At 73.6% G+C, this 114,089-nt stretch carries 103 protein-coding genes and 1 pseudogene (2 of these 104 cut by a window edge); 60 read left to right on the top strand and 44 right to left on the bottom strand.

The annotated features are described in order from the left end of the window. Positions 1–1,404 carry the 3' portion of a serine/threonine-protein kinase gene (locus GA0070624_RS02750; protein ID WP_091336375.1) on the top strand. The gene continues 138 nt to the left of window position 1, outside the view, so only the last 1,404 of its 1,542 coding nucleotides appear in the window; its start codon lies off the left edge, out of view; it ends in the stop codon at positions 1,402–1,404. Here the strand turns inward: GA0070624_RS02750 and GA0070624_RS02745 are convergent. From GA0070624_RS02745 to GA0070624_RS02710, 8 genes are all read right to left on the bottom strand, one after another. Beyond that, positions 1,391–1,717 (bottom strand): hypothetical protein, encoded by a 327-nt coding sequence (locus GA0070624_RS02745; protein ID WP_091336373.1) that lies wholly within the window; start codon positions 1,715–1,717, stop codon positions 1,391–1,393. The genes GA0070624_RS02750 and GA0070624_RS02745 overlap by 14 nt on opposite strands. A gap of 72 nt (positions 1,718–1,789) precedes the next feature. Next, positions 1,790–2,980 (bottom strand): acyl-CoA dehydrogenase family protein, encoded by a 1,191-nt coding sequence (locus tag GA0070624_RS02740; RefSeq protein ID WP_091336371.1) that lies wholly within the window; start codon positions 2,978–2,980, stop codon positions 1,790–1,792. Continuing rightward, a complete protein-coding gene (locus tag GA0070624_RS02735; protein WP_091336369.1) occupies positions 2,977–4,998 on the bottom strand; it encodes an acetyl/propionyl/methylcrotonyl-CoA carboxylase subunit alpha in 2,022 nt (673 codons plus the stop codon). Before GA0070624_RS02735 ends, GA0070624_RS02740 begins: the two co-directional genes overlap by 4 nt. Positions 4,999–5,069: 71 nt before the next feature. Then, positions 5,070–6,671 carry an acyl-CoA carboxylase subunit beta gene (locus tag GA0070624_RS02730; RefSeq protein WP_091336367.1) on the bottom strand — a complete coding sequence of 534 codons (1,602 nt, stop codon included), beginning with the start codon at positions 6,669–6,671 and terminating at the stop codon, positions 5,070–5,072. Then, the gene (locus tag GA0070624_RS02725; protein ID WP_091336364.1) at positions 6,668–7,870 is read right to left on the bottom strand and encodes an acyl-CoA dehydrogenase family protein; all 1,203 of its coding nucleotides are present in this window, start codon (positions 7,868–7,870) and stop codon (positions 6,668–6,670) included. Before GA0070624_RS02725 ends, GA0070624_RS02730 begins: the two co-directional genes overlap by 4 nt. Continuing rightward, positions 7,867–9,594 (bottom strand): acyclic terpene utilization AtuA family protein, encoded by a 1,728-nt coding sequence (locus GA0070624_RS02720; protein WP_091336362.1) that lies wholly within the window; start codon positions 9,592–9,594, stop codon positions 7,867–7,869. The genes GA0070624_RS02725 and GA0070624_RS02720 overlap by 4 nt, the downstream gene beginning before the upstream one ends. Next, on the bottom strand, positions 9,591–10,433 hold the full coding sequence (locus GA0070624_RS02715; RefSeq protein ID WP_091336360.1) for a TIGR03084 family metal-binding protein: 843 nt from the start codon (positions 10,431–10,433) through the stop codon (positions 9,591–9,593). The genes GA0070624_RS02720 and GA0070624_RS02715 overlap by 4 nt, the downstream gene beginning before the upstream one ends. A 45-nt stretch (positions 10,434–10,478) precedes the next feature. Beyond that, positions 10,479–11,111, bottom strand: coding sequence for a TetR/AcrR family transcriptional regulator (locus GA0070624_RS02710; RefSeq protein ID WP_091336358.1), 633 nt, complete (start codon positions 11,109–11,111; stop codon positions 10,479–10,481). 165 nt (positions 11,112–11,276) lie between these two features. Here GA0070624_RS02710 and GA0070624_RS02705 point away from each other — a divergent pair, with 165 nt between their 5' ends. After that, positions 11,277–12,716, top strand: coding sequence for an APC family permease (locus GA0070624_RS02705; protein WP_245718631.1), 1,440 nt, complete (start codon positions 11,277–11,279; stop codon positions 12,714–12,716). After that, entirely contained in the window at positions 12,713–13,726 is a 1,014-nt protein-coding gene (locus GA0070624_RS02700; RefSeq protein WP_091336356.1) for an acetamidase/formamidase family protein, read from the top strand. Before GA0070624_RS02705 ends, GA0070624_RS02700 begins: the two co-directional genes overlap by 4 nt. Positions 13,727–13,809: 83 nt before the next feature. Here GA0070624_RS02700 and GA0070624_RS02695 read toward each other — a convergent pair whose 3' ends face one another. Together GA0070624_RS02695 and GA0070624_RS02690 are read right to left on the bottom strand one after the other, a co-directional pair. After that, positions 13,810–14,553, bottom strand: a complete 744-nt coding sequence (locus GA0070624_RS02695) for a metallophosphoesterase family protein (protein WP_091336354.1) — start codon at positions 14,551–14,553, stop codon at positions 13,810–13,812. Positions 14,554–14,712: 159 nt separating this feature from the next. Beyond that, positions 14,713–15,390: a Crp/Fnr family transcriptional regulator gene (locus GA0070624_RS02690; RefSeq protein WP_007073398.1), complete on the bottom strand. Its 678-nt coding sequence runs from the start codon at positions 15,388–15,390 to the stop codon at positions 14,713–14,715. 128 nt (positions 15,391–15,518) lie between these two features. Here GA0070624_RS02690 and GA0070624_RS02685 point away from each other — a divergent pair, with 128 nt between their 5' ends. The 6 genes from GA0070624_RS02685 (at position 15,519) to GA0070624_RS02660 (ending at position 20,944) form a co-directional block, all read left to right on the top strand. After that, the gene (locus GA0070624_RS02685) at positions 15,519–16,184 is read left to right on the top strand and encodes an adenosylcobinamide amidohydrolase (protein ID WP_091336352.1); all 666 of its coding nucleotides are present in this window, start codon (positions 15,519–15,521) and stop codon (positions 16,182–16,184) included. 88 nt (positions 16,185–16,272) lie between these two features. Continuing rightward, a complete protein-coding gene (locus GA0070624_RS02680; protein ID WP_091336350.1) occupies positions 16,273–17,439 on the top strand; it encodes a CapA family protein in 1,167 nt (388 codons plus the stop codon). A 69-nt stretch (positions 17,440–17,508) separates the two neighbouring features. Then, on the top strand, positions 17,509–18,297 hold the full coding sequence (gene nth, locus GA0070624_RS02675) for an endonuclease III (protein ID WP_091336347.1): 789 nt from the start codon (positions 17,509–17,511) through the stop codon (positions 18,295–18,297). Next, complete coding sequence (locus GA0070624_RS02670) at positions 18,294–18,902, top strand: TlpA family protein disulfide reductase (protein ID WP_091336345.1); 609 nt, start codon at positions 18,294–18,296, stop codon at positions 18,900–18,902. Before nth ends, GA0070624_RS02670 begins: the two co-directional genes overlap by 4 nt. A gap of 106 nt (positions 18,903–19,008) precedes the next feature. Then, a complete protein-coding gene (locus GA0070624_RS02665; RefSeq protein ID WP_091336343.1) occupies positions 19,009–19,707 on the top strand; it encodes an NUDIX hydrolase in 699 nt (232 codons plus the stop codon). A gap of 58 nt (positions 19,708–19,765) precedes the next feature. Further along, positions 19,766–20,944 carry a MarP family serine protease gene (locus GA0070624_RS02660; protein WP_091336339.1) on the top strand — a complete coding sequence of 393 codons (1,179 nt, stop codon included), beginning with the start codon at positions 19,766–19,768 and terminating at the stop codon, positions 20,942–20,944. 40 nt (positions 20,945–20,984) lie between these two features. On the opposite strand, the gene GA0070624_RS02655 is transcribed toward GA0070624_RS02660, so the two are convergent. From GA0070624_RS02655 to GA0070624_RS34540, 6 genes are all read right to left on the bottom strand, one after another. Beyond that, positions 20,985–21,713, bottom strand: coding sequence for a phosphatase PAP2 family protein (locus GA0070624_RS02655; protein WP_091336337.1), 729 nt, complete (start codon positions 21,711–21,713; stop codon positions 20,985–20,987). 30 nt (positions 21,714–21,743) lie between these two features. Continuing rightward, positions 21,744–22,550 carry a phosphatase PAP2 family protein gene (locus GA0070624_RS02650; protein ID WP_091336335.1) on the bottom strand — a complete coding sequence of 269 codons (807 nt, stop codon included), beginning with the start codon at positions 22,548–22,550 and terminating at the stop codon, positions 21,744–21,746. Between the two features lie 50 nt (positions 22,551–22,600). Next, the gene (mycP, locus tag GA0070624_RS02645; protein WP_091336333.1) at positions 22,601–23,965 is read right to left on the bottom strand and encodes a type VII secretion-associated serine protease mycosin; all 1,365 of its coding nucleotides are present in this window, start codon (positions 23,963–23,965) and stop codon (positions 22,601–22,603) included. Positions 23,966–24,051: 86 nt separating this feature from the next. Further along, a complete protein-coding gene (gene eccCa / locus GA0070624_RS02640) occupies positions 24,052–27,999 on the bottom strand; it encodes a type VII secretion protein EccCa (protein WP_091336332.1) in 3,948 nt (1,315 codons plus the stop codon). Between the two features lie 13 nt (positions 28,000–28,012). Next, entirely contained in the window at positions 28,013–29,431 is a 1,419-nt protein-coding gene (locus GA0070624_RS02635; RefSeq protein WP_091336330.1) for an RNA-guided endonuclease TnpB family protein, read from the bottom strand. Continuing rightward, a complete protein-coding gene (locus tag GA0070624_RS34540) occupies positions 29,428–29,568 on the bottom strand; it encodes a hypothetical protein (protein ID WP_176731566.1) in 141 nt (46 codons plus the stop codon). The genes GA0070624_RS02635 and GA0070624_RS34540 overlap by 4 nt, the downstream gene beginning before the upstream one ends. A gap of 135 nt (positions 29,569–29,703) precedes the next feature. Between GA0070624_RS34540 and eccD the strand changes: the two genes are divergently transcribed. Then, positions 29,704–31,107, top strand: coding sequence for a type VII secretion integral membrane protein EccD (eccD, locus tag GA0070624_RS02630; protein ID WP_091336328.1), 1,404 nt, complete (start codon positions 29,704–29,706; stop codon positions 31,105–31,107). Between the two features lie 55 nt (positions 31,108–31,162). Here eccD and GA0070624_RS02625 read toward each other — a convergent pair whose 3' ends face one another. After that, entirely contained in the window at positions 31,163–31,669 is a 507-nt protein-coding gene (locus GA0070624_RS02625; protein ID WP_091336326.1) for an inorganic diphosphatase, read from the bottom strand. 670 nt (positions 31,670–32,339) lie between these two features. Between GA0070624_RS02625 and dacB the strand changes: the two genes are divergently transcribed. The 4 genes from dacB (at position 32,340) to GA0070624_RS02605 (ending at position 37,793) form a co-directional block, all read left to right on the top strand. After that, positions 32,340–33,767, top strand: a complete 1,428-nt coding sequence (dacB, locus tag GA0070624_RS02620) for a D-alanyl-D-alanine carboxypeptidase/D-alanyl-D-alanine endopeptidase (protein ID WP_425413533.1) — start codon at positions 32,340–32,342, stop codon at positions 33,765–33,767. Between the two features lie 77 nt (positions 33,768–33,844). Further along, complete coding sequence (locus GA0070624_RS02615) at positions 33,845–34,912, top strand: zinc-dependent metalloprotease (protein WP_091336323.1); 1,068 nt, start codon at positions 33,845–33,847, stop codon at positions 34,910–34,912. A gap of 10 nt (positions 34,913–34,922) precedes the next feature. Beyond that, a complete protein-coding gene (tilS, locus tag GA0070624_RS02610) occupies positions 34,923–35,915 on the top strand; it encodes a tRNA lysidine(34) synthetase TilS (protein WP_091336321.1) in 993 nt (330 codons plus the stop codon). Between the two features lie 243 nt (positions 35,916–36,158). Continuing rightward, positions 36,159–37,793 (top strand): gamma-glutamyltransferase family protein, encoded by a 1,635-nt coding sequence (locus tag GA0070624_RS02605; protein ID WP_091336319.1) that lies wholly within the window; start codon positions 36,159–36,161, stop codon positions 37,791–37,793. On the opposite strand, the gene GA0070624_RS02600 is transcribed toward GA0070624_RS02605, so the two are convergent. Beyond that, the gene (locus GA0070624_RS02600) at positions 37,794–38,753 is read right to left on the bottom strand and encodes a GlxA family transcriptional regulator (RefSeq protein WP_091336317.1); all 960 of its coding nucleotides are present in this window, start codon (positions 38,751–38,753) and stop codon (positions 37,794–37,796) included. Positions 38,754–38,903: 150 nt separating this feature from the next. On the opposite strand from GA0070624_RS02600, the gene GA0070624_RS34535 reads away from it, so the two are divergent. The 4 genes from GA0070624_RS34535 (at position 38,904) to folE (ending at position 42,818) form a co-directional block, all read left to right on the top strand. Next, positions 38,904–39,041 (top strand): hypothetical protein, encoded by a 138-nt coding sequence (locus tag GA0070624_RS34535; RefSeq protein ID WP_176731565.1) that lies wholly within the window; start codon positions 38,904–38,906, stop codon positions 39,039–39,041. 99 nt (positions 39,042–39,140) lie between these two features. Beyond that, complete coding sequence (hpt, locus tag GA0070624_RS02590; RefSeq protein WP_091336313.1) at positions 39,141–39,716, top strand: hypoxanthine phosphoribosyltransferase; 576 nt, start codon at positions 39,141–39,143, stop codon at positions 39,714–39,716. Positions 39,717–40,110: 394 nt separating this feature from the next. Next, positions 40,111–42,117 carry an ATP-dependent zinc metalloprotease FtsH gene (gene ftsH / locus GA0070624_RS02585; protein WP_091336310.1) on the top strand — a complete coding sequence of 669 codons (2,007 nt, stop codon included), beginning with the start codon at positions 40,111–40,113 and terminating at the stop codon, positions 42,115–42,117. Positions 42,118–42,152: 35 nt separating this feature from the next. After that, the gene (gene folE, locus GA0070624_RS02580; RefSeq protein WP_091336309.1) at positions 42,153–42,818 is read left to right on the top strand and encodes a GTP cyclohydrolase I FolE; all 666 of its coding nucleotides are present in this window, start codon (positions 42,153–42,155) and stop codon (positions 42,816–42,818) included. Between the two features lie 5 nt (positions 42,819–42,823). On the opposite strand, the gene GA0070624_RS02575 is transcribed toward folE, so the two are convergent. Together GA0070624_RS02575 and GA0070624_RS02570 are read right to left on the bottom strand one after the other, a co-directional pair. Beyond that, complete coding sequence (locus GA0070624_RS02575; RefSeq protein WP_245718630.1) at positions 42,824–43,546, bottom strand: hypothetical protein; 723 nt, start codon at positions 43,544–43,546, stop codon at positions 42,824–42,826. Continuing rightward, entirely contained in the window at positions 43,540–46,086 is a 2,547-nt protein-coding gene (locus GA0070624_RS02570) for an FtsK/SpoIIIE domain-containing protein (protein ID WP_091336307.1), read from the bottom strand. Before GA0070624_RS02570 ends, GA0070624_RS02575 begins: the two co-directional genes overlap by 7 nt. Before the next feature lie 224 nt (positions 46,087–46,310). Here GA0070624_RS02570 and GA0070624_RS02565 point away from each other — a divergent pair, with 224 nt between their 5' ends. Beyond that, positions 46,311–46,868: a hypothetical protein gene (locus GA0070624_RS02565; protein WP_091336305.1), complete on the top strand. Its 558-nt coding sequence runs from the start codon at positions 46,311–46,313 to the stop codon at positions 46,866–46,868. A gap of 4 nt (positions 46,869–46,872) precedes the next feature. On the opposite strand, the gene GA0070624_RS02560 is transcribed toward GA0070624_RS02565, so the two are convergent. Genes GA0070624_RS02560 through GA0070624_RS02530 form a run of 7 tightly spaced genes read right to left on the bottom strand, consistent with a single transcriptional unit; the run spans position 46,873 to position 55,501 of the window. Continuing rightward, positions 46,873–47,475 carry a hypothetical protein gene (locus GA0070624_RS02560; protein WP_091336303.1) on the bottom strand — a complete coding sequence of 201 codons (603 nt, stop codon included), beginning with the start codon at positions 47,473–47,475 and terminating at the stop codon, positions 46,873–46,875. A 13-nt stretch (positions 47,476–47,488) separates the two neighbouring features. Next, positions 47,489–48,664, bottom strand: coding sequence for a M23 family metallopeptidase (locus tag GA0070624_RS02555; RefSeq protein WP_245719112.1), 1,176 nt, complete (start codon positions 48,662–48,664; stop codon positions 47,489–47,491). A gap of 5 nt (positions 48,665–48,669) precedes the next feature. Continuing rightward, on the bottom strand, positions 48,670–49,227 hold the full coding sequence (locus GA0070624_RS02550) for a hypothetical protein (RefSeq protein WP_091336299.1): 558 nt from the start codon (positions 49,225–49,227) through the stop codon (positions 48,670–48,672). After that, complete coding sequence (locus GA0070624_RS02545) at positions 49,224–51,161, bottom strand: MraY family glycosyltransferase (RefSeq protein ID WP_091336298.1); 1,938 nt, start codon at positions 51,159–51,161, stop codon at positions 49,224–49,226. The genes GA0070624_RS02550 and GA0070624_RS02545 overlap by 4 nt, the downstream gene beginning before the upstream one ends. Before the next feature lies 1 nt (position 51,162). Further along, entirely contained in the window at positions 51,163–54,765 is a 3,603-nt protein-coding gene (locus tag GA0070624_RS02540) for an ATP-binding protein (protein ID WP_091336296.1), read from the bottom strand. A gap of 46 nt (positions 54,766–54,811) precedes the next feature. Beyond that, a complete protein-coding gene (locus GA0070624_RS02535) occupies positions 54,812–55,174 on the bottom strand; it encodes a hypothetical protein (RefSeq protein ID WP_091336293.1) in 363 nt (120 codons plus the stop codon). A gap of 12 nt (positions 55,175–55,186) precedes the next feature. Continuing rightward, complete coding sequence (locus tag GA0070624_RS02530; RefSeq protein ID WP_091336291.1) at positions 55,187–55,501, bottom strand: hypothetical protein; 315 nt, start codon at positions 55,499–55,501, stop codon at positions 55,187–55,189. A gap of 358 nt (positions 55,502–55,859) precedes the next feature. Between GA0070624_RS02530 and folP the strand changes: the two genes are divergently transcribed. From folP to GA0070624_RS02495, 7 genes are all read left to right on the top strand, one after another. Further along, the gene (gene folP, locus GA0070624_RS02525) at positions 55,860–56,789 is read left to right on the top strand and encodes a dihydropteroate synthase (protein WP_176731564.1); all 930 of its coding nucleotides are present in this window, start codon (positions 55,860–55,862) and stop codon (positions 56,787–56,789) included. Beyond that, a complete protein-coding gene (folB, locus tag GA0070624_RS02520; protein ID WP_091336287.1) occupies positions 56,786–57,145 on the top strand; it encodes a dihydroneopterin aldolase in 360 nt (119 codons plus the stop codon). Before folP ends, folB begins: the two co-directional genes overlap by 4 nt. Continuing rightward, positions 57,142–57,669, top strand: a complete 528-nt coding sequence (gene folK / locus GA0070624_RS02515; protein ID WP_091336286.1) for a 2-amino-4-hydroxy-6-hydroxymethyldihydropteridine diphosphokinase — start codon at positions 57,142–57,144, stop codon at positions 57,667–57,669. The genes folB and folK overlap by 4 nt, the downstream gene beginning before the upstream one ends. Positions 57,670–57,688: 19 nt before the next feature. Further along, the gene (locus tag GA0070624_RS02510) at positions 57,689–58,222 is read left to right on the top strand and encodes a DUF3180 domain-containing protein (protein WP_091348002.1); all 534 of its coding nucleotides are present in this window, start codon (positions 57,689–57,691) and stop codon (positions 58,220–58,222) included. 119 nt (positions 58,223–58,341) lie between these two features. Further along, the gene (locus GA0070624_RS02505; protein ID WP_091348005.1) at positions 58,342–59,562 is read left to right on the top strand and encodes an ABC transporter permease; all 1,221 of its coding nucleotides are present in this window, start codon (positions 58,342–58,344) and stop codon (positions 59,560–59,562) included. A 116-nt stretch (positions 59,563–59,678) separates the two neighbouring features. After that, positions 59,679–59,987: a hypothetical protein gene (locus tag GA0070624_RS02500; protein WP_091336284.1), complete on the top strand. Its 309-nt coding sequence runs from the start codon at positions 59,679–59,681 to the stop codon at positions 59,985–59,987. Between the two features lie 76 nt (positions 59,988–60,063). Then, the gene (locus tag GA0070624_RS02495) at positions 60,064–60,555 is read left to right on the top strand and encodes a hypothetical protein (RefSeq protein ID WP_091336282.1); all 492 of its coding nucleotides are present in this window, start codon (positions 60,064–60,066) and stop codon (positions 60,553–60,555) included. Here the strand turns inward: GA0070624_RS02495 and GA0070624_RS02490 are convergent. Continuing rightward, on the bottom strand, positions 60,552–61,553 hold the full coding sequence (locus GA0070624_RS02490; RefSeq protein ID WP_091336280.1) for an ABC transporter ATP-binding protein: 1,002 nt from the start codon (positions 61,551–61,553) through the stop codon (positions 60,552–60,554). The two genes, GA0070624_RS02495 and GA0070624_RS02490, sit on opposite strands and share 4 nt — an antisense overlap. Before the next feature lie 2 nt (positions 61,554–61,555). On the opposite strand from GA0070624_RS02490, the gene GA0070624_RS02485 reads away from it, so the two are divergent. The 4 genes from GA0070624_RS02485 to GA0070624_RS02470 all read left to right on the top strand — a co-directional run bounded on the left by GA0070624_RS02485 (position 61,556) and on the right by GA0070624_RS02470 (position 66,001). Continuing rightward, a complete protein-coding gene (locus GA0070624_RS02485; protein WP_091336277.1) occupies positions 61,556–62,242 on the top strand; it encodes an ABC transporter permease in 687 nt (228 codons plus the stop codon). Then, positions 62,239–62,964 carry an ABC transporter permease gene (locus GA0070624_RS02480; RefSeq protein WP_091336275.1) on the top strand — a complete coding sequence of 242 codons (726 nt, stop codon included), beginning with the start codon at positions 62,239–62,241 and terminating at the stop codon, positions 62,962–62,964. The genes GA0070624_RS02485 and GA0070624_RS02480 overlap by 4 nt, the downstream gene beginning before the upstream one ends. Before the next feature lie 188 nt (positions 62,965–63,152). Next, entirely contained in the window at positions 63,153–64,157 is a 1,005-nt protein-coding gene (locus GA0070624_RS02475) for a glycine betaine ABC transporter substrate-binding protein (protein ID WP_091336272.1), read from the top strand. A gap of 191 nt (positions 64,158–64,348) precedes the next feature. Then, entirely contained in the window at positions 64,349–66,001 is a 1,653-nt protein-coding gene (locus tag GA0070624_RS02470; RefSeq protein WP_141714918.1) for an NACHT domain-containing protein, read from the top strand. Between the two features lie 27 nt (positions 66,002–66,028). On the opposite strand, the gene GA0070624_RS02465 is transcribed toward GA0070624_RS02470, so the two are convergent. Both GA0070624_RS02465 and GA0070624_RS02460 read right to left on the bottom strand, forming a co-directional pair. After that, the gene (locus tag GA0070624_RS02465; protein ID WP_176731563.1) at positions 66,029–67,195 is read right to left on the bottom strand and encodes an NADH-quinone oxidoreductase subunit D; all 1,167 of its coding nucleotides are present in this window, start codon (positions 67,193–67,195) and stop codon (positions 66,029–66,031) included. A 33-nt stretch (positions 67,196–67,228) separates the two neighbouring features. Beyond that, entirely contained in the window at positions 67,229–67,444 is a 216-nt protein-coding gene (locus GA0070624_RS02460) for a helix-turn-helix transcriptional regulator (RefSeq protein ID WP_091336265.1), read from the bottom strand. 155 nt (positions 67,445–67,599) lie between these two features. Here GA0070624_RS02460 and GA0070624_RS02455 point away from each other — a divergent pair, with 155 nt between their 5' ends. Further along, on the top strand, positions 67,600–67,860 hold the full coding sequence (locus GA0070624_RS02455; RefSeq protein ID WP_091336264.1) for a hypothetical protein: 261 nt from the start codon (positions 67,600–67,602) through the stop codon (positions 67,858–67,860). Here the strand turns inward: GA0070624_RS02455 and GA0070624_RS02450 are convergent. Then, positions 67,857–68,900, bottom strand: coding sequence for an SAM-dependent methyltransferase (locus GA0070624_RS02450; protein ID WP_091347999.1), 1,044 nt, complete (start codon positions 68,898–68,900; stop codon positions 67,857–67,859). The two genes, GA0070624_RS02455 and GA0070624_RS02450, sit on opposite strands and share 4 nt — an antisense overlap. A 233-nt stretch (positions 68,901–69,133) precedes the next feature. On the opposite strand from GA0070624_RS02450, the gene GA0070624_RS02445 reads away from it, so the two are divergent. The 6 genes and pseudogenes from GA0070624_RS02445 to GA0070624_RS02420 all read left to right on the top strand — a co-directional run bounded on the left by GA0070624_RS02445 (position 69,134) and on the right by GA0070624_RS02420 (position 74,991). After that, a complete protein-coding gene (locus GA0070624_RS02445; RefSeq protein WP_091336262.1) occupies positions 69,134–70,111 on the top strand; it encodes a Rossmann-like and DUF2520 domain-containing protein in 978 nt (325 codons plus the stop codon). Further along, the gene (panC, locus tag GA0070624_RS02440; protein WP_091336259.1) at positions 70,108–70,956 is read left to right on the top strand and encodes a pantoate--beta-alanine ligase; all 849 of its coding nucleotides are present in this window, start codon (positions 70,108–70,110) and stop codon (positions 70,954–70,956) included. Before GA0070624_RS02445 ends, panC begins: the two co-directional genes overlap by 4 nt. 33 nt (positions 70,957–70,989) lie before the next feature. Continuing rightward, positions 70,990–71,403, top strand: a pseudogene (gene panD / locus GA0070624_RS02435) (aspartate 1-decarboxylase); the annotation flags it as partial. A 188-nt stretch (positions 71,404–71,591) separates the two neighbouring features. Continuing rightward, positions 71,592–73,286 (top strand): L-aspartate oxidase, encoded by a 1,695-nt coding sequence (locus tag GA0070624_RS02430; RefSeq protein WP_091347996.1) that lies wholly within the window; start codon positions 71,592–71,594, stop codon positions 73,284–73,286. 17 nt (positions 73,287–73,303) lie between these two features. Beyond that, on the top strand, positions 73,304–74,200 hold the full coding sequence (gene nadC, locus GA0070624_RS02425; RefSeq protein WP_091336257.1) for a carboxylating nicotinate-nucleotide diphosphorylase: 897 nt from the start codon (positions 73,304–73,306) through the stop codon (positions 74,198–74,200). A 32-nt stretch (positions 74,201–74,232) separates the two neighbouring features. Then, entirely contained in the window at positions 74,233–74,991 is a 759-nt protein-coding gene (locus tag GA0070624_RS02420) for a type III pantothenate kinase (RefSeq protein ID WP_091336255.1), read from the top strand. A gap of 19 nt (positions 74,992–75,010) precedes the next feature. Here GA0070624_RS02420 and GA0070624_RS02415 read toward each other — a convergent pair whose 3' ends face one another. Then, the gene (locus GA0070624_RS02415; protein ID WP_245718629.1) at positions 75,011–75,931 is read right to left on the bottom strand and encodes a class I SAM-dependent methyltransferase; all 921 of its coding nucleotides are present in this window, start codon (positions 75,929–75,931) and stop codon (positions 75,011–75,013) included. 91 nt (positions 75,932–76,022) lie between these two features. On the opposite strand from GA0070624_RS02415, the gene lysS reads away from it, so the two are divergent. The 3 genes from lysS (at position 76,023) to GA0070624_RS02400 (ending at position 81,046) form a co-directional block, all read left to right on the top strand. Continuing rightward, positions 76,023–77,531, top strand: a complete 1,509-nt coding sequence (gene lysS / locus GA0070624_RS02410; protein ID WP_091336253.1) for a lysine--tRNA ligase — start codon at positions 76,023–76,025, stop codon at positions 77,529–77,531. A gap of 112 nt (positions 77,532–77,643) precedes the next feature. Next, positions 77,644–77,994: a histone-like nucleoid-structuring protein Lsr2 gene (locus tag GA0070624_RS02405; RefSeq protein WP_218105100.1), complete on the top strand. Its 351-nt coding sequence runs from the start codon at positions 77,644–77,646 to the stop codon at positions 77,992–77,994. A gap of 517 nt (positions 77,995–78,511) precedes the next feature. After that, positions 78,512–81,046 carry an ATP-dependent Clp protease ATP-binding subunit gene (locus tag GA0070624_RS02400; protein WP_091336249.1) on the top strand — a complete coding sequence of 845 codons (2,535 nt, stop codon included), beginning with the start codon at positions 78,512–78,514 and terminating at the stop codon, positions 81,044–81,046. A 135-nt stretch (positions 81,047–81,181) separates the two neighbouring features. On the opposite strand, the gene GA0070624_RS02395 is transcribed toward GA0070624_RS02400, so the two are convergent. Further along, positions 81,182–82,072 carry an HhH-GPD family protein gene (locus GA0070624_RS02395; RefSeq protein WP_091336247.1) on the bottom strand — a complete coding sequence of 297 codons (891 nt, stop codon included), beginning with the start codon at positions 82,070–82,072 and terminating at the stop codon, positions 81,182–81,184. Between the two features lie 96 nt (positions 82,073–82,168). On the opposite strand from GA0070624_RS02395, the gene GA0070624_RS02390 reads away from it, so the two are divergent. The 3 genes from GA0070624_RS02390 (at position 82,169) to GA0070624_RS02380 (ending at position 84,124) form a co-directional block, all read left to right on the top strand. After that, complete coding sequence (locus GA0070624_RS02390; protein WP_091336245.1) at positions 82,169–82,681, top strand: glycine cleavage system transcriptional repressor; 513 nt, start codon at positions 82,169–82,171, stop codon at positions 82,679–82,681. Next, the gene (locus GA0070624_RS02385; protein ID WP_091336243.1) at positions 82,681–83,238 is read left to right on the top strand and encodes a peptide deformylase; all 558 of its coding nucleotides are present in this window, start codon (positions 82,681–82,683) and stop codon (positions 83,236–83,238) included. The genes GA0070624_RS02390 and GA0070624_RS02385 overlap by 1 nt, the downstream gene beginning before the upstream one ends. 166 nt (positions 83,239–83,404) lie before the next feature. Then, entirely contained in the window at positions 83,405–84,124 is a 720-nt protein-coding gene (locus GA0070624_RS02380; RefSeq protein ID WP_091336241.1) for a hypothetical protein, read from the top strand. A gap of 42 nt (positions 84,125–84,166) precedes the next feature. On the opposite strand, the gene disA is transcribed toward GA0070624_RS02380, so the two are convergent. From disA to GA0070624_RS02360, 4 genes are all read right to left on the bottom strand, one after another. Continuing rightward, the gene (disA, locus tag GA0070624_RS02375; RefSeq protein ID WP_091347987.1) at positions 84,167–85,348 is read right to left on the bottom strand and encodes a DNA integrity scanning diadenylate cyclase DisA; all 1,182 of its coding nucleotides are present in this window, start codon (positions 85,346–85,348) and stop codon (positions 84,167–84,169) included. Between the two features lie 142 nt (positions 85,349–85,490). Further along, the gene (radA, locus tag GA0070624_RS02370) at positions 85,491–86,945 is read right to left on the bottom strand and encodes a DNA repair protein RadA (protein ID WP_091336239.1); all 1,455 of its coding nucleotides are present in this window, start codon (positions 86,943–86,945) and stop codon (positions 85,491–85,493) included. 107 nt (positions 86,946–87,052) lie between these two features. Beyond that, positions 87,053–87,805, bottom strand: a complete 753-nt coding sequence (locus GA0070624_RS02365; RefSeq protein ID WP_091336237.1) for a hypothetical protein — start codon at positions 87,803–87,805, stop codon at positions 87,053–87,055. Positions 87,806–87,943: 138 nt separating this feature from the next. Continuing rightward, positions 87,944–88,783, bottom strand: coding sequence for a UbiA family prenyltransferase (locus GA0070624_RS02360; protein WP_091336235.1), 840 nt, complete (start codon positions 88,781–88,783; stop codon positions 87,944–87,946). A gap of 45 nt (positions 88,784–88,828) precedes the next feature. On the opposite strand from GA0070624_RS02360, the gene GA0070624_RS02355 reads away from it, so the two are divergent. The 4 genes from GA0070624_RS02355 to GA0070624_RS02340 all read left to right on the top strand — a co-directional run bounded on the left by GA0070624_RS02355 (position 88,829) and on the right by GA0070624_RS02340 (position 92,648). After that, positions 88,829–89,605 (top strand): class I SAM-dependent methyltransferase, encoded by a 777-nt coding sequence (locus GA0070624_RS02355; protein ID WP_091336233.1) that lies wholly within the window; start codon positions 88,829–88,831, stop codon positions 89,603–89,605. A 43-nt stretch (positions 89,606–89,648) separates the two neighbouring features. Beyond that, positions 89,649–90,815, top strand: a complete 1,167-nt coding sequence (locus GA0070624_RS02350) for an acyl-CoA dehydrogenase family protein (protein ID WP_091336230.1) — start codon at positions 89,649–89,651, stop codon at positions 90,813–90,815. A gap of 92 nt (positions 90,816–90,907) precedes the next feature. Then, positions 90,908–91,957: a type III polyketide synthase gene (locus tag GA0070624_RS02345; RefSeq protein WP_091336227.1), complete on the top strand. Its 1,050-nt coding sequence runs from the start codon at positions 90,908–90,910 to the stop codon at positions 91,955–91,957. Positions 91,958–92,078: 121 nt separating this feature from the next. Next, positions 92,079–92,648, top strand: a complete 570-nt coding sequence (locus GA0070624_RS02340; protein ID WP_091336225.1) for a hypothetical protein — start codon at positions 92,079–92,081, stop codon at positions 92,646–92,648. Between the two features lie 32 nt (positions 92,649–92,680). Here GA0070624_RS02340 and GA0070624_RS02335 read toward each other — a convergent pair whose 3' ends face one another. After that, a complete protein-coding gene (locus GA0070624_RS02335; protein WP_091336224.1) occupies positions 92,681–93,415 on the bottom strand; it encodes a hypothetical protein in 735 nt (244 codons plus the stop codon). A gap of 329 nt (positions 93,416–93,744) precedes the next feature. On the opposite strand from GA0070624_RS02335, the gene GA0070624_RS02330 reads away from it, so the two are divergent. Genes GA0070624_RS02330 through ispF form a run of 3 tightly spaced genes read left to right on the top strand, consistent with a single transcriptional unit; the run spans position 93,745 to position 95,479 of the window. After that, positions 93,745–94,230 carry a CarD family transcriptional regulator gene (locus tag GA0070624_RS02330; RefSeq protein ID WP_007073334.1) on the top strand — a complete coding sequence of 162 codons (486 nt, stop codon included), beginning with the start codon at positions 93,745–93,747 and terminating at the stop codon, positions 94,228–94,230. Between the two features lie 54 nt (positions 94,231–94,284). Beyond that, positions 94,285–94,980, top strand: a complete 696-nt coding sequence (ispD, locus tag GA0070624_RS02325; protein WP_091336222.1) for a 2-C-methyl-D-erythritol 4-phosphate cytidylyltransferase — start codon at positions 94,285–94,287, stop codon at positions 94,978–94,980. A 16-nt stretch (positions 94,981–94,996) separates the two neighbouring features. Then, the gene (gene ispF / locus GA0070624_RS02320) at positions 94,997–95,479 is read left to right on the top strand and encodes a 2-C-methyl-D-erythritol 2,4-cyclodiphosphate synthase (protein WP_091336220.1); all 483 of its coding nucleotides are present in this window, start codon (positions 94,997–94,999) and stop codon (positions 95,477–95,479) included. Between the two features lie 51 nt (positions 95,480–95,530). On the opposite strand, the gene GA0070624_RS02315 is transcribed toward ispF, so the two are convergent. Beyond that, positions 95,531–96,058: a hypothetical protein gene (locus GA0070624_RS02315; protein WP_091347982.1), complete on the bottom strand. Its 528-nt coding sequence runs from the start codon at positions 96,056–96,058 to the stop codon at positions 95,531–95,533. Positions 96,059–96,244: 186 nt separating this feature from the next. Between GA0070624_RS02315 and GA0070624_RS02310 the strand changes: the two genes are divergently transcribed. Together GA0070624_RS02310 and GA0070624_RS02305 are read left to right on the top strand one after the other, a co-directional pair. Then, positions 96,245–97,600: an AfsR/SARP family transcriptional regulator gene (locus tag GA0070624_RS02310; RefSeq protein WP_091336218.1), complete on the top strand. Its 1,356-nt coding sequence runs from the start codon at positions 96,245–96,247 to the stop codon at positions 97,598–97,600. 106 nt (positions 97,601–97,706) lie between these two features. Then, the gene (locus GA0070624_RS02305) at positions 97,707–98,732 is read left to right on the top strand and encodes a tetratricopeptide repeat protein (RefSeq protein WP_091336216.1); all 1,026 of its coding nucleotides are present in this window, start codon (positions 97,707–97,709) and stop codon (positions 98,730–98,732) included. 122 nt (positions 98,733–98,854) lie between these two features. Here the strand turns inward: GA0070624_RS02305 and GA0070624_RS02300 are convergent, their stop codons facing one another. Further along, positions 98,855–100,051: a homogentisate 1,2-dioxygenase gene (locus GA0070624_RS02300; protein WP_091336215.1), complete on the bottom strand. Its 1,197-nt coding sequence runs from the start codon at positions 100,049–100,051 to the stop codon at positions 98,855–98,857. Between the two features lie 94 nt (positions 100,052–100,145). On the opposite strand from GA0070624_RS02300, the gene GA0070624_RS02295 reads away from it, so the two are divergent. From GA0070624_RS02295 to GA0070624_RS02280, 4 genes are all read left to right on the top strand, one after another. Further along, positions 100,146–101,003 carry a hypothetical protein gene (locus GA0070624_RS02295; protein ID WP_091336213.1) on the top strand — a complete coding sequence of 286 codons (858 nt, stop codon included), beginning with the start codon at positions 100,146–100,148 and terminating at the stop codon, positions 101,001–101,003. After that, positions 101,000–102,199 (top strand): fumarylacetoacetase, encoded by a 1,200-nt coding sequence (fahA, locus tag GA0070624_RS02290; protein ID WP_091336212.1) that lies wholly within the window; start codon positions 101,000–101,002, stop codon positions 102,197–102,199. Before GA0070624_RS02295 ends, fahA begins: the two co-directional genes overlap by 4 nt. A 135-nt stretch (positions 102,200–102,334) precedes the next feature. Then, positions 102,335–102,817, top strand: a complete 483-nt coding sequence (locus GA0070624_RS02285; protein WP_091336210.1) for an SRPBCC family protein — start codon at positions 102,335–102,337, stop codon at positions 102,815–102,817. Positions 102,818–102,941: 124 nt separating this feature from the next. Further along, entirely contained in the window at positions 102,942–104,195 is a 1,254-nt protein-coding gene (locus GA0070624_RS02280; protein WP_091336208.1) for an outer membrane protein assembly factor BamB family protein, read from the top strand. Between the two features lie 27 nt (positions 104,196–104,222). On the opposite strand, the gene hisC is transcribed toward GA0070624_RS02280, so the two are convergent. The 4 genes from hisC to hppD are packed head-to-tail and all read right to left on the bottom strand — an operon-like array spanning position 104,223 to position 108,199. Beyond that, a complete protein-coding gene (gene hisC, locus GA0070624_RS02275) occupies positions 104,223–105,326 on the bottom strand; it encodes a histidinol-phosphate transaminase (protein ID WP_091336206.1) in 1,104 nt (367 codons plus the stop codon). Then, positions 105,323–106,249 (bottom strand): RDD family protein, encoded by a 927-nt coding sequence (locus tag GA0070624_RS02270; RefSeq protein ID WP_091336205.1) that lies wholly within the window; start codon positions 106,247–106,249, stop codon positions 105,323–105,325. Before GA0070624_RS02270 ends, hisC begins: the two co-directional genes overlap by 4 nt. Positions 106,250–106,271: 22 nt before the next feature. Then, entirely contained in the window at positions 106,272–106,982 is a 711-nt protein-coding gene (locus GA0070624_RS02265; protein ID WP_245718628.1) for an RDD family protein, read from the bottom strand. Positions 106,983–106,993: 11 nt separating this feature from the next. After that, the gene (hppD, locus tag GA0070624_RS02260; protein WP_091336201.1) at positions 106,994–108,199 is read right to left on the bottom strand and encodes a 4-hydroxyphenylpyruvate dioxygenase; all 1,206 of its coding nucleotides are present in this window, start codon (positions 108,197–108,199) and stop codon (positions 106,994–106,996) included. Between the two features lie 138 nt (positions 108,200–108,337). Between hppD and GA0070624_RS02255 the strand changes: the two genes are divergently transcribed. The 4 genes from GA0070624_RS02255 to GA0070624_RS02240 all read left to right on the top strand — a co-directional run. After that, on the top strand, positions 108,338–108,823 hold the full coding sequence (locus GA0070624_RS02255) for an Lrp/AsnC family transcriptional regulator (RefSeq protein ID WP_091336199.1): 486 nt from the start codon (positions 108,338–108,340) through the stop codon (positions 108,821–108,823). Positions 108,824–108,909: 86 nt separating this feature from the next. After that, the gene (locus GA0070624_RS02250; RefSeq protein ID WP_245718627.1) at positions 108,910–110,349 is read left to right on the top strand and encodes an outer membrane protein assembly factor BamB family protein; all 1,440 of its coding nucleotides are present in this window, start codon (positions 108,910–108,912) and stop codon (positions 110,347–110,349) included. Positions 110,350–110,416: 67 nt separating this feature from the next. Continuing rightward, a complete protein-coding gene (locus tag GA0070624_RS02245) occupies positions 110,417–112,084 on the top strand; it encodes a fumarate hydratase (RefSeq protein WP_091336197.1) in 1,668 nt (555 codons plus the stop codon). A 262-nt stretch (positions 112,085–112,346) separates the two neighbouring features. Further along, positions 112,347–114,089 carry the 5' portion of an AfsR/SARP family transcriptional regulator gene (locus GA0070624_RS02240; protein WP_091336194.1) on the top strand. The gene runs 1,239 nt beyond the window's last position, so only the first 1,743 of its 2,982 coding nucleotides appear in the window; it begins with the start codon at positions 112,347–112,349; its stop codon lies off the right edge, out of view.

Genomic DNA, 114,089 nt, shown 5'->3' with positions numbered 1-114,089 from the left:
GTGGAGAACCGCACGCTGGACAGCGAGCGGGACCAGGCCCGCTTCCTGCGCGAGGCGCGGGCCGCCGGCAAGATGTCGTCCCACCCGCACGTGGTCGACCTCTTCGACGTCGGGGTCACCGTCGACCAGCACCCCTACCTGATCATGGAGCTCTGCGACGGGTCGTACGCCGAGCGGATGCGGACCTCGCCGCTGGGCCCGGTGGAGGCCCGCGACCTCGGCGTCAAGATCGCCGACGCGCTCGCCCACTCGCACGCGGCCGGGGTGCTGCACCGGGACGTCAAGCCGGCAAACATCCTCTACTCGCATTTCAACCCGGCGGTGCTGGCCGACTTCGGGCTGGCGGTGCTGGCCGAGGTGCGGGACGCCTCGGTCACCCTGGAGGTGCTCACCCCGGCGTACGCGCCGCCGGAGATGTTCAGCCACAGCCCGCCCTCGCCGGCCGTCGACGTCTACGCGCTCTGCGCGACCCTCTACGCGGTGATGTACGGCCGGCCGCCGCGCTGGCAGTCCGAACGCAATCCGAGCCTGGTCACGGTGCTGGAGATGTTCCAGCAGCCGATCCCGGGCCTGCCCGGCGTGCCGGAGGAGCTGACCGACGTGCTCCGGGCCGGGATGGACAACGATCCCGGCGCCCGGCCGTCCGCCCTTGAGCTGCGCGGGATGCTCGCCGCGCTGCCGCTCGACGCCGGCCCCGCTCCGGTCAGCAGCGCACCGGTCTCCGGCGCTCCGGTCAGCCCCACCGGTGGCGGCTCCACCGCTGTCGGCTCCTACACCGTCGGCCGGTCCGGCCAGCCGGCCCAGCGCCCCCCGTTCGAGGACGCGCAGCCCACCGTGCCGGCCCCCGGTCGCCGGTGGCGGCGGCGCTGGTTCCTGGGCGGCGCCGGGGCCCTCGCGCTGGCGGCCTCGGCCAGCGCCGGGGCGTGGCTCGCCTCCGCCACGCCGGCCGGTGGGTCACCGGCGCCGGTGGCCACCGGGGTCAGCGCCCCCGTCGCCGGGCCGGACGTGCTGCCGGGCTGCCGGCCCGGCTCGTCCGGTGTGGACCTGCCGCCAGGGGCCCACTGCGTGCCGGAGCTGGAGTGCTTCGGCCCGGTCCGGGTGCGCGGCGACCGGGCCGAGGCGGTCCGGATCCCGTGCGACGGCCGGCACACCTGGGAGGCCTACGCCGAGGGCGACCTGCCGGACCGGCTGGTCGGGGCGGGGCACGCCGCGATCAGCGCCGACCCCGCCGTCCGTGGCGTCTGCAACGTCCGCACGTTCCGGCTCACCAGCGGCATCAGCCACCAGGCCGGCTGGAACCTGGAGGTGCTGCCGCCCGCCGGGACGGCGGCGGACCGGACGTACCGCTGCCTGGCCGGGCGCGGCGTGGACGCGCTCGCCGCGCCGACCCTCACCGGTCGCTGACCCCGTTCACCGCCCGGATGTCCCGGACCGCCTGGCTGTCCAACGCCTCCAGCGTGTCCGCGTCCACCGCGTGGCTGCCGGGTGCGGGCTGACCCGGCGGTGGGTAGGCGGCCACCGCCTCGGCGCCGCCGGCCTGCCGTGCGGCGGTCACCGCCACGCCGGCCACCATGCCGAGCAGCACGCAGAGCAGGGCCAGAACCACCGCCAGGATGCCCTGCGGACGCCAGACCACCAGCGCCACCAGCGGCGCGACCGCGGCCAGCGCCGCGGCAACGGCCTTCAGCCGCGCATCGGGCTTGGGTAACAACCTCACCCGACAAGCATGGCCCAGGTCACCCGGCTGTCAACCGCAGGACGGCCCCGCCGGGCGTCCGCCGCCCGTGGGTCAGTACGACTTGTCCTGGCCGAGGACGTGCTGGGCGACGAAGTTGAGGATCATCTCCCGGCTGACCGGGGCGATCCGGCCGGCGCGGACCGCGCCGAGCAGGGTGGCCACGCCGTACTCCGTGGTCATGCCGGCCCCGCCGAGCGCCTGCACTGCGGTGTCCACGGCGAGCGCGGCGGCCTCGCCGGCCGCGTACTTGGCCATGTTGGCGGAGATGCCGGCCTCGAGATCGCGACCGGCGTCGTACAGGCCGGCCGCCTTGTAGATCATCAGTCGGGCCAGTTCCACCTGCACCGCCGTGTGCGCCAGCGGGTGCGCCACGCCCTGGTGGGAGCCGATGCTCCGGCCGCCCCAGACCTTGCGGGTGGCGGTGTACTCCGAGGCACGCTCGATCGCGTACCGGCCGGTGCCGGCGCCCATGGCGGCGACCGTGATCCGCTCGGGGTTGAGCCCGGCGAAGAGCGCCGGCAGGCCCGCGTCGAGGGACTCGCCGACCAGCGCGTCGGCGGGGAGCCGCACGTCGTCCAGGTAGAGCAGGAACTGGTTCTCCGGGGAGACGATCTCCATGTCCAGCTTGGACCGGGTCAGCCCAGGCGCGTCGGCCGGCACGATGAACAACGCCGGCTTCAGTCTCTGCGGAGCCGCCTCCGCTGAGCCGGCTTGCCCGTCTTCGACGGCGACCCGCGCCACGACCAGCACGTACTTCGCCTCGTCGACCCCGGAGATGTAGCACTTGCGGCCGGAGAGGAGCCAGTCGTCGCCGTCGCGGCGGGCCATCGTGCCGAGCCGGTGGAAGTTCGAGCCGGCCTCCGGCTCGGTGATCGCGAAGACCACCTTGAGCGAGCCGTCGGCGAAGCCGGGCAGGTAGCGCTTGCGCTGCTCGTCGGTGCCGTGCTTGTTGATGACGGTCGCCGCGATGGCGGGGGAGACCACCAGCAGCAACAGCGGACAGCCGGCCGCGGCCAGCTCCTCGCAGACGATGGCCAGCTCGGTGATGCCGCCACCCCCGCCGCCGTACTCGGTGGGGATGTTGACGCCGAGGTAGCCGAGCCGCCCTGCCTCGCTCCACAGCTCGGTGGTGTGTTCGCCGGCCTTGGCCTTCGTCACGAAATAGCCGTGGCCGTACCGCCTGCCCAGCGACCGGACCGCGTCGCGGAGCTGCTGTTGCTCGGGGGTGAGGTCGAAGTTCATCGCGAGTCCTCCTCGGGGTTCGACGGCTCCAGGTCGCCGCGCGGCGCAAGACGCGCCGAGCTGGAGTTGTCGACAACGGCCAGCACGGCGCCGGTGTCGACCTGGCCGCCGGAAGGCACCGGCAGCTCGGCGACCACGCCATCGGTCGGGGCGAGCACGGGGTGTTCGAGCTTCATCGCTTCCAGGGTCAGTAGCAGGTCACCGGCGGCCACCCGCTGACCGACCTCGACGTGCACCCGGGTCACCGCGCCGGGCAGCGGCGCCACCAGCGACCCGGCCGCCAGCTCCGCGGTGGGGGGCGGGAACCGTGGCAGCTCGGCCAGGCTCGCCGCCCCGTCCGGGCCGTCCACGAAGACCTCCGACCCCACCCGGCGTACGCGGAACGCCCGCCGCACGCCGTCGACGTCGAGCACGACCCGGTCCGGGGCGGCCTGGACCAGGGTCACAACGTACTCGGTCGACGGATCGGTGGACCATTCGGCGAGGCCGCCCCTGCGGTCCAGCCGGTAGCGGACCTCGATCTCGCCGTCCGGCCCCGTGTAGCGGGTGACCTGCGGGAACGCCGGCACGTTCCGCCAGCCGGACGGCAGCCCGGCCGGCACCGTCGCGCTCGCCCGTCGCGCCGCTGCCGAGGCGAGCGCGGCGGCCAGCGCCGCGAGCGGGAGCTGGTCGGCCGGCAGGAGTGGCGCGAAGACCTCCTCGTGCCGGTCCAGGAAGCCGGTGTCGATGTCGACCGCGCCGAACTCCGCGCTGCGCAGCACCCGGACCAGCAGGTCCCGGTTGCTGGGTACGCCGTGGAACTCGGCGCGGGCCAGCGCGCCGGCCAGCGCCCGGGCCGCCTCGGCGCGGGTGGGCGCCCAGGCGATCAGCTTGGCCAGCATCGAGTCGTAGTGCACGCTCACCACCGAGCCGTCCACCATCCCGGAGTCGAGGCGAAGGCCCCGCGTCGGGGTGAACGAGCCGGCCACCCCGGGCACGGCGAACCGGTGCAGGGTGCCGGTGGCCGGCCGCCAGCCCTGGCCCGGGTCCTCGGCGCAGAGGCGTACCTCGATCGCGTGGCCGTCGCTCGGCGGGGCCGCCGCCAGCGGCAGCGGCTCGCCCTCGGCGACCAGCAGTTGCAGCCGGACCAGGTCCAGCCCGGTGACCGCCTCGGTGACCGGGTGCTCCACCTGGAGCCGGGTGTTCATCTCCAGGAAGAAGAACTCGCCGTTCGGGGCGAGCAGGAACTCGACGGTGCCGGCGCCGACGTACTCCACCGCCCGGCCGGCCGCCACCGCCGCCTCGTGCAGCCGCTCGCGCAGCTCAACCGGGATGACCCCGGGGGCCTCCTCGATGATCTTCTGGTGCCGGCGCTGGATCGAGCACTCGCGCACGCCGAGGGCGGCCACCGTGCCCCGGGTGTCGCCGAAGATCTGCACCTCGACGTGGCGGCCGCGCTCGACGTACCGCTCGACGAAGACGCTGCCGTCGCCGAACGCGCCGGCCGCCTCGCGGCGGGCGGAGGCGACGGCCTCGGCGAGGCCAGCCGGATCGCGGACGATGCGCATGCCGCGCCCGCCGCCGCCCGCGGACGCCTTGACCAGCACCGGGAAGTCGCTGATCTCGTCGGCCTCGGTCCAGGTCGGCAGCATCGGCACGCCCGCCTCGGCGAGCAGCGCCTTCGCCGCCATCTTGTCGCCCATCGCGGCGATTACCTTGGCCGGCGGGCCGATCCAGGTCAGCCCGGCGTCGGTCACCGCCGCGGCGAACTCGGCGTTCTCCGCGAGGAAGCCGTAGCCCGGGTGGATGGCGTCCGCGCCGGTCCGGCGGGCCGCGTCCAGGATCAGGTCGATGCGGAGGTACGTCTCGGCCGGCGTGTTCCCCGGCAGGCCTACGGCCTGGTCGGCCTCGGCGACGAACGGCGCGTCGGCGTCGGCGTCGGAGTGCGCGGCGACCGTCTCGATGCCGAGCGCCCGGCAGGTGGCGAAGACCCGGCGGGCGATCTCGCCCCGGTTGGCGACCAACAACTTCCGAATCATCTGCGCTGAGCCTGCCTTTCGTTCGCGACTGCGGGACTCCGCTTCGCTGCGTTCCTCGCGCTCACCGGGCCTCACATTCGGAAGACGCCGAAGCCGTCGGCGCCCTTCACCGGTCCGTTGTGGATTGCCGAGAGGCAGAGCCCGAGGACGGTACGGGTGTCCCGGGGGTCGATCACCCCGTCGTCGTAGAGCCGGCCGGAGAGGAAGAGCGCGCCGGACTGGGACTCGATCTGCTGCTCGACCATCGCCCGCATCGCGGCGTCGGATTCCTCGTCGTAGTCGCGGCCCCGGGCCGCGGCGGCCTGCCGGGCGACGATCGACAGCACCCCGGCCAGCTGGGCCGGGCCCATCACCGCCGACTTGGCGTTCGGCCAGGTGAACAGGAAGCGGGGCTCGTACGCCCGGCCGCACATGCCGTAGTTGCCCGCGCCGTACGAGGCGCCCAGGTTGACCGTCAGGTGCGGCACGGTCGAGTTCGACACCGCGTTGATCATCAGGGCACCGTGCTTGATGATGCCGCGCTGCTCGTACTCGGTGCCGACCATGTAGCCGGTGGTGTTCTGGAGGAAGACCAGCGGGGTGTCGGCGGCGTTGGCGAGCTGGATGAACTGCGCCGCCTTCTGCGCCTCCTCACTGAACAGCACGCCCCGGGCGTTGGCCAGCACGCCGACCGGGTACCCGTGCAGCTCGCCCCAGCCGGTGACCAGGGCACTGCCGTAATTGGGCTTGAACTCGTCGAACTCGCTGCCGTCCAGCACCCGGGCCAGCACCTCGCGCGGGTCGAACGGCACCCTGAGGTCGGCGCTGGCGATGCCGAGCAGCTCCTCCGGGTCGTACCTGGGGGGCTGGGGGAAGGGGTTGCGCGGGGCGGGGCCCTGCTTGCGCCAGTTGAGCCGGCGTACGCACTGACGGGCCAGCCGGATGCCGTCCCGCTCGTCCTCGGCGAGGAAGTCCGCGAGCCCGGACTTCGTGGCGTGCATGGCCGCCCCGCCCAGCGACTCGTCGTCGGTGACCTCGCCGGTGGCCATCTTCACCAGCGGCGGCCCGGCCAGGTAGACCTGGGACCGGTCCCGGACCATGATGGTGAAGTCGGACATCCCCGGCACGTACGCGCCGCCCGCGGTGGCGTTGCCGAAGACCACGCTGACCGTGGGGATCTTCGCCGCGGAGAGCCGGGTCAGGTCGCGGAACACCCGGCCGCCCGGGATGAAGATCTCCGCCTGGGTGGGCAGGTCCGCCCCGGCCGACTCGACCAGGTTGATCATCGGCAGCCGGTTCGCCAAGGCGATCTCGCCGGCCCGTCGGGTCTTCGCCAGCGACCAGGGGTTGACCGCGCCGCCGCGTACCGTCGGGTCGTTGGCGACGACCAGGCACTCCACGCCCTCGACCACCCCGATGCCGGTCACCACGCTGGCCCCGACCGGGAAGTCGGTGCCGTACGCGGCCACCGGGGAGAGCTCCAGGAACGGGCTGTCCGGGTCGAGCAGCAGCTCGATCCGCTCCCGGGGGAGCAGCTTGCCGCGCTTGTGGTGCCGGCTCACGTACTTCTCGCCGCCGCCGGCCCGGGCCTGGTCCAGCGCGGCGTCCAGCTCGGCGAGGCGTTCCAGCAGGGCATCCCGGTTGGCCCGGTAGGCCGCCGAGGACGGGTCGATCGCGCTGTCCACCGTGGTCACAGGCCGATGCCCTTCGCGATGATCTCGTTCATGATCTCGGTGGTGCCGCCGCCGATGCCGAGGATCCGGGCGTCCCGATAGTGCCGCTCCACCTCGGCGTCGCGCAGGTAGCCGAAGCCGCCGTGCAGTTGCAGCGCCTGGTCCACCACGTAGCCGCAGGCGGCCACCGCGACGTTCTTGGCCATCGCCACCTCGGTCACCACCGGCTCGCCGGCCGCCACCCGCGCCGCCACCTGGTGCACGTACGCCCGGGCGGCCTCGGCCCGGGTGTGCATCTCGGCCAGCCGGTGCCGGACGAGCTGCCGACTGGCCAGCGGACGGCCGAACGTGGAGCGGTCCCGGCACCACGTGACGGCCAGCTCGATACAGCGTTGCGCGGTCGCGTACGCCTGCGTGGCCAGCGACAGCCGCTCGGTGGCGAAGTGCTGCATGATCGCCAGGAAGGCCGTGTTCTCCTCGCCGATCCGGTTCGCCACCGGCACCCGGACGTCGACGAAGGAGAGCTCGGCGGTGTCCGAGCAGTGCCAGCCGAGCTTCTCCAGCCGCCTGCCGACGGTGAAGCCGGGGGTGTCCTTGTCGATCACCAGCAGGGTGAGCGCGCCGCCGCCGGGGGGAAGGGTGCACACGGCGGTGGTCACGAAGTCGGCGCGGACCCCGCTGGTGATGTAGGTCTTCGAGCCGTTCACCACGTAGTGGTCGCCGTCCCGGCGGGCGCTGGTGCGGATCGAGGCGACGTCGGAGCCGCCGTCCGGCTCGGTGATCGCCAGCGCGCCGATCATCGTCCCGGCAAGAGTCGGGCGGACGTACCGGTCGATGAGGTCGTGATCGCCGGCCGTCCGCCCGAGCGCGTCGGCGATCCGGCCGCCGAGGGAGCCGCCGGTCCGCCCGCCGGCGGCGGCGACCATGTGCGGCAGCGCGATGCCGTGCGTGAAGAGGGCGGCGACCAGGCCGGACGAGCCACCCGAGCGGATGATCTCCTCGGTGACGATGATCGAGTCGAGCAGGTCCCCGCCGCTGCCGCCCACCGACTCGGGGAAGCCGATGCCGAGCAGGCCGATCTTCGCGGCGGTGGCGTGCAGTTCCCGGGGGACCTCGCCGGCCCGCTCCCACTCGTCCAGGTGCGGCAGCACCTCCCTCCTGACGAAGGCCCGGGTCAGCTCGCGGAGCTGCCGGCGTTCGGGACCGTCCACGATGGTCACGCGGTCACCTCCCCGGCGGGCAGGTCGACCACGCGGGAGCGGAGCAGCTCGCCGAGCGCCTTGGCCTGCGGGTCGAACCGGGTGGAGGCGGCCACCCCCGGCCCGAGCAGCCCCCGGATCACGAAGTTGACTGCCCGCAGGTTCGGCAGCTCGTACCGCTGGACGGTCAGCGGGGCGGTCTCCGGCAGCAGTTCGGCCAGCCGCTCGACGGTCAGCCAGCCGCGCAGCCAGTCCCACGTCGCTTCGGTGCGGGCCCAGACGCCCAGGTTGGCGTCCCCGCCCTTGTCCCCGGAACGGGCCCCGACCAGCTCCCCCAGCGGCGCGCGCCGCCGCTCACCCCGCGGTTCCCCGGCCACGCCACCGTCGGGCGGTCCGGTCCGCCTCGCCGAGTGGCCGGCCGGGCCGGCGACGGTCGCGCCCGCGGCAGGCGCGGGGACGGCCGTGCGGCTGGGCGGCGGGATCGACACCCGCTCGCCGCTGGGGAGGACGGCGACGTGCGCGACCTCCGCCTGCGGCACGAATTCCGCCGTGAAGACGCCGTAGGGGGTGGCATCGCCGGGCGGGGTGGTCAGCGTGCAGCCCGGGTAGGAGGCCAGCGCCAGCTCCACCGCGGCCGCCGAGAAGGCCCGGCCGGCCCTCACCTTGTCGCCGTCTCGCAGATGTACGTGCAGCAGGGCGCTCGCCGCCTCGGTGTCGCTGCTGTCCGGGTGGTCAGTGCGGGCCAGGGTGAACTCCAGCCCCTCCTTGCCGACCGCCTCCTCGAGCTGCCCCCGGACCAGCGCCGCCTTGGCCGGGATGTCCAGCCCGCACAGCACGAAGGTCATCGAGTTGCGGTAGCCGCCCAGGTTGTTGACGCCCACCTTGAGGGTGTCCGGCGGCGGGGTGCCCCGGACGCCGGTCACCCGGACCCGGTCCGGCCCGTCGGCGGTCAGGCTGATCGTGTCCAGCCGGGTCACCACGTCCGGCCCGAGGTACGCCGGCTCGTCCACCTCGTACAGCAGCTGGGCGGTGACCGTCTCCACGGTGACCGCGCCCCCGGTGCCGAGGTGCTTGGTGAGCGCCGAGGAGCCGTCCGGGTGGATCTCGGCGATCGGGAAGCCGGGCCGGTGACCGCCGTCGGGCAGCTCGGTGAAGAAGCTGAAGTTGCCGCCGGTGACCTGCGCGCCGCACTCGATCAGGTGGCCGGCCACGGTCGCCCCGGCCAGCGCGTCCAGGTCGTCGCGGCCCCAGCCGAAGCGCGCGATCGCCGGCCCGACCGCCAGCGACGCGTCGGTGACCCGGCCGGTCACCACCACGTCCGCCCCGGCGTCGAGGCAGGCGGCGATGCCGAACGCGCCGAGGTAGGCGTTGGCGGTGAGCGCGTTCGGGCGCTGGAGGGCGTCGCCCTCGACGTACCCGATCCGCGCGGTGAGGCCGAGCCGGTCGGCGAGCGACCCGATGGCGGCGGCCAGGCCGGCCGGGTTGTGCCCGCCGGCGTTGGTCACGATCCGTACGCCGCGGTCGAGCGCGGTGCCGAGGCAGCCCTCCAACTGCCGCAGGAAGGTCTTGGCGTAGCCGAGACCCGGGTCGCGCAGCCGGTCCCGGCCGAGGATCAGCATGGTCAGCTCGGCCAGGTAGTCGCCGGTCAGCACGTCCAGCTCGCCGCCGTCGAGCATCTCCCGCCAGGCGGTGAACCGGTCGCCGTAGAAGCCGGAGGCGTTGCCGACCCGGAGCACGGCACTCATGTCGTCACCCGGGTGGGTTGGCGGCCGGCTCCGGGTGGCCCGGCGAAGGCCTGGGCCACGTCGAGCCACTCGTCGGCGATCGGGCCGCTGGCGACCAGGGCCAGGTCGGCGCGGTGCCGGCGCTGGGTGACCAGCAGGCAGAAGTCGAGCGCCGGCCCGGTGACCCGGTCGGCGGCCTCCGCCGGCCCCCAAGCCCAGATGTCGCCGTCCGTGCCATCTTCGCTCGCGACTGCGGGGCCCGCGAGCTCACTCCTCGCGCTCGCAGGTGCTGTCAGCTCGAGCCGGACCGGGGCCGTCGGCACCGGGCGGCCGTGGGCGGCGAAGCCGTGCCCGAGGGTACGGAAGCCGAGGTGGGCGACGTGCCGCAGGCGGGCCGTCGCCGGGCGGGTGACGCCGAGCGCGTCCGCGACGTCCTCGCCGTGTGCCCAGGTCTCCATGATCCGGGCGGTGGCCATCGAGGCGGGAGACATCCGGGTGCCGTACCAGGGCAGCTTCTCGCCGGGTGGCACGGCGGCGAGGGCCGCCGCGAGCGCCGCCCGCCCGTCCCGCCAGCGGGCCAGCAGCTCGGCGGGCGGGGCGAGGAAGGCCTCGGCGCCGTCGTCCACCAGCCGGGCCGGATCGGGGGCCGAGGTGACCGACGCGAAGAACGCCTCGGCGTCGGTGGCCGCGAGCCGGGCGACGTGGTCGGTCCAGGCCAGGTGGGCGATCTGGTGGGCGATCGTCCATCCGGGAGCCGGCGTGGGTCGGGCCCAGGCCTCCGCCGGCAGTGCGGCGACGAGGGCGTCGAGCTGCTCGGACTCGGCGGCCAGATCCGCGAGCAGCGCTGTCAGGTCGACCATGGTGCCTCCTGGCGGGGTGGGCTGGTCAGGGGTCAGGGTCGCTCGCTACCGGGCGTTAGCGGGCGGGCCTTCGTCGGGCGCGAGCAGGGCGGCGAGCTGGCGCTTCCAGGTGTGCAGCAAAGCGGTACGGCGGGCCGAGTCGTCGCTGAGCAGGTTGGCGACACCTAGGCCGCGGAGCAGGTCGAGGGTTGCCTGCACCGCCTCCCGTACGCCGGGCTGGCGCTCGTCCACCCCGAGCAGCTCGAGGGTCAGCCGGTGCATCTCCCGGCCCATCCGGGCCTCGAGGGGCACCAGGGCCGCCCGCAACTCGGCGTCGGTGCGGGCGGCCACCCACAGCTCCAGGGCGGCGACGAAGAGCGGCCCGGTGAACGCGGCGGCGAGGAGGTCGACCACCCCGTCCAGCCGGCGCGGGCCGGCCGGCAGGGCGTCGGCCTCGGTGCGCAGCTCGACGGCCCGGCGCTCGGTGAGGTGGGCAACGGCGGCGGTGACCAGGGCGGCCTTGGTCGGGTAGTGGTGGAGCTGGGCGCCCCGGGAGACGCCCGCCCGGGCCGCCACCACGGTCGTGGTGGTGCCGGACCAACCGTGCTCGACAAGGCACTCGACGGTCGCCTCCAGCAGCCGGGCCTGGGTGGCGCGGCTGCGTTCCTGCCGAGCCACGCGAGTCGATGCGACGGGCATGGGGACAGCCTGCCGCCCCCGAAACAAACAGTCAAGCCTGACTTTTTTTGGGGGTTTGGGGTGACAGTGCGCCGCTTTGTCGATGTTCTCGATCTACGTACATGGATCTTCCTGCCGGCGCACCGCTCGGCTAGCGTGCGCCCTCAGACGAGAAGGAGGTGTGCCGTGACCCAATCCCCGGATCCGTCCACAGCCGACGCCGCGATCGAGCGGTTCGGTTATCGCCAGGAACTGAGCCGTTCGCTCAGCTTCACCGACCTGCTCATCTACGGGTTGATCTTCATGGTGCCGATCGCCCCGTTCGGCATCTTCGGCAGTGTGTACGCCGGCTCCGGCGGAATGGTGGCCCTGGCGTACCTCATCGGCATGGTCGCGATGATGTTCACCGCACTGTCGTACGCGCAGATGGTCCGCGCGTTCCCGATGGCCGGCTCGGTCTACACCTACACCGGACGCGGCATCGCGCCGCCCGTCGGCTTCCTGGCCGGCTGGGTGATCCTGCTCGATTACGTGCTCGTGCCCGGCCTGCTCTATCTGGTGGCCAGCGTGGCGATGCACTCCCTCGTGCCCGCCGTGCCGGTGTGGGCATGGCTGGTGGCCTTCGTGGTGCTCAACACGGTCGTCAACTACCTCGGCATCCAGTTGACCGCCAAGGTCAACCGCGTCATGCTCGCCGCCGAGCTGGTCGTCCTGGTGATCTTCCTGGTCATCGGGGTGGTCGCGCTCGCCCAGGGCAAGGGCGACGGCTTCTCGCTGCGGCCACTGTTCAACTCGGACACCTTCTCCTGGCCGCTGGTGTTCGGCGCGGTGTCCATCGCCGTGCTGTCCTTCCTCGGCTTCGACGGCATCTCGATGCTGGCGGAGGAGAGCCGCGAGGAGGCCCGCCAGATCGGCCGGGCCATGGTCGCGGCGCTGCTGCTCGCCGGCGCCCTCTTCATCGTGCAGACCTGGGTGGCGGCGATGCTCGTACCGGACGCGGGCGACCTGCTCGCGAACGGCGATCCCGAGGGTACGGCGTTCTACGACGCAGCGGAGGTCGCCGGTGGCGGCTGGCTGCGGGGGCTGACCGCCCTGGCCACCGCGATCGCGTGGGGCTTCGCCAACTCCCTGGTGGCCCAGGCCGCCACCTCCCGCCTGCTGTACGCGATGGCGCGCGACCGGCAGATGCCGCGCTTCCTCGCCCGGGTCAACCCGAGACACAAGGTGCCGGCCAACGCCACCCTGCTGGTCGCCGGCATTTCCCTGGCGCTCGGCCTCTACATGGCCAGCCGGGACGACGGGATCTCGCTGCTGTCCACCCTGGTCAACTTCGGCGCGATGACGGCGTTCCTGGCGCTGCACGCCTCGGTCGTGGTGCACTACGTGGTCCGCGGTGGCAGCCGGGACTGGTTGCGGCACCTCGTGGTGCCGGTGATCGGGTTCCTGATCCTGCTCTACGTCGTGATCAACGCCAAGGTCGCCGCTCAGATGCTCGGCTTCGCCTGGTTGGGCGTCGGCGTGATCGTCCTGATCGCCTTCTACGCGACCGGCCGACGTCCCGAACTGGCCGCTCTCGCGGAGACCGGACACGACACCACCGACCAGCCCGTCAAGGAGCCCACATGACCGAGGTCGTCAAGTACCGGCCGGAGCCGGATGAGCTCTCCTACACCTTCGGCGGGCGTGAGCCGGTGCGTCGCGTACGTCCGGGCACGATCCTCGAGCTGTACACCGAGGACTGCTTCGGCGGGCGGGTCCGCGGCGTGGACGACCTGCCCTCGCAGGTGTGCCAGTTTCCTTACCTCAACCCGGTGACCGGACCGATCCACGTGGAGGGCGCCGAGCCGGGGGACACCCTGGCCGTCCATCTCGTCGCCATCGAGCCGGCCCGCGACTGGGCGGTGTCCACCACCTTTCCGCACTTCGGCGCGCTCACCGGTACGCACACCACGGCCACTCTGCATCCGCCGCTCGATGAGGTGGTCTGGCGGTACGACGTCGACGTCGCCGCGGGGACGGTGACGTATCGGGCGCGGCGCGGCGACTACTCGGTCGAGCTGCCGTTGGACCCGATGCACGGCACCGCGGGGGTGGCACCGGCCGCCTTCGAGGCGCGGATGACGATCACGCCGGATGCGCACGGCGGCAACATGGACAGCCCGGAACTGCGGGCCGGGGTCACCGCGTACTTCGGCGTGAACGTTCCGGGAGCACTGTTCGCCCTCGGCGACGGGCACTGCCGGCAGGGCCACGGCGAGGTCTGCGGCACCGGCGTCGAGGCAGCCATGAACACGACCGTCGTGGTGGACGTCATCAAGGGCGCGGGCACGCCGTGGCCTCGACTGGAATCCGACGACGCCCTGATGTGCACCGGCTCGGCGCGCCCGCTCGAGGACGCCTACCGGATCAGCCAGCACGACCTGGTCACCTGGACCGCCGAGCTGGTTGGCATGGACCAACTCGACGCATATCAGCTGATCAGTCAGGCCGGCGAGGCGCCGGTCGGCAACGTGTGCGATCCGAACTACACCATGGTCGCCAAGGTGGACAAGCGCTACCTCGGTGGGGTGAGCGGGTACGACGGGGTGCACGCCCGCCTGCGCGAGGTGGCCCAGGACTACCTGACCCACCGCTGATCGGACGCGGGAACCGGCCGGGCCCATTGGCTCGGTCGGGCCCGTCTGTTCGGCCGAACCCGGCGGCCGGGGAAGCGGTGCCGTCAGCGGCCGTCGCGGGGGCCGAAGACGGCGAGGGCGTCGGCGTCGCTGTGCCGGGAGCGGAGGTACTCGTCGGCCCACTCGGCGGCGTCGGGGAAGCCCGACTCGGCCGTCACCCGGGCGCAAGCGGCGTCCACGTCGTACCCGGTCCGGCGCAGCTGCACTCCCGCCCCGAGCAGGGCCCACCACGCCCCGGCCCCGCCGTACGGCATCCCCACGCTGCCCGGGTTGACCACCAGCCGGCGGTCGACCAGCCGGGTGAACGGCATGTGGGTGTGCCCGCAGACCACCGTGCCCACGTCGGCCGGCAGCCCGGCGAAGACCTCCGCCCAGCGTTCCATCCGGGAGTCGACCAGCACGACCTCCTCGTCGTCCCGGGGCGTCGCATGGCAGAAGAGCACCTCGCCCAGGCCGGCGACCGGCAGGGTGACGGTCAGCGGCAGCGCGGCCAGCCGGGCGACCTGGTCGTCCCGGAGCTGCTCGGCGGCCCAGTTCGAGACGTCGATCGGGGATTTCCGGCCGGCCCGCGCCTCGACGAGCTCCCGGTCGGCGTTGCCACCGACCCAGCACGCCCGGTCGCCCAGCGCGGCGAGCCGGTCCAGCACCTCGACCGGCTGCGGACCGGCGGCGATGTCGCCGGTGAGCACCACCAGGTCGGCGGAGACGACGTCCGGCTCGGCCAGTACGGCCTCCAGCGCCGGCAGCGCGCCGTGGATGTCGGAGAGGACGGCGACCCGTTCCAGCATGCGGCCCAGCCTCGCCGGACACCGGCCGCGCCGTCCAGGGATTCTGCGCCGGGCAGACGACAGTCCCCGCGGGAGTGACCGGGAAAGCGGAACCGGCCCGGACCGCTCGCGCGGGCCGGGCCGGGACGCTGGGCTGGCTGGCCGAGGCCGCCGGGAAGGTCAGACCCGGGCGCGGCGGGCCAGGCGCTCCGGGTCGAGGATGATGATGCTCTTGCCGTCCAGCCGCAGCCAGCCCCGCGACGCGAAGTCGGCGAGCGCCTTGTTGACGGTTTCCCGGGAGGCGCCGACGAGCTGGGCGATCTCCTCCTGGGTCAGGTCGTGGGTCACCCGCAGCACGCCGCCGTCGCGGGTGCCGAACCGGCCGGCCATCTGGAGCAGGTTCTTGGCGACCCGCCCGGGCACGTCGGTGAAGATCAGGTCGGCCAGCGAGTCGTTCGTCCGGCGCAGCCGGCGGGCCAGCACCCGCAGCAGCTGCTCGGCGATCTCCGGCCGGTTGTTCAGCCACGGCCGCAGCGCCTGCTTGCGCAGCCGCACCAGGCGGGTGTCGGTCACCGCCGTCGCCGTCGCCGTACGCGGGCCGGGGTCGAAGAGCGACAGCTCGCCGACCATGTCCGACGGGCCCATCACGGCGATCAGGTTCTGCCGGCCGTCCGCCGCGCGGCGGCCAACCTTGATCTTGCCGGACAGCAGGATGTAGAGACTGTCGCCGGGCTCGCCCTCGTTGAAGACGACCTCGCCCTTGCGAACCTCGATCGTCTCCATCTCCTTGGCGAGCGCCTCGGCAGCCTCCGGGTCGACACCCTGGAAGATCCCGCTGCGGGCCAGTACCTCGTCCATCGCGCACCTCCGCTTGCGCTGCCGTCCGTCGGCCGGGTCCGCCGTCCGCTGATCCCTCGCGCGCCGCCAGTCTAGGCGCACTTGAGCGGGAATCAGAGGTGCACCCCTCGGATCATAGGCTCAGGGGCGTGCTGAGTGAGCCGTTTCTGACCACCCGTCACGAGGACGGGTGGAACATCCCGTTGCTGGTGTGGCGCGCCGCCGACGAGCCGCTGCTCGCGGTCGGCTCCGCCCCGCTCGGCGGCGGGATCGGCGTACGGCGATGGGTGGTCAACGCGACCGTGCCGATGACGTACCACCGGGACGACCCCGCCGCCCACCTGGCCGAGCTGGCCGACCGGCTCGGCCTGGACGGGCCCGGGGTCGGGCTGTTGACCGGGGTCGACGTGGCCGAGGTGGTGACCCGGGCCGACACCGGGGTGCGGGTCTGGGCGACGGTCGGGCTCGGCACCCCGGTCTGGGCCGCCGCGCCCACGCCGGCGGCGCCCGCGCAGCGCGTCGGCACGGTCAACATCGTGGCGTACGTCCCGGCCCGGCTCGGCGATGCCGCGCTGGTCAACGCGGTGGCCACGGCCACCGAGGCGAAGGCCCAGGCGATCTGGGAGCTGGGGCTCCCCGCCACCGGCACCCCCACCGACGCGGTCACCGTCCTCTGCCCGGCCGAGGGCGAGCCGGCCCCGTACGGCGGCCCACGCTCGACCTGGGGCGCCCCGCTGGCCCGGGCCGTGCACGCGGCCGTCCTGGCCGGCGGCGCCGGTGAGGTGGTGCCCTGGTCCGACCGCCGACTGGCCTGATCCCCGGCCGCCGGACGGCGCTCGGCCAGGGGTTTTCCGACCGATCGGCCGTCGCCGGAGCGCCTCCCGGGCGGTAGCGTCGCGGACGATGTCTGCTCCCGCCCCGTCCGCGCCCCGTCCACGTCGTCGGCTGGCCGCCGCTCTCGGCGCCCTTGTCGTCGCGCTCCTGGTCGCCGGCTGCGCCGAGGACCGGGGCGGGGAGCCGCCCGCGCCGGTCTGGCAGCCGGGCGCGGGCGGTGGGACCGCCGGCACCCCGGTCCCAAATGAGTCGGTGCAGCCCGTGGACGTCGCCGAGAAGACGATCTCGCTCTCCGCGACCGGCGACATCATCATGGGCAACGCGCCGTCGCGCCTGCCCGCCAACGGTGGCAAGGGCTTCTTCGACCAGGTCAAGGCGGCGCTCAAGGCCGACCTGGTGATGGGGAACCTGGAGGAGCCGCTCACCGACGACACCGGGACCGGCAAGTGCGGCGCCAACGCCTCGAACTGCTTCCAGTTCCGGGCCCCGCCGGAGTACGCGGCGCATCTGCGCGACGCCGGCTTCGAGCTGCTCAACCAGGCCAACAACCACGGCTACGACTACGGCCCGCAGGGCTACCGCAACACCCAGCGGGCCCTGGAGAAGTACGGCCTGCAGCACACCGGCGCGCCGGACCAGATCACCGTGGTCGACGTCGAGGGCGTCAAGGTGGCGGTCGCCGGCTTCTCGTCGTACGTCTGGTCCAACAGCCTGGTCGACATCGAGTCGGCGAAGAAGGTGGTGGCCCGGGCGGCCACCATGGCCGATCTGGTCGTGGTGCAGGTGCACATGGGGGCCGAGGGCGCCGACCGGACCCGGGTGAAGCCGGGCACCGAGATGTTCTTCGGCGAGAACCGGGGCGACCCGGTCCGCTTCTCGCACGCCATGATCGACGCCGGTGCCGACCTGGTCGTCGGGCACGGGCCGCACGTGCTGCGAGGCATGGAGTTCTACCAGGGGCGGCTGATCGCGTACAGCCTGGGCAACTTCGCCGGCGGTGGGAAGTCGCTGAACAGCGACGGCCGGCTCGGCTGGGGCGGGGTGCTGAAGGTCTCCCTCAAGCCGGACGGGAGCTTCGCCGGCGGCACCTTCACCTCGACGTACCTGAACGCGGTGGGCCGGCCGACCATGGACCCGGACGACCGCGGCCTCGGGCTGGTGCGGCAGGTGAGCCGCGCCGACTTCCCGGAGGCCGGGGCCCGGTTGGACGCGGCGGGCCGGATCACCGCGCCGTAGGCCGGGTAGGGCGGCCGGCGGCGCCCGTGGCCCGCCGGATCGTCGCCCGCGCGACGTAGGCTGGCCGGCGTGACCATCAGCTCTCCCGGCGCCATCGAGACCGACCTCGGCCGCAAGCGCCGCGCCCGGCGGATCGGCCGGGTGCTGACCGAGACCCACCCCGACGCGCACTGCGAACTCGACCACACCAACGCGTTGGAGCTCGCCGTCGCCACGATCCTCTCGGCGCAGTGCACCGACAAGAAGGTCAACGAGGTAACTCCGAAGCTCTTCGCCCGCTACCGGAGCGCCGCCGACTACGCGGGGGCGGACCGGGCCGAGCTGGAGGAGCTGATCCGGCCGACCGGCTTCTACCGCAACAAGACCAACTCCCTGATCAACCTCGGCCGGGCCCTCTGCGAGCGGTACGACGGCGAGGTCCCCGGCAGGCTGGCCGACCTGGTCACCCTCCCCGGGATCGGCCGCAAGACCGCCAACGTGATCCTCGGCAACGCCTTCGGCGTACCGGGCATCACCGTCGACACCCACTTCCAGCGGCTGGTGCAGCGGTGGCGGCTGACCACCGAGACCGACCCGGTCAAGATCGAGCACGCCATCGGCGCCCTGTACGAGAAGCGCGACTGGACCATGCTGTCGCACCGGATCATCTTCCACGGCCGGCGGGTGTGCCACGCCCGCAAGCCGGCCTGCGGCGCCTGCACCCTGGCGAAGCTCTGTCCGTCGTACGGGACCGGGCCGACCGAGCCGGTGGCGGCGGCCAAGCTGCTCAAGGGTCCCCGCGCCCGGGACCTCGCGGCGGCCGTCGGGATCGACCCGGAGCTGGTGCCGCAGCAGGCGGTCGTGGCGGAGGCGCCGTGACCCGCCGATTCGCGGCCTTGCTCGTCCCGGTGCTGCTGGCGGTCGCCGGCTGCACCGCAACCGATCAGCAGGCGGCGCCACCGACGGCCACCCGGCCCGAGCGGCCCTCGCCGTTCGCCGACTGCGCCACGCTGACCAGCGCGCCGGCATCGGTCGCTCCCGCGCCGGCCGGCGGGCCGGGGCAGCCGCTGCCCGAGCTGACCCTCTCCTGCTTCACCGGCGGCGCCCCGGTCGACCTGCGCGACCTCCGGGGCCCGGCGGTGATCAACGTCTGGGCCTCCTGGTGCCCGCCCTGCCGAAAGGAGCTACCGGCCTTCCAGCGGCTCAGTGACCGCTCCGCCGGCCGGTTCCAGGTGGTCGGGATCAACAGCCGGGACAGCCGCAGCGCCGCGCAGTCCATCGGCGAGGACTTCGGCGTGCGCTTCCCGATGCTGGTCGACCAGGGCGACGCGCTGCAGCGGGCGCTCAACCGCAACGCCTTCCCGCTGACCCTCTTCGTCGACGCCGAGGGGCGGGTCCGGCACACCGACGCCACCGGGGCGCTCGACGACGCTCGCCTCGCCGCGCTGGTCCGCCAGCACCTCGGCGTGGAGATGAGCGCGTGAGCGCGAGGACGCGCATTCCGGGGCGGCTCGCGTGGGACGCGGCCGAGCCGGAATGCGCGCATGAGCCGGTTTTGCGAGCCCCGCAGTCGCGAACAGAGGTGGTTCGGTGAGCCGGCAGCCGCCGCCGTGGCTGGAACCGCTGCTCGGCCGGCTCGGCACCGCCCGCGCCGAGGACTTCACCCGGCTCGCCACCCCGGACAGCGGCGGCCGGGAGAGCGCCGTGCTGGTGCTGCTCGGCGAGGAGCCGGGCGCCGGGCCGGACGTGCTGGTCCTCCAGCGCGCGGCCACCCTGCGCAACCACGCCGGCCAGCCGGCCTTCCCCGGCGGGGCGGCCGACCCGGAGGACGCCGACGCCAGCGCGACCGCGCTGCGGGAGGCGAACGAGGAGGTCGGGCTCGACCCCACCAGCGTCACCGTCCTCGCCGAGCTGCCGAAGCTCTGGATCCCGGTCAGCGACTTCGTGGTCACCCCGGTGCTCGCCTGGTGGCACGCCCCGCACCCGGTGCACCCCCGGGAGCCGGCCGAGGTCGCGCACGTCGCCCGGCTGCCGATCGCCGAGCTGGTGGACCCGGAGAACCGGATGCGGGTACGCCACCCGAGCGGCTGGATCGGTCCGGCCTTCTCGGCGCGCGGCATGGTGGTCTGGGGCTTCACCGCCGGCGTGCTGGCCACGCTGCTCGAAATGGGCGGCTGGGCCCGGCCGTGGCCGCCAGGCAGGGTGGTGGACCTGCCGCCGACCGGGGCCGCCCCGGCGCCCTCCGCCGGGACGGACGAGGTCGACGAGATGGCGGGTCCGCTGACCTGAAGGTCACGTTCAGCGACCGGCGGGCCACACCCCGGGCCGCTGCCCGTACCCTTGACGGGTGTCCGCCGTGGATCTCGTTCTGCTCCTGCTCATGCTCGTGTTCGCGATCAGCGGATACCGTCAGGGCTTCGTCATCGGGGCCCTGTCGTTCTCCGGGTTCTTTCTGGGCGCGCTCGTCGGCCTCCAGGTCGGCCCGCTCATCGCCCGGCAGTTCGTCGACCCCGGGACCCGGGTGCTGATCTCCCTGGCCGCGGTCTTCGGGCTCGCCGTGCTCGCCCAGGCGCTCGCCGGCTGGCTCGGGTCGAATCTGCGTGCCGCGATCACGGGTTCGGCCATTCGGAAGATCGACGACATCGGTGGGGCGTTTGTCTCGCTCTTCGCGGTCATGCTGGTCGCCTGGCTGGTCGCGGTGCCGCTGGGCTCCTCGTCGCTGCCCTGGCTGGCCGCCTCGGTCCGCAACAGCGCGCTGCTCACTGTGGTCGACCGGGTCCTGCCGGACAAGGCCCAGGAGCTCTCCACCGCGCTGCGCGACACGGTGGACACCAACGGCTTCCCGGACGTCTTCGGCGACCTCGCGCCCACCCGGGCCCGGCAGGTCTCCCCGCCCGACCCGGCGCTGGCCGGCTCCAAGGTGGTGGCGAACAGTCAGCGCTCGGTGGTCAAGGTGCTCGGCTCCGCGCCGAGCTGCGCCCGCCGGATCGAGGGCTCCGGCTTCATCTACGCGGACGACCGGGTGATGACCAACGCGCACGTGGTCGCCGGCACCCGCTCGGTCGCCGTCGAACTGCGCGGCGAGCGGTACGACGGCGAGGTGGTCGTCTACGACCCGGAGCGGGACCTGGCCGTGCTGCACGTGCCCGGCCTGCCCGGGCCGTCCATGCGCTTCGCCGCCGGGCAGGCCGGCACCGGCGCGGACGCGATCGTGCTCGGCTTCCCGCTCGACGGTCCGTACGACGCCCGACCGGCCCGGATTCGCGACGTCGATCGGATCACCGGGCCCGACATCTACTCCTCAGGGGACGTGACCCGGGAGATCTACACGATCCGGGCCCTGGTGCGCAGCGGAAACTCGGGTGGCCCGCTGGTCTCGGCCAACGGGCTGGTGCTCGGGGTGATCTTCGCGGCGGCCGCCGACGACCCGAACACCGGCTTCGCCGTGACCGCCGACGAGGCCCGCCCGGTGGCCCTGGCCGGCGCGGAGCGTAACCGGGCGGTGGGCACCGGCGAGTGCACCTGAGCCCGCCGACGGCGGCGCCTCCGCGACCGCCGTCGGGGGGTCAGCCGCCGGCCGACGCGCGGGCGGCGGCCACCTCCCCACCCGGCTGGGTGGTCCCGGTCAGCTTGGCCCGACCCCAGGTCAGGCTCCGATCGAGCACCGCCCGGGCCATGATCACCACGCAGGTGCCGCCGTTGAGGAAGGACGCCACCACGTCGCTGGGGTGGTGCATACCCCGGTACATCCGGGTCAGCGCGACCCCGATCGGCACCAGGATCAGCAGGGTCCACCAGGCCACCTTCGCCGGGGTGCGCTTCGCCCCCAGGGCCAGCAGCACCGCGATGCCGACGTAGAGGGCCACCGCCGCTGAGGTGTGCCCGGACGGGAAGCTGGAGGTGGGCGGCGAGACGTCCATGTGCTCGACGGCCGGTCGGCGACGGTCGATGGCCATGGTGGTGAAGAGGAAGATCAGCGCCTGGGTGCTCACCGCGGCGCAGAGGAAGACGGGCTCGCGCCAGCGGTGCCGCACCAGTCGCAGCACCAGCGCCACCAGGACGGTGACCACGACGATCAGCTGAGTGCTGGCCAGCGTGCTGAACACCAGGGAGAGGTTGTTCCAGCCCTCGGTGCGGTCGGCCGCCAGCGCGCGGTTGACGGTGTCCTCCACCGTGAACGGCCAGCTCCTCGCGAGGACCCGGGTGACCAGGAGCCCCAGCGTCACCATGACGGCGAAGAGCAGGGCGACCGGCAGCAGGATCCGCTTGGTGACCTGGACCGCGACATCGGACATGGGCCGCCCATTACCCCACCCGGTCCGGAACTACGCGTGCTCCCGGCCCGCCTCGTCCGGCTCGGCCAGCTCCGGCGCGATCCCCTCGCGAGCGGTACGCACGGGCCGCCGGCCGGTCCGGGTCCGCCAGGTGGTGAAGGCGGCCGTCGTGGCCGCCACCACCGCGATGCCGAGCAGCCAACCGCCCAATACATCGCTGGTCCAGTGCACGCCAAGGGCGATCCGGCTGATCCCGGTCACCACCGCTATCAGGACCGCCGCGGTCCAGAGCGCCCAGCGCAGCGGCCGCCGGTCGTGGGCGAACGGCAGGAAGACCAGTAGCAGCACCCCGGCGGCCAGGGTGGCGTTCAGCGCGTGCCCGGACGGGAACGAGAAGCCGGCGGCGCGGGCCACCGGGTCGAGCAGGTCCGGCCGGTGCCGTCCGACGAGCAGCTTGAGCAGCGCCCCGAGCAGGCCCCCGACCGCCATCGTGGTGACCACCCAGAGGGCCAGCCGCCGGGCCCGGCGGACCAGCAGCCAGGCCACCACGACCAGCGCGGCGATCCGTAGCGGCCACGGGGCGAACACGTCGGTCCACCCGCTCATCAGCCGTACCCAGGCCGGATGGTCGAGGGCGTACCGATGCAGCGCGTCGGTCACCGAGGCGTCCAGCCGGAACAGCGGTGGCCAGGACCCCAGCACGAGCAGGGCCAGCAGGGCGAACGGCACCAGCACCAGGAATGCCGCGATCGAGGCCAGGGTGAGCCGGAGACCCAGCGAGTGGTTCGGATCCAGGCGGCGGGTTCGCCAGGACGGCTGGACCGTCGACTGCCTACTCTGCTCACCCGACGCGCTCATGTCTTCAGCACTACCCAGCAGCCGCTCCGGCCAGACCGGTGGGGCGCCGCTCAGCGGTTGTGCCGGAACCGGCGGATCACCAGGGCGGCGCCGGTGACCAGGGCGATGAAGAGGGCAAGCCCGGCCCAGAGCCGTTCCGGCGCGGAGTGGTCGGGCTCGCCGGCCGGGCGGGCCGCCCACCGGCTCTGCTGCTTGGGGGCGGCGAAGCTGAACGGGTCCGCCTCGCTCCCCGCGGCCCGGTTGTCCGGTGGCGAGCCGGGTGCCGGGCCGAAGCCCGCCACGCCGGGGGAGGACTGGTCGTCGAGCGGGTTGCGCCCCACCGACGGCACCTCGGCGGTGAGTGCCGCGACCGGGTCCACCAGGCCGTAGCCGAACCGGTCGTCGCGGCCGGTGGGACCGATGTCCTTCGCGGTCACCAGCAGCCTATTGATCACCTCTCCGGCGGGCATCTGCGGGTAGCGGGCCCGCACCAGGGCGGCGGTCGCGGCCACCAGTGGGGCGGCGAAGCTGGTGCCCTGCACCCGCCAGTAGCCGCCGGGACGGGCCCCGAAGAGACCGGTGGCCGGAGCGGTGAGCACCGTCCGGTGGCCGGTGATCGAGCCGGACCACAGGTTCTCACTGTTGCGTTGCAGACCGGCCACCGCGATCACGCCGGGCTCGCGGGCCGGATACCAGACCTCACGGCTGTTCGAGGTGGCGAGGTTGCCGGTGCAGGCCACCACCACCACGTCCTTGGCGAAGGCGTAGTCGAGGGCCGCGGCCAGGGCCGGACTGTCGTCGCTGCCGCCGAGGGACAGGTTGATCACCCGGGCGCCGTTGTCGACCGCCCAGCGCACCCCCATGGCGACGATCATCGCGTCGTCGTACCGGTTCTCCTCGTCGAGCACCCTGATCGGGAGGATCTTGGCGTCCGGCGCCAGCCCGACCACGCCCCGGTCGTCGTCGCGACGCCCGGCGATGAGACCGGCGACCGTGGTGCCGTGCCCCACCGGGTCGGGCTCGGCGGCGCCGTCGGGCGTGACCAGGTCGATGCCGGGCAGCACCTGGCCGGCCAGGTCCGGGTGGGCACCGTCCACCCCGGAATCGATCACCGCGACGACCACCCCGCGCCCGGTCGAGCTGCGCCAGGCGGTCTTCGCCTGCAACTCGTCGAGCTGCCACTGCTCGTCACGGACCGGGTCGACCCGGCTCGGGGTGTCCACCGGGGCCAGCCAGACCCGCTCCGGGCCGGCGGTCGGGGCGGTGGCTCCCGCCCCCGGCAGCGCGACAGGCACGGTGGCCGCGTGGGCCGGGGCGGCGTGCGCCGGCGGGGCGAGCGGACCGGCCACCGTGGCGAGGGTGGTCGCCACACCGAGCAGCGTGCGTCCGACGAGCCGTCGGGTCGCGGTCGGAGCTCCGCGCCGGTCCCTGGTCATTCCCCAGCCATTCATCGCGTCAGAAACATGCTGCTCGGAGATTACCGGTTTTCCCTTGCGCCACGGTGGCAGTCAGGTGACAGCCTTCATCCGGGTGGCAGGTGGGCCAACTGCACCAGTCGTACGCCCTCCCGCCGGGTGACCAGGCGGCCGCGGCCGGGGGGCAGCGGTCCGGGGCGTACCTGCCCGACCAGCGTCCCCTCCTCGGGGCTGCCCGACATCACCAGACCGGCGGTGGAGAGCTCCCGCAACCGCTGGACGATCGGCTCGTACTGGGTCCGGCCGGCGCCGCCGGAGCGGCGGGCCAGCACCAGGTGGAGCCCGACGTCGCGGGCGTGCGGCAGGTGCTCCTCCAGGGCGCGCAGCGGGTTGGTCGGCCCCCCGGCCACCAGGTCGTAGTCGTCCACCAGCACGAACAGTTCCGGGCCGGACCACCACGACCGGCTGCGCAGCTGGGCCGGGGTGACCTCCGGGCCGGGGAGCCGGCCCTGCAGGTAGCTGGCCGCCGACTCGATCAGCTCCGTGGTGTACGGCGCGGCGGTGCCGTACCCGATCAGGTGCGGCGTCTCGATCGTGCCCATCAGGCTGCGCCGGTAGTCCACCAGGATCAACCGGGCCTGCTCCGGGGCGAACCGGGTGATGATCGAGGTGGCCAGCGCGCGGAGGAACGACGACTTGCCGCACTCGGCGTCGCCGAAGACCATGAAGTGCGGCTCGGTGGCGAAGTCCAGCACCACCGGGCGCAGATCCGCCTCGGCCACCCCCACCGGGAAGGCCAGGCCGGTGGTCGCGGCCAGGTCCAGCTCGGCGTACGGCAGCACCGGCGGCAGCAGCCGGACCCGGGGCGCGACCGGCCCCGGCCAGGCGTCGGCGACCGCCTTGACCAGATCGCCCGGCTCCCCGCCCAGCCCGGTGACCTGCGGCAGGGCGGCGAGGAAGTGCAGTCCCTCCGCGGTGATGCCGCGACCCGGCTGCTCCGGCACGTTCGCCGCCACCGACCGCTTGACCAGCACCGAGTCCGCGGGGTCGCCGAGGCGCAGCTCGAGGCGGGAGCCGAACAGGTCGCGGATCGCCGGCCGGAAATCCGTCCACCGGACGGTGCTGGCCACCACGTGGACGCCGTACGACAGGCCGCGGGTGGCCAGGTCGGTGACCAGCGGTTCCAGGTCGTCGTAATCACCGCGCAGGGTGTTCCAGCCGTCCACCACGAGGAACACGTCGCCGAACGGGTCGGGCCCGGGGTGTCCGGCCGCGGCCGCCCGTCGCCGTCGCCAGGCCGCCATCGAATCCACGCCCAGCTCGGCGAAGCGCCGCTCCCGCTCGGCCAGCAGGGTCGCGATCTCCCCGACCGTACGTCGCACCGCGGTCGGGTCGGAGCGTCCGCTCACCCCGCCGACGTGCGGCAGGTCGCGCAGCGCACCCAGGGCGCCGCCGCCGAAGTCGAGGCAGTAGACCTGCGCCTCGGCCGGGGTGTGGGTGAGCGCCAGCGCGCAGATCAGCGTCCGCAGCAGGCTGGACTTGCCGCTCTGCGGCTGGCCGACCACCGCCACGTGCCCGGCGGCGCCGTCCAGCGCCAGCCAGAACAGGTCCCGGCGCTGCTCGTACGGCTTGTCCACCATCGCCACCGGCACCTGCAGGGCGCCGTGCAGCTCCGGGTTGCCGACGGTCAGCCCGCGCGCCGGATCGGTGGCGACCGGGCCGAGCAGTTCGTCGAGGGCGGGGGAGCGGTCCAGCGGCGGCAGCCACACCTGGTGCGCCGGCGGCCCCTGCCCGGCCAGCCGACCGATCAGCACGTCCAGCAGGGTGTCGGTGCCGCCGTCCGCCTCGGCGGCCGGCAGCGGGGCCGGGGCGGCCGGCTCGGGCACCGGCACCGGGTGGGTGGAGAAGGCGAGCAGCCGGGGCGTGCCGGCGGCCGGGCCCGATGGGCCGCCCCGGCGGCGGACCGGGCCGGAGACGTACGCGGCCTTGAAGCGGACCAGCGGGTCGGTGCCGGAGCGCAGGTAGCCGTGCCCCGGCGAGCGGGGCAGCTCGTGGGCGTCGGGCACCCCGAGCACCGCCCGGGACTCCAGGGCGGAGAAGGTCCGCAACCCGATCCGGTACGACAGGTGGGTGTCCAGGCCGCGCAGCCGCCCCTCCTCCAGCCGTTGCGACGCCAGCAGCAGGTGTACGCCGAGTGACCGGCCGAGCCGTCCGATCTGGACGAAGAGGTCGATGAAGTCCGGCTTGGCCGAGAGCAGCTCGGAGAACTCGTCGCAGATCAGCAGCAGCGACGGCAGCGGGGCGAGCGGGCTCCCCGCCGCCCGGGCCCGCTCGTAGTCGCGCAGGCTGGCGAAGTTGCCGGCCCGACGCAGCAGCTCCTGCCGGCGGACCAGCTCGCCGTTGATCGCGTCGACCATCCGGTCGACCAGTGGCAGCGCGTCGGCCAGGTTGGTGATCACCGCGGCGGTGTGCGGCAGCCGGTCGAAGGAGGCGAAGGTGGCGCCCCCCTTGAAGTCGACCAGGACGAAGTTGAGCTGCTCCGAGCTGTGCGTGGCGGCCAGGCCGAGCACCAGCGTGCGGAGCAGCTCCGACTTGCCCGAGCCGGTGGCGCCGATGAGCAGGCCGTGCGGACCCATGCCGTCCTGCGCGGACTCCTTGAGGTCCAGCTCGATCGCGCCGCCGTCGGCGCCGACCCCGATCGGCACCCGCAACCGGTCCCGCGCCGGCCGGGGCGCCCAACCCTGCTCGGCGGTGAAGCTCTCCGGGTCGCCGATGCCGAGCAGCTCGGGCAGGCCCGGCTCGGCGCCGGGTGGGGCGTCCGGTCCGCGTACCGGGCCGGCGAGCCGCAGCGGGGCGAGCCGGCGGGCGACCCCCTCCGCGTCGGCGACCTCCAGCGCGTCGGCGCTGCCGACCTCGGCGTGCCCCTCGGCGGAGTGCGAGTGCAGCCGGCCGTCGCGCAGGTCGAGCAGGAGGGCGTACCGGTCGAGCAGGCGGGGCGGCGGGGTGTCCAGGTCGATGACGGTGACCCCGTCGATGCCGCCGTCGCCGGCCAGGTCGGTCGCCCCGGTCAGGTCGCCACCGTCGAGCACGACCACCACGTGCGGCCCGTCGGTGGCCGACCCGGTCGGGCTGAACCGGGACCGGCTGACCAGCACCTCGTCGAGGAGGCGTTCCAGCTCGGCGGCCGAGCTGGTGACCAGCCGGACCGGACCGAGCGCGTCGGTACGGCTCGGGTGGTGGGCGTGCGGCAGCCACTTGACCCACTCCCAGAGCGCCCGCCGCTCCGGCCCGGCGCAGACCGCGATCCGCAGCTCGTCCGGGGCGTGGAAGACGGCAAGCTGGGTGAGCATGGCCCGGGCCAGCGCCTGGGCGGCCGGCGAGCCGGCGCCCCGGGCACCGGCCGCGCCGCGGACGAAGACCCGGGCGAAGCTGCGCAGCGAGAGCGCCACTGGCAGGTCCGGCACCACCGAGTACGCGTCGAGGAAGCGGCGCAGCGCCCCTGCGGTCATCGGCTCCAGCTCCTCCAGCGGCCGGGTGACCGGCGGGACCAGCGGGGTGGCCAGCGTCTGCGGGCCGACACCCACCCGGACCACGGCGAAGTCCGGGTCGCCGGGGCGGCGCTCCCAGACCCGGTGGCTGTCGACGGCGGACCAGAGCCGGCCCGGGTCGGGGTGCCGGTAGTAGAGGCCGGCCCGCTGCTGACCGGCGGTCTGCCGGACCCGGCGCCGCAGCGCGGTCAGGTGCCGCAGGTACTCCCGCCGGGCGGCCATCATCTCCGACTTCTTCGGGGCGGCGCTGCCCCAGGAGGTCACCAGCATCGCCAGCGAGGAGAGCCCGAACATGCCGCCCACCACGTACGCGTAGGCGCCGCCGCCCCGGCCGAACATCATCGCCATCGCTACCGTGCCGCCCAGCATGGGCAGCACCATCAACGCCTGCTGCCAGCGCCCGCCGGTGACCACGGGGATCTCCGGCGGCGCCTCGACGGGCAGCTCGCCGACCGGGATCTCCGGCGCCGGGCGCCGTGGCGGTCGCTTGATGACGACAGTGGACACCGAGCCCTGCTTCCTACTCCTTGCTCGTTGTTGAGCGGTTCGGATGGTTCGCTCTCCGATCGGCTATTGCCGGGCTGGAGTCCTGGACCGGCAGTCTGGTCCGGTGGCGATCGGTCCGGTCCTGCAGGATCTGCTTCACCTTGTGGTATGGGGTGTGCAGGGCGATGTCGGGGTCGCCGGCTCGCTGCAGGATGTTGATCGCGGCGTTCACGTCGGCCTGCCACACCACCCCGCACAAGGTGCAGTGAAGCCGGTCCCCGCCGCGTCGGCCGAGCCGGCCGCAGCGGTGACAGGCTTGTGAGGTGTAAGCGGCGTTGACATGCACGAGCGCAGAACCTCTGCGCTCCGACACGTTTGTTAGTGCCTCGGCGGTGACCCCTTTGGTCCACGCGGCGAGGCGCCGGTTGATGTTCTTGCCGAGCTTCTTGCGTCCGGCGAAGCTTCTGGTGAGGTCTTCGGCGACCACGGTGGCGGCCTTGTCGACGACCCGATGCACGGCAGTGAAGATCTCCGTACGCACCCGCGCTCGGTGGCGGGCGGCCTGCCGGTCCCGCTTGACCGTGCCGAGGTTGTTGGCCTTGATCCGGTGTGCTTTCGCGTGGTCACCCCGGCGGGCGGCGGTGTTCGCGATCGAGCGCAGTTTCGCCCGCCGCCGGTTGCGTTCCTTCAGCCGGTCTGACTCGGCGGTCAGCATTTCGCCGAGACCGGTGCCGTGGTGGGTGCCGTCGGAGTCGGTCAGCGCTTCGGCGTACCCCTTGTCCACGCCGACCGCCCGGTCGCCGCAGGGCCGCTGCGACGACCGCAGCTGCGAGGCGTCGATCTGGTAGTGCACCTCGACCCGACCCCGGCGCAGGATCAGCCGCAACGTGCCCGTCGGGGCGACGGCCGTGGACAGCGGGATCCTGACCATCCGGCGGCGCTCGAGGCCCGGGACGGCCAGCCACAACCGGCCCCGCCCGTCGGTGACGGTGTTGTACTTGTCGGCGCGCACCACGATCTGATGATCTGTGCGATTGCGGCCACGCTTCCAATGCTTACGCATCTGCCGAGCCAGGAAAGGATCGGCAGCCCACCGGTCGGCCGCCAGCGCGGCCAGCATCCGCTTCCGCTCGGCCGGATCGTTAATGCGCGGGCCGCTGGCCCGCCGGACCTCGACCTTGGCCGACGCAAGGTTCGCTGCGATGTCGGCCATCGCGTCGCGGACGGTTTCCTTCCACGCATTCGCCAGCACACCGAACCGCATGTGCGTGCCGTCAGCCAGCCACCGGTCCCGCACCTGCCGATCCCTCAAACCCGAACCGACACCCGCGACCGAGCCGTAACGCTGCCAGACCTCGCTGCGCACCCGGCCCAACCGGCGGGCCTGCTCGCGCAACGCCGCGTACTTACCCGCGTTCAGGCCCGTCGAGTAAGCGATGCGCGTGACCTTCACCGGTCACCAGCCCCGGTCAGGTCCGCTCCTTCGAGTTCCTCGGCGCGCACGACCGTCGGCGGATCCTCCAACAGTTCCTGCCGCGGGGACAACGTCACCCGCTCGGCAAGCTCACCGATCCGGTAGACGCTACGCACAACAAGCAACCATAGATAGACATGCAGAGAAAATCGACACCTCCCCGTGGCTCTCGGTAACCCGAGCCTGGCTCATCGTAGGTAAAGTCCTGTCGTCCGTCAGTCACCGTTCCCGTTCAATATGGAGAAACATCGATGACAATCGGGCTGGCCCGGGTCACGATCAACGCCCCTGCGCGGCGGGTGGACGTGGCCCTGCCGGAGCAGGTGCCCCTTGCCGAGCTGCTGCCGGAGGTGCTGCGGCACGCCGGTGAGGGGCTGGCCGACGACGGGGAACGGCAGGGCGGCTGGGTGCTCCGCCGCACCGACGGCGCGGTGCTGGCCACCGCGCAGGCGCTGCTGCCGCAGGGGGTGCGCGACGGCGAGGTGCTGCACCTGGTGCCGGCCCGCGCGCAGTGGCCCGAACTGGAGTACGACGACGTGGTCGAGGCGATCGCCGACGGCGCCCGCCGCCGTGGCGGCGCCTGGTCGCCCGCCGCCACCCGGGCGGCCACCCTGGCCGGCGCGGGCGTGCCGCTCGCCGTCGGGCTGCTCGCCGTACTGGCCGGTGGCCCCGGACACCGAGCCGGCTGGGCCGTGGCGGTCGCGGTGGCGCTGCTGCTCACGCTCGCCGGCACGGCCGCCTCCCGGGCGTACGGCGACGGTCCGGCCGGCGCCACCCTCGGCGGGTACGCACTGCCCTACGCGGCCGCCGCGGGCGCCCTCGCGGTCAGCTCCGGCGACCCGGTCGGCCCGTTTGAGCCGCTGCGCTGGCTCGGCGCGCCCGAGCTGCTGGCCGGCTCGGTGGCGCTGCTGCTGGTGGCGGTGCTCGGCCTGCTCGGCGTGGCCACCCGGTCGCGGGTCTTCGTGGCCGGCGTGACGGTCGGCTCGGTCGGCGCGCTGGCGGCGCTCGGCGGGCTCGTCCTCAGCCCCGAGGGCACCGCCGCCGTGCTGCTCTGCGTGCTCGTCTTCGCCCTTGGCGCGCTGCCGCTGCTGGCCATCCGGCTCGGCAAGGTGCCGCTGCCGCCGATCACCCTGCCGGTGGCCTCGCCCACCGGCGGGCCGGACGCGGTCCGGGACCTGCCGGACCGGGGCCGGGTGCACGCGGCGGTGGCCCGGACCGAGGAGGTGCTGACGGGGATGCTGCTCGGGCACGGCGTCCTCGCGGTCACCGCCGTAGTTGTGCTCCTCACGGCGGGCGGGGTGGCCGGGCGGCTCCTGGTGGCGGTGGGCTCGGCGGTGCTGCTGCTGCGCTCCCGGCTCTTCGTGGCGCTGCGGCACCGGGCGCCCACCGTGACGGCGGGGCTGGCCGGGTTCGCCGTCCTCGGCGGGGTGCTCGCCCACCGGTCCGGCCCGACCGGCCTGCTCGCGTTGACCGTCGCCGGGCTCGCCCTGGCCCTGGTCGCGGCGGCGGCCGGCACCTCGTACGCCCGCCGGCCCGTCTCCCCGTACCTCGGTCGGTTGGCCGACCTGACCGACACCGCGCTGGTGGTCTCCGTCGTCCCGGTGGCCTGCGCGGTGCTGGACCTCTACGACCGCGCCCGCGGGCTGCTCGGCTGAGCAGACGGACGGGCCCGGGTCGCCGCGCGACCCGGGCCCTCGAGAAGTCCGAAGATCAGTGGAGAGCGTCGCCGCGCTCGGCGGCCTCCTGGGCGCGCTGGAAGGAGATGCGGATCTCGGCCTCGGCCTCGGTGCGCCCGACCCAGGTCGCGCCCTCGACCGACTTGCCCGGCTCGAGGTCCTTGTACACCTCGAAGAAGTGCTGGATCTCCAGCCGGTCGAACTCGCCCAGGTGGTGGATGTCACGCAGGTGTTCCTGGCGCGGGTCCTCGTAGGGGACGCAGAGGACCTTGTCGTCGCCGCCCTTCTCGTCGGTCATCCGGAACATGCCGATCGCGCGGCAGCGGATCAGGCAGCCGGGGAAGGTCGGCTCGGGAACCAGCACCAGCGCGTCCAGCGGGTCGCCGTCCTCGCCCAGGGTGCCCTCGATGAACCCGTAATCGGCCGGGTACTGCGTGGACGTGAAGAGGGTGCGGTCCAGCCGGATCCGGCCGGTCGCGTGGTCCACCTCGTACTTGTTCCGGTGACCCTTCGGGATCTCAACCGTGACGTCGAAATCCATCTTCCACGCTCCCTCGTTTGCCCACGCTGGCTAACGGAAACCAGTGGCGCCGCTGCCGGACGGGTGAATCCCACCCGTCGGCCAGGTTCGCCGCATAGTGTTCGGACCGAAGTAGTGTCACCCAGGGTGCTTTTCAGCGGGGGAGGAGGGGGTCGTGGGGAGGGAAGATTCACACTACCGGCCCGAAGGGGTTGACGGGCGGAAGTTCGTGACTCCCGGTTCCGGAGGTGCCACGGGGCGCGTCCCGATCCCCGAGGCGAAGTTTCCCCGCACCCCGGATGCCTCCGCCGACCAGGGCCGGTGGCCCGGCCCGGCGGCAACGGGGCGGGCGAACCCTCCGCAGTACGGCCCCGACCCGATCGGCCGGGCGAATCCGCCGTCGTACGGCTCCGCGCCCGTGGGTCGGGCGACTCCGCAGTATCCAGGTCCCGAGCCGGGCGGCTGGACTCAGCCACCGCACCACGGCTCCAGGCCGGTGGGCCGGGCGAGCCCGGAGCAGTCCGGTCCGGTGGGCCGCGGCGAGCCGCAGCAGGTGGGCGGCGATCCGGTGCGCCGGCCGGACGACAACGCATTCGCCGGGCCGGTCAGCCCGGCTGTCCCGCCGTCCGGCCCGGGCCCCGAGTTCGGCCCACCCCCGCCCGCCCCGCGGCGGCGGCCGCGGCTGGTGGCGGTGCTCGCCACGGTGCTGCTCGTCGTGCTGGGCGGCATCGGGCTGGTCGTCGTGCGTCCCGGACCGCTGGCCGGCTGGCTGGGCGACGAGACCGCCGGGCCGGCGACCAGCGGGCAGCCGGCCGAGCCCGACCCGCCGGCGGTGCTCGCCGGTCCGGACCCCAACGCGCCGGCGCCGGCCCCCGACGGGGTCCGCGCGGCGCTCGAACCGCTGGTCCGCGCGGCTGCCCTCGGCGAGCGGGTGAACGTGTCGGTGGCCGACGTGAGCACCGGCACCGCGCTCTACGGCAGCGGACAGGACACCCCGACCGTGCCCGCCTCGGTGACCAAGCTGGCCACCGCCGTCACGGTGCTCTCCGCCCGGGGTCCGGCGTACCGGATCCCCACCCGCGCGGTGGCCGGCGCGAACCCCGGCGAGGTCGTCATCGTCGCCGGCGGCGACCCGACGCTGGCGGTGGACGGGAAGGGCTTCTACCCGGGCGCGGCCCGCCTGGACAACCTGGCCGCCCAGGTCCGCAAGGCGCTGGGTGACACGGCGCCGACCACGGTGATCGTCGACTCGTCCCTGTTCAGCGGCCCGGTCCACGGGCCCGGCTGGGACGCCGACATCCCGACCGGCGGCTTCGGCGCGGCGATCACCGCGCTGATGACCGACGGCGCGCGGCGGGACCCGGAGGAGGCCCGGAAGGGCTTCGACGACACGCACGGTGCCGCCGAGCGGGTCCCTCAACCGGACCTGACCGCCGGCCGGCAGTTCGCCCGGCTCCTCGGGCTTTCCGGGGACGCGGCGGTGCGGCGGGGCACCGCCCCGGCCGCCACCGCAGCCAGCGCCTCGGCCGGGGCGCCGGCTCCCGGGACCGAGCTGGGCAAGGTCGAGTCGTTGCCCATGGTCCGGCTGGTCGACATCATGATCAGCGACAGCGACAACGTGATCGCCGAGGCGCTGGCCCGGCAGGTGGCGCTGGCCCGGGACAAGCCTGCCTCCTTCGCCGGCGGCGCGGCGGCGACGGACGCGGTCATCGGCGAGCTGGGTCTGCCGGCCGACGAGATCAGCCTCGCTGACGGCAGCGGGCTGTCCCGGACCAACCGGATCAGCCCGTCCCTGCTCACCGACCTGCTGACCCTCGCCGGCAACGGGAACCACCCGGAGCTGGCGGCGATCTTCGGCGGTCTGCCGGTCGGCGGCTGGTCCGGCACCCTGGACGACCGCTACCGGGCGGCGGCGACGAAGGCCGGAGCCGGCGTGGTCCGGGCCAAGACCGGGACGTTGACCGGGGTCAACGCGATCGCCGGGCTGGTCACCACCGCCGACGGGCGGCTGCTGACCTTCGCCGTGCTCACCGACCGGGCCCCGGCCGGCACCCTCGACGACACCCGCCAGGCCCTCGACCGGATTACCTCCGCCCTGGCGAGCTGCGGCTGCCGCTGACCCTCGGGGGCGCGATCGGCGTCGATCGCCCGTCGCGGGCCCGGGCCGCCCTGTTCCGGCGCGGGTACGGTGGGTGCATGGCGCAGTTCGTGGACTGGGATCTGGCCGCCGCGACCGCGGGGGCGCTGGGCAAGTCGGGCCCTCGGGTGTCGTACGCCGAGGCCACCGACGTCGTCACCGAGCTGCGGCGGCTGACCGGGGAGGCGGCCGGGCACGTCGCCGAGTACACCGGGCTGCGCTCGCAGCTGGCCCATCCGCCGGTGCGGGTGGTGGACCGCCGCGACTGGGCGGCGGCCAACATCGTCGGGCTGCGCGAGGTGATCAGCCCGCTGGTGAGCCGGCTCTCCGGCGACAAGCGGCCCGGCCCGCTGACCGAGGCGATCGGCTCCCGGCTGACCGGCGTCCAGGCCGGCACCGTGCTGGCCTACCTCTCCGGCCGGGTGCTCGGCCAGTACGAGGTCTTCTCCGGCGATCCCGGCCAGCTGCTGCTGGTCGCGCCGAACATCGTCGAGGTGGAGCGGAAGCTGCAGGCCAACCCGCGCGACTTCCGGCTCTGGGTGTGCCTGCACGAGGTGACCCACCGGACCCAGTTCACCGCGGTGCCCTGGATGCGTGCGTACTTCCTCGGCGAGGTGCAGGCGTTCGTCGACGCCTCGCAGGGCGGCGAGCACCTGCTGGAGCGGCTGCGGCGCGGGGTGGCCACCCTCTCCGACGCGGTGAAGGACCCGGAGAGCCGGGCCAGCGTCCTGGACATCGTGCAGACCCCCGCGCAGCGCGCCGTGCTCGACCGGCTCACCGCGCTGATGACCCTGCTGGAAGGGCACGCCGAGTTCGTCATGGACGGCGTCGGCCCGCAGGTGATCCCGAGCGTCGAGTCGATCCGGGCGGCGTTCAACCGGCGCCGCGAGTCCGGCAACCCGCTGGAGAAGGCGATCCGCCGGCTGCTCGGCATCGAGGTCAAGATGCGCCAGTACGCCGAGGGCCGCAAGTTCGTGCACGGCGTGGTCGACCGGGTCGGCATGGAGGGCTTCAACCGGATCTTCGGCTCCCCGCTGACCCTGCCCCGCCTGGACGAGTTGGGCGACCCGGACGCCTGGGTGGCCCGGGTGCACGGGCCGGCGGGCGCCAACCCGACCGCCGGCTGAGGGAGCCGCAGTGGCCGCGCTCGCCCCGCCGATCGCCGCGGTCCGGATCGCGGTCCGCCGGGCGCTGGCCGGGCTGACCGGGGACGGTCCGGTGCTGGTGGCCTGCTCCGGCGGCCCCGACTCGCTCGCCCTGGCGGCCGCCACCGCCTTCGTCGCCCCCCGGCTGGGCCGGCGGGCCGGCCTGGTGACCGTGGACCACGGCCTGCAACCCGGCTCGGCCGACCGCGCGGAGGCGGTGGCGACGTGGGCCGTCGGGGCCGGCCTCGACCCGGTCGACGTGGTTCCGGTGACCGTCGCCGGTCGCCCCGGCGGCCCCGAGGCGGCCGCCCGCGAGGCGCGCTACCAGGCGCTCATCGCCACCGCCCGGCGACACCACGCGGCCGCGTTGCTGGTCGGCCACACCCGGGACGACCAGGCCGAGACGGTGCTGCTCGCGCTGGCCCGGGGCGCCGGCCCGCGAGGCCTGGCCGGGATGCCGGAGCGCCGCGAACTTGAGGGCGTGCCGCTGCTGCGGCCGCTGCTCGACGTCAGCCGGGAGGAGACCCGCAAGGTCTGCGCCGCCCTGGGCCTCAGCCCGTGGGAGGACCCGCACAACGTCGATCCGGCGTACGCCCGGGCCCGGGTCCGGGCCGACGTGCTGCCGGTGCTGGTCCGGACGCTCGGCCCCGGGGTGCTGGACAACCTGGCCCGGACCGCCCGGCTGGTGGCGGCCGACGCCGCCGCGCTCGATGATCTGGCCGCAGCCGCGCTCGCCGAGGCCCGGTCACCCGAGGGAGGGCTGTCGGTCGAGGCGCTGGCCGCGTTGCCGTCGGCGCTACGGACCCGGGTGCTGCACTCCTGGGCGCGGGAGCTGGGCGCATCGCCGGCCGCGCTGTCGCACCGGCACGTCGCCGCGCTGGACGCCCTGGTCACCGCGTGGCGCGGGCAGGGCGCGGTCCATCTGCCGGGCCGGCTGGGCGTGATCCGCCGCGACCGCCGGCTCATCCCCGCCGATCCTGCCTGACCCACCTGGGCACAGCGGCGAGGGCTCTCCGTGGAGCGGCCCGGCGGCCGGCCGCGCACCTCGCCGTACCTCTGGGGCCTGCTTTGCTCTGCTGCAGCGGAGGCAACACCGGACGTGGCCCGGTGTTGCGTGGAGTGCAGCAGAGCAAAGGGCGGCAGGAGGCCTCTTGCCGCCGATGGTGGGCGGTCGAGCGCGGGGCGCCACCGGGTCGCCGGGAGCCGCCGGAGGCGGTAGACATGGCGGATGGCGTACCCCCGACAGCCGCTCTTCGCCCCGAACGGCGCCGTCGCGACCAGCCAGCCGCTCGCGGCGGCCGCGGGCCTGGCCGTGCTGCGGCGCGGCGGCAACGCCGTCGACGCCGCGCTGGCCGCCGCGATCACGCTGACCGTCGTGCAGCCGCCCTCCAACGACATCGGCGGCGACCTCTTCGCCATCGTCTGGGACGGCGAGCGGCTGCACGGGTTGAACGCCTCGGGCCGGTCCCCGGCGGCGTTGACCCGGGAGATGGTGCTCGCCGCCACCGAGCGGCGGGGTGCGGAGCCGGTCGACGCGCTCGGCGGCGCGCAGGCGGCCGGCCCGGCCATGCCGGCCCGGGGCTGGCTGCCGGTGACCGTGCCGGGTGCGCCGGCCGGCTGGCGGGACCTGCACGACCGGTTCGGCTCGCTGCCGTTCGCCGACCTCTTCGCCGACGCGATCGGCTACGCCGAGCACGGCTACCCGGTCGCGCCGGGGACCGCCGCGACCTGGGCCCGCGGGGTCGCCGCGCACGCCGCCCTGAGAGGGGAGGAGTACGTCGAGTTCGACCCGGTGTTCACCGTGGGCGGGCGGGCGCCGCGCCCCGGTGAGCGGTGGCGCAACCCGGACGCGGCCGGGACGCTGCGGCGGATCGCCGCGACCGGCGCGGAGGACTTCTACCGGGGCCGGATCGCCGTGGCGCTCGACGCGCACGCGGCCCGGACCGGCGGTCTGATCACCGGCGACGACCTGGCCCGGCACACCTCCACCTGGGTGACGCCGGTGAGCGCCCGGTACCGGGGCCACGAGGTGTGGGAACTGCCCCCGAACGGGCAGGGCGTGGCCGCGCTGCTGGCGCTGAACATCCTCGACGGGGTGGACCTCGCCGCGCTTCCTGCGGACGAGCGGCTGCACTGGCAGATCGAGGCGATGAAGCTCGGCTTCGCCGACGCGCACGCGTACGTCGCCGACCCCGAGCGGGCGGAGGTGCCGACCGCGGCCCTGCTCGACCCCGGGTACGCGGCGAGCCGGCGGGCCCTGGTCACCGCGTGGGCCGGCGACCCGGTGGCCGGGGAGCCGGAGCGGGGCGGCACGGTCTATCTCTGTACCGCCGACGCCGGCGGGATGATGGTCAGCCTGATCCAGTCCACCTACCTGGCCTTCGGCTCGCACGTGGTGCTGCCCGGGCACGGCTTCGCGCTGCAGAACCGGGGCACCGGCTTCCGCCTGGACCCGGCGCACCCCAACGCGGTCGGGCCGGCCAAGCGCCCCTTCCACACCATCATCCCGGGCTTCCTGACCCGGGACGGCGAGCCGGTCGGCCCGTTCGGTGTGATGGGCGGACACATGCAGCCGCAGGGGCAGCTGCAGCTCGTCTCCGCCACGCTGGACGCCGGGCGGGACCCGCAGGCCGCGCTGGACACCCCCCGTTGGTACTGGCACGCCGGGCGGTCGGTGCTGGTGGAGCCGGAGCTCGCGGCGGACCATGACCTGGTCGCGGCGCTGCAGGCCCGGGGGCACCAGATCACCGTCGCCGAGGACCCGGCCGCCTTCGGGTACGGCCAGGCGATCTGGCGCCACCCCGACGGCGGCTACGTGGCCGGCTCGGAGTCCCGAGTCGACGGCGCGATGGTCGGCTGGTGATCAGACCTCGGCGCGTTCCCGGAAGGTCGTCCGGTAGGCGTGCGGAGTGGTGCCGACCCGGCGGGTGAAGTGGTGCCGCAGCGCCGCCGCGTCGCCGAAGCCGGCCCGGTCGGCGACGGTGTCCACGCTGAGCCGGGTCTCCTCCAGCAGCCGCCGGGCCAGCAGCACCCGCTGGTTGGTCAGCCAGTCGTGTGGGGTGGTGCCGGTCTCGGCGCGGAACCGGCGGGCGAAGGTACGCGGTGCCATGCCGGCCCGGGCCGCCAACTCGTCCACCGTCACCGACCGGTCCAGGTGACCCATCAGCCATTCCAGCACCGGCTCGAGCGTCGGAGCCTCCGGCGCCTTCGGGATCGGTGCCTCGACGTACTGGGACTGGCCGCCGTCGCGGTGCGGCGGGACGACCATCCGCCGGGCCAGCCGGGTCGCCGTGGCCGAGCCGTGCTCCTGGCGGACCAGGTGCAGGCAGGCGTCGATGCCGGCGGCGGTGCCGGCGCTGGTGAGCAGCCGCCCGTCCTGCACGTACAGCGAGTTGCACTGGACCCGGGCCGCCGGGTGCCGGCGTTGCAGCTCGTCGACGTACCGCCAGTGGGTGGTGCAGTCACGGCCGTCGAGCAGCCCCGCCTCGCCCAGCACGAACGCGCCGGAGCAGACGCTGAGCAGCCACGCACCCCGGTCGGCGGCCCGGCGCAGCGCGTCGAGCACCGGGGCGGGGACCGTCGCCCCCTCGGCGTGCGCTGGCACGGCGACCAGGTCGGCGTCCTCGACCGGGGTCAGGTCGGCGTGCGGGGTGAGCAGGAAGCCGGAGCGGGTGCGTACCGGCGCGCCGTCGGCGGTGCAGACGTCGAAGCGGTAGCCGGGGAAACCGTCGGCCGTCCGGTCGGTGCCGAAGACCTCGGCGAGGACCCCCAGCTCGAACGCGGCGACCTGATCCAGCGCGACGACGGCGACGGAACGCAGCATGTGACGAGGGTAACCGAGATGGCGGCAGAAAATCGATGCCCAGTGGCATTACTGCCACTGTCCGAGCGTCTCGAACGGGCGCAGACTGGACGCAGTCCGGTGCGCACCGGCGGCGAAACCGACACCAATCACGCGAAAGCGAGCGCCGCCATGGAGTTCCTGCTGCTCTTCCTCTTCCTGCTCGTCCTCGCCGTCGCCGCGGCGGCCGGGCTGGGTGCCGACACCCGGGACTCGGCCGACTGGAAGCCGACCACCGACGGTCGTCGCTGGCGCTCCGGCACCTGCTGAGGTGATTTGCCCCTGCCGCACCGAATATCCCCGGCGACACCACGTCAAGAGGGGCGGCCCCGCCGACGCAGCGCATCCGGCGTACGGCAGGCTAGGAGCATGGCTGACGGCTCCTGGTACGACGCCGACATCGACCACGTGATCATCTCTGAGGAGCAGATCCGCGAGAAGACCGCGGAACTGGCCAAGCAGGTCTCGGCGGACTACGCCGACGTCGATGACGGTTTGCTGCTCGTCTGCGTGCTCAAGGGCGCGGTGATGTTCATGGCCGACTTCGCCCGGGCGCTCGGCCGGCAGGGTCCGCCCGCCGAGCTGGAGTTCATGGCCGTCTCCTCGTACGGCCAGGGCACCACCTCCTCCGGGGTGGTGCGGATCCTCAAGGACCTGGACCGGGACATCGCCGGCCGGCACGTGGTGGTCGTCGAGGACATCGTCGACTCCGGGCTGACCCTCTCCTGGCTGCTGCGCTACCTGGAGTCCCGGTCCGCGGCGAGCGTCGAGGTGGTCGCCCTGTTCCGCAAGCCGGACGCGATCAAGGTGCCGGTCCCGGTCAAGTACGTCGGCTTCGACATCCCGACCGAGTTCGTCGTCGGCTACGGCCTCGACTTCGGCGAGCGCTACCGCGAGCTGCCCTACGTCGGCGTGCTCAAGCCCGAGGTCTACGCCCGCGCCTGAGGCCTAGGCGCCATCGACCTGCTCTTATCGGCCCTCGTCAAGCGGACGTTCAGCGGACTCTCAGCTGATCGGACTACCGTAGGTGTCGGTGGCGTGGAGGCAACCTCCGCGCCCGACCCCTCGAACCGCTGGACCGGGCGGTCGGGTGGCCGGGTGAGGAGCTCCCGCCACGCCGGCTGAACCCCGGTTCGCCGTGCGCGTAACAGCAGGGCTCACAAGCTCAGATCTGGCATGCACGGTGTACCGTCGAATGACCGCGGCGCGGCAGTTTGCGCGCTTCGGGGTCGAGGCCGGCCCGCACGGCGGCTCCGGCCGCCGCCCGAGGCGGCAACATCATTCAGACGGTCAGGACGTCGATCAGGAGGATGCGGGCGTCTCGATGCCCGACAACAGTATGGAACGTACGCGTTTCTTCCGCCGACCGGTGGTCTGGATCATCCTGGTCATCCTCGGCGCCGTTGTGCTCAGTCAAGTCTTCACCGCTAGTCCCAGCTACCACCGGGTGGACACCTCGGTGGCGCTGGACCAGCTCCACACTTCGAAGATCAACAAGGTCGTCTTCCAGGACAAGGAGCAGACGCTCCAGCTCGACCTGGCACAGAAGACCAAGTTCGGTGACACCAGCACCGACCGGATCGAGGCCCAGTTCCCGTACGAGGTGGGCAGCCAGGTCTGGAAGGACGTCCTGGACGCCAAGGCTGCCAACCGGGTCACCGGCCCGGTCGATGCCAAGGTCTCCACGGACAGCGTCTGGGTCAGCCTGCTGGTCAACCTCCTGCCGATCGCGCTCCTCGTGCTCCTGCTGCTCTTCTTCATGTCGCAGATGCAGGGCGGCGGCTCCCGGGTGCTCAACTTCGGCAAGTCCAAGGCCAAGATGATCACCAAGGACACGCCGAAGACGACCTTCGCGGACGTGGCCGGGGCCGACGAGGCCGTCGAGGAGCTGCAGGAGATCAAGGACTTCCTGCAGAACCCGGCGAAGTACCAGGCCCTCGGCGCCAAGATCCCAAAGGGCGTGCTGCTCTTCGGCCCGCCCGGTACCGGTAAGACCCTGCTCGCCCGCGCGGTCGCCGGTGAGGCCGGCGTGCCGTTCTACTCGATCTCCGGTTCGGACTTCGTCGAGATGTTCGTCGGTGTCGGCGCCAGCCGGGTCCGCGACCTGTTCGAGCAGGCCAAGTCGAACGCCCCGGCGATCGTCTTCGTCGACGAGATCGACGCCGTCGGCCGGCACCGCGGCGCCGGCATGGGCGGCGGCCACGACGAGCGGGAGCAGACCCTCAACCAGCTCCTCGTCGAGATGGACGGCTTCGACACCAAGGGCGGCGTGATCCTGATCGCCGCCACCAACCGGCCGGACATCCTCGACCCGGCGCTGCTGCGCCCGGGCCGCTTCGACCGGCAGATCCCGGTGGACGCTCCCGACATGGAGGGCCGCAAGGCGATCCTGCGGGTGCACGCCAAGGGCAAGCCGTTCACGCCCGACGTCGACCTCGACTCGGTCGCCCGGCGTACCCCGGGCTTCAGCGGCGCCGACCTGGCCAACGTGATCAACGAGGCCGCGCTGCTCACCGCCCGCAAGAACCAGCGGGCGATCACCAACGACTCCCTGGAGGAGTCGATCGACCGGGTGATCGCCGGTCCGCAGCGTCGGACCCGGGTGATGAGCGACCAGGAGAAGAAGATCACCGCGTACCACGAGGGTGGGCACGCGCTGGTCGCCTGGGCGCTGCCGCACGCCGCGCCGGTGCACAAGGTGACGATCCTGTCCCGCGGTCGCTCGCTGGGCCACACCCTGGTCCTGCCGACCGAGGACAAGTACACCCAGACCCGCGCCGAGATGGTCGACACCCTGGCGTACGCGCTGGGCGGCCGGGCGGCCGAGGAGCTGGTCTTCCACGAGCCGACCACCGGCGCCGGCAACGACATCGAGAAGGCCACCCAGCTGGCCCGCGCGATGATCACCCAGTACGGCATGAGCTCCAAGCTCGGTGCGATCAAGTACGGCACCAGCGGCGACGAGCCGTTCCTCGGCCGCAACATGGGCCACGAGCGGGACTACTCCGACGCGGTGGCCGCCGAGATCGACGCCGAGATGCGGGCGCTGATCGAGCTGGCCCACGACGAGGCCTGGGAGATCCTGGTGGAGTACCGGGATGTCCTGGACAACATCGTGCTCGAGCTGATCGAGAAGGAGACCCTCTCCACCGCCGACATGGCCCGGATCTGCGCCCGGGTGGCGAAGCGTCCGCCGATGGCTCCGTACAACGGCTTCGGCAAGCGCCAGCCCTCCACCGAGCCGCCGGTCCTCACCCCGGCCGAGAAGGAGGCGCTCAAGGCGCAGGCCGAGGCCGACGGCGCCTCGGTCAGCGGCGGCCCGAACAGCTCGGACGGTGCGCACTGAGCAGCGAGCCGACGGCCAGCTCCCGGGACCGGGAGCTGGCCGTCTCCGCGACCGAGCCCGACGGTGAGGACGGGCTGGACCATGTCGCCGCTCGGCTGATCAGCGGCAAGCTCACCGGACGGCCGATCGAGGAGACGGTGGACCTCGGCCGGATCGAGAAAGCGGTCCGCGAGATCCTGATCGCGGTCGGCGAGGACCCGGACCGCGACGGTCTCCAGCAGACGCCGGCCCGGGTCGCGCGCGCGTACGCCGAGCTCTTCGCCGGCCTGCGGGTCGACCCGGCGCAGGTGCTCAGCACCACCTTCGAGGCCAGCCACGAGGAGCTGGTGCTCGTCCGGGACATCGACGTGATGAGCCTTTGCGAGCACCACCTGCTCCCGTTCCGGGGCAGCGCCCACATCGGCTACATCCCCGGCCCGGACGGGCGGATCACCGGTCTGTCCAAGCTGGCCCGGCTGGTCGAGGTCTTCGCCCGCCGTCCGCAGGTGCAGGAGCGGCTCACCTCGCAGATCGCCGATCTGTTGATGAGCAAGCTGGCACCGCGCGGGGTGGTCGTGGTGCTGGAGTGCGAGCACATGTGCATGGCGATGCGCGGCATCCAGAAGACCGGCGCCAAGACCATCACCTCGGCGGTGCGGGGCACCCTTCAGTACGACGCCAAGTCGCGCGCCGAGGCGATGGCTCTGATCATCCCCCGCTGACCGGGTCACCCCGCCAGCATCGCCAGGACGATCCCGGCGGTCGTCGCCACCGCCGGGACCAGGCAGACCAGCGCGCCGAACCGGGGGGTCCGGTCCACCCGGTCCTCCGGCCGAGGCCGGAACAGCCGCCCGACCGCCAGCCAGCCCGTCATGAAGGCGACCGCCGGCATCGGCAGCCCGACCAGCAGCGCGAGGGCGGTCGCCGGACCGGTGCCGGTGGCCAGGTAGACCGCCAGCTGGATCAGCGGGACCACCAGCGCCAGGGCCCCGTACACCAGCAGGTTGCGGGGCCGGGACGGCCAGCGGGCCATCCGGGGCAGGCCCCGCGCGGACAGCGTGTCGTCCGCGGCGTCCACCCACCGGCGGGCGGCCTGGAGGGACGCCAGCACCGCCGCCGGTCCGGGGGCCATCGTCCGGGACGCCTCGGTCAGCTCCGGCGGCGTCGGCACCAGCGAGATCGCGGGTACGCCGAGCTCGCGCAGCTGCGACTGCTGCGGCGCCAGGCGGGCCCGGACGACGCTCAGCTCCTCCCGGGCGGCCTGCACAAAGCGGGCCTGCTCGCTCGCGGCGGTCGCCGCGGCCCGGCGTACCCCGTCGAGCTGCCGGGCGGCGGCGACGTAGTCCGCCCAGGCCGCCCCGACGGGGTCGGCCGGGTCAACCCCGCCGCTGTCGGCCGGCGGATGGCCCGACCGGGGGGCGGGTACGGCGGGACCGGTCTCGTTCACCACGCCGCCTCCTCCCCGAACGGCACCAGCACCGTCCCCGGTTCGCCCGGGCCGTCCCAGAGCACCGCCCGATGGGCGCGCGGCCGCCACCGCACCGGCCGGTCGAAGAGTGACTCCAACCGGGTGCCCGGCACGTCCGTCGCCACCACGGCGGTCAGTTTGTCCACCTCGCCCTCGGGTCCGAGCAGCCCGGCCAGCGGCCCCACCGAGCGCCACCAGCCGAGCAGGTGCAGCCCCGCCGGCGGGCCCTCCAGCAGCAACGAACGTAGTCCCTCGGCCGGCAGCTCCGCCTGGTCCGGCACGTCCAGCCCGAACACCACCAGGTAGCCCGGCTCGACCGCGTCCATCGCGGCGCGCAGCCCGGCGACGTCGACGATCTCCACCTGATGCTGCTCGGCGAGTTCCGCGGCCAGCGCCTCGGCCGGTTCCGCCGACCCGTCGGCCAGCGGCGCCAGCAGGAATCGGGCGGACGGGTGGTGCGCGGCGGTGCTCCGGGCGGCGGTCACCAGCAGTCGCGCCGCCTCCTCGTCGCGGCCGAGCACGGCGAGGTTCCGGCCAGCGGCCGGGCCGAGCGGCACCGCCACCGTGGAGCGGCGGACGTCCACCGCCCGGCCGAGCAGCGCGGCCGGGCCACGCGCCCGGCCAGCCAGCGCGGCCCGGTAGTGCGGGTCGTTGGCGAGCAGCGGTTGGGCGTACCCGGCGAAGACGATCGGCGGGGTGGTGCCCTCCGGCCGGGCGCTCCAGAGTCGGTGCCGCAGCTCGGCGAGGGTGTCCGGATCCTCGTGCGGGTCCGGGAAGCGGATCATCCGCTCGTGCCCTCGGGTGGCACCCCGCGGCCCGCCGAGGCCGCCGGCGGTGTTCACCACCGCGCTCCCGACCGGCAGCCCGGCGGCCGCGTCGTTGGTCGGCTCCAGCACCGCCGATCCGCCGGGCAGCGCGACCCGCACCGGGAACTGGCCGAGCAGCGGGTCCCGCGGGCCGCCGGTGCCGAGATCACCCTCGCCGGCCAGGACCAGGTGGATGCCGTACGCCCGGGCGGCGCGGGCCAGCGCGTCCAGCCGGGCCAGGAGGTCGATGGCCAGCCGGTCCCGCTCCCGCAGCAGCAGGGAAAAGTTGTCGATGACGCAGACGATCCGCGGCAGGGACTGGTGCTGGCGCAGCTCGGCGTAGCGCTGCCCGCCCGCCCGTCGGCCCGCCTCCTCCCGGCGGTGCAGCTCCGCCTCCAGCTGACCGATGAGGTCCGCCACGTACTCCCGGTCGGCCGCCATCCCGGCGGCCCGGACCTGCGGCACCCACGAGCGGTCCCGCTCGGTCTGCAGAAAGTCCACGAAGGACTCGCCCTCGCCGAGGTCGGCCAGGTACAGGGTCAGCTCGTCGGGGCCGTACCGGGCGGCCAGCCCGAAGAGCACGTTGGTCAGGAACGCCGAGCGGCCGGCGCCCGAACGGCCGCTGAGCAGCCAGTGCGGGGTCAGCTCGGTGAAGCCGAGGCTGACCGGCCGGCCGGCGGCGTCCCCGACCATCGTGGAGAGCCCGTCCACGGAGCCGGACCGCCACAGCGCGCCGCTGGGCAGCAGGTCGGTCAGCGACAGCCGGGAACGGTCCTCGATCTGCCGGGCCAGCCGGCGACAGACCCCCGCTACCAGCTCGGCCGGCGGGTCCTCGTCCACGAAGACCGGAGAGTTGAGGCCCCCGGGCGCCTCGGTGCCCGGGCTGCTGAACGCGCCGCCCGGCGGATCCCCGACCAGCGCGTACGCGTTGCGCACGGCGACGGTGGTGGCCTGGGGCAGGGCGGGCCGGGTGGCGGGCGGCCAGCCGGCCACCACGAGGTGCAGGCCCGCCCGGTGGCCCTGCGCGGCCAGCTCCTCGAGCCGGCCGAGGTCGGTCGGGCCGGCGCCGGCGGGAAGCGCGGCCACCACGAGCAGCAGCGTCCGGTCCTGCCCGCGCTGCCGGGCGGTGCCGGCGGCCACCCACTGCTCGGCCTCGCCGAGGACCGCGCGCAGCCCCGCCACGTCGGTCGCCGGTGGGGGCAGCAGTCCCGCGTCGGCCAGTGCCGCGAACCCCGCGAAGGTCCCGCTGGCCAGCCCGGTGCCGGGGTTTGCGTCGGCGCTGGCGTCCACCGCGCGGACCAGCAGCGAGCCGGCCGGTGCGGCGGCGAGCAGCCGCAGCAGGACGGCCCGGAGCAGCCCGGCCACCCGGGGATCGGTGGCGTCGGTGTCGATGCTCAGGTGACCGCTGCCGACCAGCGGCACCAGGGCCGGAAACCGGGCGTCGTCCAACGGCGCGGCGGTGCCGACCCGGACGAGGGGTGGCGGGTGGTCACCGGGCGGGGTCGCCACGGCCAGGGTCTCCAGGGGAGCCCCGGACCAGCCCGGTGCGGCCAGCGCCGCGGCGGCGCGCAGCCGTTCCGCCAGCTCGTACTGCCGGTGGTGGTCGGCCGGTGCGGGCCGGATCTCGTCGAGGATGCCGGCCGCGGCGGACGCCGCGGCAGCGGCCTGCCGGTGCAGGGCGGCGGCCCGGCCGGCTCGCGCCTTCGGACTGGCCACCGTCCACCTCTCTTTCCGAGGCCGACATCTCCTCCCGAGCAGAGACGGTATCCCAGCCGAGGGCACTCCTCGGGGATGTCGGTCGGCGCTGCGCGGCCTTTACGCACCGGTGGGTGACCAGACTCGCCGGGCCGCGGTCTCCTGCCTGCTGGCGCTGCGGCCCTCGCTGAATCCGGGCCATTGGGTACGAGGCGTGCAACCGATAGCCTCGGAGGGTGGAATCAGTGCAACCCCCCGCCGGTTCCCAGGTCTCCCGCGTACCGGCGCAGCGGACCCCGCCCGACCAGTTGGCGTCGCCCGCGCCGGTGTCGGCGCCGGAGCGTCCACGTCGCCGGCTGCGTACGGTTCTCTCGATGGTCGCCGGGGTGCTCGCGCTGATCTGTGTCGGCGGCGCCGTCGTCGGCTACGTCCTGTACGACCGCGCCACCGCCCCCGACCGCAGCGCCCCGGACGTGGTGGTGGACAACTACCTCCGCGCCTTTCTGGTGGACCGCAACGACACCAAGGCGAACGAGTTCGCCTGCGAAGCCGGGGCTGATCTCGGCGCGGTCCGCAGCCTCCGAGACGATCTGGTGGCCCGTGAGAAGCGGTTCGGGACGACGATCTCGGTGAGCTGGGGCAGCCTGACCGTGCAGCGCCACGGCGACGTCGCTGACGTCGAGGTCGACCTCATCATCTCCGCCCTCGTGGACGGAATTTCGCAGAGCGACCGGCAGGGGTGGAGCTTCGTAGCCCGGCTCGGTGACGACTGGCGAGTCTGTGAAGGAAAACCGACCGGCTGAGCCCTCACTCGATCCAGAGCAGGTGGACCGGTACCTCCAAAGTGGTGAGAGTCTGGCCGCGCCAGGCCCAGCGGTACCACTCCAGCTCGGAGGTCACCCGGACACAGATGTCCCCGTCGGCACTGGCGTAGGTCTCGGTCACCGCGCGGAGGTCGCGCTGCTCGACCGACTCGGCGACGTGCACCACCCGCCGGCCGGTCACCGTGTCGGCCTCGAAGACCGGGGTCGGCTCGCGGTGGGTCGGGGCGTCGAGCGAGACCAGCCGGACACCGGACTGGGGCGACCGAGCCGCTGCCGGCCGGCGTTCACCGACCGTTTCCACCCAGACCCGCTCCACCGGTACCAGCGGAGCGAAGACCTCCACCTGCTCGGACTCGGCGCGGTACCACTCGTGCTCCGGGATGACCGGCACGTAGGTCCGGCTGCCCTGCACCACCCGCTCGTCGGCGCGCAGGTCGCCCCGCCAGCCGAGGCCGGGCAGTCCGACCAGCACCCGGCGCCCGCGCAGCTCGATCCGGCCGGTGGCGGGCACGATCTCGATCGGTCGGGGCGGCAGCGGAGCCCAGTCGGGCTGGTCCGCGAAGGGATCGGGCAGCGGGCCGGTCATCCGTCCGCGATCCTCACGTGGTGCCGTCCAGCGGAGCGCCGCGATCGCGCATGAACGGCACCGGGTTGATCGCGCCCCGGCTGGACCGGTCGCCGTCGATGTGCACCTCGAAGTGCAGGTGCGGGCCGGACGAGTTGCCGCTGCTGCCGACCAGGCCGATCACCTCACCGGCCTGCACCAACTGGCCGGGGACCACGAGGGGACGATCGACCATGTGGCAGTAGCGGGTGATGTAGCCGCCGGCGTGCAGGATGTCCACGAACCAGCCGCAGCCGCCCTTGCCCGGGTAGCCGTCGACGTCGCAGTCGCGTCGTCCGGAGTGGTCCGGATCACAGCGGGCGACCAGCACCCGCCCGGTCGAGGCGGCGTGGATCTGGGTGACCCGCTTCGGTGCCGCGATGTCCACGCCGTGGTGGCTCGGTCGGTCTGCCGTGCGGAATCCGGAGCCGACCCCACCCGGGACCGGAGCGGTCCAACCGGACGCGGCGATCCGACTGCCGGAAGCGGCGTCGCAGACCGCCCGCCCGGCGATCTGCACGGTCCGCGCGGCGCCGCCGGCCAGCGCGTCGACGATCCGGCTGGCCAGCTCCTCGTGCTTCGCGTAGGCGTCCGGGAAGGCGCTGACCTGTACCCGCTGTGCCACCACGGTCAACGGGCGGCGCTCCCAGTCCGGCACCTTGACCATCTTCTCGTAGAACTTGCGGGCCGTGTAGGAGGGCGTCATCCGCTGCTCGACGCTGCCCCAGCCGGGCCGCTGCTGGAACAGCCCCAGCGAGTCGTGGTCGGAGCCGACGCCCTCGTGGGGCAGCGCCAGGGAGGCCGGCACGGTGCTGTTGGCCAGGTTGCGCAGGGCGGACTCCTGCATCGCGGTGGCCAGGGCGATCACCCATCCCCGGGCCGGCACCTTCATGTCCTGGCCGACCTTGACGATGATGGCGGCGTTGCGCAGCTGACCCTCGCCGTACTCGGTGAAGCGCGGCATGTCGCCGGTGATGCTGACCGGGTGTGCCGGGTCGCAGGCCAGACCGGCGGTCATGCCGTCCTTCTCGTCGCCGGCCAGCTCGGTGAGGAAGAACGCCGCGGCGCCGCCGACGCAACAGAGCAGGGTGAGGATCGTCGTCAGCGCGGCGGCCAGCACGCCGACCCGCAACTTCCGGCGGCGTCCCGGGGAACCGGCGTCCCGGGTCAGCTCGCTCACTGCCGCTCCCAGTCCACCGCGTCCACCAGCCATCGGCCGTCGGGGGCCACCAGTTCGAGCCGCAGCCGGCCGTTGTCCAGCGGGATCAGGGCCTCCACGAAGGACGCGGTCCGGGGTCGGAGGGTGACCTGACCCGTCATTCGCCGGGCCGGAACGCTCTCCGGGTCCGCACCGGTCAGCTTCTCGGTCAGCGCGGACGTCGAAAGGGGCCGCAGGCGGCCGTGCCACTCGTCGCCGGTGCTGCCCGGGCCGGCCAGCCACGCGGTGGTGAACCGGCCCGCGGCCTGCTCGGGGGTCGGCTCGCCCGGCCGGGTCTTCGGCGAGGGCGGCGCAGCCGTCGCCAGGACGCCGTCGTCACCGGCCTCGGGGTCGACCGTGGTGATCGGCTCGCGCGGCCGACTGCTGAGGCCCGATGCCGGGTCGCTCTGGCCGGAGACCAGACGGGCCGCTCCGATCACGCCGAAGACCACGATGGCGATCGCGACCGCGATGCCGAGTCGGGACCGCAGCACCCGGGTGACCAGGAACTCCACCCCCCGTCGCATCGTCCTCACCGCGCCTCTGAGCGCACCCGGGGGTTCGGGTTCGCCGGGGCGCGCTCGGCCGAGTCAGGGCGATAGATGGCGAAGGAGGGAGCCTCCTCGGGAACGTCCGGTTCCGCCCAGTTGGCGGGCTGCCGACGTCGGGGACGTGGCGCGGTGGTCCGGCTGCCCGGCTGCTGCTCGGCTGCCGGTGCCTCGTCCGCGCGCTCGCGTCCGTCCGTCCGTTGCCGATCGGTCCTTGAGCCGGTGTGCGACGGGTCCTCGTGCCGGGCCTCCGGCCGCAGGCTGCTCTGCTCGAGCGCCGGGCCACGTCGGCGGGCGATGGCCGGCTCGACGGTGCCCCCGGGCTCGACCACGTCCAGGCGGGCGGCGATCCGCATGTCCCGGAAGAACCGGCGGTGCCAGGAGCCGGCCGAGCTGATCGCCTCGCTGCTGTCCTTGCCGCCGAGTTGGGTGATCCGCCGGTAGGGGCGGAGCAGCAGCCAGCCCACCACACCGCAGAGCCAGACCAGCACCACCTGGAGCCAGCCGGGCAGGGTGGGCGTGTTCATGATGAGGTCGACCGCGAAGAGGTAGATGGCCGCGCCGGTGCCGAAGATGGCGATGTTGAAGACCGCTGCGACCACCGCGTTGGCCAGCCGGCGGAGCCCGGCGCTGGCCGGACGCAGCAGCCCGACCGTGCCAAGGATCGGTGCCGCGATCACCGCCCAGCGGAAGATCAGGAAGCCCAGCAGGACCAGCAGCGAGGCGGTCAGGTCGAACATCGCGAAGAGCAGCGAGGCCAGCACCGCGATGAAGCCGGCGCCGATCCGGTCCATGTCCCGGACTCCCTGCAGGTACTCGTACGCCTCCGGGTCCTCCGACTTGATCTGCTCGGCGACCCGGGCCCACTGCTGTTGCTTGGCCTTGATGGTCGCCTCGCGCGTCGCCGGGTTCTGACGGAGCTTCTCCGCCTCCTCCCAGGAGAGCGACTTGGCGTCGTAGAGCGCCGGCCCGTACTTCTTCGCGGTCTCGCTGTCGGCGGAGCCGAGCACTCCGCGCAGCCAGTTGCGGTAGAGCATGGTCTCGGTGGCCGTGTCGCTGGCCCGGACCGCCGGGGGACGCTTGTCGACACAGGCGTCCGGGTTCGGGAGCGCGCACTTGTCGGCGGGGATGTCCCGGGAGGCCGGGCCGACGGCGTCGTGCACGACGCCGAGCGTGGTGATCAGCGTGTTGTCGGCGATGTTCGCCGACTTCACCGGCCAGGCGGCGAGGGCGGTCACCGCCACCATCACGAGCAGCGCCCAGCCCGCCGTCGTCATCGCGTTGCTCATGTCCGACTGGCGGGAGCGCCAGAGCAGGTAGAGCCCGACCACGCAGAGCGTGATGGTGCCGAAGACGCTGAACACCTTCTGGTAGACGGCCTTGGTGGCCTGCTCCACCAGCGGGTCCGCCCAGCCCCACATCGAGCGGGGATCCCAGGCCCGCTCGCGCAACGCGTTCGAGGCGCCGATCACCGCGTTGGCGAACATGAATTCCCCGTTGGCGACCATGGTGGTGAACCGGTAGTCCGGGTGGAGCACGGACGACGCGCACCCGCCGTCCACGTCGTACGTCGTGTAGCTGTAACCCGCGTAGCCGTAGTCGCTGTAGAGGCCCTTCGGGCCGGGCAGCTTGGCGGAGTCCGGGCGGGAGGCGAACCAGCCGGCCAGCCCGGAGTCCGGCGCACCGGGAACCGGCGCGTTCCGGCACTCGACCTGGTCCTGGCTGATCTCCTTGAGCTTCGCGACACAGGCGCGGAAGTCGGCCTGCCACTCCTTGGTGCTGCACAGCTCGGCCCGGGCCTGCGCTGCCGGTGGCGCGGCGGACGCCGGTGCCGCCCCGATCACCGGCCAGGCGACGGTGGCCGCGGCGAGTAAGCCGAGCGCGAGGAGGAGCGCGGCGATCCGTGCCCGGGCGGTCGCCATGTCACGCCTCCAGATCAGCCGGGACGGTAGGCAACTGCCCGGCCGCCTGGGCGACCGCGGCGGGTGTGGTGTCCAGGTGGTCCAGCAGCCCGTCGACGTACGAGACGTCGACCCGGACCTTCTGCACCCGGCCGTCCACGTCGCGCATCACGAACTCGCGGAACCCCAGCCGGGCGGCCGAACCGGCGTCCGCCGTGGACAGTGAGGCCAGCGTCGCCTCGTAGCCGTCGTTGACAGGCACCCGGAGCAGCCGGAGCGCCTCGGAGGCGATCTCGGTGTCCTCGGCGATCCGGCCGACGAAGACGGTGGAGACCAGGTTCTGCACGTCGAGGCCGAGGATGTCCTTCGGGTTCTGCGAGGCGACCAGCGCGGCTAGGTTCCACTTGCGGGAGTCGCGGGCGAGGCGGACCAGGAACGACCGGCCGGACCGCCAGCCCTCCATGAAGTGCGCTTCGTCCAGGCCGACCAGCTTCCGGGACGACATCGAGCCGCCGTAGCAGCGGCGGACCGCGAGCCGGTGCGCGGTGTGCAGCATCGGGAGGGCGAGCGCCTCCTCGGCCGACCAGTACTCGCGCTCGATCTTGAGGTCGGGCAGCCGCAGCCCGGCCATGGTGATCACCGTGAGCGCCGCGTCGGCGCCGAGCAGCCCCTCCGGCGGCCGGCCGAAGAAGAGCATGGCCAACGGCATCTCGGCGGTGTCCAGCAGCAGGTTGGCCAGCTCCCGGCCGGCGTCGTCGTCGAGCCCCTGCAGGCAGGCGACCACGTCGTCCAGGGTGGAGGCCTCCTCCGCCGGCACCTGGCGTACGGCGTGCCGGAACAGGGTGGCGGTGGACGCCTCGCGAGCCACCTGCGGCGGCACCAGCATCATGCAGATGTCCTGCACCAGCATCCGGCGCTCGGCGCGGGCGTTGGAGACCGCGATCTCGAACTCCCGGTCGCCCGCCGCGCCGACACCGAACTCGCTGCGCAGCGGCGTCGGGATCAGCGCGTACGGCGCCAGCGTCCCCTGCTCGGAGCCGGTCAGGTTGAGCACGCGTGAGTACGGTCGCAGCTCCGGCATCGAACAGAGCCGGGCCAGCGGGCCGGACGGGTCGAGCAGGGTCACCTGGACGCCGCGCCGGGCGGCGAGGTAGCCGAGCGCGCCGAGCAGGGTGGACTTGCCGCCGCCCGGCTCGGCGACGAAGACGGCGAGACCGGAGCGTTCCCGGACCTCCATCGGGAAGTGCAGGTCGAGGAAGACCGGACGACGGCAGGTGCCCGCGGTCCGGCCGATCAGGTCGCCCCGGCGGTCGCCGACCGTCGACGCGGCCTGCGGCAGCGCCGCGGCGAGCAGGTGGACCGGCATGCGCCGGACGTAGCCGGTGTTGGCGATCGGCTCGCCGGGGATGAACTCGCGGGCCAGCCAGTCCTGGTTCTTCGGGTGCTGGAGCGAGATCCGCAGCTCCCGCGAGTAGAGCTGGATGAGCCGGCGGGCCCGCTCGAGGCACTCCTCGCGGGTCCGGCCGCCGACCGCGATCCGGTGCCAGCCGTGTGCGCGGGCCGAGTCCACCGGCAGCCCGGTGGTCATCTCGTCGCCGATCACCAGCGCCCGCTTGGCGAGGCGTTCGAGCTCGGGCGGGGCGTCGATGCCGTGCTCGGCGTAGTCGAGCTGCTGGGACCGGATCATCCGGAGCCGGTGCTCCAGGTTACGGAAGGAGTCGCCGGGGCCGAGGATGTCCACCCGGGTGGAGAGCTCCATCGGCCAGGGCAGCCGCTCGTGGAAGTGCAGCCAGGGTTCGTGCCGCTCGGGGATCTCCAGCGGCTCCATCCGGCCCACGGCCAGCACGGCGACGTGCCGCTCCTCGCCGGTCATCCGGTTGACCAGCTTTACCGTCGAGCCGTACGGGGTGCGGTAGCGCTCGACCTGCTCGGTGAGGGCGAGCAGGTCACCGCGCTCCCATCGGCCGTGGGTCACCGGGGAGAGGGCGCCCGGGGGCGACATGCAGAGCGCCACCGAGCGGTAGAGCAGCCACTCCAGCTCCTGTGCGGTCACCCGTCGGCCGCGCATGCCGAACGCGCCGAGCACCTCGTCGAACTGCTCGACCGTCCGGCCCAGCCGGCGGCGCTCGCCGTCGGCGGTGCCCCGGCCGAACGTGCGCAGCAGCCGCTCGGCGAGCGAGTCGCCGAGCGACCGTCGGGCGAAGGTGACCCCGAGATAGGTCTGCCCCTCGGCGTGGTTGACCGCCATCAGGTGCCGCTGGGCGGCGACCAGGTGGTCGGCCCAGCCGGCCGTCCCGGGCACGTCGGGCAGCGGCGACGCGGTGTGCGCGTCGATGGTGCGGGCCCACTCGTCGGCCGGGAACGGTCGGGTGGTGCGCCGCAGGTGCAGCCGGAAGCCGGCCAGCCCGGCGTACTGCTCGGAGATGGCGGAGAGCAGCGCCTCCCGCTCGGCGTCCGGCCGGAACGCCCACCGCACCTCCGGCAGCCAGTACCAGGCGGTGACGGTATTCGGGGTGAAGGTCAGGTGACCGGCGATCTCGGTGATCGCCAGCTCCACCGACGGGTCGCGGTCACCGAACTTGATCCTTGGCGGGCGCGCCCGGACGGGCTTGGTCGGCGCGCCGCTGCGCTGGGCGGCGGACCGTTGCCGCGGCGGCACCACCTCGCGGCTCGGCGGCGTGCTCACCTCCCGCGACGCCGGTGCCGCCATCTCACGCGGGGCCGATGCGGCCATCTCACGCGAGGCCGAGGCGGCCATCTCCCGGCGCGGCGCCAGGGCGGTCTCCCGGCTGCTGGTCCGCTCGGTCGGTCTCCGTCGCGCCGGACGCTCGACCGGCGCCGTCCGCTCCGGCTCGGTCGCCGGCCGGAGCACGGGGAGCCGGTCCCCGGGCTGGTGCGGCACCCGGGTGCGGCCCGTCGGGTCGGGTGCCGGCTCGAGGGCCTGGCCGACCGGCTCGTCCGGCCGCTCGACGGCCGATCGGGTGACCACCTGGGCCCCGCGCGTCCGGCCGGTCGGCGGCGCGGCGTCCCGGGTCTCGCGCGTCCGGCCAGTCGGCGGCGCGGCGTCCGGGGTCTCGCGGACCCGGCCTGTCCGGCGCTCGATCGGCGGCGTGCCTTCCGCGCCGTCGGTCAACCGGGCGGTCCGGCGCTCACCCGGGAGCGTCGTCGCGGTCGACTCGGCGGATGCGGCGTGCTGGTGCGGGATCGGCAGCGCCTCGTGCCCCACTCCCCGGCGCGGCGGCGCCACGACCGGGGTCGGGTCGGCGGACGGGGGCGCGGTGGGCGCGGGACGTCGCGCGCCGGGCTGCGCGCCACCGAAGAGGTCGAGGAAGGGAGAGTCGATGTCGCCGCTGTCGCCGCCAGTCGAGGCGGGCTGCTCGCTCCCCGCCGACGTGCCGCGGCCCGACGCGGGCTGCTCGCTCCCCGCCGACGTGCCGCGGCCCGACGCGGGCCGGGGCGGCTGAAAGACGCCGACCGCGCCGTGCCCGGGGCTGGTGACCAGGGCCGGGTCGAGGGCTACCTCGTCCAGCTCCTCATCCTCCGGGTAATCGAATGACCGCGCTCGGTTACCGTGCGGCGCGGCGTGCGGCCCGGCCGGGGAGCCCGGCGTGGAAGAGCGATTCATGCGATCGCCTCACCCGCGTCGTTCGTCTGCCCGCTCGGCTGCCTGGTCATGCCAGCTCCTCCCGGATCCTGATCCGGCTCGCCACCAGGCGCGGGTCGCGCAGCTCGGACGCCGGCTCCCGGGTGCGTCGCCAGTCCGTCAGCGCGGTGCGGATGACCATGCGCGCCGGCCGGTCCGGATCGACGTACCGGAAGATGAACGACGTGGTCACGATGGCGAGCGAGATCTCCCAGGCCGGAAAGAGTTCGACCTTCAGCGTGAACAGCCAGTGGATGAACATGTAGAGGGGTACGAGCAGCATGAACAGGCCGTACTGGGCGTACGGCAGGTGGACGGGCAGGGTGTAGCCGGGCGGCCCGAGATAGACCAGGCGGGCCCGGTAGATGTCGTCGTCGGTGCGCAGCCGCATTGTCGCCCGCGCCTATTCGAAGATCAGGTTGATCAGGTAGTCGCCGACGAAGAAGAGTGTGGCGGCGCCGGCGATGAAGGCCAGGCCGACGATGGCGATGGCCGAACTGGTCAGCACCTTTGAAATCTCGCCGCGGCTGGCGCGGCCGATGAAGATGACGCCGAGCACGGCGAGCAGGATCGGCGCGATCTTGCTGGCGAAGAAGGTGACGACACCCTCGGTGTCGATCCCCTTGGGCGCCGGCTCGGCGAGTGGAGTCGACGCCAGGGTGTGGAGCGCGTGGCTGACGGCGGACGACGCCGTGTCCATGAGCTCGATGGCGATCACTGGAAACCTCCCCATGTCGCGGTCGGCGACGCCGCGGTGGTGCAGTAGGCAAGCCTGGCGGGATGGTGCTCACGGTGCGCAGTGCCGGGGACGCTGCGTTCTCGTGACCCACCACGAAGAGTGGTGGGATTTGGGCGGATTCTTCCCGCGTCGGCCCTCCCTCCAGGCTTCGTCATCTCGATGCTGGCCAATTCCAAAGCGTACGGCCGGGACACCTTTGCGACAACCCGCGAAGACTCGACCCGATACGACCCGGACGACCGATCGTACACCTGTTCCAATGCCCATGTCAGGGCGGTTGTTCGTGGTCCTGGCCGGGGCCGCCGAAGGCCCTGCCGACGACCGGTACGGTCTAGTCGTGACCGATCTGCTGCAGGCGCCGGGCCCGGTGGTGATGGGCGTCCTCAACGTCACGCCCGACTCCTTCTCCGACGGCGGCAGATACGCCGATCTCGACGCGGCCGTCGGACACGGAGTGCGACTGCGGGAGGACGGCGCGGACCTGGTGGACGTGGGCGGTGAGTCCACCCGTCCGGGCGCGGACCGGGTCGACGCGGAGAGCGAGACGGCCCGGGTGCTGCCGGTGATCCGCGAGCTGAGTGCGGCCGGCATCCCGATCAGCATCGACACCAGCCGGGCCCGGGTGGCCGAGGCCGCCCTCGCCGCCGGCGCCAATGTGGTCAATGACGTCTCCGGCGGCCTCGCCGACCCGGACATGGCCCGGGTGGTGCGCGACGCGGCTTGCCCGTGGGTGCTCATGCACTGGCGGGGGCACTCCCGGCAGATGCGCGAGCTGGCCAGCTACACCGACGTGGTCGCTGACGTCCGGGCCGAGCTGGCGCAGCGGGTCGACGAGGCGCTGGCCGCCGGGATCGCCGCCGACCGGATCATCATCGACCCCGGGCTCGGCTTCGCCAAGACCGCCGCGCACAACTGGGAACTCAGCGCCCGCCTGCCCGAGCTCCTGGAACTCGGCTTCCCGCTGCTCTTCGGCGCCAGCCGCAAGTCGTACCTGGGCCGGCTGCTCGCCGACGCCGACGGCACCCCCCGGCCGACCGGCGAGCGGGAGGCGGCCACCATCGCCACCAGCGTGCTCGCGGTGGCGGCCGGTGCCTGGGGGGTGCGGGTCCACGACGTCCGGGGCACCGCCGACGCCCTCGCCGTCTGGCAGGCCACCGGCCGCCCACGCCTGGTGACGGCACCCCGGGCGGGTGGTCCGGAAGGAGCCGGCACCGGCCGGACCGGCGACCAGGGGGACCAGGGGGACCAGAGGGGAGAGCGGGCATGACGGACCGGATCGAGCTGACCGGGCTGCGCGCGCGCGGCCGGCACGGCGTCTACGACTTCGAGCGCGCCCAGGGGCAGGAGTTCGTGGTCGACGCCGTCCTGGAACTCGACCTCTCCCCGGCCGCCCGCTCCGACGAGGTGACCGACACCGTGCACTACGGCGAGCTGGCCGAGCGGCTGATCGACGTGATCACCGGCGAGCCGGTCAACCTGATCGAGACGCTCGCCGACCGGCTGCTCGCGGTCTGCCTGGCCGAGCGGCTGGTCAGCGCGGCCACGGTCACCGTGCACAAGCCCGAGGCGCCGATCCCGCACGCCTTCCGGGACGTGGCCGTGACGATGCGACGTACCCGATGACGCGGGCCCTGCTGTCGATCGGCAGCAACCTCGGCGATCGGCTGGCCCACCTGCGCTCGGTGGTGACCGCGCTCGGCGACGCGGTGCTGGTGGTCTCCGGGGTCTACGAGACTCCACCGTGGGGGGACGCCGACCAGCCGGCGTACCTGAACGCGGCGATGCTGGTCGCGGACCCGGCGGCGACGTCCCGCGACTGGCTGGACCGGGCCCGGGCCGCGGAGAACGCGGCCGGGCGGATCCGCGACCCCGAGCGCCGGTTCGGGCCGCGCACGCTGGACGTGGACGTCATCGCGGTCTGGGAGGACGCGGGCGAGCCGGTGCTCAGCGACGACCCCGAGCTGACCCTCCCGCACCCCCGCGCCCACCTGCGGGCCTTCGTGCTGCGGCCGTGGATCGACATCCAGCCGTACGGGCGGCTGCCCGGGCACGGCTGGCTCACCGACCTGCTCAACGCCGAGCCCGTCGCCGGTGACGCCCTGGAGCTCAGCCCACGACCGGATCTGGCGATAGAGTCGGACTCATGACCCAGTGGAGCCGGACGGTATGACCCAGGCGCAGTCCCCACGCGATCCCGACCGCTTCCGGATGGGTCCGACCCGGATCTCCACGCTGGTGGTGGCCGGCCTCGCCGCCGCGGCGGTGGCCTGGCTGCTGATCAGCGCCTTCTACTACGAGGTCGCGCCGAACCTGCCCTGGCTGCCGGTGGTCACGCTGGCCACCCTCGCGGTGCTCGAGGGGTACGCAGCGGTGAACACCCGGAACCGGATCGAGCGCCGGCCCGGGCGGGGCGCGGTCAACCCGCTGCTGGCCGCCCGGCTCGTGGTGCTGGCCAAGGCCTCCGCGCTGGCCGGGGCGATCTTCGCCGGCTTCTACGCCGGGCTCACCGGGTGGCTCTTCGTCGAGCGGACCAACGCCGCCATGGATGACCGGCCGGCCGCGGGAGCCGGGCTGCTCGCCTCGCTCGCGCTGATGGGCGCCGGGCTCTGGCTGGAGCGGGCCTGCCGGGTGCCGGAGCAGGAGGACGAGGAGGACCGCCCGCCGCCCGGCGACCGGGAGAGCCGCCCGGGCCAGCGCTGATCAGGGGCTTCCCCACACCCCTGCCCGGCGGTACCGTCCCTGGCGACCGGAAGCAACGGCCGCCGCCGGTCCGCCCGCGCGTCGGACCTGGACGGCCGGCAATGTGGGAGGCGCGGTTCATGGGGTACGACGAAACGGGCCGGGGTGGCCTGGCGGAGCCGCCCTCCGGCGTGCCCGCGGCCGTGCTGGAGAACGTCTTCGACGACCCCCTGCACGGCGAGCCCGGTCGGGACCGGATCGCCGTCCACGTGGTCTGGGAGATCCTGCTGCTGGTCGGGTTGGCCGCCCTGACGTTTCTGCTCTGGCGGGAGGACGCGGACGCGCTCCGCGGCGGCGGCCTGAGGTCGCTGCTGGTCGACGTGGTCGCACTCGGGCTGCTCGCCCTCGCCGCCGGGCTGAGCCTGCGCGCCGCCGCGGTCAACCTGGCGGTCGGTCCGGTCGCGGTGGCCGCCGCGCTGCACTTCGCCGAGCAGGGCGACCGGGGTGTCCGGGAGGCGGTCCTGCCGGCGCTGTTGGTCGCCGCGCTGGGCGGGCTGGCCCTGGCCCTGGCGGTGGTGGTGCTGCATGTGCCCGGATGGGCGGCGAGCCTGGCCGGCGCGGCCGGCGTGATCGTGTACATCGAGCGGCGCGCCGCGCCGGTCGTGGTCCAGGGCGGGTACGACCCCCGCAGCACGGCCTTCCACCTCTTCGTGGGATTCGCGGCGGTGGCGGTGCTCGGCGGATTGTTCGGCGCGGTCAAGGCGATCCGGCGGTTGGTCGGCCGGTTCCGGCCGGTCGCCGACCCGGCCCGCCGCCGGGGTGGGGTCGCCGCGATGGTGACCGCCCTGGCGCTGGTCGGCTCCACCGTGCTGGCCATGCTCGCCGGGGTGCTGATCGCGGCCAACGGTGCCGGGCCGGTGGCGCCCGTCTCGGGGCTGGACTGGTCGGTGCTGGCGATCGGCACGGCGATGCTCGCCGGCACCAGCGCGTACGGCCGCCGTGGCGGGGTCTTCGGCACGCTGATCGCGGTCAGCCTGGTCGTGGTCTTCCTCTCCTGGGCGCAGGCCCACGGCTGGACGGTCAGCCGGTGGGCCGTCGGCGGGGCGGCCCTCGGCGCCGGGCTCCTGGTCACCCGGCTGGTCGAGGCGCTCGGTCGACCCCGGGAGGTGACCGGCGAGGTGACCGAGTCCGGACCGGCCGGCGACGGCACCATCAGCGCCGGCTGGTCGTTGGGGCGGTCCGGCACGGTCGAGAACTGGTCCCCGGTGCTGCCGGTTCGGACCACCGAGACCACGGTCGACCCGTGGGAGGCCCCTCGCTGGGAGACCGATCCGCAGCGCTGGGACGCCGACGACCGCTGAACCGCCGACGCCGACGACCGCTGACCGGCCGCGCCGGCGTTCCACGAAGCGACCGCGGCCCGCGCCCGGCCAGGTCCGGCGGGCCGGACCTGATCTCGGCGGTTAGGCTCGGCGACATGACCGAAACTCCTGCCACCGGCGCCGGCGGCCGTACCTTCGACGAGCTCGACAAGCTCCCCACCGAGGAACTGCGCCAGCGGGCGTTCGCCCTGGCCCGGGAGCGCCGTGACGTCGGATTCTTCTGGTCGGTGCTGCGGCACCTGCCGAACGCGGACGAGGCCGCCGCGCTGGACGGGGCGCCCAACTCGGTCGGGCCGACCATCGACGAGGCGGCCGCCCTCTGGCGGGAGTTGACCGGCCACGGTTACGAGGAGACCGCGCCGGTGCTGCGGGCCGCCTTCATCGACTACCTGATGAAGCACTGAGCGGCCGAGCCGGGCGTATTCCCGCAAATCGCCGGACGCGTTTGCGCACGTCGATTTGCTGGGAACTAGCGGATCCATGGCTCTCACCAACCGTTACAAGAGCGCACCGGGCGCCGGTACGCTCGCCGCGCTCATCCTGGTCCTGGTCTTCGGCAGCCCCTGGTACGTCGACTGGGCCGCGAACAACACCGACCCGAAGACGGCCGGCGGGTGGTTCCTGCGACTCCTCGCCTGGCCCACCTGGCGATTCAACTCGAACGACTCGGTACAGGACGTCTTCGCCGCGGATCTGAAGGCGATCCTCGTGGTCGCCCTCACCGCGCTCTTCCTCTACCTGCTCCCGGGATCCCAGCTCGCCAGGGCTCGGGGCACGCTCAGTCAGTTCTTCGCCGGCTGGGCGTCGTACATCTTCGCGGGCGCCTTCGCGGCCTTGATCACCGCGCTGATCAAGGCCAATCCGTCGCTGGTCGGCGCGTTCCAGGCGGCCGGCGACGGCGCGGAGTACGGACTCTTCACCGGCTGGATCATCGGCATCGCCACCCTGGGTGGCTGGCGGGGCCGGCCCTAGTCAGTCGGCTGACCGAGGGCCAGTACCCGGTCCCGGCTCAGCAGCCCGACCGGCTGCTCGTCCTCGGTGACCACGGCATGGTCGGCGGCCGAGGTGAGCAGCACGGCGAGCGCGTCGTACGCCGAAGTGCCCAACGGCACCGCCGGCAGGTCGGCCGTCCCACCGGCCGGGAGCGGGTCGAGCACCTCCGGGGTGACCGGGGTGACCGCCAGCCGGCGGATGCCCCGGTCGGCGCCGACGAACTCGCGGACGAACGGGGAGGCGGGCGCGCCGAGCAGGGCGGCCGGGGTGTCGTACTGCTCCAGCCGGCCGCCCTGGGAGAGCACCGCGATCCGGTCGCCCAGCCGGACCGCCTCGTCCAGGTCGTGGGTGACCAGCACGATGGTCTTGCGGACCTCGGCCTGGAGTCGGAGGAACTCCTCCTGCAGCCGGGTCCGCACGATCGGGTCGACGGCCGAGAACGGCTCGTCCATCAGCAGCACCACCGGGTCGGCGGCCAGCGCCCGGGCCACCCCGACCCGCTGCCGCTGACCGCCGGAGAGCTCGTGCGGGTAGCGGCGGCCGAACTGCGCCGGGTCGAGCCCGACCAGCTCCAGCAGCTCGTCGACCCGCCGGCGGGTCCGCTCCCTGGGCCAGCCGAGCAGCCCGGGCACGGTCGCCACGTTGGCGCTGACCGTCTGGTGTGGAAAGAGGCCGACGTTCTGGATCACGTACCCGATCCGCCGGCGCAGCTGCACCGGGTCGACCCGGGTGACGTCCTCATCGCCGAGCAGGATGCGACCGCTGGTCGGCTCGATCAACCGGTTGATCATCCGCAGCACGGTCGACTTGCCGCAGCCCGACGGGCCGATCAGCACCACCAGCTCGCCGGCCTTGACCTCCAGGCTCAGTTCGCGCACCGCCTCGGTCCCGTCCGGATAGCGCTTGCGGATGCCCTCAAGTGTGATCGACGCCGCGCTGGGCCCGGCGTCTCCGGTGCTCCCCGGGGTAACGTCCACGTGTGTCCTTCCACCTGAGCTACCGGGCCGACCCGGGTAACCCGTGGTTCTCCTGGCAGTACGTGCGGGACAACTCTGACACGATCCTCGCCGCCCTGCGCGAGCACGCCTGGCTGACCGGGCGGGCGGTGCTGATCGCCGCCCTGGTGGCGCTGCCGCTGGCGGTGGCGGCCTACTGGTTCCGGTCGCTCGCCGGGCCGATCCTGGCCCTCACCGGCGTGCTCTACACCATCCCGTCGCTGGCGCTCTTCGCCTTCCTCGCGCCCTATCTGGGCATCGGCGCGATCACCGTGCTCAGCGTGGTGGTGCTCTACGCCCTCCTGGTGATCGTCCGCAACGCGATGGCCGGGCTGAACCAGGTGCCGCCCGAGGTCCGCGAGGCGGCCGAGGGGATGGGGTACGGCCGCTGGGGCCGGCTGTTCCGGGTCGAGCTGCCGCTGGCCCTGCCGGGCATCCTCACCGGCGTGCGGCTGGCCACCGTCTCCACGGTGGCGCTGGTCACAGTCGGGGTGGTGGTCGGGCGCGGCGGGCTCGGCCAGCTCATCTTCGCCGGCTTCCAGAACAACTTCTACAAGGCCCAGATCATGACCGGCACGGTGCTCTGCGTCCTGCTCGCGCTGGTGCTGGACCTGGTCCTGGCCGGGATCGGCCGGCTGCTCACGCCGTGGCTGCGGGGGCGCGTCTCATGAGCGCGATCGAGCAGGCCGTCGTCTGGCTGAACGACCCGCTGAACTGGACCAACCCCGGCGGCATCCTGGACCGGCTCGGCGAGCACCTGGCCATGTCCGCCGCGGCGGTGCTGCTGGGCTGCCTGGTGGCCTGGCCGCTCGGGCTCTGGCTCGGGCACACCGGGCGGGGCGGCGGCTCGGTGCTGCTGGTGTCCAACGTCACCCTGGCGATCCCGACGCTCGCCCTGCTCACCATTCTGCCGCTGACCTTCCTCGGCTTCGGGCGGCCGGCGGTGGTGGTGGCGCTGGCCGTCTTCGCGGTGCCGCCGCTGCTGGCCAACGCGTACACCGGGGTGCGGCAGGCCGACCCGGAGGCCCGGGACGCGGCGCGGGGGATGGGGCTCTCCGGCGGCCAGCTGCTGCGCCGGGTCGAGCTGCCGCTCGCGGTGCCGTACCTGGCCGCGGGCTTCCGGACGGCCGCGGTGCAGGTGGTCGCCACGGCGGCGCTGGCCTCCTTCGTCAACGGCGGCGGGCTGGGCCAGATCATCCGGGCCGGCTTCGGGCTGGACATCGCGGCCGGCGGCGGCCAGATCATCGCCGGGGGCGTCCTGGTGGCCGGGCTCGCGCTGCTCGTCGAGCTGGTCCTCGCGCTGGTCGAGCGGATGGTCACCCCGCGTCCGCTGCGGCGCCGCTCCCGCCGCCGTGCCGGCCGCCGCGCGGCGGACGCCGTCGCCGGTGGCTGATCCCGGGTACGCCCCGGCGAGTCCGTTCCAATCCAAGGGTGACGATCCGGTGACGAAGGTCGCCACAAGTTGTCGGTCCCCCCGGAGAGGATGTTGGGTGGACCTCGCGGGCGACCGAGCAGACGGATCGCTCGTCGGACACGCGGCCGGCCCGACCGGGCCGCGCCGGGACACGGAAGGCGGGCATCATGCGCGCACGTACACGCCTGGCGATCGGGGCCGTTGGCGCCCTCACCGCGGCCGGGCTCCTCACCGGTTGTGGTGACGCCGGTTCCTCCGGCACCGACGCGCCCGAGCAGGGCGCCTCCGGGGCGGGCTGCGCCCCGGTCGTCGGCGACCAGTTGGTCGTCCTAGCCGACGACAAGAAGCTTCAGAACACCGACAACGTCCTCCCGGCGATCAACACCAAGGCGGCCAGCCCGCAGCTCGTCGCCGCGCTGGACAAGGTCTCCGCGGCGCTGGACACGCCGAAGCTGATCGCACTGAACAAGTCCGTCGACGTCGACCGCCAGACCCCGCAGGTGGCGGCCAAGTCGTTCGCCGACGCCAACAACCTCACGCAGGGCATCGAAAAGGGCTCGGGCGGCTCGATGGTGGTCGGCGCGGGCAACTTCAGCGAGAGCCAGACCCTCGCCGAGCTCTACAAGATCGCGCTCACCTCCGCCGGTTACCAGGTCAAGGTGCAGACCATCGGCAACCGTGAGCTCTACGAGCCGGCCCTGGAGAAGGGCGAGATCCAGGTCGTCCCGGAGTACGCCGCCACCATGGCCGAGTTCCTCAACACGAAGGCCAACGGCAAGGACGCCCAGCCGGTCTCCTCGCCCGACCTGGACAAGACGGTCAGCGCGCTGAAGGCCGCCGGCGACAAGGCCGGCATCACCTTCGGCAAGCCGTCCGCCGCCCAGGACCAGAACGCCTTCGCCGTCACCAAGGCCTTCGCCGACAAGTACCAGGTCGCCACGCTCTCCGAGCTGGCCAGCAAGTGCTCCGGCCAGGCCACCGTGCTGGCCGGCCCGCCCGAGTGCCCGCAGCGGCCCAAGTGCCAGGCCGGCCTGGTCGAGGTCTACGACTTCAAGGCCGGCTCGTTCAGCTCGCTGGACGCCGGCGGTCCGCAGACCAAGAACGCGCTGAAGACCGGCTCGGCCAGCGTCGGTCTGGTCTTCTCCTCCGACGGGGCGCTCGCCGCCAGCTGATCGCCTACGACCATTCCGGCTCGGCGCGTCTGACGCCGCGCCGCGACCCGGAGCAGTCGCCGGTCGCCGACGGGTTCTCCGGGACCCGTCGGCGACCGGCGCCGGACGGCGCGACACCGTGGGGGAACGGGCCGACAACGATGCTTTCGGCCCGTTCCCTGCTGCGGAAACTCTCGGTACTCTGCACAGCCGTGCCCGCCCCGATCGCCCCCGCCGACAAGCGCAGTTCGCCACTGCTGACCGTCCTGTTCTGGATCGGTGTCGGGCTCGCGCCCGTGGCGGCGCTGATCCTGCTCGTCGCCGACGGCACCGGCCCGCTGCGGTTCGGCGCCGTGCTGGCCATCCTGGCCCTGGTGCTGATCGGCCTCTCCATCGCGCTGCGCGCCGACGGCGCCGGGTCGGCCGGCTCCGAGCAGCTGTTCGACGAGGTCGAGCAGCTGCGGCGGGAACTGCGCAGCGAGATCGTGGCCGCCGCGCAGCGTGGCAACCAGGCGCTCGACCAGGCCCAACGGGTCCAGGAGACCGTCACCGCGCTGCGTCGCCGGCTGGACGCGGCGGCAGTCGCCGCCGCGGGTGTCACCGGCCCTGCCGTCGACGAGCCGGCCGGCGGGCGCGCCCGGGTGCCGGCGAGCGAGACGTACGACGACGCGTCCGGCCGGGGCCGCTACGCCGCCCAGGACGAGGCGGCGACGGGCTGGGGACAATCCGCCGGCGACCGGCGTGACGAGGAGGAGGCGGCCCGCCGCCCGCAGCCCGCTGGCCGGTACGGAGCGGAACGTCCCGCCCAGCCCGGCGTGTACGGCGCGCCCCGCGCCGCCGAGCACGAGGTCCGGCCGGAGCCTGCCCCTCGCCAGGTCGGGGTGGTCCACCACACCGAGACCGTGCACGTCACCACCCGGCGCACCATCGTGGACGGTGGCGAATCGGTGGCCGGCAACGTCTACGGCGGCGGGTACGCCGGCCGCTGGTCCCCGGCGCCGGAGGAGCGGGCCTGGGGCGGCGAGCCGGAGGAGCGCTCCTGGTCCGGGTATGCCGAGCCGGACCATCGCGACCGGTCCGGCGAGGACCGGCCGTGGGCCGGCCAGGCCACCGCCCGGGACGACCGCTCCTGGTCGGCCGCCCCGCGCGACGACCATCCCTGGGCCGGCGTCCCGGGTGACGAACGCTCCGGCGCTGGACAGGCCCGGGACGACCGGTGGGCCGGGCAGGGCGGTCAGCGCGACGAGCGGGCCTGGGCATACCCGGCCGCCCCGCGGGACGAGCGCGCCTGGGCCGCGCAGGGCGACGACCGGGCGTGGGCCGCGCAGGGCGACGACCGGGGCTGGAGCCCCGCCGACGGCCGTGCCTGGGCGACGCCGGAGCAGTCCGGTCGCGCCACCGCCGACTCCCCGGACGACCCGGATGGCGACTACTGGTCGGAGCTGCGCGCCGGGGGTCGCTGGGCCTCGGTCCGCGACGACGAGCACGGCCGCGAGTTCCGGGTCGGTGAGCGGCGCGCGGCGGTGCACGCCGACGGCGGAGGCACCGAGTACCGGGTGGAGGACCGCTGGGCGTCGGTACGCCGCAGCGAACCCCGCCACGACCAGGACCGCGACGGCGACCACGGCTGGGGTGGCGGCTGGGCCGAGGAGAGCAGGCCGGCGCTCCCGGCCGGTGGGGTGCCGGTGCCGGACGAGTGGCGTCCACCGACGCAGCGCACCGCCCAGCCCGCCGGGGACTGGCGGGCACCGGAGTCCGAGCCGGCCGGTTACGGCCGATCCCGCGCCGCCGAGCGCTACGACTACCCGCCGCAGGACGAGGTGCCCCGCGCCGGTGGCGCCCGCTCGTCGGACCGCTGGCGCTGACCCGTCACCCGGCGACGGGGCGGCCCGTCACTTGTCGATGTCGCCGACCACGAAGAACATCGAGCCGAGGATGGCGATCAGGTCCGGCACCAGGCAGCCGGGCAGCAGCTTGGCGAGCGCCTGCACGTTGGCGTACGACGCGGTGCGCAGCTTGAGCCGCCACGGGGTCTTCTCGCCCCGGGACACCAGGTAGTAGCCGTTGATGCCGAGCGGGTTCTCGGTCCACGCGTAGGTGTGCCCCTCGGGCGCCTTCACCACCTTGGGCAGCCGGGTGTTCACCGGCCCGGCCAGCCGGTCGACCCGGTCCAGGCACTGCTCGGCGAGGTCGAGCGAGACGTACACCTGGTCGAGCAGCACCTCGAAGCGGGCGTGGCAGTCCCCAGTGGTGCGAGTGACCACCGGCACGTCGAGCTGGTCGTAGGCGAGGTAGGGCTCGTCCCGGCGCAGGTCCAGGTCCAGCCCGGAGGCCCGGGCGACCGGCCCGGACGCCCCGAAGGCGGCGGCGTCGGCGGCGGACAGCACCCCCACCCCGACGGTACGGGCCAGGAAGATGTCGTTGCGCCGGATCAGGTTGTCCAGGTCCGGCATCCGCCGGCGCACCTCGCCGATGGCCGCCCGGGCCCGGCCGGTCCACCCGGCCGGCACCTCCTCCTTGAGCCCGCCGACGCGGTTGAACATGTAGTGGATCCGGCCGCCGGAGACCTCCTCCATCACCGCCTGGAGGGTTTCCCGTTCCCGGAACGCGTAGAACACCGGGGTGATCGCGCCGATCTCCAGCGGGTACGAGCCGAGGAACATCAGGTGGTTGAGCACCCGGTTCAGCTCGGCCAGCGCCATCCGCAGCCAGACCGCCCGCTCCGGCACCTCCATGCCCATCAGCCGCTCCACGGCGAGCACCACGCCCAGCTCGTTGGAGAAGGCCGAGAGCCAGTCGTGCCGGTTGGCCAGCACGATGATCTGCCGGTAGTCGCGTACCTCGAAGAGCTTCTCCGCGCCCCGGTGCATGTAGCCGACGATCGGCTCGGCCGAGAGCACCCGCTCGCCGTCGAGCACCAGCCTCAGCCGGAGCACACCGTGTGTGGAGGGGTGCTGCGGGCCGATGTTGAGCACCATGTCGATGCCGAGCTGCTCCCCGCCGGCGCCGGTGCCGACGGTCAACTCGCGGAGGTCGGCGTCCGTGGTCATGCCCGCCATCGTGCCATGGGCGACGGTTGTCGGTATTCGCGGTTACTCGGCTTCGTCGCCGTCGGTCACCCGCGGTGGGCGGTGCTCGGCGATCCAAGCCTCGACATCGGCGCGCAGCCAGACGGTCATTCCATGCAAGCGTTGAAAAGGCTTGGGGAAGGTCGGGTAGCGGACGAGCTGGCGCATCCGGGTCCGGCTCACGCCGAGCAGCTCCTGCAGCTCATGCGGACCGACCAGCGGACCCGGGACGTCACCCACACGGCGACCGTAGGCCGATCCGGCAGTGCCGATTTGCGTATACCTACTTGCGCAGTCCTTTCAAGTGGCTCAGAGTAATCCCGTGGTGGCCGTCCGATGGAGGACCCGAACCCGGCGGGCGGTCGCCACCTCAACCCGATCGGAGGGAGCGGCACGTGGAGCAGGCGGCCGAGCTGGAGTGGCTACGCGAGCGGGTGAAAGGGCTGGAGACCGCATTGCTGTGCTCGCGGCGGGAGCTGTTCGACCTGCGCTGTCGGCTGACGTTGATCGCTCGGGTGACCGAGGACCTCGACCGGGCGAAGCGGGCTCCTGGGGTGGCGTTCGGCGCGATCAACGCGGCGTTGTACTCGGAGACGCCGAACCTGCGGCTGGTCCAGCTTCAGCTGTCGCGGCGACGGTCGCGACCCACCCGCTAGCGACAGACTACGAGCGGCACGCCCACCGGTTGGAGCAGCCACCAGTGCCCACCGAGGCCGGCCGGGTCGGTCAGCTCGGCCACCGACGAGGCGGCGGCGAGCGCCCGGACGTAGCCGGCCGGGTCGCTGGCGGCCAGGCTCAGCGGCGGTCGCCCGCCGTCCGCCCCGAGCGCCCGCAGCGCCTCCCGCTGCGAGATCAGGGAGTACGTACACCGGGCGACCCGCTCACCGGCGGAGGCGACCGAGTCCATGGCGACGTGCGCGGTGACGTCGCACGACCCGTCCGGCACCGGCGGCACCTGCCGCCCACCCCGGTACCCGGTGAGGCTGCCGTCCACGGGCCGGTCGTCGCGCAGGTGCCCGTAGTCGACGGCCAGGGCACATCCCCGGTCGATCTTCCCAACCGCGTCGGCCCAGGCCTGGTCCCTCGTCCGGCCGATCTCGGCCCGTGCTCCGATCGCGGCACTCGGCCACCACCTGTCCAGCCAGTCCGCGTCGACCCGGCTCACCGGCTCACCGACCGACTCCTCGCCACTGGCCGGGTCCACCAGCAGATAGCGCCAGCCGTCCTCGGTCCGCACCGCCACGTCCAGCGGAACGTTGTCCAGCCACTCGGTGGCCAGCAGCAATCCCGTGATCCCGCTCGGGATCTGATCCGACCACTCGATCTGCTCCGGCAGGTACTCCGGCCGGGCTGCCCGCTCGACGGCGGTGAGCCGCAGTCGGCGGCCGAACGGCTCTGGATTTTCCGGATGGGCGACCGACGTACCGGCGGCGACCTCCGAGGCGGAGGGTGACGGGCGGACGGCGACTGCGGAACCACCGGAAACAGCGAGGGCCGAGAGGAGTTCACCGCGGCCAGCGCCGACGTCGACCACATCCAGCTGAGAAGGGTGGCCGAGCGCGGTGTCGATCTCGGAGATCAAGCGGAGCAGGGCGGCAGCGAAGACCGGAGAGGCGTGCACGCTGGTGCGGAAGTGGGCGGCCGGCCCGGCCCCGGAGACGAAGAAGCCCCCGGGCCCGTAGAGCGCCCCGTCCATCGCCACGCGCCAGGGCAGCCGGTCCTCCGGAAAGGTCACCCGCCGACCGTACGGGCACTGCACGGGACGCCAAAAAGCGGCCGCGGACCCGCGTGTCGACGGGGCCAGGTCGTGCCCGGAATTCCGCCGTCTACACCCTCGGTGAAGGTTTTCACACATGCTTGTTTTCACTGCGTAATCCCGGCGCATACTTGCGATCGACCGGTACCCCCTCCGAGGACTGGATCGTTGCCATGAGCGCACCGCTGCGCCCGCGTCCGGCCGCCCCGCACGGGCCCGCCGCACCGTCGGGAGGCGCCTCTGCCGGCGCCCCGCTGCTCTTTCCCCGCACCCTCACCGTCGGTGTGATCGGCGCCGGTCGGGTCGGTGCCGTGCTCGGCGCCGCCCTCGCCGCGGCCGGCCACCGGGTGGTCGCCGCCTCCGGCGCCTCCGGGGCCACGAAGGCCCGGCTGGCCCTGCTGCTCCCGGAGACCCCCAACCGCTCCGCGACCGCGGTGGCCCGGGCCGCCACCGACCTGCTGATCGTGGCCGTCCCCGACGACGCGCTGGCCGGCGTGGTGGCCGCCCTGGCCGAGGCCGGCGCGCTGCGCCCTGGTCAGGTCGTCGCGCACACCTCCGGCGCCCACGGGCTGGCCGTCCTCGGCCCGGCCGCCGCCGTCGGCGCCCGGCCGCTCGCCCTGCACCCGGCGATGACCTTCACCGGTACGCCGGACGACCTCAGCCGCCTGCCCGGCATCTCGTACGGCGTCACCGCCCCGGCCGAGCTGCGGCCGTTCGCCGCCCGGCTGGTCGCCGACCTCGGCGGCGTACCGGAGTGGGTGGCTGAGGCGGACCGGCCGCTCTACCACGCGGCCCTGGCACACGGCGCGAACCACCTGGTCACCCTGGTCAACGAGGCGGCCGACCGGCTGCGCGACGCCGGGGTGGGCCAGCCGGAGAAGGTGCTCGCCCCGCTGCTGCGGGCGGCGCTGGAGAACGCCCTGCGGCTCGGCGACGACGCGCTGACCGGCCCGGTCTCCCGGGGCGACTCGGGCACCGTACGCCGGCACCTGGTCCGGCTGGCGGCGACCGCGCCGGAATCCGTGGCGCCCTACCTGGCGTTGGCAAGACGGACCGCGGACCGGGCGATCGCGGCCGGGCGGCTGCGCCCGGTGGACGCGGAGTCGCTGCTGGACGTGCTGAGTGGGCGGGACCGGGAGGTGGCCGCATGACGGAGCTGGTGCACACGCGCAAGGAGCTGGCGGCGGCGCGGGACGGCATGAAGGGCACCGTCGGCGTCGTGATGACCATGGGCGCGCTGCACTCCGGGCACGAGACGCTGCTCCGGGCCGCCCGCGAGCAGGCCGACCACGTCATCGTCACGATCTTCGTCAACCCGCTCCAGTTCGGCCCGAACGAGGACTTCGACCGGTACCCGCGCACCCTCGACGGGGACCTGGAGGTCTGCCGGCGGGCCGGCGCGGACGTGGTCTTCGCCCCCTCGGTGGCCGAGATGTATCCGGACGGTCAGCCCCGGGTCCGGGTCAACCCCGGCCAGCTCGGCGAGGACCTGGAGGGGCAGAGCCGGCCCGGCTTCTTCCACGGGGTGCTCACTGTGGTCCTGAAACTGCTCCAGCTCACCCGTCCCGACCTGGCCTTCTTCGGCGAGAAGGACTACCAGCAGCTCACCCTGGTCCGGCGGATGGCCCGGGACCTGGACGTGCCGGTCGCGGTGGTCGGCGTGCCGACCGTGCGGGAGCCGGACGGGCTGGCCCTGTCCAGCCGTAACCGCTACCTCTCCGCGCCGGAGCGGCAGGCCGCGCTGAGCCTCTCCGCCGCGCTGCGGGCCGGCGTCGCGGCCGCCAAGCAGGGTCGGGATGCCGGGGCGGTGCTGGCCGCCGCCCACCGGGCCTTCGACTCCGGTACGCCCGGAGCCCAGCTCGACTACCTGGTGCTCACCGACCCCGATCTGGAGCCGGGCCCGGTGACCGGTCCGGCGCGGCTGTTGATCGCCGCGTGGGTCGGCACCACCCGGCTGATCGACAACGCGGCGATCCAGCTCGCCCCGCAGTCCTGACTCCCACCACCACACCTGCTGAAAGGCACCCCGATGCTCCGCACCATGCTCAAGTCGAAGATCCACCGGGCTACGGTGACCCAGGCCGACCTGCACTACGTCGGCTCGGTGACCGTGGACGAGGATCTGCTCGACGCGGCCGACCTGCTCCCCGGCGAGCAGGTGGCGATCGTGGACATCACCAACGGGGCCCGGCTGGAGACGTACGTGATCCCCGGCCGGCGGGCCAGCGGCGTGATCGGCATCAACGGCGCGGCCGCGCACCTGGTGCACCCGGGTGACCTGGTCATCCTCATCTCGTACGGCCAGATGGACGACGCCGAGGCCCGCTCCTACCAGCCCCGGGTGGTCCACGTCGACACCGACAACAAGATCGTCGACCTGACGGCCGACCCGGCGACCGCCACCCCCGGCACCGCCGGCACCCCCATCCCCAACCCCCTCGCCACCACCACCCCTGACCCCCCGTCCCACCCCTGCCTCGCGATCTTGCAGTTGGGGTTGGCGTTCCGCCCCTTACGCCCCGAAATGCGGGCACCCAACGTGCAAGATCGCGGGGGCGAGGACGGGGTAGCCGAAACCACTCGTCGCGCCCCCGGCGTCCGGGATGAGGGATGTTCGGGTTGACTGTGGTCATGGACCTTCCCAGCGTCGACCTGCCGGCCCTGCCCAGACTGCTGGCCGCGCCCGCGCCCGGCTGGGTGGAGACCACCGACGTGATCGTCGTTGGCTCCGGGGTCGCCGGCCTGACCGCCGCGCTGCACCTGCGCGAGGCGGGGCTGCACGTCACCGTGGTCACCAAGGTCAACATCGAGGAGGGCTCGACCCGCTGGGCGCAGGGCGGCATCGCCGCGGTGCTCGACCCGACGGACACCCCGGCGGCGCACGCCGCGGACACCGAGATCGCCGGCGTCGGTCTCTGCGATCCGGCCGCGGTCCGGGTGCTGGTGGAGGAGGGGCCGACCCGGCTGCGGGAGCTGATCCGGATCGGCGCCGAGTTCGACCGGAACCCGGACGGCTCGCTGATGCTCACCCGGGAGGGCGGCCACCGGGCCGACCGGATCGTGCACGCCGGTGGGGACGCCACCGGGGCCGAGGTGCAGCGGGCGCTGCAGGCGGCGGTCCGGCGCGACCCGTGGATCCGGCTCGTCGAGCACGCCCTGGTGTTGGACCTGCTCCGTGCCCCCGGCGACGGCCCCGGCGGGCTCGGCCCGGCCTGCGGCATCACCCTGCACGTGCTCGGCGAGGGCAGCGAGGACGGCGTCGGCGCGCTGCTGGCCCGGGCGGTGGTGCTGGCCACCGGCGGGCTGGGGCAGATCTTCTCGGCCACCACCAACCCGGCGGTCTCCACCGGCGACGGGGTGGCCCTGGCGATGCGGGCCGGCGCGGCGGTCACCGACGTCGAGTTCGTCCAGTTCCACCCGACCGCGCTGATCACCCCGGCCGGGGCGGGCGTGCCCGGCGTCGGGCGGGCCCAGCAGCCCTTGGTCTCCGAGGCGCTGCGTGGCGAGGGGGCCCATCTGGTCGACGCGGACGGCAAGCGGTTCATGGTCGGCCAGCACGAGCTGGCCGAGCTGGCCCCCCGGGACGTGGTGGCCAAGGGCATCCACCGGGTGCTGCTGGCCACCGGCGCGGACCATGTCTACCTCGATGCCCGGCATCTCGGCGGGGACTTCCTGGCCGGGCGCTTCCCGACGATCGTCGCGTCCTGCCTGGCCATCGGCGTCGACCCAGCCACCGACCTGATCCCGGTCGCCCCGGCGGCCCACTACGCCTCCGGCGGCGTCCGTACCGACCTGCACGGCCGGACCTCCATCCCCGGCCTGTACGCGTGCGGCGAGGTCGCCTGCACCGGCGTGCACGGCGCGAACCGGCTGGCCAGCAACTCGCTGCTGGAGGGGCTGGTCTTCTCCCGGCGGATCGCGGAGGACATCGCCGCCGGCCTGCCCGACCAGGCCAGGCCGGCGGAGACCGGCGCCTGGGTGGGCGGCGAGGGCTGGGTGGTGCCGGCCGAGGGCACGCCGGCCCTGCAGCGGGCGATGACCCGGGGGGCCGGGGTGCTCCGCTCGGCGGCGACCCTGGCCGCCACGGCGGCGACGCTGAGCGAGATCGGCACCAGCCGCGGCACGCCGCGTACCGCCGACTGGGAGGCGACGAACCTGATCACCGTGGCGGCGACGCTGGTCGCCGCCGCGTACGCCCGCCAGGAGACCCGGGGGTGCCACTGGCGCGAGGACTTCCCGATCACCGACGAGCGGTGGCTCGGCCACCTCGTCGAGGCGGTCGGAGCGCAGGGGCGGTTGACGCAGCAGTGGGAGGAGTCAGCGTGAGTGCGAGGAGTGAGCCGGTGAGGGAGTCGACGGAGCAGGCGTTGCGGGCCGGTGGCCTGGACCCGGCGCGGGTGCGGGAGGTCATCGTCGACGCGCTCACCGAGGACCTCGGCCCGGACTTCCTCGACGTAACCAGCGTGGCCACCATCCCGGCCGCGCAGAACGACACCGCCGATCTGGTCGCCCGCGCCAACGGCGTGGTGGCCGGGCTGGCCGTGGCCGCGGCGGTGTTCGAGCTGGTCGGCGAGGTGACCGGGTCGGACCGTACCGTCGAGGTGTCGCTGGTCGCCCACGACGGCCAGCGGGTGGCGCGCGGCGACGTGCTGGCCACGGTGACCGGCCCGACCCGGCTGCTGCTCACCGCCGAGCGGACGGCGCTCAACCTGCTCAGCCGGATGTCCGGGGTGGCCACCCACACCCGGGCCTGGGCGGACGCCCTGGCCGGCACCAAGGCCATGGTGCTGGACACCCGGAAGACCACGCCCGGCCTGCGCGCCCTGGAGAAGTACGCGGTCCGGGCGGGCGGCGGCACCAACAAGCGGATGGGCCTGCACGACGTCGCGATGATCAAGGACAATCACAAGCTCGCCGCGAGTGGGATCGGGGCGGCCTACCGCCGGGTCCGGGAGGCTTTCCCGGACGTGCCCGTGCAGGTCGAGGTGGACACGCTCGCCGAGGCGGTGGAGGCCGTCGAGGCCGGGGCCGACTTCCTGCTGCTGGACAACATGACCCCGGCGCAGCTGCGCGAGGTGGTCGCGGCGGTGGGGGACCGGGCCGAGCTGGAGGCGACCGGCGGGCTGACCCTGTCAATGGCGGCCGAGTACGGCGCGACCGGGGTGGACTTCCTGTCGGTGGGCGCGCTGACCCACTCCTCGCCGATCCTGGACATCGCGCTGGACCTGCGGACGGAGTGAGGCCGTTGCCGGGCGGCGTCTAGGCTGCGTGCGTGCTGCTCTGCATCGACATCGGAAACACCAACACCGTGCTGGCGACCTTCGACGGCGACAAGCTGGTGCACTCCTGGCGGATCAAGACCGACGCCCGTTCGACGGCGGACGAGCTCGGCCTGATGTTCCGCGGGCTGCTGGCCGGTGACGCCGTGGAGATCACCGGGGTGTCCGCCTGCTCGACGGTGCCGGCCGCGCTGCGCTCGCTGCGCACCATGCTGGCCCGCTACTACGTCGACCTGCCGAGCGTGATCGTCGAGCCCGGGGTGCGTACCGGGGTGCAGCTCGCCATCGACAACCCCAAGGAGGTCGGCGCCGACCGGGTGGTCAACACCCTGGCCGCGTACACCCTCTACGGCGGGCCGTCCATCGTGGTGGACTTCGGCACCACCACCAACTTCGACGTGATCAGCGGCCGGGGCGAGTTCCTCGGCGGTGCCTTCGCGCCCGGCATCGAGATCTCCTTCGACGCACTGGCCGCCCGCGCCGCCCAGCTGCGCAAGGTGGAGGCGACCCGGCCCCGCTCGGTGATCGGCAAGAACACCGTCGAGTGCCTCCAGTCCGGCCTCTACTTCGGCTTCGCCGGCCAGGTGGACCGGATCGTCGAGCGGATGGCCGAGGAGTTGGGCGAGGTGAAGGCGGTGATCGCCACCGGCGGGCTGGCCCCCCTGGTGATCAACGAGTGCCGGACCATCACCCACCACGAGCCGATGATCACCCTGATCGGCCTGCGGATGGTCTACGAGCGCAACACCTGACCCGGCCGCCGCAGGTCCGTCAGCGCCGCCGGGCCCGGAAGACCAGCGTCCGGTACGGCAGCTCGACGGTCTCCCGCCCGGCCAGGTCCGGGTGCGTGGCGAAGAGCTGCCGCAGCTCCCGGTCCACCTTCTCCTGCTCCTTCGGCGGGGCGGTGAGCCAGTACGACCGGGTGTGCAGCATCCCCACCACCTCGTCCGGGGTCAGCGTGGTCGTGTGGGCGAACTCGCCCAGCTCCACCCCGCCGAAGGCCGGGCCGAAGTCGGCGTACTTCTCGATCAAGTTGCCGGCGTTGTAGCCGAGGTGGGCGACTCGGCTCAGCTCCGCCACCCAGGCCACCCGCTCGTCCCGGATGTTCCAGATCGGGGCGAAGGTTCCGCCCGGCCGGAGCACTCGGGCGATCTCCGGGTGCGCGCGCTCTCGGTCGAACCAGTGGTACGCCTGCCCCACCAGCACTGCGTCCGCTGAGCCGTCCGGCAGCGGCATCGACTCGGCGCTGCCCGCGAGGGCGGCGGTGTCGGGAGTGGCCAAGTCCAGCTCGGCCCGCATTCCCGGGTCCGGTTCGACCGGGGTCACCTCGTGGCCGAGGTCGAGCAGCCCGCGGGTGAGGATGCCCGTGCCGGCGCCGAGGTCGACGACCTGCGCGGGCGTGGCCAGTCCGTCCAGGGCCCAGCGCAGCGCCGCCTCGGGGTAGCGGGGTCGGAACCGGTCGTACTCGGCAGCGGCGACGCCGAAGGAGAGCGCCTGAGTCAGGTCCGTCATGGCCGGCAGGTTATCCGGGAACGGGAAGCCGGGCGGCCCCTGCCGCGCCCATGGAGACCGCCGGACCCGGGGCGTCGCGTCGGGTTCAGCGCCGCCGGGCCGGAAGACGATCGTCCGGTACGGCAGCTCGAAGGCGTCGGCCGCCGTCCCGAACGACAGCGCGTGAGTGGGGTCGGTCATGGCGGGCAGGTTATCCGGTAACGACCAGCTGAGCCCTTGAGTACGCTCGGAGCCTGACCCCGCCGATATCTCCCTTCTGAGGAAGCGTGCCGTGACCGAGCAGAACCCCGTGCCAGTCGACCCCGCCGACGACCTTCCCGAGCAGATGAAGGTCCGCCGGGAGAAGCGGGAGCGGATGCTCGCCGAGGGCGTCGAACCGTACCCGGTCGGCTACCCCCGGACCAGCACGCTGGCGAAGGTCCGCGAGCAGTACGGCGACCTGCCCACCGACACCGCCACCGGCGACCGGGTATCGGTCACCGGCCGGGTGATCTTCGTACGGAACACCGGCAAGCTCTGCTTCGCCACCCTGCGCGACGGCGACGGCACCGAGCTGCAGGCGATGCTCTCGCTGGACCGGGTCGGCGCCGAGCGGCTGGAGGACTGGAAGCGTCTGGTGGACCTCGGCGACCACGTCGGGATCACCGGTGAGGTGATCACCAGCCGCCGGGGCGAGCTGTCGGTGCTGGTGGAGGAGTGGGCGGTGACCGCCAAGGCGCTGCGCCCGCTGCCGGTGGCGCACAAGCCGCTGAGCGAGGAGGCCCGGGTCCGCCAGCGCTACGTGGATCTGATCATGCGCCCGCAGGCCCGGCAGATGGTGCGTACCCGGGCGGCGGCGGTCCGCAGCCTCCGGGACACGCTGCACGCGCAGGGCTTCATCGAGGTGGAGACCCCGATGCTGCAGTTGTTGCACGGCGGCGCGGCGGCCCGCCCATTCGTGACTCACAGCAATGCGCTCGACACCGATCTGTATCTGCGAATCGCGCCGGAACTGTTTCTCAAGCGCGCCGTGGTGGGTGGCGTCGACCGGGTCTTCGAGATCAACCGCAACTTCCGTAATGAGGGTATCGACTCGTCGCACTCCCCGGAGTTCGCGATGCTCGAGACGTACCAGGCGTACGGCGACTACGACACGATGGCCGAGTTGACCCGCAATCTGGTGCAGCAGGCGGCGATCGCGGTCAGCGGCTCGACGGTGGTCACCCACGCCGACGGCCGGGAGTTGGATCTGGGCGGCGAGTGGCGTCGGGTGACGCTGTTCGGGGTCCTTTCCGAGGCGCTCGGCGAGGAGGTCACCGTGCGGACCGAACGGTCCCGCCTGGTCGATTACGCGGACAAGGTCGGTCTCGCCGTCGACCCCAAGTGGGGGCCGGGGAAGCTGGCCGAGGAGCTCTTCGAGGAGTTGGTGGTGCCCAGCCTGCGGGAGCCCACCTTCGTCTGCGATTACCCGATCGAGACCAGCCCGCTCACCCGGGCGCACCGCAGCGAGCCGGGGCTGGCCGAGAAGTGGGACCTCTACGTCCTCGGTTTCGAGCTGGGCACGGCGTACTCGGAGCTGGTCGACCCGGTGGTGCAGCGGGAGCGGCTGGTGGCCCAGGCGCAGCTCGCCGCCCGGGGCGACGACGAGGCCATGCGGTTGGACGAGGACTTTCTCCGGGCGATGGAGTATGGAATGCCGCCGGCCGGCGGTATGGGAATGGGAATCGACCGGCTCTTGATGGCGTTGACCGGCCTTGGAATTAGGGAAACGATCCTCTTCCCGTTGGTCCGGCCGGAGTAGCCGCAACCTTCTCCGGGTCGTTGCCGTGTCCTATTGACGCGGCAACCATCGGACGGGTTATTGTGCTCCTGGATTGTTGCAGGAGTACCCCTGCTCGAAAGGAATGTGGGACGTGGCCAAGCAGATCATTCACAAGCTGGTCGATGACCTGGACGGCGGGGACGCTGACGAGACCGTCAAGTTCGCGCTCGACGGCGTTCAGTACGAGATCGACCTGTCGGCTTCGAACGCGGAGAAATTGCGCGACGTATTTTCCCCGTACGTCGGGGCCGGCACCAAGGTCGGCCGGGGCGGCGTGGTCGTCGGCGGCCGGGCCGCGCGCGGCCGGGGCGGCGCCACCGCCGACCGCGAGCAGAACAAGGCGATCCGCGCCTGGGCCAAGAAGGCCGGCAAGGACATCTCCGACCGGGGCCGCATCCCGCAGGAGATCGTCGACGAGTACCACGCGAAGGCGGGTCACTGAGCAGCACCCGTCACCCGGGCGACACCCCGCCACGCCGGATCGGAGCGCGTCTCCGGTCCGGCGTCGTCGTATCCGCCCGGCTGTGTCGTCTGTCCGATCCGTGCCCGACGGTCCCGGCGCGCCGCCTGCGAGTGCCGGTTCGGACCGGGAAGAATCCCCCGGGGGCGGGCGTTGTCCACAGCCGGTGGAGATTCCATCCACAACCTGTGGATGGCGACTGACGCCGCCGGCGCCCGCGTCGGGCCCCGGAACCGTCCCGGGGGCGTCGGCACGGGCTTTTCCAGCGACGGTCGAATTTCGCTCTGCGCGTACAGGCAGGGGTACCGAAACACCTCCTGAGCGCGGACGGTTGTCAGAAACGACGCGTATACGGCTTTCCCCGAGGACACACGACCTCAGCGGAGTCGGTCCGCGGCGATAGAGTAAGTAGGCATGGACGCCCGTCCCGGGCGTCCGTGCACCGGCCCCGCCAAGATCTAGACCATCAAGGCGCACGGCACGTGAGGAGCACGAGGGCATGTTCGAGCGGTTCACCGACCGAGCGCGACGGGTTGTCGTCCTGGCCCAGGAAGAGGCCCGGATGCTCAACCACAACTACATCGGTACGGAGCACATCCTGCTGGGCCTGATCCACGAGGGTGAGGGTGTCGCGGCAAAGGCCCTGGAGAGCCTCGGCATCTCCCTCGAGGGCGTCCGCCAGCAGGTCGAGGAGATCATCGGCCAGGGCCAGCAGGCGCCGAGCGGGCACATCCCGTTCACGCCGCGGGCCAAGAAGGTGCTGGAGCTGTCGCTGCGCGAGGCGCTGCAGCTCGGCCACAACTACATCGGCACGGAGCACATCCTGCTCGGTCTGATCCGCGAGGGTGAGGGCGTCGCCGCCCAGGTGCTGGTCAAGCTCGGTGCGGACCTCAACCGGGTCCGCCAGCAGGTGATCCAGCTGCTCTCCGGCTACCAGGGCAAGGAGCCGGCCGCGGCGGGCGCCGCGCCGGGCGAGGCCGCGCCGTCGACCAGCCTCGTGCTGGACCAGTTCGGCCGCAACCTGACCCAGGCCGCCCGCGAGGGCAAGCTCGACCCGGTCATCGGGCGCGAGAAGGAAATCGAGCGGGTCATGCAGGTGCTCTCCCGCCGTACCAAGAACAACCCGGTCCTGATCGGTGAGCCCGGCGTCGGCAAGACCGCCGTGGTCGAGGGGCTGTCCCAGAAGATCATCAAGGGCGAGGTGCCCGAGACGCTGAAGGACAAGCAGCTCTACACGCTCGACCTCGGCGCCCTGGTCGCCGGCTCCCGTTACCGCGGTGACTTCGAGGAGCGCCTCAAGAAGGTGCTCAAGGAGATCCGCACCCGGGGTGACATCATCCTGTTCATCGACGAGATCCACACCCTGGTGGGTGCGGGTGCCGCCGAGGGCGCGATCGACGCGGCGAGCATCCTCAAGCCGATGCTGGCCCGTGGTGAGCTGCAGACCATCGGCGCGACCACGCTCGACGAGTACCGCAAGCACCTGGAGAAGGACGCCGCCCTCGAGCGCCGCTTCCAGCCGATCCAGGTGGGTGAGCCCTCGCTGGCCCACACCATCGAGATCCTCAAGGGCCTGCGGGACCGGTACGAGGCGCACCACCGGGTGAGCATCACGGACGCCGCCCTGGTGGCCGCCGCGACGCTCGCCGACCGGTACATCTCCGACCGCTTCCTGCCGGACAAGGCGATCGACCTGATCGACGAGGCCGGTGCCCGGATGCGGATCCGCCGGATGACCGCGCCGCCAGACCTGCGTGACTTCGACGAGCGGATCGCCCAGGTCCGCCGCGACAAGGAGTCCGCGATCGACGCGCAGGACTTCGAGCGGGCCGCTCAGCTCCGCGACAAGGAGAAGCAGCTGCTCGGCCAGAAGGCCCAGCGGGAGAAGGAGTGGAAGGCCGGTGACCTGGACGTCGTCAGCGAGGTTGACGACGAGCAGATCGCCGAGGTGCTCGGCAACTGGACCGGCATCCCGGTCTACAAGCTGACCGAGGAGGAGACCTCGCGCCTGCTGCGCATGGAGGACGAGCTGCACAAGCGCGTCATCGGCCAGGAGGACGCGGTCAAGGCGGTCTCGAAGGCGATCCGGCGTACCCGGGCCGGCCTGAAGGACCCGAAGCGCCCGTCCGGCTCGTTCATCTTCGCCGGCCCGTCCGGCGTCGGTAAGACCGAGCTCTCCAAGGCGCTCGCCGAGTTCCTGTTCGGCAGCGAGGACGCCCTCATCCAGCTGGACATGTCCGAGTTCCACGACCGGTACACGGTGTCCCGGCTGGTGGGTGCCCCTCCCGGCTACGTCGGCTACGACGAGGGCGGGCAGCTGACCGAGAAGGTGCGGCGTCGGCCGTTCTCGGTGGTCCTCTTCGACGAGATCGAGAAGGCCCACCCGGACGTGTTCAACACGCTGCTCCAGATCCTGGAGGACGGGCGGCTGACCGACGGTCAGGGTCGGATCGTGGACTTCAAGAACACGGTCATCATCCTGACCACCAACCTCGGTACCCGGGACGTCGCCAAGGCGGTCTCGCTGGGCTTCCAGGCCTCTGAGGACTCCGAGTCGAACTACGACCGGATGAAGCAGAAGGTCAACGACGAGCTCAAGCAGCACTTCCGGCCCGAGTTCCTGAACCGGATCGACGACACCATCGTCTTCCACCAGCTGCGCGAGAACGAGATCCTCTCGATCGTGGACATCATGATCTCGCGGATCGAGACGCAGCTGCGGAACAAGGACATGGGCCTGGAGCTGACCGACAACGCCAAGAAGTACCTGGCGAAGAAGGGCTTCGACCCGGTGCTGGGCGCGCGGCCGCTGCGTCGCACGATCCAGCGCGACATCGAGGACAACCTCTCCGAGCGGATCCTCTTCAACGAGCTGACCCCGGGTCAGATCGTGGTGGTGGACTGCGAGGGCGACCCGGAGAACATCGACAAGTCCAAGCTCGTCTTCCGGGGCGCGGACAAGCCGGTCGACGTGCCGGACGCCGTCCCGGCCGACCTCGGCGGCAGCACCGCCACCGCGGGCGCGGACGAGTAAGCGACACCTGACAGGGCGACGGCCCCGGTCGGCGAAAGCCACCGGGGCCGTCGCCTTTCGCTAGACCAACACGAGACGCGGCAGGTCGGCCTATCCAGGCATGGGGAAGCAGCGATATCCAGCAAGCCGGGTGGATCAACTCGCCGGGGCGTCGCCGGCCAGGCGGAAGGACACCTCGCCGACCGGCTCGACCAGTCCGTCGGTGACCAGGCCCGCCAGCGCCCGGGAACGCTGCACGTCGTCGGCCCAGACCTGGTCCAGGCGCTGCCGGGGCACCGGAGCGGTCGACTCGCGGAGCACCCCGAGCAGCAGCCCGCGTACCTGCCGGTCGGTGCCGGCGTACCGCTGGGGGCGGCGGGTCGGGCCGGTCGGGGCGGCCTGGCCGGAGGCCCGCCAGGCGCAGACCGACGCCACCGGGCACACCCCGCAGCGGGGCGAGCGGGCGGTGCAGACCACCGCGCCGAGCTCCATGAAGGCCGCGCTGGCCAGCGCCGCCGCAGCCGGCTCGACGGGAAGCAGCTCCTCGGTGGCCACCAGATCGGCGGGCCGGGTGGCAGGGCCGGCGTCCGGTTCCCCGGCGACCGCCCGACAGACCACCCGGCGCACGTTGGTGTCCACCACCGGGTGCCGCTGCCCGTACGCGAACGCCGCCACCGCCCGGGCCGTGTACGTCCCGACGCCGGGCAGGGCCAGCAACTGGTCCAGCCGGTCCGGCACCTCGCCGCCGTGCCGCTCCGCGATCGCCACCGCGCAGTCGCGCAGCCGCACCGCCCGGCGGGGGTAGCCGAGCCGTCCCCACATCCGGATCGCCTCGGCCGGGGTGTCCTCCGCCAGCGCCGCCGGCACCGGCCACCGGGCCAGCCACGCCTCCCAGGCCGGGAGCACCCGGACCACCGGCGTCTGCTGGAGCATGACCTCGCTGACCAGGATGGCCCACGCGCTGGTGCCGGCCCTGCGCCACGGCAGGTCGCGGGCGTTCTCCTCGTACCACCGGCTGACCAGGGTGGCGAAAGTGGGCTCGGTCATCGCGCTGCCGATGATCTCACGGGCCGCTTTCCCGCAGGTTGGGCGGGCGGGGCGGGGCGACGCGGCCGACCAGCCCGGGCCGGGCAGAATGTCCGGATGAACGAGCTCGCGATCACCGTCATCGGCCGGGACCGGCCGGGCATCGTGGCCGACGTCGCCGAGGCGCTCGCCGGGCTGGGCGCGAACCTCAGCGACTCCACGATGACCCGGTTGCGGGGACACTTCGCGATGACCCTGATCTGCGTGGGCCCGGCGGCCGCCGACGTCGAGGCCGCGCTGGCCCCGCTCACCGCCGACGGCCAACTGCTGGCCACCGTACGCGCGGTCACCCCCGACGGCGCGACGGAGCCGACCGGCGAGCCGTACGTGCTGGCCGTGCACGGCGCGGACCGGATGGGCATCGTCGCGGCGATGACCCGGGTGCTGGCCGACGCCGGCGGCAACGTCACCGACCTGAGCACGCGGCTGACCGGCTCGCTCTACGTTGTGGTCGCCGAGGTGGAGCTACCGCCGGGCAGCTTCGACGAGGTGGCCGGCCGGTTGGCGCGTACCGCTGCCGAGCTGGGCGTCGGGGTCAGCCTTCGGCCCGCGGACCCGGACCTGCTGTGATGGCGGAGTACGTCGGCCTCGGTGACTGGACCCCCGAGGCGCTGGCCCTGCCGGGCGAGGTACGCCCGGTGGTCTCCGCTCCCGACCGGGCGCTCAGCCGGCCCGGGCCGGAGGTGGACCCGACCTCGAACGAGGTGGTCCGCCTCGCCGCCGACCTGGTCGCCACGATGCGGGTGTCCCCGGGCTGCGTGGGCCTCGCCGCGCCGCAGGTGGGGGTGAGTGCCCAGGTCTTCGCGGTCGACGTGACCGGCCACCCGAAGGCGGCCACCGTGCACGGCGCCTTCGTGCTCTGCAACGCCAAGGTGGTGGAGGCCACCCGGTGGAAGGCGGGGCGGGAGGGCTGCATGTCGGTGCCCGACCTGACCGGTGACGTCAAGCGGGCCAGCCGGCTCGTGGTCGAGGCGGCCCTGCCCGGCAGTGGTCGGCCGGTCCGGCTGGTCACCGACGGCTTCGAGGCGCGGGCGCTCCAGCACGAGATCGACCACTGTGCCGGCCTGCTCTTCCTCGACCGGGTCGCCGGCGCGCACGCCATCTACCAGCGCAAGGTCTACCTCTGACAGCCCGGCCCCGCTCCGCTGGTGGCGCTCCGCGTGCGTCCGCGTCCGCTCGGTGACGGTGACGACCGAGCCGGTCGTCTATTGTGGATGGTGGCTCGGCGCGGCGGGTCCTTCCCGGCGCGTCGCGCCCGTTCCTCGTGCGGTACCCCGTTACGGTGAAGGCATCATGCGTCTGACGGTCGGCCCCCTGCCACCCGCCATTTACTGGCGGCGTCGCGCCGTCGTACTCGGAGCGGGGCTTCTCTTCCTGATTGTCCTGCTCTATTCCTGCAACGGTTCGGCGCGCAACACCGGTGCCACATCGGCCTCGAAGGCGTCGACGACCGCCTCGTCCTCGCCGGCCCCGGCGCCGTCCGGCTCGGTGCTGACGCCGCGCACCGGAGTGCCGTCGGCAACGCCCGATGCCTCGGGCGGCGGGCAGGGCGCACCGGCGAGTGGGAGCAACGCGACGGAGCCGCCCGGCGGTCCGGCCGCGCCGGTGGTCGACGACGGTACGTGCACGGACGCGGAGGTCCTGGTGACCGCGGTGGCCCAGCCGGCCACCGCCCAGCGCGGCACCGTGGTGAACCTGCAGCTGAGGATCAAGAACAAGTCCCAGCGCACCTGCAGCCGGGACGTCGGCGCGGACCTCCAGGAGCTGTTCATCAAGTCCGGCGCGGAGAAGGTCTGGTCCTCCGACACCTGCGGCACCGGCAAGGGCTCCGACGTGCAGTCGTTCACGCCCGGCTTCGAGCGGCTCTACCAACTCGGCTGGAACGGCCGGGACACCAGCCGCTGCGCCGACGGGCTGGCTGCCGGCCCGTACGCGCCCATCGGCAGCTACGAGGTCTTCGCCCGGGTGGGCACCAAGCTCAGCGAGCCGGAGAAGCTGACCATCACCGGCTGAGCCGCGGCCGAGCCGGCCGGTCGGCGGGCCCGGAGGGCCGACTCAGACGTACCGCTCCAGGATGGACGCCTCGGCGAGCCGGGAGAGGCCCTCCCGTACGCCGCGGGCGCGGGCGTCGCCCACCCCCTCCACGGCCTGGAGATCCTCGACCGTCGCGCCGAGCAGCCGCTGGAGGCTGCCGAAGTGCACCACCAGCCGGTCGACCACCGCCACGGGGAGCCGGGGCACCTTGGCCAGCAGCCGGAAGCCGCGCGGGCTCACCGCCGCGTCCAGGGCGTCCGAGGCGGACGGGTAGCCGATCGCCTTGGCGACCGAGACCAGGTCGATCAGCTCGGTGGCGCCGAGCAGGTCCAGCTCGACCAGGGCCTCGTCGAGGGTCCGCGACTTCCGGCCGACCGGGACGTAGTCCCGGATGACCAGCGTGCGGTCGGCGTCCACGCCGGCCATCAGCTCGTCCAACTGGAGGGCGAGCAGACGGCCGTCGGTGCCAAGCTCGACCACGTAGCCGGCGATCTCGTCGGCGATCCGGCGAACCATCTCCAGCCGCTGCACCACCGCCACCGCGTCCCGCACGGTGACCAGGTCCTCGATCTCCAGCGCGGAGAGGGTGCCGGAGACCTCGTCCAGCCGGAGCTTGTAACGCTCCAGCGTGGCCAGCGCCTGGTTGGCCCGGGACAGGATCGCCGCCGAGTCGTCCAGCACGTGCCGCTGGCCGTTGACGTAGAGGCTGATGATCCGCATGGACTGGCTGACCGAGATGACCGGATAGCCGGTCTGCCGGGCCACCCGCTCGGCGGTGCGGTGCCGGGTGCCGGACTCCTCGGTGGGGATGGACGGGTCGGGCATCAAATGCACGGCCGCCCGGACGATCCGGGTGCCGTCGCTCGAGAGCACCACGGCACCGTCCATCTTGCACAGCTCGCGGACCCGGGTGGCGGAGAACTCGACATCCAGCGGGAAGCCGCCGGTGCAGATCTGCTCGACGACCTTGTCGTACCCGAGGACGATGAGCGCGCCCGTCCGGCCGCGCAGGATCCGCTCGAGCCCGTCGCGCAGCGCGGTGCCCGGCGCCATCAGTGCGAGATTGGCCCGCAGCGGATCGCCGCCCCCGCCGAGGCTCCCGGTCACGCTTACGTTGATCGGACGGGCGGGCGAGCCGACGGCGCCGGTGCGGGCATGCGGCGTCGCCGCGGCGGGCTTGGTGGCATCGCGGTCGATCGGCACGGGCACAGTCTACGGACTGCCGTGCGGTGGGTGCTCTCGTGGTTACTGCGATGTGTCACGATGTCCATCTCGGGTCCCTGTTGACCGGGCTGGACCAGCTGTCCGATATCGCCCAGCCGGCCGCGCCGCTCGGTCCCTTCGGTCACTCCGCCGAGGCGCGGGCGGCCGCCTGGAGCGCCGCCCGGACGTCGGTGACCTCGATCACCCGCATGTTCTCCGGGGTCACCCCGCTCGTGCCGGGGCCGCAGCCGGGCGGCACCAGGGCCAGCCGGAAGCCGAGCCGGGCCGCCTCGGCGAGCCGGCGGGGGACCGCGCCGACCCGACGCACCTCGCCGGTGAGGCCGACCTCGCCGATCGCCACCAGGTGCGGCGCGATGGCCAGATTGAGGCCGCCGGAGGCGACCGCGAGGGCGACCGCGAGGTCGGCGGCCGGCTCCACCACCCGGATGCCGCCGACCGTGGCGGCGAAGACCTCCCGATCGTGCAGGGTCAACCGCTCGGTGCGGCGCTGGAGCACGGCCAGCACCATGGCCAGCCGGGCTCCGTCGAGCCCGGAGACCGTGCGCCGGGGCGAGCCGGCGACGGTCGCGCCGATCAGCGCCTGCACCTCGGTCACCAGGGCCCGCCGCCCCTCCATCGCCACCGTGACGCAGGTGCCCGGCACCGGCTCGGAGTAGCGGGTGAGGAAGAGCCCGGACGGGTCGGCCAGGCTGTTGATGCCGCCCTCGTGCATCTCGAAGCAGCCGACCTCGTCCGCGGCGCCGAACCGGTTCTTGACGCCCCGGACCATCCGCAGCGACGAGTGCTTGTCGCCCTCGAAGTGCAGCACCACGTCGACCAGGTGCTCGAGCACCCGGGGACCGGCCACCTGACCGTCCTTGGTCACGTGGCCGACCAGCACGGTGGCGATGCCCCGCTCCTTGGCCACCGCGACCAGGGCGGCGGTGACCGCCCGGACCTGGGTCACCCCGCCGGTGACGCCCTCGGCGCCGGTGGTGGAGATGGTCTGCACCGAGTCGAGCACCAGCAGCCCCGGCTTGACCGCGTCGAGGTGGCCGAGCACCGCCGACAGGTCGCTCTCGGCGGCCAGGTAGAGCTGGTCGTGCAGGGTGCCCATCCGCTCCGCGCGCAGCCGCACCTGGCTGACCGACTCCTCGCCGCTGACCACCAGCGATGGGCTGCCGGCGCCGGCCGCCCACTGCTGGGCCACGTCGAGCAGCAGCGTGGACTTGCCGACCCCGGGCTCGCCGGCGAGCAGGACCACCGCGCCGGGGACCAGGCCGCCGCCGAGCACCCGGTCCAGCTCGCTCACGCCGGTGGGCCGGGCCCGGGCCGGCGCGGCGCTGATGGTGGCGATCGGCCGGGCCGGCTCGGACGGCATCCGGGAGCTGACCACCCGGCCGGAGACCATCGGGCCGCTGACCGTGGACTCGACCACCGAGCCCCACTCGCCGCACTCCGGGCAGCGCCCGACCCACTTGGGCGGTTGGTGGCCGCAGGCGTCGCACTCGTAGGCCGGGCGCGGCTCGCGCGCGGCGGCCCGGCTGCGGCCGGCGCCGGACGCGGTGCGCGGGGAGGTCGATCGGGACGTGGTCACGTCAGGACGCTAACCGCCCGGTACGACGAAACCCCAGCCGGAAACGAAACACCGCCGGCGTGGTGGTCACCACGCCGACGGTGCCGTCGACAGTGCTCGCGCCCGGGTCAGCCGCCGTGGCCGGAGCCGCCCTTGCCGGCCTCGGTGCCAGCCTCCGCACCGTGCTCGCGGCTGATGATCGGCGAGGCCGGCGCGCCCGGCGTCAGCGGGACGCCGATCGGGGCCGGGGTCTTGAGGGTCTTTCCGTTGCCGAAGTCGAAGACCAGGTTGACCTGCTGGCCGGAAAGGAGATCCTCGTTCAGGCCGACGAGCTGGAGGAAGCGGCCGGCGGTGGTGCTGAGCTGGGCGTAGCCGAGCGCCGGGATCTCGATCCGGGCCGGCTGGCCGGCCGGGGCCGACGGGCTCGGCGAGGCGGACGGGCTGGCCGGGGCCGACGGGCTCGGGGCCGCGGACGCGCCGGATTCGCTCGGGCTGGGCGAGGCGGAGCCGATCTGGGTCGCCGACTCGCTCGGGCTCGGCTCGGAGCCGGCCGGGGTCGAGCCGGAGAGCAGGATCTCCCGGGCGCTGTCCGTGGTGACGGTCACGGTCACCGGGTCGTGGGTGTCGTTGTAGATCACGACGTTGATCGGGGCGTTGCTGCCCGCCTTGTAGCCCTCGGTGCCCGGGTACTGCACGTAGAGGCCGCGTACCTTGTAGCCGGCATCCGGGGTCTGGACGTTGATACCCTGGACCGACGGGTTCTTGGCGGAGGTCTCGGCCACCTGGCCGGCGCCGCACCCGGACAGCAGCAGGCTGGTCGCCGCCGCCGAGCCGGCCAGCAGCAGCGCCGCCCGCCGGGAACCCCTGATCGAGCGCGTCACGTCGGTCCTCCTCGTCACAATCCCACCCGGCCGTACGCCGGGCACGGTGGCCATACCCGCGCAGACCGCGCTCCAGGGTAGTTGGGGCTGATCGACGGCCGCACGCCGACCCGGTAATGCCACCTTCCCGGGTGCCGGTCAGATCACCCGGCCGCTCGCCACCAGCAGAACCACGTCGATGAGCGCCACCACCATCACCGCCCGGAAGGCGGCCACCGGGCGGCCGCCGCCCCGGGCGGCGGCGCGGCTCGCGTACCAGCCAAGGACCGGCACCAGGATGGCGGCCGCGACCGCCGACAGGCCGGCCCACGACGGCGGCCCGGGCGGCCCGACGACCAGCGCGACGGTGGCGGCGAGCAGCAGCCCGGCGGCGGCGGCCCGGCTGCCGGCCGGGCCGAGCCGGTGCGGCAGCCCGCGCACCCCGGTCCGGGCGTCGTCGGCCAGGTCGGGCAGGACGTTGGCGAAGTGCGCGCCGGCGCCCAGCAGGGCCGCGGCGCCGACCAGCCAGTACGGCGGCGGCGGCGCGCCGGGCAACGCCAGCACCACGAAGGCGGGCAGCGCCCCGAAGGACACGGCGTACGGCAGCACCGAGAGCGGGGTCGCCTTCAGCGGCCAGTTGTAGAGCAGCCCGGCGCCCAGCCCGACCGTGGCGCAGAGCGCGGCCGTGCGGTTGGTGGTCAGGGCCAGCAGGAGGGTCGCCGGCACCGCCACGCGGACGGCCAGGCCGAGCGTGCGCCGTCGGACCGCGCCGGCGACCACGGGTTTGTCGGTACGCCCCACCGTGGCGTCCCGGTCCGCGTCGATCAGGTCGTTGCTCCAGCCCACGGCGAGCTGGCTGGCCAGCACGGTGAGCGCCACGGCGGCGATGCCGGCCGGGCGGTGCCCGACACCCCACGCCAGCAGCCCGGCCACCGCGGTGACCGCGGCGACCGGTTCCGGATGGCTCGCCCTGACCAGCCCTAACACCGTGGACGACATAAGGGAAGTCTGGTTGTTACCGGGGAGTCGTGCCACGCTCAGTCCATGCGAGACGGTGCCCCGGTGTCCACACCACCCCGGGTGCTGCCGCCCAACGACCCCCGCCAGTACGACGACCTGGCCGGCGAGTGGTGGCGGCCGGACGGTGCGTTCGCCATGCTGCACTGGCTGGCCCGGGCCCGCGCCGCGCTGGTGCCGCCGGCGCCCCGGCCGGCCGCCCTCCTGGTCGACCTCGGCTGCGGGGCCGGCCTGCTCGCCCCGCACCTGGCCGGGAAGGGCTACCGGCACCTCGGGGTGGACCTCACCCAATCCGCCCTGGACCAGGCCGCCGCGCACGGGGTGACCGTGGTCAACGCCGACGCCACGGCGGTCCCGCTCGCCGACGGCTGCGCTGACGTGGTGGCCGCCGGCGAGCTGCTGGAGCACGTGCCGGACTGGCGGCGCGCGGTCGCCGAGGCGTGCCGGCTGCTGCGGCCGGGTGGCCTGCTGGTGCTGGACACCCTCAACGACACCGCGCTGTGCCGGCTGCTGGCGGTGCGGATCGGCGAGCGGCTCCCCACCGTGCCGCGCGGCATCCATGATCCACGGTTGTTCGTGGACGCCCGCGCCCTGGTCGGCGAGTGCGCCCGGCACGGCGTCCAGCTGCGGCTGCGCGGGATCCGCCCGGAGCTGGGCGGGGCGGTCGCGTGGCTGCTCCGCCGGCTGCGCGCGTCCAGGGTGGGCACCGGCCCGACCGCCGGTCCGGGAGGGACGGAGCCGCGGATCGTGCCGACCTGGTCCACCGCCGTGCTGTACCAGGGCCACGGGGTCCGGAGCGGGTAGCCGGGGCCGCCCGGGGTAGAGGGGACGCCGAGAAGGGGGCGACATGACTGTGCACGCGCTGGAGGCGGCGCGCCGGTTGGCGCCGCGACTGGCCGCCCGCGCGGCGGAGCACGACCGGGACGGCTCCTTCCCGGTCGACGACTTCGGCGACCTGCGGGACGTCGGGCTCTTCGGGCTGATGGTGCCCCGCGAGCTGGGCGGGGCGGGGGCCACCTTCGCCGAGTACGCCACCGTCGCCATCGAGCTGGCCCGGGGCAATGGCGCCACCGCCCTGGTCTTCAACATGCACGCCTCGGTCACCGGCGCGCTCGGCGCGGTCACGGAGGAGTTGGCCGAGGCGCTCGGCGTACCGGAGGAGGCGCTGGCCGCCCGCGACCGGCTGCTCCGCGCGGCGGCCGAGGGCTCCTGGTACGCGGTGGCGATGAGCGAGCGCGGCGCGGGCGCCCGGTTGTCCCAGCTCAGCACCGTGTACGAGCCGGTCGACGGCGGCTGGCACCTCAAGGGCAGCAAGACCTTCTGCTCCGGGGCCGGGCACGCCGACGGGTACCTGGTGGCCGCGCGCAGCGCCGCCGACCAGTCGGTGGTCTCCCAGTTCCTGGTCCCGGCCGGGGACGGGTTGACCGTCGAACCGACCTGGGACTCGCTCGGCATGCGCGCCACCTCCTCGCACGACCTGCACCTGGACGTCACCGTCCCGGCCGACCGGCTGCTCGGCGGGGTGGAGGGGCTGGCCCTGGTGGTCGCCCAGCTCATGCCGCACTGGCTGGTGGCCAGCTACGCCGCCGTCTACGTCGGGGTGGCCCGGGCGGCGATCGACGCCGCCGCCGAGCACCTGAACGCCCGCAACCTCGCCGGCCTGCCGGCGGTCCGGGCCCGCCTCGGCCGGGCGGACGCGGCGGCCGCGGCGGCCGAACTGGTGGTGGCCGAGGCGGCCCGCCGGGTCGACGAGGCGCCCGGCGACGCGGAGACGAACCGCTGGGTGTGGCGGGCCAAGCTGATGGCCGGCACCACCGCCGCCGAGGTGGCGGCGTCCATGCTGGAGGCGGCCGGCACCTCGGCGACCCGCCGGGGCCACCCGCTGGAACGGCTCTACCGGGACGCCCGGTGCGGATCGCTGCACCCGGCCACCTCGGACGTCTGCGCCGACTGGCTCGGCATAGCGGCGCTCGGCGGCGACCCGGACCGCGACGGCTCGGCCCCTCGTTGGTGAAGCGTGAGGAACGAGCCGGGGGTGCGGGTCCCGACGTCGCGAACGAGGGGCGGCGCGGTGACCACGGGGCTCGCGAACGAGAGGTGGGGGACATGGCCGTGCCGGTGATCGCGGGTCTGGGTACGGCGTACCCGCCGGCCGTCGGGCAGGACGAACTTTGGGCGGGCTTCTTCTCGAGGCACTTCTCCGGCAGCACCCGGGCGCTCGCCGAGCGGATCTTCGCCAACTCCGGCGTCTCCCGCCGGCAGGCGGCGGTCAACCCGCTGCTGGAGGACGTCTCGGACTGGCCGACCGAGCGCCGGATGCGGCGCTACCAGGTCGAGGCGCTGCCGCTGGGCAAGGAGGCGGTGGGCCGGGCGCTCACCTCGGCCGGCCTGGACGCCGGCGACGTCGGCCTGTTCATCGTCTGCTCCTGCACCGGGTACGCCACCCCGGGGCTGGACATTCTGCTCGCCCGGGACCTGGGCATGGCCCCGGACACCCAGCGGATGTTCGTCGGTCACATGGGCTGCTACGCCGCGCTGCCCGGGCTCGGCGCGGCCGGCGACTTCGTCACCGCCCGGGGGCGGCCGGCGCTGCTGCTCTGCGCGGAGCTCACCAGCCTGCACATCCAGCCCGCCAGCGCGCGGGTGGACACCCAGCAGATCGTCTCGCACGCGCTCTTCTCGGACGCCGCGGTCGCCGCCGTGGTCGTCCCCGGCGGCCGGGGGTACGCGCTGCGCGAGGTCAGCTCGGTCACCGACACGTCGACCGCCGACCACATGACCTGGGACGTCACCGACACCGGCTTCCGGATGGGGCTGTCGGCGAAGGTCCCGCAGGTGCTTTCCCACCACGTCCGGGGTCTGGTCCACGGCCTGCTGGCCCGGCACGGCCGGGCCGCGTCCGAGGTGGACGGCTGGGCGGTGCACCCGGGCGGGCCGCGCATCCTCAACGTGGTGGAACGGGAGCTGGCGCTGCCGCCGGAGGCGCTGGCGGCGTCCCGGGCCACGCTGGACGAGCACGGCAACTGCTCCTCGCCGACCGTGCTGCTGATCCTGGATCGGCTGCGTCGGGCCGCGGCACCGCCGGACGGGATCGTGCTGCTCGCCTTCGGACCGGGCCTGACCCTATACGCCGCGCTCCTCGACCGCACCGATTGACCGCCGTCGTCCGTGGTCGCCCCGGCCCGGCGGGGTGCCGGGGGCGTCCGGGAGACGGCGGAACGCACCGGCGCCCGGGTTCGTGGCCGGACAGCGTCGCCGCCGGGGCTACGCTCGCCGCATGGGCGCGGGGGCGGACGACCGGTTGCGCGGTGGGCTGATCGCCGGGTTGGCGCTGGCCGCGCTGGCGGCTGGCGGATGGTGGTGGCGCGCGGCCGCGCCGGCCAGCGGTCCGGTCCCGGCGGCGCTGAGTTCAGCCCCGGCGCCGGTGGAACAGAGCCCGGTGGACCGGTTCCTGGTCGACCCCGAGAACGGGTACATCATTCAGGCCACGGGGGCAGATCCGGACGAACCGCTGGTGCTCCACCAGAAGTCCGGCGCGGCGATGCCGGAGGTCTCGCACGTCGTCTGGGAGGACCGGTCCCGCCTGGCGGCGGGGGACGTTCCGCTGGCCCGCCAGTCCAGCTCGTCGTACGGCGAACGGCACATGCTGGTGGTCACGTGCTCCGGCTCCGGGGCTCTCACGGTCACGATCGCCGGCTCCCTCGATGACCGGCCGGGGCAGCGGGTGCCCTGCTCCGGCTCGCCGACCACGCTGGCGCTGACCTCGGCCGGCGGCCCGCTGCTGGTGCGGTTCACCGCGGCCGACGGCGCGGTGGACCTCGACGCCAGACTGGTCGCGGTCTTCTGAGCCGGCCGCCGGCGGGTGCCGGGCCGGGGCGATCAGGCGGCGATGCGCGCCAGGTCAGCGCGGTAGTCCTCGACCGTGCCCAGCTCGGGCACCACCCGGACCAGGGTGCCGTTCCGGTCCACCAGCAGGGCGGTGGCCGTACCGGGGCGGGCAGGCAGGTGGAGGAAGGCGCGCAGGCCGCCGGCCGGGTCGGCCAACGCGTGTACCGGCGCTCCGGCGGACGGCGGCGCGGGGCGGCGCACCTCCCGACCGCCGGCCACGGTGACGACGGTGACGTTCGGCGGTGCGGCGGCGGCCGCCTCGGCGACCCGGTCCGGGCATGGACACGCGTCCACCAGGATGATCACCGCGGGCAGCAGGCCGCGTAGCGGCACCGGGGACTCGTCTGGGTCGACCAGGTCCAGCGCTGGCAGCGGCCGGTCGGTGAGCAGGCTGGTCGTCGGGTACGGGACGACCGTCGGGCTCCCCGCGGACCGGGGCGAGCGGGGCCAGGTGACCGCCACCAACCCGGTGAGGGTGGTGAGCACGGCCACCAGGAGGATCAGCACCGGCAGGCCGAGCGGCGGCTGGCCGTCCAGCCGGGGCGCCAGGCCGAGTCGGTGGTGCCCGCGCTGCCCGGCCGCCCGCCGGCGCAGCTCGCGGCGGACCTGCCGGGCCTCCTCGGCGAGCGCCGAGGCGTCGTCGGGGATGACCACCCGACCCCACTCCGGGGGCAGGTCAGGCAGCCCGTCCGGTGGCCCGTGGCCCTCTGCGTCAGGCATGCCCATCGGACCCCCAGGAACCGTCGCGGTGAGCGGACATCGCGCGTCCACCTCCAGCGTCCCGCACCGGTCGGCGTATCGCTACACCTGGGCGCGTCCGCGATCGGAGAGATACCATGGGAAGAGCGCAACGCCCTAGATTCGACGCTCCGATCACCCGTACCGGGTTGTCATCCGCGGGTCACGGAGTGTGATGGAGTCATCGGTTTGACCGCCTGTCAAGCTGAAGAAATACCTCTCACAGGGCCCCTGAGCTGCGCCAACGGTCAGGACAGCGGTGAGACATCGGTGTCTGAGCGTGTTACCCTAGACACAGCGAAAGGGGTTTCGAACCTATGGTTTTCAGTGTCGGCGAGACCGTTGTTTACCCCCACCACGGGGCCGCACTCATCGAGGCAATCGAGACTCGGGTCATCAAGGGCGAGCCTAAGCAGTATCTCGTCCTGCGGGTCGCGCAGGGTGACCTGACGGTCCGGGTGCCCGCCGAGAACGCCGAGATCGTGGGTGTGCGAGAGGTGGTCGGCGAAGAGGGCCTGGGCAAGGTCTTCGACGTGCTCCGTGCACCGCACACCGAGGAGCCGACCAACTGGTCGCGGCGTTACAAGGCGAATCTGGAGAAGCTGGCCTCCGGCAACCCGCTGAAGGTCGCCGAGGTCGTCCGCGACCTGTGGCGTCGGGAGCGGGAGCGGGGCCTGTCCGCGGGCGAGAAGCGCATGCTCGCCAAGGCTCGCGACATTCTCGTCGGCGAGGTCGCGCTGGCCGAGAAGAGCACCAAGGACGAGGCGGAGACGCTGCTCGACAAGGTGCTGACCGAGGCCTAGTTCTCACAGCATCCTCGTACCCACCCCGTAGCAAAGAAACCCGAGGACCGCGACGTGACCGCGCAGCTCAATCCGCGCGGTGACGTCGCGGTCCTCGTGCCTGCGGCCGGTGCCGGCGTGCGCCTCGGGCCCGGCGCCCCCAAGGCGCTCCGCCCGCTCGCCGGCGAGCCGTTGCTGGTGCACGCGGTACGCCGGATCGCGGCGGCACCCTCGGTGCACACCATCGTGGTCGCGGCGCCGGCCGCCGACGTCGAGTCGGTCCGGTCGATGCTCGCGCCGGTGGCCCCGGTGACCGTCGTGCCCGGCGGCGCGGAGCGGCAGGCCTCCGTGGCGGCCGCGCTGGCCGCCGTCCCCGCCGGGCCGGAGATCATCCTGGTGCACGACGCCGCCCGGGCGCTCACCCCGCCCGCGCTGGTCGAGTCGGTCGCCGAGGCGGTCCGCTCCGGCCAGGACGCGGTGATCCCGGTCCTCCCGGTGGTCGACACGATCAAGGAGGTCGACGCCGGTGAGCGGGTCCTCGGCACGGTGGACCGGTCCGCGCTGCGCGCGGTCCAGACGCCGCAGGGCTTCCGCCGGCCGGTGCTGACCGCCGCGCACGCCGCGGCTGGAGATCCGCTGACGGACGACGCCGGCCTGGTCGAGAAGCAGGGCGTTCCGGTGGTCTGCGTCCCCGGCTCGGAACTCGCTCTCAAGATCACCCGGCCGTTCGACCTGGCTCTCGCCGAGCACCTGCTGGCAGCCGAGGCCTGACGCGTACCCTCGGGTCATGATCGTTCCTCGGGTGGCCATCGGCACGGACGTGCACGCGTTCGAGGCCGGCCGGCCCTGCTGGGTCGCCGGGCTGCACTGGCCGGGGCAGGACGGCCTGGCCGGGCACTCGGACGCCGACGTTGCCGCACACGCCGCCTGCAACGCACTGCTCTCCGCCGCCGGGCTCGGCGATCTGGGCGCCAACTTCGGGGTCGACCAGCCGGAGTGGGCCGGGGCGTCCGGGGTGGCGCTGCTCACCGAGAGCGGCCGGCGGGTGCGGGCGGCCGGCTTCCGGATCGGCAACGTCTCGGTCCAGGTGATCGGTAACCGGCCCAAGATCGGTCCGCGCCGTGAGGAGGCGCAGCGGGTGCTCTCCGCGGCCGTGGGCGCCCCGGTCACCGTGTCCGCCGCCACCACCGACGGCCTCGGCTTCACCGGGCGCGGCGAGGGGCTGACCGGCATCGCGGTGGCCCTGGTGTACGAGGCCCCGGCCGAATAGCGTGGCGGCCCGGGATCCACGGGGATCCCGGGCCTCGCTCGCTCCCGCTGCTCAGTCGACGTCGGTGCAGACGTTGTGCGTCGTGCCGTGCCGCATCGTGATCGTCTTCTCGCCGGTCAGGCTGAACTCGACCACGAACTGGCCGTCGACGATCCACACGCCCCTTGGCAGCGAACCGCCGTTCTCCCGGAAGCCGAGCAGCACCGGCCCGGTCACGGACCAGGTCATCGACCCGTCGGTGCCGTAGTCGACCAGCGCGCTACCGCTCGCGTCCGCCGTCGAGGTGGCCCCGGTCTCCAGGTTCGTCACCCGGTCGATCAGGGCCCCCTGGTACAACTCCCGCTTCGGGGAGCCGTCCGGGTATGTCGCCAGCGTCAGCTTGCGGACCTCGTCCACGATCGGCTCGACGCGTACGGCGAAGTCGCACCGTGCCCCGGCGGGCGTCTCGAACCCCGGCTGCGGTGCCGGCTCCCACGCGCCCGGGGCGATGTCGCCGCTCGCGGCGGACGCGGCGGTGGGTGCGGCCGCGACCAGTGCGGCCGCGGCCAACGCCACTCCGACGCTCCTGCTGAAACGCATGATCACTCCATCCGTGCTGTTGATCGGGCCGGACCAGGATCACCAGCCCGGCTCACCACCCGCTCACCGCGCGGCGTCCGACGGACGGGACCGCACCCGCCCGCCGCCGTGCCGGCCGGCGCGGACCCACCACCGACTCACCGGCCGGTGACAACCGGCGACGGGGGCCAGGCTGTCCTGGTTGGTATGGAATTCCGACTGCTCGGGCCGTTCGAGTCACGCCACGAGGGTCACCTCGTCGAGGTCGGCAGCCGGCGCCAGGAGCGCTGCCTGCTCGGCGTCCTGCTGCTCGACCTGGGCCGGCTGGTCACCACCGACCGCCTCATCGACCTGTTGTGGAACGGCTGCCCGCCGGCCTCGGCGCGAGGCGTCGTGCAGACGTACATCGGCCGGTTACGGGCGTCGCTGACGCCGTACGGCGTGCGGATCAGTACCCGGGGCGACGGCTACCTGGTCGAGGCGGACGGGCACCGGGTCGACGTGGCGGAGTTCGGCGCACTCACCCGGCAGGCCAGCGACGCGGCCGATCCGGCCGAGCGGGTGCGGCTGCTCGACCGGGCGCTGGCGCTCTGGCGGGGTCCGCTGCTCGCCGACGCGGCCGACGACGAGCTGCGAGAACGACTCCAGGGCACGGTCGAGGAGCTCCGGCTGGTCGGTATCGAGCTGCGCGCCGAGGCCCAGCTCGCGCTGGGTCAGCACGCCCGGGCGATCGCCGAGCTGATCCCGCTGACCGCGCGGTATCCGACCCGGGAACAGCTCGTCGCCACCCTGATGACCGCCCTGTACCGGGGTGCGCGGCGGGCCGACGCGCTGCGGCTCTACCGGACGACCCGGGAGGTGCTGGTGAACGACCTCGGGATCGAGCCAGGGTCGCGACTGCGCGAGGTGCACCGCCGGGTCCTCCGCGGTGACGACCGGCTCGACCGGCCCGGCCGACCAATGTACGAGGTGCGGGTCCGCGACGAGAGCCTGCCGTGGAACGTCGGCGGGCACCCGGCGCTGGAGTTCTGCAACACCTTCGCCGGTTGGCGGCACGAGCCGCCGCTCCCGGGGTCGGAGTGGCTGCGGGGCTACCGGACCCTGGCCGTGTGGGCCGGCCACGTCGGGCTGATCGACGACGTCTCGGTGAGCCGGCTCCTCCACCTCGCCCGCCACGACCCCGGCCAGGCCGAGGCCGTGCTCACCGAGGCCCGCGCCCTGCGCGCCGAGCTGTACGCCTGCCTGACCGACCCGGCGAACGGGCGGGCGTTCGACGTGGTCGCCCGGCACGCGGAGGCCGCCGCCAGGACGCTGGTGTTCCGCCGGGAGGCCGACGGGCGGGGACGCTGGTGGCCGGACCTGGCCGCCGGGCTCCGGCTGCCGCTGCATGCCGCCGCGTGGAGCGCCGCCCAACTGTTGGCCGACCCGCGCCGGCTGACCGTCCGGGTGTGTCCGGACGAGCACTGCGGTTGGCTCTTCCTCGACGAGGGCGGCCTGCGTCGCTGGTGCAGCCTCGGCACCTGCGGTCGCCGGGCCGCCCAGGCGCCCTGCCGCAGCGCCTGACCTCGTCGTGCCGGCCGGACCCGCTTCCCGGCGAGGCGGCGTCCGGTGGGCGCGCCGGGGCGGTCGTGGTCGGCGTAGCGCCGGAATGCCGACTAGGCTCGCCCCGATGTCGAGTGACGCCGCCCCCGACCAGTCCGCCGCCGACGGCTACCTCCAGCGCGCGCAGCTCCTCGCCGAGCTGGGTCGCTACGACGAGGCCGCCGGGGAACTTGGCTATGCGATCGCGATGGACCCGGCGAACGCCGAGGCGCTGACCATGCTGGCCCGGGTCCACCTCGCCGCCGACCGGTCGACCGAGGCGCTCACGGCCGCCGACGCGGCGGTCGCCGCCGCCCCTGGTGCCGTACCGCCGCTGGTCGCGCGCGGGTTCGCCCTGGTCGACCTGCGCGAGTTCAAGGCCGCCGCCGGCACCGCCGACGAGATCCTGGCGCTCGGCCCGACCGACGCGTACGCCCAGCGCAGCGCCGCGGCGATCCTGGCCGGCTCGCGCAACGGGCAGCAGGCGCTCAACGCTGCCTGGCGGGGTGTCGAGCTGGCCCCGGAGGAGCCGCAGGCGCACCTGGTGCTCGGTCTGGTGGCGGCCCGGCTGGAGCTGTTCGACCTGGCCGAGCGCGCCTATCGGGAGGCGCTGCGGCTGGACCCGGAGCTGGCGGTGGCCCGGCACGACATGGGCGTGATCCGGCTGGAGCAGCGACGCTACACCGAGGCGCTGGAGCACCTGACCGAGGCGGCCGCGATGGACCCGGCGCGGATGGACTCCGGTCGTACGATCTCCGACGGACTCCGCCGGCTGGTGGTCTACGGCGCCGGCTGGTCGCTGGTCGCCACCGTGCTGGTCGCCTTCCTGGCCCCGGGCGGCCCCGGCTCCTCGCGGGTCTTCGCGGCGCTGGCGGCGCTCGGTGGGGCGCTGGTGGTGTGGCGGCAGGCGGCGCGGCTACCGGGTCTGGTTCGGACGATCCTGCCTGGCCTGCTCCGCTCCGACCGGAGCCTGGCCCTGGCCCTCTACGCGGTGGCCGCCGCGCCGGTGCTGCTCGTGCTCTACACCTTCGTCGGTACGCCGTGGCCGCTGGTCGCGGCGATCACCGCCACGGCCCTGGCCGAGTTCGCGGTGCTGTCCCGTCCCGCGCGCTGATCGTTGGTCACCGGACCACCGGCGGTGTCATTCGTCCATGACGGGTGCGGCCGGGGCGGTCTGGCCTTCGCCGGAGCTCGTCCGGCTCCGGGCGGCGCTCCGGCGAACGACCCTGATCAGCACTACCCGCGACGCGCCCAGGTCCAGGCGTACCCGGCGTCCTCGCAGGCCGACGTCGCGTCGCAGAGGTCGAGGGGCCGGAAGGTGTCGACCATGACGGCCAGCTCGTCGAAGAAGTCCACCCCGATCGAGCGCTCGGCGGCACCCGGCTGCGGCCCGTGCGTGAAGCCGGACGGGTGCAGCGAGATGGAGCCCTGCTCGATGCCGGAGCCGCGCCGGGCCTCGTAGTTGCCGCCGGTGTAGAAGAGCATCTCGTCGGAGTCGACGTTGTGGTGGTTGTACGGCACCGGGATCGCGTCCGGGTGGTAGTCCACCTTGCGCGGCACGAACGAGCAGATCACGAAGTTCGGGCCCTGGAAGGTCTGGTGCACGGGCGGCGGCTGGTGGATCCGGCCGGTGATCGGCTCGAAGTCGTGGATGGAGAACGCCCACGGGTACATGTGCCCGTCCCAGCCGACCACGTCGAACGGGTGGTTGGCATAAACGTGACGAGTCCAGACTGTGCCGCTGCCGTCCGGGCGTGCCGCCCGGGAACGGTGCCGGACCAGCACCTCGACGTCGGTGCCGTCGACCAGCAGCGGGTTGTCCGGTCCCCGGACGTCCCGCTCGCAGTACGGCGCGTGCTCCAGGAACTGGCCGCGCACCGAGAGGTAGCGCTTGGGCGGGCCGATGTGCCCGGTCGCCTCGATGGCGAGCAGCCGGGTCGGCTCGTCACCGGTCGGCACGAGGCGGTGGATGGTCGAGGTCGGGATGATGACGTAGTCGCCGGCCACCGCGTCCAGCACGCCGAACGGCGACTCGACCCGCAGCGACCCCGACTCGAGGTAGAGGCAGTGGTCGCCGGTGGCGTCGCGGAACAGCGGGGACGGCCGGTCGGCCAGCACGTACGCGATCCGGACGTCGTCGTTGGCGAGCAGGTACTGCCGGCCGAGCACCGGGTCCGCGCCGGTCCCGTCGAGCTTGTGGGTACGCAGGTGGCGCGGCTTGAGCGGCAGGTTGGGCGCCCGGGTGAAGGTGGGCGGGGTGAACTCCTCGGCGGCGACGATCGCGGTCGGGGCGTACCGGTGGTAGAGCAGGGACGAGTCGGAGGAGAAGCCCTCCTGGCCCACCAGTTCCTCGGCGTAGAGGCTGCCGTCGGGCTGGCGGAACTGGGTGTGACGCTTGCGGGGCACCTCGCCCACCCTGCGGTAGTACGGCATCTCGCCTCCCGTTATGTCCCGTTCTCCGGCCAGTGACGTCCGATAATCGGACGCGGTTGTCCGTTCCTTGTAGCGTCCCGTAAATTCTTGTCTCGTGTCAACGCAGCTGCCCCGACTCCTGGCCGGCCTCGTCGACGACGCCGCCGTCTTTCCGCCCGGCAGCGCCTCCGTGCCGGACGCGGTCGTCGCCCACCGGCGGCACCGCACCGCCTGGTACGCCGACCTGGTCGGCCCGCTGCTGCTGCCGGCCTCGACGCTGCCCGAGTTGGCCGGCCTCCTCGACGCCGACGAACGGATCGCGGTCGGCGTGATCGCCGACGTGCCGATCGGTCAGCTCCACGAGGTGCGCGCGGGGGCCGATCCCCGGATCACCGTCCGGCAGGTCGAGTCGGCGGTCGCCAAGCGCGGCGAGGACCCGCAGCCCGGGCTGGCCGACCTGATCAAGCTCACCGAGCGGCTGGACGGCGTCCACGTCCACGCCGAGGTCCCGCTGACCTTCGGGTTGATGGCCGCGCTGGACACCCTCGCCGAAGCGCGGGCCGGCGGGCTGCCGATCGCGGCGAAGTTCCGGACCGGCGGCCTGGCCGCCGAGCTGTTTCCCACCCCGGTCGAGCTGGCCGCGGTGATCTGCGCCTGCCGGGACCGGGAGCTGCCGTTCAAGCTGACCGCCGGGCTGCACCACGCGGTGCGCCACCGGGACCCGGAGACCGGCTTCACCCACCACGGCTTCGGCAACGTGCTCGCCGCCGCGCTCGCCGCCGTCGAGGGCGCCGAGGTGGACGCCGTGGCCGAGCTGCTCGCCGTGACCGATCCGGTGCGGCTGGTGGAGCGGGCCCGGGCCCGCCGCGACTCGGAGCGTCCGCTCTGGATCGGGTACGGCTCGTGCAGCATTGAGGAACCACTGACCGATCTGATCCGGCTGGGGCTGGTGAACGGGGGCTTCGAGGAATGACCTGGGTGACGGGTGCCGACGATTCGTCGTACGGGGTGACGAACCTGCCGTACGGGGTGTTCCGGCGCGGCGGGCAGGAGCCGCGGCTCGGCGTACGCATCGGGGACTTCGTGCTGGACCTGGCCGGCGCGGAGGCGGCCGAGCTGGTGCTGGCCGCCGGGGCGCTGTGCCGGCCCACGCTGAACGAGTTCATGGCGCTCGGCCGTCCGCAGTGGACGGCCGTCCGGCAGCGGGTCACCGAGCTGCTCACCGACACCGCTCACCGGCCGGCCGTGGAGCCGCTGCTGGTGCCGCTCCGCGAGGTCGAGCTGCTGCTGCCGTTCGAGGTGGCGGACTACGTCGACTTCTACTCCTCCGAGCACCACGCGGCCAACGTCGGGCAGATCTTCCGCCCCGGCCAGCCGCCGCTGCTGCCCAACTGGAAGCACGTTCCGATCGGCTACCACGGCCGGGCCGGCACGGTGGTGGTCTCCGGCACCCCGGTCGTCCGGCCCACCGGCCAGCGGGCCACCCCGCAGGGCCCGACCACCGGTGCCTCGGTACGCCTGGACATCGAGGCCGAGGTCGGCTTCGTGGTGGGGGTGCCGAGCCGGCTCGGTGACCGGGTCTCCGTCGACGACTTCGCGGACCACGTCTTCGGCGTGGTGCTGGTCAACGACTGGTCCGCCCGGGACATCCAGGCCTGGGAGTACCAGCCCCTCGGCCCGTTCCTGGGCAAGTCCTTCGCCACCTCGGTCTCGGCCTGGGTGACGCCGCTGGACGCGCTGGCCGGCGCCTTCGTGCCCGCGCCCGACCAGGACCCGCCGGTGCAGCGGTATCTGCACGACACCCCGCACCTCGGTCTGGACCTGGCCCTGTCGATCGAGTGGAACGGCGAGCGGGTCAGCGAGCCGCCCTTCGCGACGATGTACTGGACGCCGGCCCAGCAGCTCGCCCACCTCACTGTCAACGGCGCCTCGCTACGCACCGGGGACCTCTACGCCTCCGGCACCGTCTCCGGGCCGGACCGGAGCCAGGTCGGCTCGTTCCTGGAGCTGACCTGGGGTGGCGCCGAGCCGGTCAAGTTCGCCGACGGCGAGACCCGGACCTTCCTGGAGGACGGCGACACGGTGACCATCACCGCCACCGCGCCCGGCCCGGGCGGCACCACGATCGCGCTCGGTGAGGTGACCGGGACCATCCTGCCCGCCCGCTGAGTCGCCCTCGGCCACCCCGCTGGCGCCTCGGTGGCCCGCCTCGGTGGCCCGATCGCGACGCCGGTGGCGGAAATGTCACCAAGGGCTCCCCGTTTCGCGTTCACGCGCCGTACCGTGGAGGACACGGGAGGTGCCATGTCGACGGTGACGGTTACCGCATTCATCGAAGCGCAGGCCGTCGACGTCTGGCGGCTCCTCACCGATCTCCCCGCCCGCGCCCGGTGGCTCTCCGCCGTCGGTGCGGTCGAGGTGCTCACCACCGGCGACTTCGGTACCGGCACCGCGTGGCGGGAGACCCGCGTCCGGCCGGACGGCGGCGAGCAGCCGGAGGAGTTCCTCGTCGTCGAGGCCGTCCCGGCCGAGCGGCTGGTGCTCAGCTCGCGGGGCACCGACGTGGACTACCAGATCACCTGGACGCTGCGGACCGTCGAGCGCCGCGGGCGCGGGTGCACCGGCGTCACCGTCGAGCAGGAGGCGGTGCCGACCGCTGCGTACGGCCGGGTGCTGGCCCTGATCCTCGGCGGCCTCGCCGCCCGTGCGGTGGAGGGCGCCCTCCGCCGCGACCTCGCCGACCTGGCCGTTGCCGCCGCCCCCACCACCTCCGCCGAAGCCGCCTGAGCGCGACGGCCGCAACGACCTGACCGGGGCGCGGAGGGCCCTCCGGCAACTCCAGCTCGGCGCGTCTGGCGCCGCGCTGCGACCTGGAGTTGCCGGTGGGTAGGGTGCCGGGCGGAGGTGCGGCATGGGGTTCCCCGAGGGGCGGCGGCGGATCGTCGCGGCGGTCGCGGCCGTGCTCGCGGTCGGGGCGGCCGCCGCCATCGTCTACCGGGTGCTCGCCCCCGCCGAGGTCAGCACGGTCGCCCGGGGCGGGTATCCGCCGGCGGTCACCCCGGAGGTCGGGGTCATCGGCCGGCTGCCCGTCGCGCCGCTGATCGTGGACGGCCGGCTCCGGGTCTACGCCGGCACCCGGCAGGTGTACGCCGACCAGCCGGTCGACGGGAGGCACCGGGTCACCCCGTTCTGGTCGTACCGGCGGTGGCCGGCGAAGCTCGACGGGATGTTGGCGAGCGGCATCACCGTGGTGAGTCGCTGGTCGGACGGGGTCATCGTGGCGCTGGACGCGCGGACCGGGCGGGTCGCCTGGCGCGCGGACGGACCGGAGCCGGGCCCGGCGCCGAAGCCGCGCCGCACCGGCGCGGCGACCGTCTGGAGCCCGCAGGGGCTGTACGTCACCCGGACCGGGGACGGTCGGATGGTGCTGGTCGCCGCGGGGAAGCGGCAGGTGGGCGGGTACGCGTTGACCGACGGCCGGCAGCTCTGGCGCGCCGACGTCGAGGGCCGCTGTCGTACCGATGCGGGCACCACGGCGACCGGCGAGCTGATCACGGTCGACGCCTGCGCCGCCCCGGCGACGGTCGAGTTCCGGGACGCCGCGACCGGCTCGGTACGCAGCCGCTGGCGGCCGCCGGGCGGCCCGGACGAGCTGGCGGTCACCCCGGTGGGCTGCCTGAGCCCGCGCTCGGAGTGCCGAGGGTTGCGGACCGCCGGGCCCGGTGACGGAGCCGGTCGGGGCTGGCTGGTCGGCGCGGGCGAACCGGTCGCGGCCCCCGCCCTGGACGGGTCGGACAGCGAACTGGCCGGCGAGGACGTGGTGGGCAGCACCGGCGGCGTGCTCACCGGCCGGTCGGCGCGGACCGGCGAGGAGGTCTGGCGGCGGGCCGACCTCGGGTCGGTCCGGATCATCGCCGTGCAGCCGGGCCGGGTGCACCTGCTGACCGAGCGGAACGACCTGATGACGCTGGACCCGAGCACCGGTGCCGAACGGTCCCGCTTCCCGATGAACGTCGGCAGGGACGGGATCGGCTGGCAGCCCGGGTACGCCTACGCGGTTGACGGCTATCTCGCCGTCGAGCGGGTCCGCGAGAGGGCCGGCCCGGACGCGGACGATCAGGCGTACTTCCCGATGGCGGAGCCGGTGCTGCTCGCCGCGACCTGAGGCGGTCGCGGCGAGCACCCGACCGGGTCAGGCCAGCGCGGACTCCGCCGCGGCGAGGAAGGCGTCGTTCTCCGCCGGGGTGCCGATGGTGACCCGGACCCCGTCGCCGGGGAACGGCCGGACGATCACGCCCCGCGCCTCGCAGGCCTTGCCGAAGTCCACGGCCCGCTCGCCGAGCGGCAGCCAGACGAAGTTGGCCTGGCTCGACGGCACGTCCGGGACGGACTTGCGCAGCGCCTCGGTGACCCGCTCGCGCTCGGCGACGACCAGCGCGCAGCGGCGCTCCACCTCGTCGGCCTCGGCGAGCGCGGCGAGCGCGCCGGCCTGGGCGGCCATGCTGGTGGAGAAGGGCGTGACGACCTTGCGAACCGCGGCGGCCACGGTCGGCTCGGCGACCATCCAGCCGATCCGCAGGCCCGCCAGCCCCCACGCCTTGGAGAGGGTGCGCAGCACGGCGACGTTCGGCCGGTCCAGGTAGGTCAGGCCGTCCGGCACCTCGGGATCGGTGACGAACTCCCGGTACGCCTCGTCGATCACCACCAGCACGTCGTCCGGCACCGCATCCAGGAAGCGGTCCAGCTCCGCCTTCCGGACGGCGGTGCCGGTCGGGTTGTTGGGGTTGCAGACCAGGATCATCCGGGTCCGGTCGGTCACCGCCGCGGCCATCGAGGCCAGGTCGTGGCCGTGCCCGGCGTCGTTGGGCACCCGCACGCTGGTCGCGCCGCTGGTCGCCGCGATGATCGGGTACGCCTCGAACGAGCGCCACGAGTAGAGCAGTTCGTCGCCGGGGAGGCAGGTGGCCCGGACCAGGTGCTCGGCCAGCGCCACCGACCCGCAGCCGGTGGCGATCCGGTCGGCGTCCACCCCGTACCGCTCGGCCAGCGCCTGGCGCAGCGCCACCACGCCCATGTCCGGGTAGCGGTGCGAACCGGCCACCGCCTCGGCGACCGCCTCCACCACCCCGGGGAGCGGACCGTAGGGCACCTCGTTGCTGGCCAGCTTGATCGCCTCGGGCAGGCCGAGCTCGCGGGCCAGGTCGGCGGGACTGCGTCCGGGCACGTAGCTGGGCAGCGCGTCGAGGTCGGCGCGGGTCAGCCGCAGCGGCGGGTGGTGACGTCCGGTGTCGGTCATGGGGTGTCTCCCGGTGGGTTGGCGCGGTCGTGCGGGGCGGTACGGGCGTCGGGCTTGGCGCGGGGAAGCTGGACCACCACGGTCTGGGCGCGCTTGTCGTGCAGGGCCTGGCGCAGCGGATGGTCGAAGAGCGGGGAGACCGCGTCGATGAACTGGAGCAGCAGCCCGAAGCCGGCGCAGAACCAGAGCAGGGTGGGCAGGCCGAGCGTGCTCCACCGCCGGGTCGCCCGGCCGAAGCCGAGCGGCTGGTCGGCCTCGATCGGCACCGCCCGTACGCCCATCAACCGCTTGCCGACGGTCTGCCCGGCGGAGGCCATCGACGGCACCTCGTAGGCGAACCAGAGGGCGGTGGCGATCAGCAGGATGGCGAACTGAAGCCCGCCCGCCTGATCACCCGGCTGGGGCAGCCCTTCGGTGGAGGTGTTGCCGGCCTGCCAGCGGCGCAGCGTCTCCTGCACGTACGGCGACATCTCCTCGACGTACCGCCAGACGAACCAACCGTTGACCACGACGTTGAGCAGGAACACGATGCCGAAGTCGATCAGGCGGGCGACCAGTCGGGAGCCGTACGAGGCGAGCGGCAGCCCGTGCGGGCGCGGCTCGGGCGGCCGCCCGGGCCAGGTCGGGTACGGCCGGCCCGGCCCCTGCGGGGGCTGCCACGGGCCGGGGCCGACGCCCGGCCCGAAGCCCCCGCCCGGGTGGCCGGGGTGCGGTCCGGGGGCCGGCCGGTGGGCGGGACCCGGGACGGCCGGCGCCGGGGACGGTGGGGCGGCCGGGGGCGTCGGGGCCGGTTCGGGCGGTGGCGGGCCCTCGGGCGGGGTGGCGTCGACCGGGATCGGCGCGCCGATCCACCCCTCGCCGTCCCAGTACCGCCTGGTCTCGGGCTCGGCGGGGTCGACGTACCAGCCGGGTTGCACGCTCACCGCGTCGCCTCGCTGCGCTCGCTCACGCAGACACCTTAACGACGACCGTACCGGCGAACTTGTCGTGCAGGCACTGCTGCCAGGGCTTGTCCCAGAGCTGCCAGAACCCGTCGAGATAGCCGAACCCCGGGACCAGGCCTGCGACGTTCTGCACCAGGAACCGCCGGACCGCCATCCGCCGGTCGAGCGCGCGGGCCGGGTCGCGCGGCACCACCCGCAGCTTCATGACCTTCTTGCCGAGGGTCTGGCCGGTCCGGAACATCATCTCGACGTAGTAGACGTAACCGAGCAGCAGCGAGATCGCCAGGACCGCGAGTTCCACCCACAGGAACGGCAGCAGGAAGTCGTTGACGAGGTCCGGCTCGGGGATGCTGCCGTCGGAATTGACCGCCATCAGGTCGGGCATGACGACGGCGAAGAGAACGATCGTCGCCGGTACGGCGAGGACCATGCCGATAACGACGAAGACCGCGGTGTCGACCAGCATGGCCAGCAACCGGTCGCCGAAGCCGGCCAGCGGCCGGCCGTTCGGCGCGAGCGGCGGGGGCGCCAGGCCCGGGTGCGGCGCCCACCCGGGCGGGGGTCCCGGGTAGGCCGCGATCCTCGCGTACGGGGACGGGGTGTGCTGCGCCGGCGGGACGTACCCCGGGGTGGGGCCGGAGGGCGGCGCGAAGCCGCCGCCCGCGGGCGGGGGCCCGGCGGGCGGCGGCGTCATCGGGGGAGGCTGGGTCACGCTCGACAGTGTTACAGGTTGCCGCGCTTCTCCTGCTCCCGCTCGATCGCCTCGAAGAGCGCCTTGAAGTTGCCCTTGCCGAAGCCGAGCGAGCCGTGCCGCTCGATCAGCTCGAAGAAGACGGTCGGCCGATCCTGCACGGGCTTGGTGAAGATCTGCAGCAGGTAGCCGTCCTCGTCCCGGTCGACCAGGATCTTGCGGGCCTTCAGCTCCTCGATCGGCACCCGCACCTCGCCGATCCGGGCGCGCAGCTCCGGGTCGTCGTAGTACGAGTCCGGGGTGTCCAGGAACTCGACGCCCGCGGCCCGCATCGCGTCGACGCTGGCCAGGATGTCGTTGGTGGCCACCGCGATGTGCTGGGCGCCCGGGCCCTGGTAGAACTCGAGGTACTCGTCGATCTGCGACTTCTTGCGGGCGATGGCCGGCTCGTTCAGCGGGAACTTCACCTTGCGGGTGCCGCTGGCGACGACCTTGCTCATCAGCGCCGAGTAGTCGGTGGCGATGTCGTCGCCGATGAACTCGGCCATGTTGGTGAAGCCCATGACCCGCTTGTAGAACTCGACCCACTCGTCCATCCTGCCGAGCTCGACGTTGCCGACCACGTGGTCGATCGCCTGGAAGAAGCGCTTCGGCTGGATGCCGGCGTCGATCATCGGCTGCCGGTCCACGATCGGGCCGCGGGCGACGAAGCCGGGCAGGAACGGGCCGGTGTAGCGGGAGCGGTCGACCAGGGTGTGCCGGGTGTCGCCGTACGCGGCGATGGCCGCCATCCGGACCGTGCCGTGCTCGTCGCTCACGTCGTGCGGCTCGACCAGGCCGGTCGCGCCCTGCGCGGTCGCGTGCGCGTACGCGGCGTCCACGTCCGGCACCTCCAGCGCGATGTCGGAGACACCGTCGCTGTGCCGGGCGACGTGTTCGGCGCCATCGGCGTCGGGGCGGACCACGCCGGTCAGCACGAACCGGGCCGAGCCGCTGGTCAGCACGTACTGGGCGTGGTCCCGGTAGCCCTGCTCCGGCCCGCGGTACGCCACGCAGTTCATGCCGAACGCGGTGGAGTAGTAGTGCGCGGCCTGCTTGGCGTTGCCGACCAGGAAGTGCACGTGGTCGAGGCCCTTGACCGGGAACGGGTCCCGGGTGATGTCGTGGTCGACGGCGCCGACGAGGGCGTCGACGTCGACGTCGTCGGTCGACTGGGGTCGGTCGATCGCCTGGGTCATGGTGGCCTCCCTTGCGTACCGGCCGGCCTCGTGGGCCGCCGTTGGTTGCTGATGTGGCGAGGATCGCGCTCCCTCGCTGATTGGGCAACACTTCGCCGAAATGCTGGTCAGGTTGTGCATTCGGTAGGGTGTCAACCCGTGAACACTGATCAGGATGTACAGCTTGACGAGCTGGACGCGCGGTTGATCGAGCTGCTCGCCGAGGAGCCGCGGATCGGGGTGCTGGAGTGCTCCCGGCGCCTCGGCGTGGCCCGGGGCACCGTCCAGGCCCGGCTGGACAAGCTGGTCGGCCGCGGGGTGATCGCCGGCTTCGGGCCGGACCTCTCCCCGGCCGCGATCGGCTTCGGGGTGACCAGCTTCGTCACCCTGGAGATCAGCCAGCGGCACGGGCACGATCCGGTCACCGCGCACCTGGCCGCCATCCCGGAGGTGCTGGAGGCGCACACCATCACCGGCTCCGGCGACCTGCTCTGCCGGATCGTCGCCCGGTCGAACACCGACCTCCAGCGGGTGATCGACCAGATCGTCTCCTCGGAGGGCATCACCCGCGCCTCCACGATCATCGCCCTGGCCGAGCAGATCCCCTACCGCGTCCTCCCCCTGGTCCGCTCCGCCGCGCGCTGACCCCTCCGTCCAGCCGGGCGAGAAAGGGCGGCGACACGGGCGTTCGGGGGCTCGGTAGAGCCTTGATCGTCGCTACCGTGTCCGGTGTGGCGAAGGGGGGCGGGCTCGGCGTACGTGGGTGGCTGCTGGTCGGCCTCATCACGGTGGTCATCCTCGCCGCTACCGGGGTGTGGAACCCGTTCCCGACCATGTGGGACTGGGTCGACCGGAGCGAGCCCATCTCCGAGCCGGACCTGGTCTGGCAGCAGCGGGTCGGCGGCACCCCGAAGAGCGTCACCATCGCCGGCGACGCGGTCATCGTCGAGCAGCGGACCCGGGTCGAGGCCCGCAGCCTGGCCACCGGCACCCAGCTCTGGGAGCGCAAGGCGGACTGGGCGGCGGTGGCCGGCAGCGATCGGGAGCCGGTGGTCGCGGTGGGCAGGCTGCTGGTCAAGGGGTACGAGCTGCTCGACCCGACCACCGGCGTGGTGCGGCGGCGGGACGACCAGGCGGTGGCGGTCTGGACCTACCGCAACGCGCTCCTCGACGTGCGCTGCGCCCAGCCCACCGACTGCACGCTGACCGCCTGGGACCCGCGCGGTACCCGGCCACTGTGGAAGGCCTTCCTGCCCGGCGTGCACAGCGGCCTGCTCGCCGACAACCCCGACCTGCTGGGCACCCGGCGACTCACCGCGCCGCGCATCCACCGGGAGGTGGCCGGCCCGGAGCCCGTCCCGCCGCTGCTCGGCTTCCCGGTCGACGGGCGGGTTCACGTGGTGGACACCGCCACCGGCCGGGTGCTGCAGAACGTCCAGCCCGGCCGGGAGGAACGCCTCGCCGTGATCGGCGGGCGGCTGCTCCGGATCACCGCCACCTCCCGCGACGGCACCTGCTACTTCGCCATCTCCGCCCGTGACCCGGCCACCGGGCAGGAGGTGTGGCGGCGTACCGGGGTCAACCTGCGGACCGCCGACTACGCCGGCTGCGTGCAGCGGGAGGACCCGCAGGGCGCCCGGAACGTGCTGATCGGGGTGGCTCCGGACGGCCGGGAGGCGGTGATCGACGGGTACGACGGCCGGCTGCTGCACGTCGGCGCCGAGGGCGAGAAGGTGATCGCCGTCGACGACCGGTACACGCTGGTGCGCAGCGCCGACAAGCGGTCGATCGTCGGCCGGGAGCTGTCGGTCGACCGGGTGGCCTGGAGCCGGGCCGCCGGCGGGAAGAGCGGCGGGGCGCTCACCCCGTACGCGGCGCTGATCGCCGAGGAGAAGCCGTCCCGGCTGATCGCGGTCGACCCGCGTACCGGTCGGGAGCTGGTCGTCCTGCGGACCTCCGCGAACGCCCTGGCGGTCGGCCCGCACGGCATGATCATCGGGGAGGGCCGGGAGATCGGGTACGTCCGCTGGGGTGCGGGCGCCGCCGTGCCGCCCCCGGCCGACGAGGGCGGCGTCCCGAGGCCGGCTCCGGACAGCACCTACCAGGTCCCCTCGGACCAGGGGAGCTGCGGGCCGAAGCGGGAACTCTGCTACTCCGAGGACGGTGGGTGAGAGCGGGCTCCCAGCACGACCCCGGCGGGTGCCAGCGATCGAGCGGCCTGCCCTAGGCTTGCCCGTCATGAGCAGTGCCGCCGCGTTCTCGTACGCCCCCTTGCTGCCGACCGGTCCCGACCAGACGGAGTACCGCCTGGTCACCGACGAGGGCGTCGATGTCGTCAACGGCCCGGGTGGCCGTCGCTTCCTCACCGTGGAGCCCTCCGCGCTGACCGCGCTGACCGCCGAGGCGATGCACGACATCGCGCACTTCCTGCGCCCGGCGCACCTGGCCCAGCTCCGGTCGATCATCGACGACCCGGCGGCCTCGCCGAACGACCGGTTCGTCGCGCTGGACCTGCTGCGCAACGCCAACATCGCGGCCGGCGGGGTGCTGCCGATGTGCCAGGACACCGGCACCGCGATCGTGATGGGCAAGCGCGGCCGGCACGTGCTCACCGACGGCAGCGACGCCGAGGCCATCTCACGCGGCGTCTACCAGGCGTACACCCGGCTCAACCTGCGCTACTCCCAGCTCGCCCCGCTGACCATGTGGGAGGAGCGGAACACCGGCAGCAACCTGCCGGCCCAGGTGGAGCTCTACGCCGAGGACCCGGACGGGCACCCGGACGCGTACAAGTTCCTCTTCATGGCCAAGGGGGGCGGCTCGGCCAACAAGTCGTACCTCTACCAGGAGACCAAGGCGCTGCTGAACCCGACCCGGATGATGCAGTTCCTCGAGGAGAAGCTGCGGTTGATCGGCACCTCGGCCTGCCCGCCGTACCACCTGGCCATCGTCATCGGCGGCACCTCCGCCGAGTACGCGCTGAAGACCGCCAAGTACGCCTCCGCCAAGTACCTGGACACCCTGCCCACCTCCGGCTCGATGAGCGCGCACGGCTTCCGTGACCTGGAGCTGGAGGCGGAGGTGCTGGAGCTGACCCGCAACTTCGGCATCGGCGCGCAGTTCGGCGGCCGGTACTTCTGCCACGACGTGCGGGTGGTCCGGCTGCCCCGGCACGGCGCCTCCTGCCCGGTGGCGATCGCCGTCTCCTGCTCGGCCGACCGGCAGGCGGTCGCCAAGATCACCCCGTCGGGCGTCTGGCTGGAGCGGCTCGAAACCGACCCGGCGCGCTTCCTGCCGGACGTCACCGAGGCTCAGCTCGACTCCGCCGAGGTGGTCCGGGTCGACCTCAACCGGCCGATGGACGAGATCCGCGCCGAGCTGTCGAAGTACCCGGTGAAGACCCGGCTGTCGCTGAGCGGCTCGCTGGTGGTGGCCCGGGACATCGCCCACGCCAAGATCGCCGAGCGGCTGGACGCGGGTGAGCCGATGCCGCAGTACCTGCGGGACCACGCGGTCTACTACGCCGGCCCGGCCAAGACCCCGGAGGGCTACGCGTCCGGTTCGTTCGGCCCGACCACGGCCGGCCGGATGGACGCGTACGTGGAGAAGTTCCAGGCCGCCGGCGGGTCGATGGTGATGCTGGCCAAGGGCAACCGCTCCGCCCAGGTCACCCGCTCCTGCCAGCAGCACGGCGGCTTCTACCTCGGCTCGATCGGCGGCCCGGCGGCGCGCCTCGCGCAGGACTGCATCAAGCACGTCGAGGTGCTCGAATACCCCGAGCTGGGCATGGAGGCGGTCTGGAAGATCGAGGTGGAGGACTTCCCCGCCTTCATCGTCGTCGACGACAAGGGGAACGACTTCTTCGCCGAGGTCACCAAGCCGGTGCTGACCATCGGCCGGCACTGACACTCGCGTACTGGAAGGGGCGCCCGGCATCTTGCCCGGCGCCCCTTCGTCGTCTGGTGCTCATCGACATCGGTGCGCCCGCCCGGAGTGTTCGCCCGGTCGGGCGCACCGCCCCCGTCGGATGTCGTCACCGACAACCCGGGACGAGTCTCGGCTCCGCCGCTGTCGATCCGCTATCAGATCGCTATCGCCTGCACGAGGCGATCCGTGACCGGCGGGCTACGCTGCTGGAAGTTGCACGAAAGGGCGTACGGGGGAGCGGATGCGGTTCGGGATCCTGGGACCCCTGCGGGTCGGCGGTGGCGAAGCCACCGTCACCGCAGGTCGGGACCGGACCGTGCTCGCCATGCTCCTGCTCCGCGCCGGCCGGGTGGTGCCCTTCGAGGAGTTGGTCGACGCGGTCTGGGAGGAGCGACCGCCGGCCACCGCCCGCGCCCAGTTGCAGATCTGCGTGTCTCGATTGCGCCAACGCCTCGCCCGGCTCGGGCTGCCGCCGGAGATCATCGTCACCGACCCCGTCGGGTACGGCGTCCGGGTCGACCCCGCCGACCTGGACGCCGAGGTCTTCGCCCGGGAAGTGGAGACCGCCCGGGCCGCGGTCGGCGCCGCGCGGCCGACCGAGGCCCGCAAGCACTACCGGACCGCGCTGGCGCTGTGGCGGGGCCCGGCGCTTAGCGGAATCGCCAGCCGGAGCGTGCGCCGCCGGGCGCAGGCCCTCGACGAGCAGCGCCTCGCCGCGCTGGAGGAGTGCGTCGAGGTCGAGCTGCGGCTGCGGCATGGGGCCGAGCTGATCGACGAGCTGACCGAGAGCGTCGACCAGCATCCGCTGCGGGAGCGGCTGCGCGGGCAGCTGATGCTCGCCCTCTCCGCGGTCGGCCGGCAGGCCGACGCCCTCGCCGTCTACCGGGAGGGCCGCCGGCTCTACGCCGAGGAACTGGGCATCGAGCCCGGTGCGGCGTTGCAGGAGCTGCACCAGCGGGTGCTGGCGGGCGACCTGGCGCTGACCGGCCCTGAGGAGCGGGCCTTCACCCCCGTCCGTGCGCTGCCCCGGGCGATCAGCGACTTCACCGGCCGGCAGGAGACCGTGGCCCGGCTGGTCAAGGAGATCGAGGAGGACAACGCCCGGATCCAGCTCATCGACGGGATGGCCGGCAGCGGCAAGACAACCCTGGCCGTGCACTTGGCGACCGCGCTCGGTGAGCGCTACCCCGACGCGCACCTCTTCATCGACCTGCACGGCCACAGCGACCGCGCACCGGTGTCGCCGGCCGCCGCTCTGGCCGGGCTCCTCCGCCAGCTCGGGGTGCCCGGCGAGCGCATCCCGGCCGACACCGACGAGCGCGCGGCGCTCTGGCGGAGCGACCTCTCCGGCCGGCGGGCGATCGTCGTGCTTGACAACGCCGCCAGCGCCGCCCAGGTCGCGCCGCTGCTCCCCAACGGCCGGGACTGCCTGACCCTGATCACCAGCCGCCGCCGACTCACCGGGTTGGACGGTGGCCGGCCGTCCTCCCTGGCCGTGCTGGACCCGGAGGAGGCGGTCGAGTTGCTGGCCCGGGTGGTGGGCGCCGACCGGGTGGCCGCCGAGCCGGAGGCTGCCGCCGAGGTGGTACACCGCTGTGGTCACCTGCCGCTGGCGATTCGGCTGGCCGGCGCCCGGCTCGCCCACCGCCCGCGATGGCGGGTCCGGGACCTGGCGGACCGGCTCGTTGCCGGTCGCGACGCGCTCACCGAGCTGTCGGCCGGCGAACGCTCCGTCGGCCAGGCCTTCGCCCTCTCGTATGCGCAGATCGAGCCGGCGGCCCAGCGGTTGTTCCGGCTGCTGGGGCTGCACCCCGGGGCTTTCTTCGACAACCGCGTGGCGGCGGCGCTCGCCGACCTGCCGCTGCCCGACGCGCAGGACCTGCTGGACGACCTGGTCGACGCCCACCTCGTCGACGAGCCGGAACCGGGACGGTTCCGCTTCCACGACCTGATGCGGGAGTACGCCCGCCAGTTGCTGGAGACC

This window comes from Micromonospora rhizosphaerae (assembly GCF_900091465.1).
Taxonomy (GTDB): domain Bacteria; phylum Actinomycetota; class Actinomycetes; order Mycobacteriales; family Micromonosporaceae; genus Micromonospora; species Micromonospora rhizosphaerae.
This window is presented reverse-complemented; position numbering and strand designations above follow the sequence as displayed.

Coding starts and splice junctions, on each gene's coding strand:
- GA0070624_RS02360 (WP_091336235.1), bottom strand. CDS start 88,783: ATGTCGTCCACGGTGTTAGGGCTGGTCAGGGCGAGCCATCCGGAACCG.
- GA0070624_RS02505 (WP_091348005.1), top strand. CDS start 58,342: ATGGGGTACGACGAAACGGGCCGGGGTGGCCTGGCGGAGCCGCCCTCC.
- hpt (WP_091336313.1), top strand. CDS start 39,141: ATGGCTGACGGCTCCTGGTACGACGCCGACATCGACCACGTGATCATC.
- eccD (WP_091336328.1), top strand. CDS start 29,704: ATGACAATCGGGCTGGCCCGGGTCACGATCAACGCCCCTGCGCGGCGG.
- folB (WP_091336287.1), top strand. CDS start 56,786: ATGACGGACCGGATCGAGCTGACCGGGCTGCGCGCGCGCGGCCGGCAC.
- GA0070624_RS34535 (WP_176731565.1), top strand. CDS start 38,904: ATGGAGTTCCTGCTGCTCTTCCTCTTCCTGCTCGTCCTCGCCGTCGCC.
- GA0070624_RS02495 (WP_091336282.1), top strand. CDS start 60,064: ATGGCTCTCACCAACCGTTACAAGAGCGCACCGGGCGCCGGTACGCTC.
- GA0070624_RS02695 (WP_091336354.1), bottom strand. CDS start 14,553: ATGCTGGAACGGGTCGCCGTCCTCTCCGACATCCACGGCGCGCTGCCG.
- GA0070624_RS02690 (WP_007073398.1), bottom strand. CDS start 15,390: ATGGACGAGGTACTGGCCCGCAGCGGGATCTTCCAGGGTGTCGACCCG.
- GA0070624_RS02280 (WP_091336208.1), top strand. CDS start 102,942: ATGGGGTTCCCCGAGGGGCGGCGGCGGATCGTCGCGGCGGTCGCGGCC.
- panC (WP_091336259.1), top strand. CDS start 70,108: ATGACGGAGCTGGTGCACACGCGCAAGGAGCTGGCGGCGGCGCGGGAC.
- GA0070624_RS02385 (WP_091336243.1), top strand. CDS start 82,681: ATGGCGGAGTACGTCGGCCTCGGTGACTGGACCCCCGAGGCGCTGGCC.
- ftsH (WP_091336310.1), top strand. CDS start 40,111: ATGGAACGTACGCGTTTCTTCCGCCGACCGGTGGTCTGGATCATCCTG.
- GA0070624_RS02450 (WP_091347999.1), bottom strand. CDS start 68,900: ATGGACGGGGCGCTCTACGGGCCCGGGGGCTTCTTCGTCTCCGGGGCC.
- GA0070624_RS02340 (WP_091336225.1), top strand. CDS start 92,079: ATGGGCGCGGGGGCGGACGACCGGTTGCGCGGTGGGCTGATCGCCGGG.
- GA0070624_RS02545 (WP_091336298.1), bottom strand. CDS start 51,161: ATGGCGACCGCCCGGGCACGGATCGCCGCGCTCCTCCTCGCGCTCGGC.
- GA0070624_RS02535 (WP_091336293.1), bottom strand. CDS start 55,174: ATGCGGCTGCGCACCGACGACGACATCTACCGGGCCCGCCTGGTCTAT.
- GA0070624_RS02415 (WP_245718629.1), bottom strand. CDS start 75,931: ATGACCGACCCCACTCACGCGCTGTCGTTCGGGACGGCGGCCGACGCC.
- GA0070624_RS02390 (WP_091336245.1), top strand. CDS start 82,169: ATGAACGAGCTCGCGATCACCGTCATCGGCCGGGACCGGCCGGGCATC.
- GA0070624_RS02475 (WP_091336272.1), top strand. CDS start 63,153: ATGCGCGCACGTACACGCCTGGCGATCGGGGCCGTTGGCGCCCTCACC.
- GA0070624_RS02335 (WP_091336224.1), bottom strand. CDS start 93,415: ATGGGCATGCCTGACGCAGAGGGCCACGGGCCACCGGACGGGCTGCCT.
- GA0070624_RS02395 (WP_091336247.1), bottom strand. CDS start 82,072: ATGACCGAGCCCACTTTCGCCACCCTGGTCAGCCGGTGGTACGAGGAG.
- hisC (WP_091336206.1), bottom strand. CDS start 105,326: ATGACCGACACCGGACGTCACCACCCGCCGCTGCGGCTGACCCGCGCC.
- GA0070624_RS02600 (WP_091336317.1), bottom strand. CDS start 38,753: ATGCTGCGTTCCGTCGCCGTCGTCGCGCTGGATCAGGTCGCCGCGTTC.
- GA0070624_RS02315 (WP_091347982.1), bottom strand. CDS start 96,058: ATGCGTTTCAGCAGGAGCGTCGGAGTGGCGTTGGCCGCGGCCGCACTG.
- GA0070624_RS02655 (WP_091336337.1), bottom strand. CDS start 21,713: ATGTCCGATGTCGCGGTCCAGGTCACCAAGCGGATCCTGCTGCCGGTC.
- GA0070624_RS02700 (WP_091336356.1), top strand. CDS start 12,713: ATGACCGAGGTCGTCAAGTACCGGCCGGAGCCGGATGAGCTCTCCTAC.
- GA0070624_RS02740 (WP_091336371.1), bottom strand. CDS start 2,980: ATGAACTTCGACCTCACCCCCGAGCAACAGCAGCTCCGCGACGCGGTC.
- GA0070624_RS02310 (WP_091336218.1), top strand. CDS start 96,245: ATGGAATTCCGACTGCTCGGGCCGTTCGAGTCACGCCACGAGGGTCAC.
- GA0070624_RS02330 (WP_007073334.1), top strand. CDS start 93,745: ATGGTTTTCAGTGTCGGCGAGACCGTTGTTTACCCCCACCACGGGGCC.
- GA0070624_RS02615 (WP_091336323.1), top strand. CDS start 33,845: ATGGCGCAGTTCGTGGACTGGGATCTGGCCGCCGCGACCGCGGGGGCG.
- GA0070624_RS02650 (WP_091336335.1), bottom strand. CDS start 22,550: ATGAGCGCGTCGGGTGAGCAGAGTAGGCAGTCGACGGTCCAGCCGTCC.
- fahA (WP_091336212.1), top strand. CDS start 101,000: ATGACCTGGGTGACGGGTGCCGACGATTCGTCGTACGGGGTGACGAAC.
- GA0070624_RS02345 (WP_091336227.1), top strand. CDS start 90,908: ATGGCCGTGCCGGTGATCGCGGGTCTGGGTACGGCGTACCCGCCGGCC.
- GA0070624_RS02680 (WP_091336350.1), top strand. CDS start 16,273: ATGTCTGCTCCCGCCCCGTCCGCGCCCCGTCCACGTCGTCGGCTGGCC.
- GA0070624_RS02605 (WP_091336319.1), top strand. CDS start 36,159: ATGGCGTACCCCCGACAGCCGCTCTTCGCCCCGAACGGCGCCGTCGCG.
- ispF (WP_091336220.1), top strand. CDS start 94,997: ATGATCGTTCCTCGGGTGGCCATCGGCACGGACGTGCACGCGTTCGAG.
- GA0070624_RS02305 (WP_091336216.1), top strand. CDS start 97,707: ATGTCGAGTGACGCCGCCCCCGACCAGTCCGCCGCCGACGGCTACCTC.
- GA0070624_RS02245 (WP_091336197.1), top strand. CDS start 110,417: ATGAGCAGTGCCGCCGCGTTCTCGTACGCCCCCTTGCTGCCGACCGGT.
- GA0070624_RS02540 (WP_091336296.1), bottom strand. CDS start 54,765: ATGAATCGCTCTTCCACGCCGGGCTCCCCGGCCGGGCCGCACGCCGCG.
- GA0070624_RS02300 (WP_091336215.1), bottom strand. CDS start 100,051: ATGCCGTACTACCGCAGGGTGGGCGAGGTGCCCCGCAAGCGTCACACC.
- GA0070624_RS02350 (WP_091336230.1), top strand. CDS start 89,649: ATGACTGTGCACGCGCTGGAGGCGGCGCGCCGGTTGGCGCCGCGACTG.
- GA0070624_RS02735 (WP_091336369.1), bottom strand. CDS start 4,998: ATGATTCGGAAGTTGTTGGTCGCCAACCGGGGCGAGATCGCCCGCCGG.
- GA0070624_RS02720 (WP_091336362.1), bottom strand. CDS start 9,594: ATGAGTGCCGTGCTCCGGGTCGGCAACGCCTCCGGCTTCTACGGCGAC.
- GA0070624_RS02715 (WP_091336360.1), bottom strand. CDS start 10,433: ATGGTCGACCTGACAGCGCTGCTCGCGGATCTGGCCGCCGAGTCCGAG.
- GA0070624_RS02445 (WP_091336262.1), top strand. CDS start 69,134: ATGAGCGCACCGCTGCGCCCGCGTCCGGCCGCCCCGCACGGGCCCGCC.
- GA0070624_RS02710 (WP_091336358.1), bottom strand. CDS start 11,111: ATGCCCGTCGCATCGACTCGCGTGGCTCGGCAGGAACGCAGCCGCGCC.
- GA0070624_RS02400 (WP_091336249.1), top strand. CDS start 78,512: ATGTTCGAGCGGTTCACCGACCGAGCGCGACGGGTTGTCGTCCTGGCC.
- GA0070624_RS02625 (WP_091336326.1), bottom strand. CDS start 31,669: ATGGATTTCGACGTCACGGTTGAGATCCCGAAGGGTCACCGGAACAAG.
- mycP (WP_091336333.1), bottom strand. CDS start 23,965: ATGACCAGGGACCGGCGCGGAGCTCCGACCGCGACCCGACGGCTCGTC.
- GA0070624_RS02500 (WP_091336284.1), top strand. CDS start 59,679: ATGACCGAAACTCCTGCCACCGGCGCCGGCGGCCGTACCTTCGACGAG.
- GA0070624_RS02560 (WP_091336303.1), bottom strand. CDS start 47,475: ATGACCGGCCCGCTGCCCGATCCCTTCGCGGACCAGCCCGACTGGGCT.
- GA0070624_RS02480 (WP_091336275.1), top strand. CDS start 62,239: ATGAGCGCGATCGAGCAGGCCGTCGTCTGGCTGAACGACCCGCTGAAC.
- folK (WP_091336286.1), top strand. CDS start 57,142: ATGACGCGGGCCCTGCTGTCGATCGGCAGCAACCTCGGCGATCGGCTG.
- GA0070624_RS02510 (WP_091348002.1), top strand. CDS start 57,689: ATGACCCAGGCGCAGTCCCCACGCGATCCCGACCGCTTCCGGATGGGT.
- GA0070624_RS02430 (WP_091347996.1), top strand. CDS start 71,592: ATGGACCTTCCCAGCGTCGACCTGCCGGCCCTGCCCAGACTGCTGGCC.
- GA0070624_RS02285 (WP_091336210.1), top strand. CDS start 102,335: ATGTCGACGGTGACGGTTACCGCATTCATCGAAGCGCAGGCCGTCGAC.
- GA0070624_RS02465 (WP_176731563.1), bottom strand. CDS start 67,195: ATGGCGGGCATGACCACGGACGCCGACCTCCGCGAGTTGACCGTCGGC.
- hppD (WP_091336201.1), bottom strand. CDS start 108,199: ATGACCCAGGCGATCGACCGACCCCAGTCGACCGACGACGTCGACGTC.
- GA0070624_RS02380 (WP_091336241.1), top strand. CDS start 83,405: ATGCGTCTGACGGTCGGCCCCCTGCCACCCGCCATTTACTGGCGGCGT.
- GA0070624_RS02355 (WP_091336233.1), top strand. CDS start 88,829: ATGCGAGACGGTGCCCCGGTGTCCACACCACCCCGGGTGCTGCCGCCC.